Source organism: Bacteroides sp. D20 (assembly GCF_003436255.1).
Classification (GTDB): domain Bacteria; phylum Bacteroidota; class Bacteroidia; order Bacteroidales; family Bacteroidaceae; genus Bacteroides; species Bacteroides uniformis.
The window spans coordinates 173,015-253,913 of the sequence record NZ_QSOO01000007.1; the positions used below are offsets into that span (position 1 = coordinate 173,015).

Annotated in this window: 61 protein-coding genes (1 of these 61 only partly in view); 23 read left to right on the forward strand and 38 right to left on the reverse strand. The window is 46.7% G+C overall.

Going from position 1 to position 80,899, the window contains the following annotated elements; translation table 11 throughout:
- The 4 genes from purL to DXD78_RS09535 form a co-directional block, all read left to right on the forward strand.
- Positions 1–2,244: the 3' portion of a phosphoribosylformylglycinamidine synthase gene (purL, locus tag DXD78_RS09520; RefSeq protein WP_009036562.1), read on the forward strand. Its footprint begins 1,461 nt before the window's first position; only the last 2,244 of its 3,705 coding nucleotides appear in the window; its start codon lies beyond the left edge, outside the window; its stop codon occupies positions 2,242–2,244.
- Positions 2,245–2,417: 173 nt separating this feature from the next.
- A complete protein-coding gene (locus DXD78_RS09525) occupies positions 2,418–6,461 on the forward strand; it encodes a two-component regulator propeller domain-containing protein (RefSeq protein WP_009036560.1) in 4,044 nt (1,347 codons plus the stop codon).
- 17 nt (positions 6,462–6,478) lie between these two features.
- On the forward strand, positions 6,479–7,021 hold the full coding sequence (locus tag DXD78_RS09530) for a chromate transporter (RefSeq protein ID WP_034528571.1): 543 nt from the start codon (positions 6,479–6,481) through the stop codon (positions 7,019–7,021).
- Positions 7,022–7,098: 77 nt separating this feature from the next.
- Positions 7,099–7,668 carry a chromate transporter gene (locus DXD78_RS09535; RefSeq protein ID WP_005835643.1) on the forward strand — a complete coding sequence of 190 codons (570 nt, stop codon included), beginning with the start codon at positions 7,099–7,101 and terminating at the stop codon, positions 7,666–7,668.
- A gap of 52 nt (positions 7,669–7,720) precedes the next feature.
- Here DXD78_RS09535 and DXD78_RS09540 read toward each other — a convergent pair whose 3' ends face one another.
- On the reverse strand, positions 7,721–9,232 hold the full coding sequence (locus DXD78_RS09540) for a glycoside hydrolase family 10 protein (RefSeq protein ID WP_117652690.1): 1,512 nt from the start codon (positions 9,230–9,232) through the stop codon (positions 7,721–7,723).
- 40 nt (positions 9,233–9,272) lie between these two features.
- The gene (locus tag DXD78_RS09545) at positions 9,273–11,222 is read right to left on the reverse strand and encodes a sensor histidine kinase KdpD (protein WP_009036557.1); all 1,950 of its coding nucleotides are present in this window, start codon (positions 11,220–11,222) and stop codon (positions 9,273–9,275) included.
- Between the two features lie 184 nt (positions 11,223–11,406).
- Between DXD78_RS09545 and uvrA the strand changes: the two genes are divergently transcribed.
- On the forward strand, positions 11,407–14,190 hold the full coding sequence (uvrA, locus tag DXD78_RS09550; RefSeq protein WP_009036556.1) for an excinuclease ABC subunit UvrA: 2,784 nt from the start codon (positions 11,407–11,409) through the stop codon (positions 14,188–14,190).
- Positions 14,191–14,289: 99 nt separating this feature from the next.
- Here the strand turns inward: uvrA and DXD78_RS09555 are convergent, their stop codons facing one another.
- Positions 14,290–15,468, reverse strand: a complete 1,179-nt coding sequence (locus tag DXD78_RS09555) for an energy transducer TonB (protein ID WP_009036555.1) — start codon at positions 15,466–15,468, stop codon at positions 14,290–14,292.
- Between the two features lie 192 nt (positions 15,469–15,660).
- On the opposite strand from DXD78_RS09555, the gene DXD78_RS09560 reads away from it, so the two are divergent.
- Entirely contained in the window at positions 15,661–15,990 is a 330-nt protein-coding gene (locus DXD78_RS09560; RefSeq protein ID WP_009036554.1) for a type II toxin-antitoxin system RelE/ParE family toxin, read from the forward strand.
- Complete coding sequence (locus DXD78_RS09565) at positions 15,977–16,285, forward strand: HigA family addiction module antitoxin (RefSeq protein WP_172679934.1); 309 nt, start codon at positions 15,977–15,979, stop codon at positions 16,283–16,285. The genes DXD78_RS09560 and DXD78_RS09565 overlap by 14 nt, the downstream gene beginning before the upstream one ends.
- Before the next feature lie 167 nt (positions 16,286–16,452).
- Here DXD78_RS09565 and DXD78_RS09575 read toward each other — a convergent pair whose 3' ends face one another.
- Genes DXD78_RS09575 through DXD78_RS09585 form a run of 3 tightly spaced genes read right to left on the reverse strand, consistent with a single transcriptional unit; the run spans position 16,453 to position 18,618 of the window.
- Positions 16,453–16,941 carry an outer membrane beta-barrel protein gene (locus DXD78_RS09575; RefSeq protein WP_005826298.1) on the reverse strand — a complete coding sequence of 163 codons (489 nt, stop codon included), beginning with the start codon at positions 16,939–16,941 and terminating at the stop codon, positions 16,453–16,455.
- 25 nt (positions 16,942–16,966) lie between these two features.
- Positions 16,967–17,188 carry a hypothetical protein gene (locus tag DXD78_RS09580; RefSeq protein WP_005826297.1) on the reverse strand — a complete coding sequence of 74 codons (222 nt, stop codon included), beginning with the start codon at positions 17,186–17,188 and terminating at the stop codon, positions 16,967–16,969.
- A 29-nt stretch (positions 17,189–17,217) separates the two neighbouring features.
- Positions 17,218–18,618: a carbon starvation protein A gene (locus tag DXD78_RS09585; protein WP_009036552.1), complete on the reverse strand. Its 1,401-nt coding sequence runs from the start codon at positions 18,616–18,618 to the stop codon at positions 17,218–17,220.
- 122 nt (positions 18,619–18,740) lie between these two features.
- Between DXD78_RS09585 and DXD78_RS09590 the strand changes: the two genes are divergently transcribed.
- Positions 18,741–20,198, forward strand: a complete 1,458-nt coding sequence (locus DXD78_RS09590; RefSeq protein WP_227741062.1) for a glycoside hydrolase family 10 protein — start codon at positions 18,741–18,743, stop codon at positions 20,196–20,198.
- Here the strand turns inward: DXD78_RS09590 and DXD78_RS09595 are convergent.
- Positions 20,182–21,390 (reverse strand): hypothetical protein, encoded by a 1,209-nt coding sequence (locus DXD78_RS09595; protein ID WP_009036550.1) that lies wholly within the window; start codon positions 21,388–21,390, stop codon positions 20,182–20,184. The genes DXD78_RS09590 and DXD78_RS09595 overlap by 17 nt on opposite strands.
- Before the next feature lie 128 nt (positions 21,391–21,518).
- On the opposite strand from DXD78_RS09595, the gene DXD78_RS09600 reads away from it, so the two are divergent.
- From DXD78_RS09600 to DXD78_RS09610, 3 genes are all read left to right on the forward strand, one after another.
- Positions 21,519–22,697 (forward strand): ATP-binding protein, encoded by a 1,179-nt coding sequence (locus DXD78_RS09600; RefSeq protein ID WP_005826292.1) that lies wholly within the window; start codon positions 21,519–21,521, stop codon positions 22,695–22,697.
- A 41-nt stretch (positions 22,698–22,738) separates the two neighbouring features.
- On the forward strand, positions 22,739–26,296 hold the full coding sequence (gene nifJ, locus DXD78_RS09605) for a pyruvate:ferredoxin (flavodoxin) oxidoreductase (RefSeq protein ID WP_005826291.1): 3,558 nt from the start codon (positions 22,739–22,741) through the stop codon (positions 26,294–26,296).
- Between the two features lie 90 nt (positions 26,297–26,386).
- Complete coding sequence (locus tag DXD78_RS09610; RefSeq protein ID WP_005826290.1) at positions 26,387–26,575, forward strand: hypothetical protein; 189 nt, start codon at positions 26,387–26,389, stop codon at positions 26,573–26,575.
- 62 nt (positions 26,576–26,637) lie between these two features.
- Here the strand turns inward: DXD78_RS09610 and DXD78_RS09615 are convergent, their stop codons facing one another.
- The 4 genes from DXD78_RS09615 to DXD78_RS09635 all read right to left on the reverse strand — a co-directional run bounded on the left by DXD78_RS09615 (position 26,638) and on the right by DXD78_RS09635 (position 33,681).
- The gene (locus DXD78_RS09615; protein ID WP_083790035.1) at positions 26,638–29,397 is read right to left on the reverse strand and encodes a substrate-binding domain-containing protein; all 2,760 of its coding nucleotides are present in this window, start codon (positions 29,395–29,397) and stop codon (positions 26,638–26,640) included.
- 71 nt (positions 29,398–29,468) lie between these two features.
- Entirely contained in the window at positions 29,469–30,356 is an 888-nt protein-coding gene (locus DXD78_RS09620; protein WP_005826288.1) for a carbohydrate kinase, read from the reverse strand.
- Positions 30,357–30,590: 234 nt separating this feature from the next.
- Complete coding sequence (locus DXD78_RS09630) at positions 30,591–31,751, reverse strand: MFS transporter (protein ID WP_009036548.1); 1,161 nt, start codon at positions 31,749–31,751, stop codon at positions 30,591–30,593.
- A 16-nt stretch (positions 31,752–31,767) separates the two neighbouring features.
- Complete coding sequence (locus DXD78_RS09635) at positions 31,768–33,681, reverse strand: GH32 C-terminal domain-containing protein (RefSeq protein ID WP_117652691.1); 1,914 nt, start codon at positions 33,679–33,681, stop codon at positions 31,768–31,770.
- A gap of 237 nt (positions 33,682–33,918) precedes the next feature.
- On the opposite strand from DXD78_RS09635, the gene DXD78_RS09640 reads away from it, so the two are divergent.
- The 3 genes from DXD78_RS09640 to DXD78_RS09650 all read left to right on the forward strand — a co-directional run bounded on the left by DXD78_RS09640 (position 33,919) and on the right by DXD78_RS09650 (position 40,100).
- Positions 33,919–35,286 carry a neutral/alkaline non-lysosomal ceramidase N-terminal domain-containing protein gene (locus DXD78_RS09640; protein WP_022401572.1) on the forward strand — a complete coding sequence of 456 codons (1,368 nt, stop codon included), beginning with the start codon at positions 33,919–33,921 and terminating at the stop codon, positions 35,284–35,286.
- A gap of 71 nt (positions 35,287–35,357) precedes the next feature.
- On the forward strand, positions 35,358–38,318 hold the full coding sequence (locus DXD78_RS09645) for a TonB-dependent receptor (protein WP_009036545.1): 2,961 nt from the start codon (positions 35,358–35,360) through the stop codon (positions 38,316–38,318).
- An 18-nt stretch (positions 38,319–38,336) separates the two neighbouring features.
- A complete protein-coding gene (locus DXD78_RS09650) occupies positions 38,337–40,100 on the forward strand; it encodes a RagB/SusD family nutrient uptake outer membrane protein (protein ID WP_022401574.1) in 1,764 nt (587 codons plus the stop codon).
- Positions 40,101–40,282: 182 nt separating this feature from the next.
- Here DXD78_RS09650 and DXD78_RS09655 read toward each other — a convergent pair whose 3' ends face one another.
- Entirely contained in the window at positions 40,283–41,128 is an 846-nt protein-coding gene (locus DXD78_RS09655) for a patatin family protein (protein WP_009036543.1), read from the reverse strand.
- Positions 41,129–41,223: 95 nt separating this feature from the next.
- On the opposite strand from DXD78_RS09655, the gene DXD78_RS09660 reads away from it, so the two are divergent.
- Positions 41,224–42,423 (forward strand): aminopeptidase C, encoded by a 1,200-nt coding sequence (locus DXD78_RS09660; protein ID WP_022401575.1) that lies wholly within the window; start codon positions 41,224–41,226, stop codon positions 42,421–42,423.
- 44 nt (positions 42,424–42,467) lie between these two features.
- On the opposite strand, the gene DXD78_RS09665 is transcribed toward DXD78_RS09660, so the two are convergent.
- Positions 42,468–44,228 (reverse strand): 1-deoxy-D-xylulose-5-phosphate synthase, encoded by a 1,761-nt coding sequence (locus tag DXD78_RS09665; protein WP_009036541.1) that lies wholly within the window; start codon positions 44,226–44,228, stop codon positions 42,468–42,470.
- Positions 44,229–44,564: 336 nt separating this feature from the next.
- Between DXD78_RS09665 and DXD78_RS09670 the strand changes: the two genes are divergently transcribed.
- The 4 genes from DXD78_RS09670 to DXD78_RS09685 are packed head-to-tail and all read left to right on the forward strand — an operon-like array spanning position 44,565 to position 49,035.
- Positions 44,565–45,458: an electron transfer flavoprotein subunit beta/FixA family protein gene (locus DXD78_RS09670; protein ID WP_005826262.1), complete on the forward strand. Its 894-nt coding sequence runs from the start codon at positions 44,565–44,567 to the stop codon at positions 45,456–45,458.
- A gap of 4 nt (positions 45,459–45,462) precedes the next feature.
- Positions 45,463–46,482 carry an electron transfer flavoprotein subunit alpha/FixB family protein gene (locus tag DXD78_RS09675; RefSeq protein WP_009036540.1) on the forward strand — a complete coding sequence of 340 codons (1,020 nt, stop codon included), beginning with the start codon at positions 45,463–45,465 and terminating at the stop codon, positions 46,480–46,482.
- 14 nt (positions 46,483–46,496) lie between these two features.
- Positions 46,497–47,318 carry an energy transducer TonB gene (locus DXD78_RS09680; RefSeq protein WP_022401576.1) on the forward strand — a complete coding sequence of 274 codons (822 nt, stop codon included), beginning with the start codon at positions 46,497–46,499 and terminating at the stop codon, positions 47,316–47,318.
- A 10-nt stretch (positions 47,319–47,328) separates the two neighbouring features.
- Positions 47,329–49,035: an acyl-CoA dehydrogenase family protein gene (locus DXD78_RS09685; protein WP_005826256.1), complete on the forward strand. Its 1,707-nt coding sequence runs from the start codon at positions 47,329–47,331 to the stop codon at positions 49,033–49,035.
- Between the two features lie 137 nt (positions 49,036–49,172).
- Here DXD78_RS09685 and DXD78_RS09690 read toward each other — a convergent pair whose 3' ends face one another.
- Positions 49,173–49,466, reverse strand: coding sequence for a chaperone modulator CbpM (locus DXD78_RS09690; RefSeq protein WP_009036538.1), 294 nt, complete (start codon positions 49,464–49,466; stop codon positions 49,173–49,175).
- Positions 49,467–49,483: 17 nt separating this feature from the next.
- Positions 49,484–50,452 carry a DnaJ C-terminal domain-containing protein gene (locus DXD78_RS09695; RefSeq protein WP_009036537.1) on the reverse strand — a complete coding sequence of 323 codons (969 nt, stop codon included), beginning with the start codon at positions 50,450–50,452 and terminating at the stop codon, positions 49,484–49,486.
- Between the two features lie 308 nt (positions 50,453–50,760).
- Here DXD78_RS09695 and DXD78_RS09700 point away from each other — a divergent pair, with 308 nt between their 5' ends.
- A complete protein-coding gene (locus DXD78_RS09700; RefSeq protein WP_009036536.1) occupies positions 50,761–53,271 on the forward strand; it encodes a glycoside hydrolase family 9 protein in 2,511 nt (836 codons plus the stop codon).
- Between the two features lie 171 nt (positions 53,272–53,442).
- Here DXD78_RS09700 and DXD78_RS09705 read toward each other — a convergent pair whose 3' ends face one another.
- The 4 genes from DXD78_RS09705 to DXD78_RS09720 all read right to left on the reverse strand — a co-directional run bounded on the left by DXD78_RS09705 (position 53,443) and on the right by DXD78_RS09720 (position 57,039).
- A complete protein-coding gene (locus DXD78_RS09705) occupies positions 53,443–54,462 on the reverse strand; it encodes a low specificity L-threonine aldolase (protein WP_005835591.1) in 1,020 nt (339 codons plus the stop codon).
- 156 nt (positions 54,463–54,618) lie between these two features.
- Positions 54,619–54,837, reverse strand: coding sequence for a winged helix-turn-helix domain-containing protein (locus DXD78_RS09710; protein ID WP_005826242.1), 219 nt, complete (start codon positions 54,835–54,837; stop codon positions 54,619–54,621).
- 254 nt (positions 54,838–55,091) lie between these two features.
- Complete coding sequence (gene groL, locus DXD78_RS09715; protein ID WP_005835590.1) at positions 55,092–56,729, reverse strand: chaperonin GroEL; 1,638 nt, start codon at positions 56,727–56,729, stop codon at positions 55,092–55,094.
- A 37-nt stretch (positions 56,730–56,766) separates the two neighbouring features.
- Positions 56,767–57,039: a co-chaperone GroES gene (locus DXD78_RS09720; protein ID WP_004290132.1), complete on the reverse strand. Its 273-nt coding sequence runs from the start codon at positions 57,037–57,039 to the stop codon at positions 56,767–56,769.
- A gap of 183 nt (positions 57,040–57,222) precedes the next feature.
- On the opposite strand from DXD78_RS09720, the gene DXD78_RS09725 reads away from it, so the two are divergent.
- Positions 57,223–58,077 carry a bile acid:sodium symporter family protein gene (locus tag DXD78_RS09725; RefSeq protein WP_098032316.1) on the forward strand — a complete coding sequence of 285 codons (855 nt, stop codon included), beginning with the start codon at positions 57,223–57,225 and terminating at the stop codon, positions 58,075–58,077.
- On the opposite strand, the gene DXD78_RS09730 is transcribed toward DXD78_RS09725, so the two are convergent.
- The 3 genes from DXD78_RS09730 to hisS all read right to left on the reverse strand — a co-directional run bounded on the left by DXD78_RS09730 (position 58,047) and on the right by hisS (position 60,523).
- Entirely contained in the window at positions 58,047–58,808 is a 762-nt protein-coding gene (locus DXD78_RS09730) for an EFR1 family ferrodoxin (protein ID WP_009036533.1), read from the reverse strand. The genes DXD78_RS09725 and DXD78_RS09730 overlap by 31 nt on opposite strands.
- 48 nt (positions 58,809–58,856) lie before the next feature.
- Positions 58,857–59,063, reverse strand: coding sequence for a hypothetical protein (locus DXD78_RS21045; protein WP_005826231.1), 207 nt, complete (start codon positions 59,061–59,063; stop codon positions 58,857–58,859).
- A gap of 98 nt (positions 59,064–59,161) precedes the next feature.
- The gene (gene hisS, locus DXD78_RS09740; RefSeq protein ID WP_009036531.1) at positions 59,162–60,523 is read right to left on the reverse strand and encodes a histidine--tRNA ligase; all 1,362 of its coding nucleotides are present in this window, start codon (positions 60,521–60,523) and stop codon (positions 59,162–59,164) included.
- Between the two features lie 132 nt (positions 60,524–60,655).
- Here hisS and DXD78_RS09745 point away from each other — a divergent pair, with 132 nt between their 5' ends.
- Positions 60,656–61,813: a transglutaminase domain-containing protein gene (locus tag DXD78_RS09745; RefSeq protein ID WP_034528561.1), complete on the forward strand. Its 1,158-nt coding sequence runs from the start codon at positions 60,656–60,658 to the stop codon at positions 61,811–61,813.
- Between the two features lie 106 nt (positions 61,814–61,919).
- On the opposite strand, the gene DXD78_RS09750 is transcribed toward DXD78_RS09745, so the two are convergent.
- The 7 genes from DXD78_RS09750 to DXD78_RS09780 form a co-directional block, all read right to left on the reverse strand.
- Entirely contained in the window at positions 61,920–62,615 is a 696-nt protein-coding gene (locus DXD78_RS09750) for a zinc metallopeptidase (protein WP_005826222.1), read from the reverse strand.
- A gap of 141 nt (positions 62,616–62,756) precedes the next feature.
- Positions 62,757–64,061 carry an alpha-L-fucosidase gene (locus DXD78_RS09755; protein ID WP_005826218.1) on the reverse strand — a complete coding sequence of 435 codons (1,305 nt, stop codon included), beginning with the start codon at positions 64,059–64,061 and terminating at the stop codon, positions 62,757–62,759.
- A gap of 102 nt (positions 64,062–64,163) precedes the next feature.
- The gene (locus tag DXD78_RS09760) at positions 64,164–65,435 is read right to left on the reverse strand and encodes an adenylosuccinate synthase (protein WP_009036529.1); all 1,272 of its coding nucleotides are present in this window, start codon (positions 65,433–65,435) and stop codon (positions 64,164–64,166) included.
- On the reverse strand, positions 65,432–65,920 hold the full coding sequence (locus DXD78_RS09765; RefSeq protein ID WP_005835580.1) for a Fur family transcriptional regulator: 489 nt from the start codon (positions 65,918–65,920) through the stop codon (positions 65,432–65,434). The genes DXD78_RS09760 and DXD78_RS09765 overlap by 4 nt, the downstream gene beginning before the upstream one ends.
- Positions 65,921–66,047: 127 nt before the next feature.
- Entirely contained in the window at positions 66,048–66,722 is a 675-nt protein-coding gene (locus DXD78_RS09770; RefSeq protein ID WP_009036528.1) for a DNA alkylation repair protein, read from the reverse strand.
- 6 nt (positions 66,723–66,728) lie between these two features.
- Positions 66,729–68,777, reverse strand: coding sequence for a dihydrofolate reductase (locus DXD78_RS09775; protein WP_009036527.1), 2,049 nt, complete (start codon positions 68,775–68,777; stop codon positions 66,729–66,731).
- Between the two features lie 101 nt (positions 68,778–68,878).
- Entirely contained in the window at positions 68,879–69,352 is a 474-nt protein-coding gene (locus DXD78_RS09780) for an AraC family transcriptional regulator (protein WP_005826207.1), read from the reverse strand.
- A 281-nt stretch (positions 69,353–69,633) separates the two neighbouring features.
- Here DXD78_RS09780 and recQ point away from each other — a divergent pair, with 281 nt between their 5' ends.
- The gene (gene recQ / locus DXD78_RS09785) at positions 69,634–71,445 is read left to right on the forward strand and encodes a DNA helicase RecQ (protein ID WP_009036526.1); all 1,812 of its coding nucleotides are present in this window, start codon (positions 69,634–69,636) and stop codon (positions 71,443–71,445) included.
- A gap of 3 nt (positions 71,446–71,448) precedes the next feature.
- Here the strand turns inward: recQ and DXD78_RS09790 are convergent, their stop codons facing one another.
- The 9 genes from DXD78_RS09790 to DXD78_RS09830 form a co-directional block, all read right to left on the reverse strand.
- On the reverse strand, positions 71,449–72,300 hold the full coding sequence (locus tag DXD78_RS09790; protein WP_009036525.1) for a lipopolysaccharide assembly protein LapB: 852 nt from the start codon (positions 72,298–72,300) through the stop codon (positions 71,449–71,451).
- A gap of 15 nt (positions 72,301–72,315) precedes the next feature.
- A complete protein-coding gene (cysK, locus tag DXD78_RS09795; protein WP_034528909.1) occupies positions 72,316–73,266 on the reverse strand; it encodes a cysteine synthase A in 951 nt (316 codons plus the stop codon).
- 409 nt (positions 73,267–73,675) lie between these two features.
- Entirely contained in the window at positions 73,676–74,737 is a 1,062-nt protein-coding gene (leuB, locus tag DXD78_RS09800; protein WP_005835570.1) for a 3-isopropylmalate dehydrogenase, read from the reverse strand.
- Complete coding sequence (locus DXD78_RS09805) at positions 74,727–74,984, reverse strand: hypothetical protein (protein ID WP_005835569.1); 258 nt, start codon at positions 74,982–74,984, stop codon at positions 74,727–74,729. The genes leuB and DXD78_RS09805 overlap by 11 nt, the downstream gene beginning before the upstream one ends.
- A 12-nt stretch (positions 74,985–74,996) precedes the next feature.
- A complete protein-coding gene (locus DXD78_RS09810) occupies positions 74,997–76,538 on the reverse strand; it encodes an alpha-isopropylmalate synthase regulatory domain-containing protein (RefSeq protein ID WP_005826194.1) in 1,542 nt (513 codons plus the stop codon).
- Complete coding sequence (gene leuD / locus DXD78_RS09815; protein ID WP_005835567.1) at positions 76,528–77,127, reverse strand: 3-isopropylmalate dehydratase small subunit; 600 nt, start codon at positions 77,125–77,127, stop codon at positions 76,528–76,530. Before leuD ends, DXD78_RS09810 begins: the two co-directional genes overlap by 11 nt.
- A gap of 109 nt (positions 77,128–77,236) precedes the next feature.
- A complete protein-coding gene (gene leuC / locus DXD78_RS09820; protein WP_009036523.1) occupies positions 77,237–78,631 on the reverse strand; it encodes a 3-isopropylmalate dehydratase large subunit in 1,395 nt (464 codons plus the stop codon).
- Positions 78,632–78,673: 42 nt separating this feature from the next.
- Entirely contained in the window at positions 78,674–80,170 is a 1,497-nt protein-coding gene (locus DXD78_RS09825) for a 2-isopropylmalate synthase (protein ID WP_005835565.1), read from the reverse strand.
- A 366-nt stretch (positions 80,171–80,536) separates the two neighbouring features.
- Entirely contained in the window at positions 80,537–80,773 is a 237-nt protein-coding gene (locus DXD78_RS09830) for a hypothetical protein (protein ID WP_034528908.1), read from the reverse strand.
- Positions 80,774–80,899 lie beyond the last annotated feature (126 nt).

An 80,899-nucleotide genomic window follows, 5' to 3' on the forward strand; every position in this document is an offset into this window, starting at 1 on the left:
ATCATTGCCAACGAAAGCCAGGAACGCATGGGCTTGCTGATTCAGGAAGAGGCCATCGAACATGTACGCAAGGTAGCCGAACGTGAGCGTGCCCCGATGTACGTAGTCGGTGAAACGACCGGCGACCATCGCTTTGCCTTCCAGCAAGCTGACGGTGTACGTCCGTTCGACCTCGCCGTAGAACAGATGTTCGGCTCTTCCCCCAAGACCTATATGGTGGACAAGACCGTGGAACGTCACTACGAAATGCCCCAATACGAAGTTTCCCAACTACACGAATACCTCACCAATGTGCTCCAACTGGAAGCTGTGGCTTGTAAAGACTGGTTAACAAACAAGGTGGACCGTTCTGTAACAGGCAAAATTGCTCGCCAACAGTGCCAGGGTGAATTGCAGTTGCCTCTGAGCGATTGTGGTGTGGTAGCTTTGGACTATCGCGGCGAAAAGGGTATCGCAACCTCTCTGGGCCATGCTCCCCAGGCGGCACTTGCCGACCCTGCAGCCGGCTCCGTTCTTTCCGTCAGCGAAGCATTGACCAACTTGGTTTGGGCACCGCTTGCCGAAGGTCTGGACAGCGTTTCCCTTTCTGCCAACTGGATGTGGCCTTGCCGTTCGCAAGAAGGTGAAGATGCCCGTCTGTACACGGCAGTAAAGGCCTTGAGTGACTTCTGCTGTTCCCTGCAAATCAATGTACCGACCGGTAAAGACTCTCTTTCCATGACACAGAAATACCCCGACGGCAGCAAAGTAATTTCTCCGGGCACGGTAATTGTTTCTGCCGGTGGAGAAGTTTCCGACGTCAAGAAAGTCGTATCTCCGGTGCTGGTTAACAATGAAAAGACTACCATTTATCATATAGACTTCAGTTTCGACAACCTGAAACTCGGCGGTTCCGCCTTTGCTCAGACCCTGGGCAAGGTAGGTGACGAAGTTCCCAGCGTGCAGGATGCCGAATACTTCCGCGATGCTTTCCTTGCCGTGCAGGAACTGGTCAACAAGGGACTGATTCTTGCCGGACATGATATTTCCGCCGGTGGTCTTATCACTACACTGCTTGAAATGTGCTTTGCCAATGTGGAAGGCGGTATGGAAATCAACCTGGATAAAATCAAGGAGCAAGACCTTATCAAGATTCTGTTTGCAGAGAACCCGGGTATCGTTATCCAGGTGAGCGACAAGCACAAGGAAGCTGTAAAGCAAATACTGGAAGATGCAGGCGTAGGTTACGTGAAGCTCGGCAAACCGACAGACGAACGCCATATTCTTGTATCAAAAGGCGATGCTACTTATCAGTTTGGCATCGACTATATGCGTGATGTATGGTACTCTACTTCTTATCTCCTTGACCGTAAGCAGTCCATGAACGGCTCTGCCAAGAAGCGTTTCGAAAACTACAAGATGCAACCGGTGGAATTCGCCTTCATGCCGGACTTCAAAGGCAAGTTCTCACAATACGGCATCGACCCGGACCGCCGCACACCTTCCGGTATCCGCGCCGCCATCATCCGTGAAAAAGGAACCAACGGCGAACGCGAAATGGCCTACTCACTCTATCTGGCAGGCTTCGATGTGAAGGATGTTACCATGACCGACCTTATCAGCGGCCGCGAGACGCTGGAAGATGTAAACATGATTGTTTACTGCGGTGGTTTCTCCAACTCCGACGTTCTTGGTTCTGCTAAGGGTTGGGCAGGTGCTTTCCTCTTCAATCCGAAAGCAAAAGAAGCGCTCGACAAATATTATGCACGCGAGGATACGCTTTCACTGGGTGTCTGCAACGGCTGCCAGCTCATGATGGAACTTAATCTTATCAATCCCGAGCACAAGAAAAACGGCAAGATGCTTCATAACGACTCACACAAGTTTGAATCCAGATTCCTCGGTGTTACTGTCCCCACCAACCGCAGCGTAATGCTCGGCTCACTGAGTGGAAGCAAACTGGGTATCTGGGTAGCTCACGGTGAAGGAAAATTCTCCTTGCCATACGACGAGGACAAATACAACGTCGTGCTGAAATACTCATACGACGAATACCCTTCCAACCCCAACGGCTCAGATTATTCCATAGCCGGATTGGCAAGTGCCGACGGACGTCATCTGGCCATGATGCCCCACTTGGAACGTGCCATCTTCCCCTGGCAGAACGGTTGCTACCCCGCAGACCGCGTAAACAGCGACCAAATCACTCCTTGGGTAGAAGCATTTGTCAATGCACGCAAGTGGGTGGAAGCCAATAAAAAATGAACTGAACTTCCTTTTTTATAGAAATGTAACAAGCGCGGGTTATGAATAATCCCGCGCTTGTTACATTTCTATTCTTCGCTTTCTTTTTTTGCTTTTCTCAAACAAAAGCATTATTTTTGTGTTTATTTTCAACTCTCCCTCAGTACAACATTCAAAAAAACCGCTCGACAATTATGAAAAAGTACTTCTTTTTCTGCATACTACTATTATTGCCAATTATAGGCATTGCACAAACATACAAATACATCGGTGTGGAAGACGGTTTGAGCAACAGACGGGTATATGCTATTCAAAAGGGACCCAAAGGTTACATGTGGTTTCTTACCCACGACGGCATCGACCGATACAACGGAAAAGAATTCAAGCCGTACAAACTGATGGATGGAGATGAGGAAGTGAATTCCATGATGAACCTGAACTGGCTCTATGTGGATTCCAAAGGAACCATATGGGAAATTGGCAAGAAAGGACGCGTGTTCCGCTATGATACAAAACACGACCGTTTTGTCCTGGTATACAAGCTACCCGAAAGCGAAGTGAAAGGACGTCCAACCCCTATCAGTTACGGTTTTGTGGATGCCAACAGCGTAATATGGCTTTGCAATGAAGATGCCCTATATCTGTACGACAGCAATACCCAGAAGGTGACATTCATTCAAAACGAAATAGGAGAACGAATTACTGATATCGCACAGATTGATTCGACCCACTTCTTCATCGGGACCGACATCGGCATACATTATGCTGAGCTGGCCAACAACACCCTCACCCTCAGTCCCTGCAACCAATTGGACACCTTGAAGATACAAATCAACGAACTATACTATCATAAACCGTCTCACAAGGTTTTTATCGGTACTTTCCAACGGGGAATATTTACCTATGACCTGAATGAGCACAAAGTCATGCATATCCCATCCGGACTGATGGACGTTAGTATTAACTGTATCCGTGCCTACAATAACAATGAAATCCTCATAGCTACAGACGGGGCCGGTGTCTACAAAATGAATACCGATACCTATGAATCTATACCATACATTGTTGCTGACTATAACCGGTACAACTCAATGAACGGAAATACCATCAATGATATCTACATTGACAGTGAACAACGCATCTGGATGGCTAATTATCCCATTGGTATAACTGTACGCAACAACCGATATGCCGATTATCAATGGATAAAACACTCTATCGGCAATAAACAGTCACTCATCAATGACCAGGTAAATGCCATCATTGAAGACCATGACGGCGATTTATGGTTTGCCACCAATAACGGCATCAGCCTTTATTATAGCAAGACGAAACAATGGCATTCTTTTCTCAGCAGTTTCGACACCGCAAGCCATAGTAAAAACCATATCTTCATCTCATTGTGCGAAGTGGAGCCCGGCATCATCTGGGCCGGAGGATATAGTTCCGGCATCTACCAGATCAACAAGAAACTACTGTCCACAGAGTTCTTTACTCCGTCTTTATTCAGTAATCTGAATATCCGGCCGGACAAGTATATCCGTTCCATTATGAAAGATTCTTCAGGAAACATCTGGTCCGGAGGGTATTATAACTTAAAAGAAATAGATTATTCCAGAAAAAATATACGCCATTTCCCGGGCTTGAATGGTATCACTGCCATCATAGAGAAAGACTCCACACATATGTGGATAGGCACTTCCACCGGCTTGTACCTGTTGGAAAAAGCAACCGGTAAGTATACCTATATCCAGATGCCGGTAGAATCCTACTACATCTACTCCCTATGCCAAGCTTCCGACGGAATGCTGTATATCGGTACCAACAATGCCGGTTTACTGGTATATGATACGACCAAAAACACATTCAGACATTATCATAGAGACAACTGCGCCTTGATTTCCAATAATATCTATACACTATTGTCTGATGGTAAAGGAAATATCTTTCTGAGTACAGAACACGGTCTGTCCACCTTCTATCCTGTCGAAGAGACATTCCATAACTGGACCAAAGAACAAGGACTGAAGTCTGACCATTTCAACGCAGCCTCAGGCACCTTGAGGAAAAACGGCAATTTCATTTTCGGCAGTACGGATGGAGCCATAGAATTCAACAAAGACATGATCCTGCCTCGCGACTATAAGTTCAAAATGGTATTCAGTGACCTGCGGGTATTCTATCAGACCGTTTATCCCAAGGATGAAGGTTCTCCACTTATTCTGGATATTGACGAGACAAAAACCTTGCGTTTGAAGTACAATCAGAACATCTTCTCATTGCAGGTCTCAGACATCAACTATGACTATCCTTCCCTAATTCTGTACTCCTGGAAACTGGAAGGCTTCTATGAGGGTTGGAGCCGTCCGGGAGAGGAAAACGTCATCCGTTTTACCAACCTGAGTCCGGGCAACTATACCCTCCGCGTACGTGCCATCTCCAACGAAGACCGTCGTATTGTCCTGGAGGAACGCAGTATGGACATCATTATCGAGCAACCCCTCTGGCTCAGTTTCTGGGCGCTGATACTCTATGCAGTAATTATCATATCCATTGCAAGCATCACTCTGCGAATAATAGTCTTGAGAAAACAGCGGAAAGAATCCGATGAGAAAATACGCTTCTTCGTCAATACGGCGCATGATATACGTACTCCACTGACGCTCATCAAAGCACCCTTGGAAGAAATCACCGAACGCGAGCAACTGACTTCCAGCGGACAGAGCAACATCAATACAGCCCTGCGAAACGTAAATGCCTTGTTGCGCCTGACCACCAACCTTATTAATTTCGAGCGCGCAGACACCTATTCCGGAAGTCTATACGTATCCGAATACGAACTGAGCACATATATGGAAGAGACGATCGATGCTTTCCGTTCATACGCAAACATAAAACACATCAACCTGACCTACGAAAGCAGCTTCCGTTATCTGAACGTATGGTTAGATAAGGACAAGATGGATTCCATTTTGAAAAATATCATATCCAACGCACTGAAATATACACCGGACGGCGGCAATGTACATGTCTTTACTTCCGAGACAGAAGATACCTGGAGTATTGAGGTGAAAGATACCGGTATCGGAATTCCGGCTTCAGAACAGAAAAAGCTGTTCAAGATGCATTTCCGTGGCAGTAATGCTATCAATTCCAAAGTTACCGGCAGCGGCATCGGACTACTTCTGGTAGGGAAACTTGTACACTTACATAAAGGAAAGCTCAACTTCAGCAGCATGGAAGGGAAAGGCTCTTGCATCAAAATCACGTTCCCCAAAGGGAACAAGCATTTCCGCAAAGCAATCCAACGCCCTCAACCCAAAAACGAACGGATTGTTTATTCGGCTTCCGGAGTGCCTATCAATGCCTCTACTACATCATCCCCTGCTTCCAGTGGAATCTACGACAAGACGCAGCAACAGTCACAAAACAACAGTAACCACCAGAAAATTCTTATTGTAGAGGACAATGACGAATTAAGGGAATATCTGCGCAGAACATTGTCTGAACAATACAACATACAAGTATGCTCCAATGGAAAAGAAGCACTGACCATTGTCAAGGAGTATATGCCCAACCTCGTCATTTCAGACATTATGATGCCGGAAATGAGAGGAGACGAATTGTGTCATATCCTGAAGAACGACATCGAGACATCACATATCCCCATCATCCTGCTCACAGCACTGAATACCGACAAGAATATCATCGAGGGACTGCAAAGCGGAGCGGATGAATATATTGTGAAACCCTTCAATATCGGTATATTGCGGGCAAACATTGCCAACCTGCTGACTAACCGGGCACTGTTACGCCACAAATATGCCAGCCTGGACCTGAACGACGAGAAGAACAATACGGATTGCATCAACTGCTCCAACGACTTGGACTGGAAATTCATTGCAACCGTCAAAAAGAGCGTCGAAGACAATATGGACAACCCAAGCTTCAACGTCGACGTGCTCTGCAACCTGCTGAATATGAGTAGGACCAGCTTCTACAATAAGATAAAGGCACTGACCGACCAAGCTCCGGCTGACTACATCCGGCTGATTCGACTGAAACATGCTGCCCAACTTCTGAAAGAACAAAAGCATACCATCACCGAGATTTCAGAGCTGACCGGTTTCAGTGATGCGAAATATTTCCGTGAAGTATTCAAGAAACATTTCAATATGAGCCCAAGCCAGTATGCCAAGAGAGGGAAGGAAGGGAAAGATGATAAAGAAATAAAGTAAATTACAACATTTTGAATATGAATATATATCTTGAAGCATTCTCCATTTTCTTTAAGATAGGAGCCTTTACCATCGGCGGCGGTTATGCTATGGTACCGCTGATAGAAAACGAAATCGTAACCAAACGAAACTGGATAGCCAAAGAAGATTTCATTGACCTGCTTGCTATATCACAGTCCGCTCCGGGCATCCTTGCCGTCAATATATCCATTTTTATAGGGTACCGGCTACGGGGAATACGAGGGAGCATAATCACTGCATTGGGAACCATACTTCCTTCGTTTCTCATCATCCTCGCCATAGCGTTGTTCTTTCACAACTTCAAGGACAACATCATTGTGGAACGTATATTCAAAGGTATTCGCCCGGCAGTGGTTGCATTGATTGCAGCCCCTACATTCAGCATGGCTAAATCGGCCCGGATAAACCGATACAACATATGGATACCGGTGGTTTCAGCACTGCTCATCTGGCTGTTGGGCTTCTCTCCCATCTGGATTATCATTGCGGCAGGTGTAGGAGGATACTGCTTCGGACGTTTTCAACGTCCGAAGAATTAAAAATTAAAGAATTAAAAATTAAAAAGGATAGCAACATTAATCATTAATCACTAACCATTTATCATTAATTACTAATCATGGTTTTCTTACAGTTATTCTATACATTCTTTAAGATTGGGCTTTTCGGCTTTGGTGGCGGATATGCCATGTTGTCTATGATACAAGGTGAAGTAGTTACCCGTTACGGTTGGCTTACAGCGCAGGAATTTACTGATATTGTGGCAATCAGCCAGATGACACCCGGTCCGATAGGAATCAATTCGGCAACTTATGTGGGTTATACTACGATAGCTGATTGCTACGGTACAAGCTATGGTATTTTAGGTTCTATTATTGCTACGTTTGCCGTGGTGCTTCCTTCTTTCCTACTGATGCTGACCATCAGCAAATTCTTTCTGAAATACCAGAAACATCCTTCCGTGGAAGCGGTATTCAGTGGGCTCCGCCCGGCAGTGGTCGGTCTGCTGGCCTCAGCCGCGCTGGTATTGATGAATTCGGAAAACTTCAGTTCTCCCAAAGAAGACATATATTCCTTCGTCATCAGCTGCCTCATCTTCCTCGTGGCATTTATAGGCACAAAGAAATATAAACTGAACCCGATAGGAATGATTGTAGCTTGTGGAATAGCAGGATTGATACTTTATTAGGGATTAAGGATTAAACGTTAATGATTAATCCCTAATCCTTAATCCCTAATTTTTAAAGTTTAATCTTCTTTCCAACGGATTTCGATTCATTATGCAGACGGTCCAAGGCTGTCACCACATAGCGGTACTTTGTCTTTCCGTCTTCGTAAGGAAGTTTATAGAAATTATCGCACGTGATGGCTACAATATGGGAAGGGTCATCTATATTCACTTTCTCTTTGTCATTAAAGCGATAGACCACATATTGGACGGCACGGTTCATTTCCTCTTTATACTTGGGAGCTGTCCAGAAAAGAATATATCCGTCTTCCGTCCACACCGGTTTCATCTTACGTACCTTTGCCGGGGCTTCGTTATCCATGAAATCGAAAACGGGAGGTAGCGCCGGATACTTATGATATTCGGCAATCAGGGCATCGCGATACTTGCCTGCATTCTCTACAACCGCACTGGCAGGCCACTGGCAACTGCCACCGATGGTCTGATAGGCCCGTTGCAAGGCCATTTTGCGAGGAAGCTGATTTATCGACGGGTTCTTGGGGTCGGCATTCTGCACGGTGTTCATCACGGACTGGCCGATAAACAAGGGGCGGTTTTCCGTATTCCTGGCCCACCACTTCACCAGTGTCTCATAGTCGGCAACCGGATGTCCTATATGCCAATAAATCTGCGGAATATTATAGTCTATCCAACCTTCACGGGCCCACAGCAACACGTCCGCATAAAGGTCATCGTAGTTTTGCAGGCCTTTGGTCTTACTGCCAAGCGGGTCACTGCTTTCATTCCGGTAAATGCCAAACGGAGAAACCCCGAACTTCACCCACGGCTTGATTTCACGAATTGTTTCATGCAGTTTCTTAATCAGCACATTCACGTTGCTCCGGCGCCAGTCTCCTTTATTGCTGAAACCTCCGCCAAAACGTGCAAAACTTGCATCGTCAGGGAAATCCTTTCCCTTAATGGGATAAGGATAAAAGTAATCGTCCATATGAATGGCATCCACATCATAGCGGGAAACGATGTCGCTCACCACCATGCAGATGTGCCGGCGGCTCTCAGGCAGTGCCGGGTCAAAATACAACTGGTCGCCATAAGTGACAAACCATTCCGGATGGATATTGTACACATGATTGGGAGCCAACTCACTCTTCAAGGTCGTCTTCGTGCGATACGGATTAATCCATGCATGAAACTCCATACCACGCTTATGGCATTCATCAATCATAAACTGCATAGGGTCCCAATAGGGTTCGGGCTCTTTACCCTGCACTCCGGTAAGGAAACGACTCCACGGTTCCAGTCTGGAAGCATACAGAGCATCCGCTTCGGGACGTACCTGGAAAATTATGGCGTTGATTCCCGCCTTCTGCAAGGAATTCAACTGCCCGATCAGATTCTGCTTCAGTTTTTCGGTCGGCATTCCACGGAACTGTCCGTTTACTGACTGTATCCATGCTGCACGAAATTCACGTTTAGGATAGGCAGACCCGGTCTGCACTTGCGCAAATACTCCTCCCGCCATTAGCAGCAAGAAGAATACACATAAAAGGGATTTTACTCTCATTCTCTAATTACAGCTTTTTAATACTTAAAATAGTTTATAATTAAGGTTTGTCCTTCATCGGCCATTCCACAATAAAGCGGCATCCTCCGCAATAGGTGTCATCCAGATAAATCCGGCCTCCCACCAACTCCATTATCTCATTGGCTATGGCAAGCCCCAATCCGGACCCTTTGGTAAACGTGTCCACTTTATAAAAACGTTCGAAAATACGGTCCGATTCGTCCGGCCTGATGCCTATACCGGTATCCTCTATCACGAAGCGCAATACATGTCGGGACTTATCTTCCTCGCAGGAAACGCGTATATGACCTTCTTCCGTAAACTTCACCGCATTATCCAACAAAGACACCAGCACCATTTTCAGCCATTGCCGGGCTGCATAAAAGGCCATAATGCCGGAAGCAGGCACATATTCCAGTTCAACTCCCGGCTTCAGTTCCGGACGGAAGCCCTCAATACATTCCTTGCAACACGCATCCACTTCTATCTCCTCCCGCGGCATCTCCCACACTCGCGAATCCATATCCGCAATATTGAGTATGTTCTCCATCAGACTCAACAGATATGTATTGTTGCCCTCCACTTGTTCAACATACTCGCGTTTCTCCACATCATCCAGTTTCTCTTGAGCCAGCAAGGTAGAAAAGCCGACGATGGAATTCAACGGAGTACGGATTTCATGGGTGATATGCTGTATAAAGGAACTTTTGACCTGGCTCATTTTTTCCACCGCCCTGCGTGCAGCTTCCAACTTGCGGTTCATGGAGAGGGTGCGGATATACAGATAAGTAATGAGCAGCAAAAGCAACAATACCAGTCCGCCAACGGCCAAGGCTATCATCAGTCGTTCCTTGTTCAATCTGGCACTCAGCTCCAGCTTCTCCATCTTCAACCGGTCCACCTCAAACTGTGCCGTATATTTGCTTAGCTTGTCATCCATTTCTGCCGTACGCACGGAGTCACTCACGGCGGCATATCTGGCATAACTGCGGCAAGCCGCACGATAATCGCCCAACTGTTCCTGCAGTTCTCCTTTCATATAATGGTTATAAGGATAGCAAAGCCCCAGTGAATGCTGATAATCCATGAGTGAATCCACGTAAGCAATGTTACCTTTCAAATCACCGAGGATACGGCAACACATTATCTTATAGCCAAACCATGCTTCGGGCGTCGAGCTCTCCGGATGTTGACGGTAGAAGCGGTCGGTCTCCTCAATATAAGGCTCAGTAGCCTTTCTACCTTCATTGGCCAATAAGCCTATAACCCTGAATTCACAGAAACGCAGGTGCAGGGAAGGGGCTATGCTGACTTGTTTACGGTCCAGTTTGTCCTCCAGTTGCGACAATTTACTCAGATACTCGCCGGCTTCTGCATACTCACTGCGTGAAAGATAAGTCTGGATAATATTAAGCAACACCACGTATGCGTCACGATAATAGCTGCCTTCCTCGAAAAGTTTCAGTGCATTGTTGTAATTCTCTATACACAGTTTTACGTTGTTTCCAAAGACCCGATGGTTATACCCGATGCACATTTCGCCACATGCCAATCCGTATTTGTCCCGGGCTTGCTCGGCATCCTGATGGAGCCTGACGGTTTCAGCCATCGCCTCCTCCTGCATACCTTTCTCCGTCATACGCTGAATGTACTGCCGCCACGCCATATACCGGTCTCGTATCCGTTGGTATTTCCGGCACCAGTCCATATATTCATAGGTTGCGGCTTTCAATTGGTCAATGTCCCCCAACTGATAATAATGAGAAATCAAGTTGTTATGGGCATCACTAATCTGTACCGTATCGTTCAGTTCGCGGGCAAGTTTTATCCACCGGGCATTGATGGAAGGCAATCGGTCTTGTCCCAACACTTTCTGCGCACTATCTGCCAGAGCTTTCATCTCTCCATAAGGGTCTTCGGCATGCAGGATTGAGGGGCATAAACCTAACACCAGCACAACAAGAAGCCATTTTATATTACGCTTTACCATGTTCGGACATTAAAAGGAGTCGGATGCGAATTTAGTGCTTTTATTTAATGTAAATTAGCAGTCATCCTAAAGTATAACAAATCTTAACCTTGCCTATCTGATACGATTTTTCCAGCAGGTTCGTTTTATTCTACCCCGGTTTGCATTATCTTTGCAAATCCTAAATCACATAAGTGACTTTTATATGGCAGAAAATACATCGATTATCATAAAGGGAGCCCGTGTCAATAACCTCAAGAACATTGACGTAGAGATTCCCCGTAACAAACTCGTAGTCATCACCGGACTGTCCGGTTCCGGAAAATCCTCACTTGCTTTCGATACATTATATGCCGAGGGGCAGCGCCGCTACGTGGAGAGCTTGAGCAGTTATGCCCGCCAGTTTTTGGGACGTATGAGCAAGCCTGAATGCGATTTCATCAAAGGGATTCCACCTGCCATTGCCATTGAGCAGAAAGTAAGCAGCCGTAACCCACGGTCCACCGTGGGTACCTCCACTGAAATATACGAATATCTGCGGTTGCTCTACGCACGTGTCGGTAAGACCTTCAGCCCGGTCAGCGGACAAGAAGTGAAGAAACACTCGGCAGAAGATATCGTGAAGTGCATGCTGGAATATCCGGAAGGAACCAAGTATACCGTGCTCGCCCCGATATTGCTGCGCGAAGACCGCACGCTGCAACAACAACTGGAGATAGACATGAAGCAAGGTTTCACCCGTCTGGAAGTGAACGGTGAAATGATGCGCATCGACGAATACAAGCCGAAAGCCGGAGACACAGTTTTTCTGTTGATTGACCGTATGACAGCCTCTTCAGAAAAGGATTCCGTCAGCCGCCTCACCGACTCGGCCGAAACAGCCATGTATGAAGGAGACGGTGCCTGCCTGCTGCGTTTCTACCAGCCCGACGGGAGTACCTGCCTCTATCGTTTCAGCACCAAGTTCGAGGCAGACGGCATCACCTTCGAAGAACCGAACGACCAGATGTTCTCCTTCAACTCTCCCATCGGTGCATGCCCCGTATGCGAGGGATTCGGGAAAGTCATCGGCATCGACGAGCATCTCGTGATACCCGACCGCTCCTTGTCCGTCTATGATGGAGCCGTTGTATGCTGGCGGGGCGAAAAGATGGGCGAATGGAGGGATATGGTGATACACGGAGCCGAGAAAGCCGGCTTCCCCATCTTCACTCCCTATTATGAACTGACCGACGAGCAACGCCGGATGCTGTGGGAAGGGACACCCTACTTTGAGGGCATCAACGCCTTCTTCAAGATGGTGCAGGAAAATCAGTACAAGATACAATACCGTGTGATGCTGGCACGCTACCGCGGAAAGACGCTCTGCCCCAAATGCCACGGCACCCGCCTGAAGCCCGAAGCAAACTACGTACGCGTGGGAGGACGCAACATCTCCGAACTGGTAGATTTGCCCATCACTGAGTTGAAGCTCTTCTTCGACAACCTGCAACTGGACCCGCATGACGCCGACATAGCCCGCCGCATCCTGACAGAAATCAACAGCCGCATCCAGTTCCTATTGGATGTCGGTCTGGGATACCTCACGCTGAACCGCCTCAGCAACTCGCTCTCCGGCGGTGAAAGCCAGCGAATCAACCTTGCCACTTCACTGGGTAGCAGCTTAGTGGGCAGCCTGTATATTCTTGACGAACCGAGCATCGGCCTGCATAGCCGCGATACGGACAAACTGATACACGTGCTCCGCCAGCTGCAACAGTTGGGCAATACGGTAGTGGTAGTGGAACACGACGAAGAGATTATCCGCGCTGCCGACTATATCATCGACATCGGTCCCCGGGCAGGCCGCTTGGGAGGAGAGGTGGTCTATCAGGGAGACATGAAAGACCTTCAGAAAAACAGTGACAGTTATACCGTGCGCTATCTGCTGGGGGAAGAGACAATCCCACTGCCGGAACACCGCCGCCCGTGGAACAACTATATAGAAATAAAGGGGGCCCGCGAAAACAACCTGAAGGGTGTAGAGGCACGGTTCCCGCTGAATGTAATGACCGTAGTCACCGGTGTCAGCGGTTCGGGCAAGAGTACGCTGGTACGCGACATCTTCTACCGCGCCTTGAAACGGGAGTTGGATGAATGCAACGAACGTCCGGGCGAGTTCACTTCCATTGGAGGAGACTTGCAGAACCTGCGCAATGTAGAGTTTGTTGACCAGAATCCTATCGGGAAGTCATCGAGAAGTAACCCCGTGACCTACATCAAGGCCTACGATGAAATCCGTAAACTATGGGCAGACCAACCGCTTGCCAAGCAGATGGGATACAGTGCCGGATACTTCAGCTTCAACAGCGAAGGCGGCCGTTGCGAGGAATGCAAGGGTGAAGGCACCATCACGGTGGAGATGCAATTCATGGCAGACCTTGTACTGGAATGCGAATCCTGCCACGGCAAACGCTTCAAGGCGGACACGCTGGAAGTGAAGTTCCACGACATGAATATCTACGACGTATTGGAGATGACCGTAAACCAAGCCATCGAATTCTTTACGCAACACGGACAGAAAAAGATTGTGAAGAAGCTGCAACCCTTGCAGGATGTAGGTTTGGGATATATCAAACTGGGGCAAGCCTCCTCCACCCTCTCCGGTGGAGAGAACCAGCGCGTGAAACTCGCCTTCTACCTCAGCCAGGAGAAAGCAGACCCGACCATGTTCATCTTCGATGAACCGACCACCGGACTACACTTCCATGACATCAAGAAACTGCTCGAAGCCTTCGATGCCCTGATACGCCGCGGGCACAGCATTGTCATCATCGAACATAATCTGGATGTGGTGAAGTGTGCGGACCATGTGATAGACCTGGGGCCCGAAGGAGGGGACAAAGGAGGAAACATCGTAGCTACCGGTACACCGGAGGAAGTGGCGAAGTGTGCGGCAAGTTATACGGGACAATTCTTGCAAGAGAAATTACACCCCTCGCTTCCTTAAATAGAACACAGAGGCACGGAGACACAGAGATATTAAATTCAAGGAAAAAGAATAAAACTCTATGCCTCCGTGTCTTTGTGCTTAATCTTACCGGTGCTACTACTCCAATTTAAAAGTAACCGGAAAAGTAAATTCCACCTTCACGGCTTTACCCTGCTGCATCCCCGGTTTCCATTGTGGCATCAATCCTACAATCCGTAATGCTTCCTCATCCAAGGCAGGATACCTGCTGCGCATAATAACGGGGTCCGTCACACGACCATTCTCGTCAATCACCACGCTGACAGCAACTCTTCCTTGAATGCCATTCTTACGGGCTTCTTCCGGATAACGGATATTCTTTTGAATAAAATCCATTAAGGCTTTCATACCTCCCGGAAACTCGGGCATCACTTCCATTACTTTATAGACCGGTTCTTCCATTGGCTCTTCCGTTATCAATTGTGGGCTCCCGCCCTTCCCTGCATCCGAAACATAAGGGGAAAGAGATGTCTTTTCCGCCGTTCTCCATTCTTCCTCATTGTCCGTCAGTCTGAACTCAGCCATCATCAAGACAGGTTTCCTCCTGATGGTTATCTCATAAAAGTAACGGTAGCGTCCCGGCTTGTTGGGATGCACATCCGGATAAAGGGAGGCTTTCATAACCCTTTCCTCCCCATCTCGCAGCACATAGGCGATGTCCCAAAAGGCAGCGTTTATCGGCAATTCCCGCCAAGTACCTTTTTCGTCTTCGAACGTCAAGTAGTAATGCTCGCCGCAGATCAAATCTCCGCCGCTGTGATTGCTGAGGATGAATGTCGCATGGAGAGCTTTCGTTGAAAAGACCGGATATTCGGGACGGATATAGATGCCACGAATATGGTTCCTGCCTACTCTCTCGTTGATGACGGGGACTTCTACACCATGAAAACAGAAAACGGGGGAGTCCATTATCTTCTCCCGGAACTCTTTCTGCCGCTCGGGAGTATTCACCATCAAATCTATATCGATGCAATGCAACCCCACCCCATATCCGGTCACATTCCTCTGAATGTGTGTATATGGTGTATTATTCAATCTTTTTCTCAGTTCTTCGTGAATGGCAAGCAATTGTCTTTGCAAGTAGTCACCATCATCCGCAATCCCTATCTTGAGGCTATCGCTCACTGTTTTTTTTCCCACCCCTTGGTCTATCCTTACTGTATCTATGGAATCTTCAGACATTTCCATGCGTTCCGTCTTATTCATTCGGCAAGATGACAAGCAGCAAAGCAATAAGGTAATACAAACTCTATTCATGGCATTTTGCTTTTAGGATTCATACTTCGAGTATAAATATAAGGATTTTTGCTATAATGTTCAAAACCAGCCTCTACTTTCATTAACATATAAAAAGTTTCACGTTATCCAGGCAACCAACAAATATCCACTTTTATAGTGGAATATTGGAGATATACATTACCTTTGCACAATGAAAACAATCTAAAAACAATGGAAATACACTTTGATAAGGAATACTTGCAACAACTATATGAGGAAGGAAAAACAAAGGATAAGAAATATCGCTTTCAGCCTCAAATGGTGAAACGATATCAGTTGCGCATAAAGACCTTGGAATACGTTCAAAATATCGAAGAGCTTTACGCCATTCGGTCGTTTCATTACGAAGTATTGAAAGGAGATAAAGCAGGTATTTCTTCCATTAGAGTAAATGACCAATACCGCATAGAATTCACAGTAAAGCAGAGTACATCTGAAACCGTAGTGACAATATGTAATATCCTGGAATTTATAAATGATTATGAATATGGGAAATTATAAATGCCAACGCCCTATACATCCGGGTGAATTACTCAAAGAAGAGGTGGAAAATAGAAAATTACCCCAAACTAAGCTTGCTGCACAAACCGGCATCTCATATAAGGTACTAAACGACATCTTGAACTGTCGACGTCCCCTCACAACATCTACAGCATTGCTCTTTGAAGCAGCCTTGGGAATCAGTGCCAGCTTGCTGATGCGAATGCAGCTAGACTATAACATGCAATTGGCTGAAAGTGACCAAACACTCATGGAGCGCTTGAAACAAGTTAGAAAATATGCAGCATTGCTCTAAGCAAAACGTTACTGCAAAACCACTGCATATCTTTTGCAGTACTGCTGCAAACCTATTACAGTGCCACTGTACATTAGTTGCAGAGCTGCTGCAAACATTTATGCAGTGCCACTGCAACACATTTACAGCGGCACTGCAAAAAAACTTGCAGTAGCAGGAAAATAAGATTAGAAATAGAATCCGAAACCTACCTTCAGACCGAATTTAGAACGGTCGCTATTGACGTTCCAGTAAGCTGCAGGTTCGATGGTCACCGTGCGGGTCAGGAAGAACGCATAACCGGCTTCCAGACCGAAAGAGAACTTGGTATCATCCAAATCATGTCCCCAATCCCAACGGTCCACATTGACATCGGCACCCAGATACACGCCAATCTTGTCGAAATAATAACGTCCACCTACACCCAGCGTATAGACATCGAGGTCAGACCCTCCGGTATTCCAAGCAGCCCCGGCATGCACCAGCAAGGCGATGTTGTCGAGCAGGAAAGCACCTCCCTTGGCTTCAAGGCCAAAACTTGTCTTGTCGGTTCCCGTGTCATGAGAAAATTCCAAACCGGTGATGGACGGGTTCAAAATCCACTTACCTTTTTCAAACTGTGCCTGAGCTGCCACTGTGACAACAAGCAAGCAAACGAATAATGCCAGTTTTTTCATCTTGTTCTGTTTTTTGAGTAAATAATCAATGTTGTTTATTGTCTTCTTCGAATCGCTTGCGTTGCAGCGCCTCCTTCTTGCGAAGCACCAGCCACAGCACAAATACAATGAGGTACGAAGCAGCTACGGTGACATACTTCTCAGTATCGCTGATTTCCGTATTGCGGGGAAGGAAATAAGCGGCAGTAGCAGAAACGTAAATAAGCAGGGCCAACGTGAGCCCGGTAGATTTCTTGATTTTCTTCATTACCAAAGTTTTTTAGTCGTCTTAAAATACTAAATATTAAACCAAATAGCAGCCAGCACAACAGCTATCAAGGCTATGCCCAGCGCATAATTCGGACCGAGCCCGAAACCTTCGGGAGCAATGCAGATGTAAGTGGTACACACAGCCGTCATGAATAATGCCGGGAAATAGGTGACGTAATAATAACGTCCTTTCTTCTCGCGTACCAGATAGACCGTAATGGCCCACAACGTAAAGACGGACAGAGTCTGATTGGCCCAGGCAAAATAACGCCAAATCATATCAAATCCATCCTTGTCCCGCAGGCTGTAAAGCAACAAGCTAATGGCTACCAGGAACATCGGGATGCATATATATAAACGGCGACGCATGGATTTTTGTTCCATTCCCAAGAAATCCGCCACAATGAGGCGCGCTGAACGGAAAGCCGTGTCGCCACTGGTAATAGGCGCGGCAATAACACCCAGAATAGCCAATACGCCACCTACGGCACCCAGCCAGTCTTTTGTAATGGCGTCTACAATGATAGAGGCATTCGTCTCCCCCATCCCGTTCTCGTGGAAGAAATAAGTGGCGGCGGCAGCCCATATCAGAGCTACAATGCCTTCGGTTATCATTGCCCCATAGAAAACGGGGCGTCCGTGGCGCTCGCTTGTCATGCAACGTGCCATCAGCGGACTCTGCGTGGCATGGAAGCCACTGATGGCACCGCAGGCAATGCTGACGAACATGATGGGGAAGATGGGCAATGCAACCGCATCGGGATGCGTGTTCTGCAATCCGTCCCATATCTCCGGCAATACAGGATGGTTGACGTAAAGCATTACCAGAATACCGACCGCCATGAACAGCAGGGCAACGGCGAACAGTGGGTATATCTTACCGATAATCTTATCTACCGGCAGCAAAGTGGCAAAGATATAATAAGCGAAAACAACAATAATCCAGAAGGTGGTATCCAAGCTGTCGGGGGTCAACTTGGCAAGCAGTCCGGCCGGCCCTGCCACAAAGACAGCTCCCACCAATATCATCAGGATGACGGTAAAGCCGCGCATCACCTGCTTAGTGGTCAGCCCCAGATAGCGTCCGATGATTTCCGGCAGGCTTTCCCCGTCATGCCGCAAGGAGAGCATACCGGCAAGATAGTCGTGCACTGCACCGGCAAAGATACTGCCAAGTACAATCCACAGATAGGATGCCGTACCGAACTTAGCTCCCATGATGGCACCGAAGATAGGTCCCAACCCGGCAATATTGAGAAACTGTATCATAAAGATTTTCCAAGTAGGCAGTGGAATGTAATCCACACCATCGGCTTTGGTAAGGGCGGGTGTTTTGCGGTCATCGGGACCAAAGACGCGTTCTATGAAGCGTCCGTAGATAAAATAGCCGGCTATCAACGCCAGCAGGCAAAGCGTAAATGTAATCATGGCGTGTTAATATCTTTAATGTATGCAAATGTAACAGTTTCCAAGTAAACAGCATAAAATAATCGGGTGTTTTGCTTATCTTCGCAGAGAAATATGACAGAAATAAAGAAGAAAAGAGAAAAATGAAACGGATTATTTCCATTTTACTATATATGGCAGTCCTGCTGCCGCTTGCCGCACAACCGCCCAAGCACGAAGTGCGTGCCGCCTGGATAACCGCTGTCTACGGGCTGGACTGGCCGCGGACACGCGCCACTTCGCGCGAAAGCATCCGCAAGCAACAGGCCGAACTGATTGAAATATTGGACAGACTGAAAGCCGCCAATTTCAACACAGTACTGTTCCAGACCCGTACACGGGGAGATGTCCTCTACAAATCAGCCATCGAGCCCTACAACTCCATACTGACCGGAAAGGTGGGCGGTGACCCCGGCTACGATCCGCTGGCTTTTGCCATAGCCGAATGCCACAAGCGCGGTATGGAGTGCCATGCCTGGATGGTGACCATCCCTCTGGGCAACCGCAAGCATGTAGCCGCCCTCGGTAAAGAGTCCGTCACCAAAAAGAAACGCGCCATCTGCGTACCCTACAAACGCGAATACTTCCTGAATCCCGGACATCCGCAAACCAAAGAGTACCTGATGAGCCTTGTCCGCGAAGTGGTGGAACGCTACGATGTAGACGGGATACACTTCGACTACCTGCGCTATCCGGAAAACGCCCCCCGTTTTCCCGACAGCTACGACTACCGCAAATACAGCAAAGGACGCAGCCTTGCCCAATGGCGCAGAGACAACCTGACGGAAATAGTACGCTATATATATAAAGGTGTAAAAGCCATGAAACCCTGGGTAAAGGTCAGCACCTGCCCGGTAGGAAAATACAAAGACACTTCCCGCTACCCCTCCCGTGGCTGGAATGCCTTCCACACCGTCTATCAAGACGTGCAGGGTTGGCTGGGCGAGGGCATCCAGGACCAGATTTATCCGATGCTCTATTTCCGTGGCAATCATTTCTATCCCTTTGCCCTCGACTGGCAGGAACAAAGTAACGGACGCCAAATCATTCCCGGTCTGGGCATCTACTTCCTCGACCCCAGCGAAGGGAACTGGACGCTGGACGAGATTGAACGGCAGATGCACTTTATCCGCGCCCACGGTCTGGCGGGCGAGGCACACTACCGCGTGAAGTATCTGATGGACAATACGCAAGGGCTTTATGATGCGCTGGAAGAAGACTTCTATACCGCCCCGGCCCTGCAACCCGCCATGCCGTGGATAGACAATGTAGCTCCTACACCTCCCTCCGGACTCACGGTGGAAACACCGGAAAACGGCTATTGGAAACTAAGCTGGCAACCCGCCACGGACAATGACAAGCGGAATGCTCCGATGTATGTAATCTACGGTTCGGACACTTATCCCGTAGATACCTCCAATCCGGAGAATATCCTGGCACAACGAGTACAAGGCACGGAATATACCTATGCCCCCATCCGCCCGTGGACTGCCCGAAAATATTTTACCGTGACAGCCATAGACCGTTGCGGAAACGAAAGCGAAGCTATTCAGCAGCAGTGACACAGACAAAAGCCCGGTAACGGCTCTTCGGAGTGACCGGTACCAGAGGCAGATAGCCGGAAACAACCCTGCCGTCCTTCACCACCAGCGGATAGCTTTGCATATCCTGCTCATGCCGCTCCATCAAAGCTTCATGGGTCGGAAAACAATCAATGGAGAAACGTCCCTCCCCACCGAGGACAATGAAATGATCACTAAGCACATGGGAAACGATTCCCATATTCATCCGTAGATTTATTTCGACATGGGGGTTGATGGCATACGGATGCCCTTCCTTCTGACGGCAGACCATCATGTCCACACCCAAGAAACCCATATAAGATGTAGCATAACTCGTTTCCAATGCTTTCTGCATCATATTGCGTATGCGTACAAATGCTTCAAAGGGTACATATTGCTGAATCCATTCCTCCACTTGCTCATCCGAAGTAAGGATATTACCACGATATGCCCCTTTGTCATCCGTAACAAAACGGGAATAGCCGACAAAAAGAAGCTTTCCCCGACCATCCGAATAAAATTCCATGGCAAAGTCTTCCACCTTATCAAATATAGGCTCCATCACAAAACCTCTATTTTCTTTCAGCGCCCTACTACACCAATCGGAAACATTTTTCGTAAAGCCATGACGGCACCAACACAATCCCTTTCCACTTCCCGACCAAAGTGATTTGAACACACATCCCTCCTTGTAACGATCAACAATATCCGGAGAGATATCCGTCATTCTACCATCAGCCTCCACCAAGCAACAACCGTCACCACAAGTATAATCTATTTTATTGAAATAGAAAAGTGCGCGAAAAGCCAAAGCGTTACTACGGGCAGCCTTCATGCGATATTTATCCAAAGCATCCGGCGTAGGAAGATTTTTTTCCAGAACACCGCCTTTCAACATCCGTTTACGGATAGCGGGGTTCCATCCCCAAGGCATTACCCGCACATCAGCATAATCGGGCAGCTCCGGCTCTGTCACCAAATGCACATCCAGCCGGAACAACTGTTGCATCTGTTTCAGATAATCTGCATTATAGGCGGAAGAGGCCAGTACCCCACTACCCGGCTGGGCATACCAAATCGGCAACAAAGCCAAGTCTTCAGCCATACGGCGGATGGTAGCGGGCGCCATATAATTTTCTTCATTATTTCCCAATGCCATATCTGCATCAGGATTGAACACATAAAGTTTCATCTTTCAAATGTTAACCAATTACTCACGTTTTGTATGAGAGTGCAAAGTTATATAATATTTTGCCATCTCTACTTTGCAAATCTATAAAAAAGCCGTATATTTGTCGCCCGATAAACCGAATTTAAAGCATGGAAGCATTTTACCGTACACACGCTTATCTCGTAGAGCATACCAATGCCCCCGTACGCCGCGACCTAATGGACGAAATAGACTGGAATGACCGTCTTATCGGTATCAAAGGCACAAGAGGCGTAGGTAAGACTACTTTCTTGCTGCAATATGCCAAAGAGAAATTCGGCACAGACCGCTCCTGCCTCTTCATCAACATGAACAACTTCTACTTCTCCGGACATGGCATCGTGGAGTTCGCCGCCGAATTCCAGCGCCGCGGAGGAAAAGTGCTGTTGATAGACCAAGTATTCAAGTACCCGGAATGGAGCAAGGAACTGCGTATGTGCTACGACCGCTTCCCCAACCTGAAAATCGTGTTCACCGGCTCGTCCGTGATGCGTCTGAAAGAGGAGAATATGGAGTTGCGCGACATCGTGAAGAGCTACAACCTGCGCGGCTTCTCCTTCCGCGAATACCTGAACCTGCAGACGGGCATGAAGTTCCATGCCTATCCGTTGGAAGAAATCCTGAGCAACCACGAACAGATAGCCAAAGGCATCCTCTCCAAAGTACGTCCATTGGACTACATGCAGGACTATATGCACCACGGCTTCTACCCTTTCTTCCTTGAAAAGCGTAACTTTTCGGAGAATCTGCTCAAGACGATGAACATGATGGTGGAAGTGGATATCCTGCTCATCAAACAAATTGAGCTGAAATACCTTTCGAAGATAAAGAAATTACTATATTTGTTGGCCGTGGACGGGCCGAAAGCGCCGAATGTCAGCCAACTGGCAAACGACATACAGACCTCCCGCGCCACAGTAATGAATTACATCAAGTATCTGGCAGACGCACGACTCATCAATATGGTCTATCCGAAGGGAGAAGAATTCCCCAAGAAGCCGTCGAAGATAATGATGCACAATTCAAATCTGATGTATTCCATCTATCCCGTCAAGGTGGAAGAGCAAGACGTACTGGACACTTTCTTTGCCAACACAATGTGGAAGGACCACAAGGTGAACAAGGGCGACAAGAACATCTCGTTCATGGTAGATGAGGTGATGCCTTTCAAGATTTGTCCGGAAGGAACAAAGATAAAGAATAATCCGGGAGTTACTTATGTACTGCATAAGGCAGAAATAGGCCGAGGCAACCAAATACCTCTCTGGTTATTCGGTTTCTTGTATTAAGAGAGAGATTTTTTTACTTAAATAAATAATTCAATTTAGTTATGACTAAACAGAAGAAATTCATTACTTGTGATGGTAACCAGGCTGCTGCACATATCTCGTATATGTTCTCCGAAGTAGCTGCCATCTACCCCATCACCCCCTCTTCTACGATGGCTGAATACGTAGACGAATGGGCTGCCGCAGGTCGCAAGAACATCTTCGGCGAAACAGTATTGGTACAGGAAATGCAGTCAGAAGGCGGTGCTGCAGGTGCCGTTCACGGCTCTCTGCAAGCCGGTGCGCTGACTACTACTTACACAGCTTCACAAGGTCTGTTGCTGATGATCCCGAACATGTACAAGATTGCCGGTGAATTCCTGCCTTGTGTATTCCACGTATCAGCACGTACATTGGCAAGCCATGCACTGTGTATCTTCGGTGACCACCAGGACGTTATGTCTGCACGCCAGACTGGTTTTGCCATGTTGGCCGAAGGTTCTGTACAAGAAGTTATGGACTTGGCAGGTGTTGCCCACCTAGCCACCATCAAGGCCCGTGTTCCGTTTATGAACTTCTTCGACGGCTTCCGTACTTCTCACGAAATCCAGAAGATTGAAATGTTGGAGAACGAAGACCTCGCTCCGCTTATCGACCAGGAAGCTTTGGCTGAATTCCGCGCACGTGCATTGAACCCGATGAACCCGGTTGCCCGTGGTATGGCCGAAAATCCTGACCACTTCTTCCAACACCGTGAATCTTGCAACAACTACTATGAAGCAGTTCCGGCTATCGTTGAGGAATACATGAACGAGATTTCCAAAATCACAGGCCGCAAGTATGGTTTGTTCGATTACTACGGTGCAGAAGATGCAGAACGCGTTATCATCGCCATGGGTTCTGTAACGGAAGCTGCCCGCGAAGCTATCGACCACCTCGTTGCCAATGGCGAAAAGGTTGGTTTGGTTGCCGTTCACTTGTATCGTCCGTTCTCTGCCAAGCACTTCCTTGCCGCCGTTCCCAAGACTGCCAAGAAGATTGCCGTACTGGACCGTACGAAAGAACCGGGTGCTAACGGCGAACCGTTGTACCTCGACGTAAAAGACTGCTTCTACGGTGCAGAGAATGCTCCGGTTATCGTAGGCGGCCGTTATGGTTTGGGTTCCAAGGATACTACTCCTGCTCAAATCCTCGCCGTTTACAAGAATCTGGCTATGCCGATGCCGAAGAACCACTTCACTATCGGTATCGTGGACGACGTTACCTTCACTTCTCTGCCCCAGGAAGAAGAAATCGCATTGGGCGGCGAAGGTATGTTCGAAGCCAAATTTTACGGTTTGGGCGCTGACGGTACAGTAGGTGCCAACAAGAACTCCGTAAAGATTATCGGTGACAACACCGACAAGCACTGCCAGGCCTATTTCTCTTACGACTCCAAGAAATCAGGCGGTTTCACTTGCTCGCACCTGCGTTTCGGCGACACTCCTATCCGCTCTACATACCTGGTAAATACGCCTAACTTCGTGGCTTGCCACGTTCAGGCTTACCTGCACATGTACGACGTAACCCGCGGCTTGCGTAAGAACGGCTCTTTCTTGCTGAACACCATCTGGGAAGGCGAAGAGCTTGCCAAGAATCTGCCTAACAAGGTGAAGAAGTACTTTGCACAGAACAATATCACTGTTTACTATATCAATGCAACCCAGATTGCACAGGAAATCGGTTTGGGCAACCGTACCAACACCATCCTGCAATCCGCATTCTTCCGTATCACCGGCGTTATTCCGGTTGACCTGGCTGTAGAGCAGATGAAGAAGTTCATCGTTAAGTCTTACGGCAAGAAGGGTGAAGATGTTGTCAACAAGAACTATGCAGCTGTTGACCGTGGCGGCGAATACAAGCAGCTGACCGTTGACCCGGCTTGGGCCAATCTGGCAGACGACGCCAAGGCTGAAAACAACGACCCTGCATTCATCAACGAAGTGGTTCGTCCTATCAACGCACAAGACGGTGACTTATTGCCGGTATCTGCATTCAAGGGTATCGAAGACGGTACTTGGGAACAAGGCACTGCCAAATATGAGAAACGTGGTGTAGCCGCATTCGTTCCCGAATGGAACGCTGAGAACTGTATCCAGTGTAACAAGTGTGCTTACGTTTGTCCTCACGCTTCCATCCGTCCGTTCGTACTCGATGCTGAAGAGCAGAAGGGTGCCAACTTCACTCAACTGAAGGCTGTAGGTAAAGCATTCGACGGTATGACATTCCGTATTCAGGTAGACGTTCTCGACTGTCTGGGTTGTGGCAACTGTGCCGATGTCTGTCCGGGCAACCCGAAGAAGGGTGGCAAGGCTCTGACTATGAAGCACCTCGAAAGCCAATTGCCGGAAGCTGCCAACTGGACTTACTGTGCTGAAAACGTGAAGAGCAAACAACACTTGGTTGACATCAAGGCCAACGTGAAGAACTCTCAGTTCGCCACTCCGTTGTTCGAGTTCTCAGGTGCTTGCTCCGGTTGTGGTGAAACTCCGTATGTGAAGCTGATTTCCCAGTTGTTCGGTGACCGCGAAATGGTAGCCAACGCAACAGGATGTTCTTCCATCTACTCCGGTTCAGTACCTTCTACTCCTTATACCAAGAACGAAAAAGGTCACGGTCCTGCTTGGGCAAACTCATTGTTCGAGGACTTCTGCGAATTCGGTCTGGGTATGGAGCTTGCCAACGAAAAGATGCGCGCACGTATCGTGAAGGCTATGGAAGATGCCATCGCAGCAGAAGGAACTCCGGCTGAATACAAAGAAGTATTCCAGGCTTGGATTGAAAACATGTACGATGCAGACAAGAGCAAGGAACTGGCTGAAAAGATTATTCCGATGGTAGAAGCTGCCAAAGACAAGTGCGACAGCTGCAAGACTATCGCCAGTCTGTCTCAATACCTGGTAAAACGCAGCCAGTGGATTATCGGTGGCGACGGTGCCTCTTACGACATCGGTTACGGTGGTCTCGACCATGTAATCGCAAGCGGTAAGGATGTCAACATCCTCGTACTGGATACTGAGGTTTACTCCAACACAGGCGGTCAGTCTTCCAAGGCTACCCCGGTAGGCGCTATCGCCAAGTTTGCCGCTGCCGGTAAGCGTGTACGCAAGAAAGACCTCGGTCTGATGGCTACTACTTACGGTTACGTATACGTTGCCCAAATCGCTATGGGTGCCGACCAGGCTCAGACTTTAAAGGCTATCCGTGAAGCAGAAGCATATCCCGGTCCGTCACTCATCATCGCTTACGCTCCGTGTATCAACCACGGTCTGAAGGCAGGTATGGGCAAGAGCCAGGCAGAGGAAGAAAAGGCCGTTAAGTGCGGTTACTGGCACTTGTGGCGTTACAACCCGGCTCTGGAGGCTGAAGGCAAGAATCCGTTCACGCTGGATAGCAAGGAACCGGATTGGAGCGGATTCCAAGACTTCCTGAAGGGTGAAGTTCGTTACGCATCCGTAATGAAGCAATATCCGCAGGAGGCCGACGAGCTGTTCAAGGCTGCTGAAGAAAACGCTAAATGGCGTTACAACAGCTACAAGCGTCTTTCCAAAGAAAATTGGGGCGCTGAAGTTACAGAGTAATTCCGATTACTAAATAAAGAATAGAGGCTGCTCCTGAATAAGGCGTAGTCTCTATTTGTTTTTAATTAACAATACTAAATATCACAGGTTATGATTGGATTTATCATTTGGATTATCGGTGTGGTTCTGTGTGTCAAAGCCGTACTTGAAATCATGAAGTGGCCGGTAGACGGCGTGAAGAAACTATTAGTTGCAATTATCATCCTGCTCACAAGCTGGATTGGAATCTGTGTTTACTACTTCTGGGGAAGGGAAAACCTGCCTCAAATACTGAAATAAGTTCCAGTATCATTTACAGAAGTAAACAGACGTGTATTAAGAACAAGGGGGATAGACAACAGCTATCCCCTTCTTTTCAGAAACTCGGTAGGACTCTCCCCAAACTGTTCCTTATAGCATTTCGTGAAATAGGAAGGTGACGAAAAGCCCACTTCATAGGCAATCTCCGCTACCGTCATGTCAGAGGAGGCAAGCAGTGAGGCAGCCTTTTTCAACCTCATCTGGCGCAGCAGCTCATTCGGCGAATAGTTGGTCAGCGATTTCAGCTTACGGTAAAGCTGCACACGGCTCATACCCATATTCCGTCCCAAATCCTCCACATTGAGTTCCGCATCTTTCATCCTCTCCTCGACAAGCGATTTGAAGCGGGAGACGAAACCCTTATCCAAATCACTGATGGCTTCCTTCTCGATAGTCTGGTTATCTCCGAAGAACTGCCTCAACTGACGGCGGTTTGCAATAAGATTACGGACACGAGACAAGAGCAACTGCGAATTGAATGGTTTGGAAATATAAGAATCGGCACCGCCATCATAGCCCTGGATACGCTGTTCGTCCAGCGAGCAGGCCGTCAGCAGAATCACCGGGATATGGCATGTCTGTAACTCCCCCTTCAAGCGGCGGCAACATTCCACACCATCCATACCGGGCATCATTACATCCGAAATAACCACATCCGGCACATACTTCATGGCCAGCCGGATACCCTCTGTCCCGTCCGCAGCATCCAGCACGCGAAATTCTTGCGTCAACAGTGACTTCACATAGTTGCGAATATCCGCATTATCGTCAATTACCAGCACAGTAGGACAATCAGCCTCAACCACCTCTTCGCATGCCTTCACTTCCGTATCTATCAGGGTGGACGACACGTCCTTCTCTTCGGCAGGCAACGTCACTATGGTGGGATGGTACTGCAAAACATCCTGCTTCGGGAAAGTGACGGTGAAGGTAGTACCCTTATCATCACTGTGTGCCGCAATGTTGCCACCATGCATCTCTACAAAAGCACGTACCAGCGCAAGGCCGATACCGGTACCTGCCTGATGTCCGTCCACTTGATAAAAACGCTCGAAGATAGCTTCCACATCGGTCGAAGAAATGTAACTGCCGGAATTGAAAACAGACAAGCTATAGTTCTGCTCTGTCATTGACAAGCGTATAGCTATCTTCCCATTCTCCGGCGTATACTTCACGGCATTGGAGAAGAGATTGAAGTAAATGCGCTCCATCTTCTCCGCATCTGCCATCATCCGGAAGTCCGTATCGGGAGATGCCTCAAAGCTGAAAGCAATATGTTTCTTCAGCAACGCCATGCGGAAAGAGTCGTTCCAGCCCCGGAAGCTGTCGAGCAAATCAAAAGGTTCGAGATGGAGCTCCATGCGCCCGTTCTCCACCTTCCGGAAATCAAGTATCTGGTTGACCAGGCGAAGCAGGATATGCACATTCTTTTTCATCAGCTCGAGGAGCTGGCGCGGCTGTCCGTCGAGGGTGCGGTTGGCAAGAAGCTGCTCTATGGGATCGGCTATCAGCGTCAGCGGAGTACGGAAATCGTGTGAAATATTCGTGAAGAACACCAGCTTGGCGTGCGTAGCCTCCTCCAGTTCATGGGAAAGCTGTTCTAACTGCGACTTCTGTACTTCCAACAGTTCCTTCTGCTGTATCAACTGGGTTTTCTGTTCCTCCAGTTTCTTTTTCTGCATGGACAGTTCACGGTTCAACCGGTTCTTGGCACGCAAGGAGAGGTAGACAGCCACCAACAAACCGACCAGCAACAATAGGGCGGACAGACTGCCGTACAAGACAACCTGCTGCGTGGCATAACTGGCTAAATACTGGTTTATCTTTCCGTTCAGGGTTTCTATCTTTCCATCCAGGGTGCCGATGTGGGCGGTCTGCATCTTCATGATGAGAGCATTGTCGCGGTCGACGACGGAAGTGCCCAGGATAGTTTCACGGGGGAAATCACGCTTGTTCAGGATATCCATGGCAATCTGCATCACGCGGTCGCCACCGGTAGGATATATAAACGTGGCATCCAGTTCGCCGGCAAGCACTTTCTCCACTCCATAGTCTTTGCCGGACAGGGCGTCTATGCCGATGAACCGCATATCCTTTTCCCGCCCCTCTCGGGCAGCGGCAGCATAGGCTCCGGCCGCCATACGGTCATTCTGCGCATACACCAGGTCGATATGCGGAAAGCGGCTCAGCAGAGTATCCATTTTCTCTCCGGCCTTGAGTTGCAACCAGGCACCGTCTTCAACGGCCAGCAACCGGATACCGGGATAAGCGGATATAGCCTTCACAAATCCTTGATGACGGTCTACGGCAGGTGTGGAGCCCACCAAACCTGAGATTTCCACCACATCTCCCTGCCCATGCAGCACATTGGCCACATACTCTCCCACAGCTTTCCCTATCTCGTAGTTGTCTGCACCGACGTAGGCCGTGTATTTGTCCGAAAGGATTTTACGGTCCACTACAATCACCGGAATGCCCCGGTTGTATGCCTCCTCCACAACCGGAGTTATCGGAGTGGCTTCATTAGGGGCCACAATCAGCAGATCCACCCCTTCGGCTATCAGCTCACGAATGTCTTTTGCCTGACGGTCATTATCGTCGACAGCAGTACGGATGTCCACCTCCACATCCTCGTAGAAATGGGCTTCACGGAGTATCTCACTGTTCATCTGGCGCCGCCATTCATCCTCGCTACATTGGGAAACGCCGATACGGAAACGTGCCTCGCGCCGGGAGCAGGCAACCGCCACTCCCCAAAGCACGAGCAAAAAGAATAAAATCCGAAGGTTATGCTGTCTCATCTTCACTTTCCTCTGATTTAAGATTGCAGATGAGCAAAGATAACGAAAAATGTGAAAAGAATAAGAAAAATCTATGCCAGCCTTTCTTTCAAGGCCACCGGCAATTCCGGCATGGCACCGCTCTGGGTACATACATAGGCAGAGACTTCCACCGCCAGTTTATGGGCATCGGGCACCTGCTTCCCGCTGAGAATGGCAGCGGTGAAGGCTGCCGTGAACGAGTCACCGGCTCCAACGGTGTCCGCCACCGGTACCTTGGGCGTCTCCTGGAAGGAAACCACTCCCGGAGTGAACACATAGCTGCCGTTCGTTCCGCAAGTCAAGATAAGCATCTTCAGGTTATACTTGGCCAGCAGAATCCAGCATTTGTCCTGCAAGTCGATGCCCGGGTAGCCGAAAATACGGCTGATGGTCACCAGCTCCTCATCGTTTATCTTGAGGATGTTGCAGCGGCGCATGGATTCGCAGAGTATCTCTTTGGTATAGAACCCTTGGCGGAGATTGATGTCGAATATCTTCAGTTGCCCCTCCGCATCGGGCATCGTGTCGAGAAAACGGTTGATGGTGATGCGGCTTGTTTCACTGCGTTGCGCCAAAGAGCCGAAACATACGGCACGCGTGTTCAGTGCCAGACGCTTCAGTTCGTCGGTAAAGGGAATGTTGTCCCAGGCCACGCCTTCTTTTATCTCATAGCACGGCACGCCCACGGCATCGAGCGTCACCTGCACCGTTCCCGTGGGGTAAGGCACGCGCTCAATCTGCGTGCGCAGCCCCTTCCGGGCGAACACATCCAGAATCTCGTCCCCATCCGCATCGGCACCTACGGCACTGACCACACGGCTGTCGAAACCAAACTGCGATGCATGGTAAGCAAAGTTTGCCGGAGCACCGCCTATCTTCTTTCCTTCGGGGAGGCAGTCCCACAGAGCCTCGCCCATACCTACTATTATCTTATTCATAATATTATATTGTTTAATGAATGATATATTTTATTCACGGCAAACTCAATGTCCTACCCGCTGCAAACCTAATAAAAAAGTTCCTAACTATAGAATGAAAAGTTGCCAATTATCTATTAAAAAGTCTCTAAGAACTAAGGATTATCTCTATCCCAAGGCTTGGGATAGACATCCGCAACCTTGGGATATGTGTCCGCAGCCTTGGGATATGTGTCCGCAGCCTGCGAACAAAGATTACCGCTTCATACGCAGCATATAGAAGAACAAGTACACTACCCCTACCGTCATCACAGCCACGGCACCGCTTTGTCCTACAGCATCACTTGCCAAGCCCATTGCTATCGGAAATACCGTACCGCCGAAGAGCCCCATAATCATCAAACCGGAAACCTCGTTCTTCTTTTGTGGCATAGCAAGCAACGCTTGGGAGAAGATAACCGGAAAGATGTTCGAATTGCCGAAACCGATAAGGGCAATGCAAATGTGTATCATTGTCTTTTCATGGAAAACGAACAACCCTACCATCGCAGCCAACATACATAACACGCTGATGCCGAAGAAGGTTCGGGGAGCCATCTTCTGAAGAATGAAGGCGCCGAGAAAGCAACCCGCCGTGCGGAAAATGAAGTAAAGGCTGGTGGCAAAGCCGGCATCGGCCAGCGTCATGCCCAGACGCTCCATCAAGATTTTGGGCGCTGTGGTATTCGTACCTACATCAATGCCCACATGACACATGATGCCCAGGAAGCAGAGAAAGATAAACGGCTTGCCCAGCAGGGCGAGGCACTCCCCGAAGGTGGAAGGGCGTCCCTCTTCCTTTTCCTCGCGGATGGAAGTACCGCTCAGCCAGAGAATGGCAATCACCGCAATGACCATATAGACCGGGAACAGCACCCTCCAGCCCATGCCCAGAGACGGAATGGCCTGCGTAGCTCCCCACATGGCGATGTATGGAGCCAGAAACGAAGCAATGGCTTTTACAAACTGTCCGAAGGTGAGCGAACTTGCCAGCCGCTCGCCGCTTACGATATTGGAAAGCAGCGGGTTGAGCGACGTTTGCATCAGCGCATTGCCGATGCCCAGCAATGAGAACGAGAGCAGCATCAGCACATAGCCGTCTCCGAAAACCGGGAGAAGCAAAGAGGCAAACGTGATGACAAGGCTGAGAAGCACCGTCTTCTTGCGTCCGATGCGGTTCATCAGCATACCCGTAGGTACGGAGAAGATGAGGAACCAGAAGAACACCAGAGACGGGAATATGTTGGCTTGCGAGTCGGTCAGGTTCAAGTCGGCCTTCACGTAGTTGGAGGCGATGCCCACCAAATCCACAAAGCCCATGGCGAAGAAGCAAAGCATGACCGGAAAGAGCTTTGCCAAGGAATTCGTTTTTTGCATAATTATATCCTATTTTTTAAAACCCTAATCTGTAAATTCTGCAATTATTCACTTTGTAGCTTCCACCTTTTGCATAACAACTCATACGATTATATGGCTCATTAGGGAAAACCAAATTAGTCATAGCTACCTTACCACCATCAAGGAAAATCTCAACAGAACACTTATCAACAAATATATTTAAAGTATGGCTCATTGTTTTTACTATAGGCCCCCAAGTAGCAAGAGCAAAATCATCGATATAATTAATCGAAGTTTTCATACGTTTATCATGGGTTTCAAGTATATGAGATTGACTATTACGACCAAAATCAACAATACCACTCTTCGTGCGATCCATTACTAATCTACTTTCTAATAAATCTAAGTAAATATCAACCTCTTCACCTTTTTCATTAAATAGTTTAAACCCCATTATATTTGCTGTACCATTGATAAACTGCATTTCAATTTCATAGGGCCCACTATTCTCATTCAACAATGTATCCACATGATACTCGGTATCAACCATAAATGTAGATATCTCCCTCACTTCTTTACGTATATCACGTACTTCCTTTACAGGAGTTATTGATACATAAAATTCACCATCTTGTTCATACAACCCTAACTCACGAGGCAAGGCATTAGCACTACGAAACTGTTTTGTAGGAACGATGTTTGCATACTGCCAATTACTCATCCAAGGTATTGCAATAACCCTATCACAAGTATTTGAAAAACAAACTGTTGCATAATGGTCCTTTCCCCAATCCAGCCATTTTACTGTCTCTTTAGGACTATCACAGACAAACTTCGTCCCATCAAAATTGCCTACAAAATATTGCGTAGCACTTCCCCCAAAATAGCAACCAGGATTTACATTGACAATCATAACCCATTTCATATAATCCTTATTACCATTAACTGGTAATTGGACCATGTCTGGGCATTCAAATTGACGAGGTTGCACACCATATCCTTCTCCCCACGCACTAAGATATGTCCAATCCTTTAAATTGTACGAAGCATAAAAGCGCATTTCTTTATCAGCAGAAACAATCATAATCCATTTCTTTTCAGGATTATACCAAAAGACCTTGGGATCACGAAAATCTTTTATCCCATCAAAAGGAGTCAGAATAGGGTTCTTTTCATATTTAGTATAAGTATACCCATTATCTTTACTGTAAGCCATACACTGAATTTGCCCATTTTTTTCACTTGCAGAAGTATAAAAAGCAATAATAGCTCCTGCACCATAACCAGCTGTATTCTCTACATCTACAACAGAACTACCTGAAAATATATGTCCCAGAGAATCACGAGCAATCACCGGTGCTTTATGCTCCCAATGCATCAAATCTTTACTAACTGAGTGTCCCCAATGCATATTCCCCCAAACAGAGCCATAAGGATTATATTGAAAATAAAGATGATATTCTCCATCCTTATAGACCAATCCATTGGCATCATTCATCCAACCATACAAAGGTGTGTGATGGTAAATTGGACGAAAAGTTTCACGGTTAGTAGTATCAAAAGTATCAACCAGCTCTATAGCATCCCACGTAACAGCATTATTATAGAGTCCTTTCATACGAATCATAATAGTCTCTCCACTACCCTGCCGATAATTATCTAAATCAAGAGGAACAAAATAATCTATACTGTCAACTGCCATATGTACGTCTAAAGTCTGCATAATTTTATTCCCGTCCCCACTCTCTATTTGCAAAAGAGATTCATCTGCAGACTCTTGAATTGGAAGAAGCAATATTTTTGCTTGTCCTTCCACATAAATAATACTTTCCAACTCATTCATATGCTCCAATTGCATCTGAAAATGAGTAGCTTGTTTACAACCCCAAAAGAGTAAACAGCACAAACTTGCGAATAATGCTATACTCCATTTTACTGCCATCTGCCACTGTGTTAATAAATGTTTCATGTTTAATGGTATTATATTAATAAGGTTTTGCAAAGAAACAACAAAAAAAGAAGCCTGGACATAATTAATGTTGCAACTACTATAACAAATGTTACCTCAGCATTGTAGAACAATGCTGAGGTAACAAAATTCATAGTTTTTGAAACATATTTGACAAGCATTTCATTTTCTTAGCGCTATATTTGCCATTGTTATAAAATAAATAATATATTAAGTTAAACTCAAATTATTAAGACCATGAAAACATGTAAAGCAAAAAAAATGTATGGATTAGCTATAATGCTTTTTTCCATAATGCTTGTAAGTCCTACTTATGCGCAAAACGGTCCCAAAGGAACATTAAGGGTTGGAGCTGCAAAAGTGGACATTACTCCTAATCAAGATGAATTACCACCGAATTCTTTCGGTATCCTTGACCATATTCATAGCCGAGCTATTGTAATTGATAATAATCATACGAAAGCAGCATTGGTTACAGTAGATATAGGTGGTATCAGTGATGCTCAATGGAAGACTATAACAGAACGGGTTGAGACGGAAATTGGAATACCCCAAAATAATATAATGATTACAGCGTCACATACACATAGTGGAGCACGTTTAAAACCAGAAGTCTTGAATGAAAAAATATTCTCTTCCATTAAAGAAGCCACATCCAAACTACAACCTGCCCAAATAGGATATGGTAGTGGAGTTTCATATATCAATATCAATCGCAATATTTTTGATCAAGAACGTCACGGCTGGTGGGAAGGCCCCAACTATGAAGGGATATCAGATAAAACAGTTGCAGTCATCTGTTTCAAAACAATGGATAACAAACCCATCGCAGTATATTATAATTACGCAATGCATGCTGTTGCAGCAGGGCAGTTGGATATGATTAGTGGAGATGTACCAGGAACAACTTCCAAATACATAGAAGACACTTTTGATAATGAAATAATAGCAGTATGGTCAACCGGAGCCAGTGGTGACCAAAACCCGATTTACTTCAATCAGACGTATGAGTTACGAGATATCCGTATTAAGGAATATGCAAAAAGAGGCGAAGATATCTCAAATGCAATGCCTCCAGGAGGCACAGGGCTTGACCGGAACAACCCTCAAGTAGCAAAACTAATGCAACAACAGAAAGATATCATCATATCTATGGGGCAAATGTTAGGAGAAGAAGTTCAACATGTTATGCGTAATATCAAACGTTATGAAACAGTTATTCCAATTAATACGGGAAGCAAAATTATAACTTGTCCAGGACGTAACCGATTAAATAAAGGAAGAGCTGGCTACGAAGGCAAATATGAAGATGCAGACCCGATTGAGCTCCGTCTCGGTCTAATTATGCTAGACAATATACCTATTACATCTGTTAATGCAGAAATATTTAATTATATAGCAGTCAGATTGAAAAATGAATCTCCATATACACGCACAATGATGGCAACAATAACAAATGGAACAGCACGTTCTGGATATATACCTAATGATGCAGCTTATGGTTTTCAGACATTTGAAGTACTTTCTTCCAGATTAAAACCCGGATATGCAGAAAGCGCCATTGTCAATGGACTACTTGATTTAATCAATGAAGCCACTCATTAAAAAAAGCTGGGCTATCCTTATAAAAAGGACAGCCCACATAACAAACTTTTGATTAACTAGAAAATGTGATTATGAAAACACATATATTTACCCAAAAATTCATATGGATAACATTTTTATTCATACTTTATTCCAATTCCATATTAGCTCAACAAATCAGTGTGACAGGAACTGTTATTGGAACAGATGATGAGCCTATTATAGGTGTTAGCATATTAGTTAAGGGAACCACCCAAGGAGTTATCACCGACCTTAATGGAAATTACACAATCAACACAAACAGTGATGCTACTCTTGTTTTTTCTTACGTAGGTTGCATAACCCAAGAAGTAGCTATCGCTGGTAGAAAAAAAATTAATATAACCCTCGTGGAAGACAGTAAAGCTCTGGATGAAGTAGTAGTTATCGGTTATGCTGTCGGTAATAAACGATCTGTATCAGGAGCAGTAGATCGTGTTACGGCAAAAGATATGAATCTTGGTTATATTGCTACTCCTATTGATGCCATCAGAGGCAAAGTTCCTGGTATGGTTATTTCTCAAGACGGTGGGAATGTTAATGCTGAACCGACTGTCCGCATTCGTGGAACATCTTCTTTATCAGGAGGTAATGATCCATTAGTAATCATAGATGGAGTCTTCGGATCCCTAGAGATGTTAAATACAATTGCAGCCCAAGATATTGAAGAAGTTACAGTTTTAAAAGACGCTTCTGAAACAGCCCAATATGGTTCACGCGGTGCAGCAGGCGTAATTGTTGTAACTACAGCTAAAGGAAAAGAAGGAGTTTCCAATATCACATATAATGGCCAATTCGGTATCAGCCATGCATATAAACAATTACAAATGTTATCACCTGACGAATGGAGGCATGTCAATCAAACTTTATTTTCTGGAGTAGGAAAAGATTTAGGTGCAAGTACCAACTGGATGGATTGGGTACAAAATTCTGTATATACCCAAAATAATCATACAGTCTCTCTTACACAAGCAACAAAAAAAGGAAGCATGCGTGCCACATTTGGTATAAATGACAGAACCGGATCAGTACGTAATACTGGTAATACCACGTATTACGGACGTTTCAACTCAAACTTACATGGTCTAAATAATAAATTGAGTCTTGAATTTAATTTATCTGCTATTTACCGTGAATCCAAGCCAGGTTCCAATGTTTGGTCAAGCGCTGCCGTTTATAATCCAACATATCCATCTGAAAGAAATCCAGAAACTGGTATATGGGACATTGACAACAATGTTTCATCAATGGTTGTACATCCAGGAGAAATAATGGAATACGATTTGAAAAATGAAAGCACACGCATTAATGCCAGTGCAAGAGCAACATATAAGATAATCGATGGATTATCATTAAGCGCTTTTGGCTCATTTATGTATGTAAACGCAAATAATAAAGCATATTACCCCAATGATGTATATGCTTATAGAGGTAATCGTGGACGTGCTCAGGTCAGCAATCGACATGGCAAAGATTGGATGGGTAATATACAAGCAAATTACTCAAAAGAATTTAACAAACATGCAATTAATGCTTTAGCTCTAGTAGAAGGTCAATCCTACTATACATTCAATAGTTCTGTATATACAGAAGGGTTTGATACCAACTACTTTAAATATAATAATCTTGCAGCCGGTGCCCTATTAAGTTATGGAAATGCATCATCAGGGGCTCAAAAGAACACACTTTTATCTTATATGGCACGCCTCAACTACATGTTTGACAATAAATATGTAATAACAGTGAATGCACGTACAGATGGTTCATCTAAACTTGGAGCTAACCATAAATGGGGATTTTTCCCTTCCGCATCTGCCGCATGGATTATCAGTAATGAAGAATTCATGAAAAAGCAAAAAATATTTTCTACACTTAAACTACGTGCCGGTTATGGAGTTACAGGTAATCAAGATGCTATTTCACCACTCAACTCTTTACAAGTCTTATCTCCAAATGGAATTTCATCTTACAACAATCAGTCAGTAGTAACTTATGCTGTAGCTTCCAATGCTAATCCCGATTTAAAATGGGAAACAAAATATACTTTTGATATTGGATTGGACTTTACAATGTTCAATGGTCGTTTACGTGGAACGATGGATTACTTCCATTCAACAACTAAAGATTTACTGTATACATATAATGTATCTGTTCCGCCATTTACATACCCCACCTTACTTGCCAATATGGGAGAAATGGTTAATAAAGGATTTGAATTTTCCATTTCAGGAGAAGTAATCAAAAATAAAAAATGGGGACTCAATTTATCAGGTAATGTATCATTCTTAAAAAATAAATTAATATCACTTTCAGGAGCATATAATGGTGAAGCATTAACTACCACAGACTGGGTAGTAGTATCAAGTGCAGGTGGTTCAGGGCTTACCGCAAATACAGCTGTTACTTATATGGCAGAAGGTTATCCCGTTGGTATTTTCCGTTTACCAGTACACGATGGCTTCAATCAAGCTTCAGATGGAAAGAAAACATATAAATTTAAAGATCTAGACGGTGATGGAACCATTGACCACTCAGATTCTGGAGATAGAGAGATACTTGGTCAAGTTGTACCAAAAGTCAACATGAATCTTAATGCACAGTTACGATATAAGCAATTCGACCTGTCTGTCCAATTCAATGGCGCATTTGGACATAAAATTTATAACGCAACCCATCTTAATTATAATAACTTAAACTTATTTCCTTCATATAATGTACTTAAGACAGCCCCTGACTTAGGTATCTATGATATTGTACATACTTCATATTGGCTTGAAAAAGGAGATTATGTAAACATTGAATATATAACATTGGGATACAACATTCCCACCAAAGTATTCAAAGTCTTTTCCAATGCTCGCATAGCACTTTCATGTAATAATGTAGCTACCATTACTGGTTATTCCGGACTAACTCCAATGATTAACTCAGCAAGTTTTCAAGGTGGAGTTGATTCTCGTAATATCTATCCTATTAATAGAACATATACTATTCAGTTAATTCTTAGTTTCTAAACATAAAAATAGAAAGCCATGAAGAAAAAAATATTAGGTTTAGTGACAATAGCAATACTATTACTAAGCAGTTGTTCTGATTTTCTTGACGAAGTTGCCTATGACAAATTCCAAAAAGAGGACGCATTAAGTAATCCCACATTAGTATATATCAATTCTGTTGCTGCTATATATTCAGGAATGGGATTACAAGGAACCTGCTTTGAGTTTCGTACATACCCTTACTCCTTTTTATCAGAATTCACATCGGATTTAGCAATGTTGCCCGGTCGTCAAGGTGACTGGGTAGATGGCGGTTTCCATCAGAATGCTTTCTTACACAGTTGGTCACCATCTTATGCGGCATTTTTAGCAACTTGGAATGACATTTACAAACAGATTAGTTTATGTAATTCTGCTTATGAAGACTTACAAGATATGATAGATAAGGGAGGAGAAGATTATCTCAAAGACTATCAATATGAAATTAGAGCTTGTAGAGCATTTTATTATTATCATGCAATAAATCTTTTTGGCAGGGTACCTATTATAGTTTCCTCAGATACCAAAGTGGCAGACGTAAAGCAACCAAATCGTACTCAAGTTTATGATTTTTTACGTGATGAATTAACCGATATCATACCACACCTACCTGAAGCAAAGTCCGCAGATTCAAACAGCCAATACTATGGGCGTATCACAAAGGCTGTCGGTTATATGATGATGGCAAAACTAGCTATCAATGCACCAATCTTTTCAAAAGAAGATTGGAACGATGGCTCCTTCACTGGAGGAATTAACGCAGTAGAATCCTATATTACAAATGCCGGAAAGAATATAACAATCACTCTTGAAGGAACTACACGTAACGCCTGGGAAACTGTTATATACTGCAAACAACGTATTAAAGAATTAGGATATGCACTAGCTGATAACTTTAAATCTAATTTCCTTGTAGGCAACGAAGGTTCTATTGAAAATATTTTTATTCGTCCTAATGATACAGACACTTACCGCCTTAGTCAAAATTTACATTGGTACTCATTGCATTATGCACATTCTGCTGCTATGGGATTTAATGGTGGGAACGGTCCAATAGCAACAATAGAAGCTGTTAAAATATTTGGTGCGACCTATGACGAAGCGACAGAAACTGCTGACTATTCAGCAACAGATCCACGTTGGGACATGAGCTTTTTCTATGGAGATGTGTATGTTGACGGAAAAAGAATTGCCTCACAAGTTTCCGAATCTTATAATCCTTATGGAACCTATTTACCATTCCAAGCCCGTATTGATTATGACGTAACTTCATACTCTGACCCTAAAGGATTATATATAGTGAAATGGGCTGGAGCTAGAGTAAAAAAACTGGAGCTTGATAAAACCGACAAAAACACAATGTGGGCTCATTATACTAATGCAGATTTTGTGGTATACCGATATGCGGATGCGCTACTACTCGCAGCAGAAGCACAATATCGTCTAGGGAATATTTCAGAAGCACTTACACTGGTAAATGAAGTTCGTAATCGGGTGAATGCCCAACCAAGAGAAACCCTTACATTACAAGACTTACTTGATGAACGTGCTCTTGAATTAATGTGGGAGCCTGTTCGGAGAGAAGATCAAATCCGTTTTGGTACCTACACTGAGGCTACAGATGATAAGTATCCAGGCGTACCGCATGCCAATTCTGCAGGAGACTGGGTATACGATGCCAACGGATACACAACAGTATTTCCAATTCCTATCGATGTACTCAACTTAAATAAAAATCTTACGCAGAACCCCGGATATTAATAATACTCCTCTCATGCAACAGTAAATATAAGAGTCGTGCTAGAATCAATCCTACACGACTCTTTAATACAGATATTTTAAGGATTTATATATAATGCCAATTTACTCAAAAAAGTCATTAATGCCTCACCATTTATCTATTAGTAAACAATAATAACCTCAGGAAAATAAATCTATACTTCTCAAAAAACAAACTGTTCCGCACACCGATATCCTTCTTCATAAAGCTCCGTCAGCTTCTTGATGTCACGCTCGATGCGGTCTACCACTACCGGCTTCTGTGGACGGATCACAACGATTTCCCCGGCGGCTTCCATCCGTTCCACCTGCTCCAACTGTTGATTATAGACAATACTGCGGCGGTTGATGGCTTCACGCAATAGCGGATATTTCTTATATATAAAAGGTGGAACCTTCGTTCCCTGAATTTCCTTACGGTACCCATGATTGCGCGTCAACACCACTACATTATTGGTAAATCCATCCTGACGGGCACGCATCAAAGGGATACTGTCCACAATACCTCCATCCAGCATCGGGATGTTGTCCACGTAGGTAATGGGACAGACAAACGGCAGACTGCTCGAAGCACGCACAATATCAATGACGCGCTCTTTACTCCGCTTCTCCTCAAAATAGTTCGCTTCGCCCGTCTCGCAGTTGGTAGTTACCATCACATAACGTTCGGGACAATGAAAGTATGCCTCGTAGTCGTAGGGAAGTATGTGTTCCGGAAACTCCTGGAACAACAAGTCGAAATCCATGATATTCCGCTTCTTCAACAGATACTTCAATCCGATGTAATTGTATTTTTCCAGCAAGTCGATATTGCTGTACTTGGCACGCCCGCGCTGACCGGACATATAGGAAAGTCCGTTGCAGGCTCCGGCACTGACGCCGATGGTATAGGGAAAGCGAATGCCACGATCCATAAAGCTGTCGAGCACACCGCAAGTGAAGACGCCGCGCATACCGCCGCCCTCCAAAACAAGACCGCTATGGTCGTCGATACGTATTATTTTCTCCATAAGTGTCGGAATTAACGCTTCAAAGATAGCTTTTGTTTACGATATTCTACCTATATTTGCAGTTGCAACAATAAATCTATAACATTTTAATTATGATGAAGAAATCAATACTGATGGCTGCATTGGGTTTATTAAGTTTAAACACAATAGCACAAGACACTCCGAAAGAGGAAGGTTTCATCTTTACGACCGTAAAAGAAAATCCTATCACTTCTGTTAAGAACCAGAACCGTGCCGGTACATGCTGGTGCTATTCCGGACTGGCATTCATCGAATCCGAACTGCTCCGCATGGGCAAAGGCGAATACGACTTTTCTGAAATGTTTATCGTACACAACACCTATCTGGACCGTGCCGACAAGGCAGTGCGTACACATGGTGACGTTTCGTTCTCACAAGGCGGTTCGTTCTACGATGTAATTTATGGTATGAAAACTTTTGGTCTGGTGCCCGAAGAGGAAATGCGTCCGGGCGTTATGTATGGCGACACGCTGAGCAACCACACCGAATTGACAGCCGTATCTGATGCCGTAGTGGCAGCCATTGCCAAGGGAAAACACCGCAGCCTGCAAACAGACCAAGACAAGAACCCGCTCTGGAAGAAAGCCATTACCGCTATCCACGATATTTATCTGGGCGAACGTCCCGAGAAGTTCACCTACAAAGGCAAGGAATATACTCCGAAGTCTTTCTATGAATCTACCGGACTGAATGCAGATGACTATATCTCACTGACTTCCTATACCCACCATCCCTTCTACCAGCCGTTCGTCCTGGAAATACAAGACAACTGGCGTTGGGCTTCTTCCTACAACTTGCCTATTGACGAGTTGATGGAAGTGTTTGACAACGCTATCAATAAGGGTTACACCATTGCATGGGGTAGTGACGTAAGCGAACAAGGCTTCACACGCGACGGTATAGCCGTAATGCCCGATGCAGAAAAGGTGCAAGAACTGAGCGGTTCGGACATGGCACACTGGCTGAAAATGAAACCCGAAGAAAAGAAACTGAACAGCAAGCCTCAACCGCAGAAGTGGTGCACACAAGAAGAGCGCCAGCTGGCATACGACAACTGGGAAACTACTGACGACCACGGTATGCTGATTTACGGTATAGCCAAAGACCAGGAAGGCAACGAATACTATATGGTAAAGAACTCTTGGGGTGAAGCCGGAAAGTACAAAGGACTGTGGTATGCTTCCAAAGCTTTCGTGCGCTATAAAACAATGAACATCATTGTGCACAAGGATGCACTGCCTAAGGATATTGCCAAGAAACTGGGTATTAAATAAATAAAAGAAGGAGATGCAGTTTGATGCATCTCCTTTTTCAATTCTTACCAAATCCTACAGATATCTTCCACAATCTGCGGAACCGTCAACCGGTTCTTCTTCAACTGCTCCTCCACATCGTAACGGTCGATAAACTCTTTCTTCACACCATAGTTCAGTACCTTCATATCCGACGGACCGTAGTAACGGGCAATCTTCTCGCCAAAGCCACCGTCCAGCACTCCGTCCTCAAGAGTAATGACCAGTGTATGGTCGCGCTTCAGGTCATCGAGCAAAGCCTCGTCCACACCCGTGATGTAGCGAGGATTGACAAGCGTGGCATCCACTCCTTTCTCTTCCTTCAACCGGGCAGCCACGGCTTCGCCCAACTGATAGAAAGAGCCCAGTCCCAATATGGCGACCTTCTCTCCACGATGGGACACCTCATAACGGTTCAGCGTCTTGCCGTAATCCTTCTCCGGTTCTACATTCCTGCGGACAACCCCATTGGCCGGCACGCGAATGGCAACCGGATGTTCCGTTTGACGGATGCCCCACTCCAGCATTGCCATATACTCCTCACGACAAGTAGGTGCCAGATAAACCATATTCGGAATATTACCGATGACCGGAATATCAAAAAGACAAAGATGGGTAACATCATTCATACTCGATAAGCTTCCCCAGAAGACAAGAATCAGTGCAGGATTATTGTTGATGCAAAGATCCTGGGACAACTGGTCGTAGGCGCGCTGGATAAAGGTGCTGTAGACCCCGAATACCGGTTTTCCACCTCCGGCAGCAATGGCAGAAGCCATGGCAACAGCCTGCTCTTCGGCAATGCCCATATCGATGAACTGCCGCCCTGCCTCCTTGCGGCGCTCCGGTGTAAAGCCAAATACCGTAGGTGTACCTGCGGTGATGCCCACCACAGTCGGGTCTTTCTTCATCTCCTGCAACAAATAACCGGCGGTAAGGTCGACATAGTCTTCACCCTCTCCAGACTCACCGGTCAGATTGCCGGTTTCAAGGTCGAACGGAACACTGTAATGGAAACGTTCTTTTTGCTCTTCTGCCAATTTGTATCCCTTACCTTTCAAGGTATTGATATGTACCACAACCGGATGCTTCTTGTCCTTCACTTCACGGAAAGCCTCTATCAATTGCTCCACGTCATTGCCATCCTTCACATAGAGATAATCATATCCCATTGCCTTAAAATAGTTGCAGGGAGCCTGCCCCTCCGTTTCGCGTAACTGTTGCAGATTGCGGTATAGCCCGCCATGATTCTCGGCAATGGACATCTGGTTATCGTTGACAATGACGATGAAGTTCGTGCCCAGTTCGGCACCTACATTCAATCCTTCGAAGGCTTCACCTCCACTCAACGAGCCATCGCCGATGACGGCAATCACATTACCCGCCTCCCCCTTCAGGTCACGCGCCTTGGCAAGTCCGCTTGCCAGACTGACGGAGGTAGAGGTATGCCCAATGACGAAGAAGTCGTGCTCGCTTTCCGACGGTTCGGAATATCCGGAGACTTCGTCATACTCGTCCGCATTCATAAACGCTGCCCGGCGGCCTGTCAATATCTTATGGGTATAACTTTGGTGAGACACGTCATAGACTATCTTGTCCGTTGGTGAATCGAACACGTAATGCAGGGCTATGGTGGCTTCTACCATTCCCAGGTTGGGACCTACGTGTCCTCCGTGGGAGCTTAACTTGTTTAACAACACCTGGCGGATTTCTCCACCCAATCCGTTCATTTCGCTGACTGATAACTTTTTCACGTCAGCAGGGGAATTTACTTTTTCAATATACATATTCTATAATAACATTTAAGTAGCAATGCTTGTTTATCCGATGCTGCCCGTTATGCAGACCTCATCCAGACGCTGCAAAAGTACAGAGGAAACGGGAACGGAAAGGTAGATAAATTACCGGTTTTATTACCTTTTTTACAGATATAGAGCCAACTGATATTTGCGCAAAATCCCTCAACTTGTGCATTTTTCACCCCATTTTCTTGTCAAACCCAACTCTTTCCGTAAATTTGCAGGCTGATAATGAGTTAACCGGCCAATTTCAGTAGCAGGATTCTACTACTCCTATTCCCGGTACTGACATACAAAGAAATACTAATACTAATAATTAATAGCATGAGTTTGAAAATTGTTGTATTGGCAAAACAAGTTCCCGACACACGCAACGTTGGGAAAGATGCCATGAAAGCCGACGGAACTATCAACCGCGCGGCACTCCCTGCCATCTTCAACCCCGAGGACCTGAACGCTCTTGAACAGGCTCTCCGACTGAAAGATGAACATCCGGGCTCCACCGTTACCATCCTGACCATGGGACCGGGACGTGCAGCCGAAGTTATTCGTGAAGGACTTTACCGTGGTGCCGACAACGGCTATCTGCTGACCGACCGCGCCTTTGCAGGTGCCGATACGCTTGCCACTTCGTATGCCCTTGCCACAGCCATCAAGAAGATAGGCGACTATGACGTCATCATTGGCGGACGCCAGGCCATCGACGGTGATACCGCCCAAGTAGGCCCGCAGGTTGCCGAAAAGCTGGGGCTGACGCAAGTGACCTACGCAGAAGAGATTCTGAACGTGGATAAAGCCGCCAAGAAGATTACCGTGAAACGTCATATTGACGGTGGTGTGGAAACCGTTGAGGCTCCCCTGCCCATAGTCATCACCGTAAACGGAAGTGCCGCTCCCTGCCGCCCGCGCAATGCCAAACTGGTGCAGAAGTACAAACGCGCCCTCGGTGCCCAGGAAAAAGCTGCCATCACCAAGGAAGGCGCTGAGCTTGCCTACGCCGGCCTCTACGAGAAATATCCCTATCTGAACATCACGGAATGGAGTGTTGCCGACGTGAACGGCGACCTTGCACAATGCGGTCTGAGCGGTTCGCCTACCAAGGTGAAGACCATTCAGAACATCTCATTCCAGGCCAAAGAAAGCAAAACGCTGACGGGCAGCGACAAGGATGTGGAAGATTTGATTGTTGAACTGTTAGCCAACCATACGATAGGATAAGATTATGAATAATGTATTTGTATATTTAGAGATAGAAGGCACAACAGTTGCCGACGTCAGTCTCGAACTCTTGACCAAAGGTCGTAAATTAGCCAATCAGTTGGGCTGCCAACTGGAGGCAGTTGCTGCCGGAAGCAATCTGGCAGGCATTGAAAAGCAAGTATTACCCTACGGAGTAGACAAACTCCACGTATTCGACGCTCCGGGCTTGTTCCCCTATACTTCCCTTCCCCACTCCTCTGTCCTCATCAACTTGTTCAAAGAAGAAAAGCCGCAAATCTGTCTGATGGGCGCCACCGTTATCGGTCGCGACCTCGGTCCGCGCGTTTCTTCCGCTTTGACCAGCGGACTGACCGCCGACTGTACCTCACTGGAAATCGGCAACCACGAAGACAAGAAGGAAGGCAAGGTTTACGAGAACCTGCTGTATCAAATCCGTCCCGCATTCGGCGGTAACATCGTTGCCACGATTGTGAATCCCGAGCACCGTCCGCAGATGGCAACCGTTCGCGAAGGTGTGATGAAGAAAGAGATACTGGACGCTGACTATAAGGGCGAAGTCATCAACCACGACGTTGCCAAGTACGTGCCCGAGACGGATTATGTGGTAAAAGTCATCGACCGCCACGTAGAAAAGGCAAAACACAACCTGAAAGGCGCTCCCATCGTGATTGCTGGCGGCTACGGCATGGGAAGCAAGGAAGGTTTTGACATGTTGTTCGAGCTTGCCAAAGAACTCCATGCAGAGGTAGGCGCCAGCCGTGCTGCCGTCGATGCCGGTTATGCCGACCATGACCGCCAGATTGGCCAGACCGGTGTCACTGTCCGCCCCAAACTGTATATTGCTTGCGGCATCAGCGGACAAATCCAGCACATTGCCGGTATGCAGGAAAGTGGTATTATCATCTCCATCAACAATGACGAGAACGCTCCCATCAATACGATTGCCGACTATGTCATCAACGGTACGGTGGAAGAGGTTATCCCGAAGATGATAAAATATTATAAATCACACAGTAAATAACAATAAAGGTAATCATGAAAGGGCTGATTCTTATATTTGTTCTTCTTTCAGGTATATCTTCCGCTATCGCTCAAGAAAAGCTCTGGTTGGACAAGAATTACCAATGGACGGACGACTCCATCCAGGCAGTCAAGTATGCTCTTGTTTCCAAGATAAACAAGAAGTGCATCAAGGTGGAAGAGTATGCTTTGGAAGGACAAAAGAAGGATGTCTGGCATTTCTCCGAATACAAAAGCAATCCCCGCAAAAGGATAAGGGAAGGCCTGCATACATCATTCTATGCAAATGGCAAGGACAGCCTGACAGAAGTATATAGAGACAACCGCCTGGAGGGGCAGACCATGGTGTATTATCCCGACGGTGCCATACATCTGGCCCGGAGCTACAGCGATGGTAAACTTGACGGAACACTCCTGCAGTACTATCCCGACGGGAAACTCCGTAGAGAGGAACACTATTCAGAGAATCAGTGTACCGGTGGAAAGATGTTCGACGAGCACGGAACTGAAATGGAACATCAGCCGTATTTCATGTTTCCATCCTTCCCCGGTGGAATAGAGAACCTCATGAAACTGGTGGCCAATGTTACCAAATATCCGGAAGACGCCTGGAAGCAAAAGGCAGAAGGAAGGGTAATCCTACGATTCGTTGTAGACGAAGAAGGCAAGATGACCCATCCCCAAATTCTCCAGTCCGTGCGCTATGACATCGACAAAGAAGCCATACGCGCTTTCGAGGCCATTGCCGACGTCTACCGCTGGTCGCCCGGCTATCAGGACGGAGAGGCCAAGCGAGTGAAATTCACCATACCCCTATACTTCAGAATACCTAAATAACCAAGAAATTATGGCAAATTTTTATACCGAAGTTCCCGAATTGAAGTATCATCTGAACAACTCGATGATGGAACGTATCTGCGAACTGAAAGAACGCGGTTACCAAGACAAAGACAAGTATGACTATGCCCCGCAGGACTATGCGGATGCTATGGACTCTTTTGACAAGGTACTTGAAATCACCGGAGAGATTACTGGAGAGATTATCGCTCCCAATGCCGAGGGCGTGGACGAAGAAGGTCCCCACTGTGCCAACGGCCGTGTGGAATATGCCAGCGGCACCAAGCAGAACCTCGACGCCATGGTAAAAGCCGGATTGAACGGTATGACCATGCCGCGCCGTTTCGGTGGCTTGAACTTCCCGATTACTCCGTACACCATGTGTGCGGAAATCGTTGCCGCCGCCGATGCCGGTTTCGGTAACATCTGGTCACTGCAAGACTGTATCGAAACGCTCTACGAATTCGGTAACGAAGACCAGCACAGCCGTTTTATACCGCGTGTCTGCGCCGGAGAGACCATGTCTATGGACCTGACAGAACCGGATGCCGGTTCCGACTTGCAGAGCGTAATGCTGAAAGCGACCTATGACGAGGCCAACAACTGCTGGCGCCTGAACGGCGTGAAGCGTTTTATTACTAACGGTGACGCCAATCTCCACCTCGTACTGGCACGTTCAGAAGAGGGTACCAAAGACGGACGTGGCTTGTCCATGTTCATCTACGATAAGAATGAAGGCGGTGTAGACGTGCGCCGCATCGAGAACAAGCTGGGTATCCACGGCTCTCCCACCTGCGAGCTGGTTTACAAGAATGCAAAGGCAGAACTTTGCGGCGACCGCAAGCTTGGTTTGATTAAATACGTTATGGCTTTGATGAACGGTGCCCGTCTGGGTATTGCCGCACAGTCGGTAGGCCTTTCACAAGCTGCCTACAACGAAGGTCTGGCTTATGCCAAAGACCGCAAGCAGTTCGGCAAGGCTATCATCGAATTCCCGGCTGTATATGACATGCTGGCTATTATGAAAGCCAAGTTGGATGCAGGACGCTCCTTGCTGTACCAGACTTCCCGCTACGTTGACATCTACAAAGCGCTGGACGACATTGCTCGCGAACGCAAACTGACTCCGGAAGAACGCCAGGAACAAAAGAAGTATGCCAAACTTGCCGACGCCTTCACTCCGCTGGCAAAAGGTATGAACTCTGAATATGCCAATCAGAATGCTTACGACAGCATCCAGATTCACGGCGGTTCGGGCTTCATGCTGGAGTATGCTTGCCAACGTATCTATCGTGATGCACGTATCACTTCTATCTACGAAGGTACTACTCAGTTGCAGACCGTAGCTGCTATCCGCTATGTAACAAACGGCTCATACTCTGCCACCTTGCGCGACTACGAGCAAGTGCCGTGCAGCGAAGAAATGCAACCGTTGATGGACCGCATCAAAGAGATGACCAACAAGTTCGAAGCCTGCACCAATGCGGTGAAAGAGGCACAGAATCAGGAATTGCTGGACTTCGTGGCACGTCGCCTCTATGAGATGGCTGCGGTATGTATCATGTCGCACCTCATCATTCAGGACGCGACAAAGGCTCCCGAACTGTTCGGCAAGTCGGCTCTGGTGTATGTGAACTACGCAGAAGCTGAAGTGGAAAAACACTTTAACTTCATCCGTAAGTTCAAGGCAGAAGAGCTGGAAAGCTACCGCAAATAAACGCATTGCTTGGACAAGGCAAATATAGCGGGCACCGGAGTTTAGCTACTCCGGTGCCCGCTTGTTTTTTCTGAAATACTTCCTCCTGCTTGCCCCTTCTTAAAAGGACAAAAGTTCTCAAAGAGACGAAAGGAAAATTAATACTCTCCGTGCAGCCTCAGCCTGCCGCGCAGCGAGTGTATCTCCCGCTGCATCTCTTCCATCCTTGCCAGCAGATGGTGGATGGCATCAATCCCTTCCATATTGATGGAAAGGTCGTAGTACATACGGCTGTACCGTTCCACATCCGGCAACTCGGAGAAAGGCAGATAACGCTCTCCACCTTCCTGCTCCACATCTATCAGTCCACTTTCGCACAGCATATCAATAAAAGTGGGCTCTATATGACACTTGTCACAATATTCGCTGATGACAATCCATTCGTTCTGCATAATCCGTTCTCCTTTCATTAGTTCATACTCTGAATTTTACGGAACATCTCTTTCTGCTGTTCCGTCAGGTTTGTCGGCAACTTCACGGAATAAGTCACGATGAGATCGCCAAACTGTCCCTCCTTCTTATATACGGGGAAGCCCTTACCCTTCAGACGTACCTTAGTCCCGTTCTGAGTTTCGGGTTTCACCTTCAGCTTCACCTGACCATCCAAAGTATCCACCAACTGGTCGCCACCCAGCAGGGCTGTATAAAGGTCGACGGTCACATCCACATACAAATCATCTCCCAAACGCTTGAATACCGAGTCGTCCGGAATCACAAACGTGATGTATAAGTCACCTGCAGGACCTCCGTTGATGCCCTCGCCACCATAGCCTTTCAGTTTGATGACCTGTCCGTTGGCCACACCGGCCGGAATGGTAATACGCACTTGCTTGCCATTCACCGTCAATATCTGTTTATGGGTCTTCGCAGCCTCACGAAGCGAGAGGTTCAAATCCGCATGATAATCCTGCCCGCGGAAACCGGCATTGGCACCGCCTCCGCCGCGCGTACGATGACCGAACATCTGTTCGAAGAAGTCTGAGAAACCACCGGCATTACTGCCCGAAAATTCCTGGCCGTCGGAAGAATACCAATACGTACCGCCTCCGTCCGTACCAAATCCCGCACCGGAACCTCCAAAACCGGCACCGCCAAATCCCCCGAAGCCCCCGGCTTGCTGCTGTGCCCGCTTCTGCGCTTCAAACTCGTCGGCATGTTTCCAGTGTTCACCATATTCATCATATTTCTTTCTTTTTTCAGGATCACTCAGCACCTCATTCGCCTCGTTGATAGCCTGAAACTTATCCTTGGCCGTAGCATCGTTCGGATTCAAGTCAGGATGGTACTTGCGCGCCAGCTTGCGGAACGCTTTCTTGATGTCATCCTGAGATGCCTTTTTGTCCACTCCAAGGACCTGATAGTAATCAATATAAGCCATAGTTTATTAGTTTTATTGTCTAAATACCATAAAACAAATAACACGCCAATTTGTTTTACGCATCACTAAAATAAGTAAACGAAAATTAAAAAGTAACACCAAGCACAACAACTACATGATAAACAAACATTTAGTTTCAATCAAACACTTATTTCACGTCTATAAAATACCAAAATAGTGTAAACGACACCTAATATCGTCTAATTATTCATCCTAAATCTTCCTAAAATTGACAGAAAATGCTTTATTTGTAATAAGGAAAATTTGTTTTATATATAATCCCCAACCTTAGATTAAAAACCCCCATTATGAAAAGTAATTATTGGCTCCTAACGGTAATATTCGCTCTCGTAGCCCTGCCGGGCAAAGCAGGCGAATGGATCAGAATCAACCAACTCGGCTATTTGCCGCAATCCGTCAAAGTCGCTGTATTCATGAGCGAGGAAGGAACAAACGTAGGAAATTATTCATTGATTGACGCTTTCACCGGAAAGGTGGTGCGTACCTTCAACACAACCAAGGCCACCGGCAAGATGGGAGGCATGAAGAGTACCTACCGGTTGAACTTCAGTGATTTCACAGAACCGGGCACGTATTATCTGAAAGCAGGCAAAGCGGTCTCCCCCCGTTTCCCCATCAATGCACAAGTCTACAACGGTACCGCAGACTACCTGCTGCACTACATGCGGCAGCAACGCTGCGGCTATAATCCGTTCCTGAAAGACAGCTGCCACGTGCACGACGGCTACATCGTCTATCATCCCACCAAAACCGGACAACATATAGACGTCCGCGGAGGCTGGCACGATGCTACGGACTATCTGCAATACACCACCACCTCCGCCAATGCCATCTACCAGATGATGTTTGCCTATCAGGAAAATCCGGAATCATTCGGTGACGCCTATGATGCAGCCGGACATCCGGGAGCCAACGGCATTCCCGACATCGTGGACGAAATCAAGTGGGGACTGGACTGGCTGAACCGGATGAATCCTGCTCCGGGCGAGCTGTACAACCAGATAGCCGACGACCGTGACCATGCCGGAATGCGCCTACCTAACAAAGACCTGGTGGATTACGGCTACGGACCGGGTAAAGGACGCCCCGTTTACTTTTGCAGTGGCGAACCGCAAGTACGTGGAGAGTTCAAGAATGCAACGACCGGAGTGGCAAGCACTGCCGGCAAGTTTGCCTCCTGCTTCGCTTTAGGCGCCAAGATACTGAAAGACTACTATCCTGAATTTGCAGCAGAAATCGAAGCCAAGGCCGATGCCGCCTATCAGGAAGGCGTAAAGAAACCGGGAGCATGCCAGACTGCCTCTGTCTTGTCTCCCTACATTTACGAAGAGGACAACTGGGTGGACGATATGGAACTGGGAGCCATGGAGCTGTACAGAGCCACCGGCGACAACAAATACCTGGCCCAAGCCCTTGAATACGGACGTCGCGAACCGGTGACTCCCTGGATGGGCGCCGACAGTGCACGCCACTACCAATGGTATCCGTTCATGAACATGGGCCACTACCATCTTGCCAAAGTGGACAACAGCCGCATCAGCAAGGAATTCATCCGCAACATGCGTACGGGCATCGAACGCACGTACGAGAAAGCGGTAGAAAGCCCCTTCCTGCACGGTATACCCTACATCTGGTGTTCCAACAATCTGACTACCGCCATGCTAACCCAATGCCGGCTGTACCGTGAAACCACCGGCGATGACACATACGCCGAAATGGAAGCCTCCCTGCGCGACTGGCTGTTCGGCTGTAACCCTTGGGGAACCAGCATGATTGTGGAACTTCCCCTTTACGGAGACTATCCCTCGCAACCCCACTCCTCACTGCTGAATGCAGGCGTGGGCAATACTACTGGCGGACTGGTGGACGGTCCTGTCTATCGTACCATCTTCGAAAGCCTGCGTGGTGTCAATATGACGGGAATTCCCGGAACTCCCGGACAAGACTACGAACGCTTCCAGCCAGACCTGATGGTATATCACGACGCCATCCACGACTATTCCACCAATGAGCCTACCATGGATGGAACCGCCTGCCTCACGTACTACCTCTCTGCCATGCAGAAGGATGGAATGAAGCAAGCCGGTATCCCAAATGACAAGAATGTATATGTGGACGGAGGCATTATCCGCACCGATCCCTCAAAAAAGCAAATCACCCTCGTATTCACTGCCGCCGACAAAGCAGACGGTGCCGATGCCATCATCAGTACCTTGAAGAAGCATGGCATCAAAGGTGGCTTCTTCTTTACCGGAGAGTTCTATGAACTTTATCCCGATGTAGTGAAACGCCTGCTCGACGAAGGGCATTTTGTAGGCAGCCACAGTTACGGACATCTGTTGTACATGCCTTGGGAAGACCGTGATTCTCTGCTGGTCACCCGCGAAGAGTTTGAGAACGATATGATGAAAAGCTACGAGACCCTCCGCAAGGCAAGTATCGAATACAAAGACGCTCCCGTCTATATTCCTCCTTACGAATACTATAACAAGGAAATATCCGCCTGGGCAAAGAATATGGGTATTCAAGTCATCAACTATACCCCTGGTACCATGAGCAATGCCGACTACACCACTCCGGACATGGGACAGAAGTACCGGAGCAGCAAATTCATCTACGACAAGATTATGGAGGTGGAAAAGAAAGAAGGTCTGAACGGACACCTAATGCTGATACACTTCGGAACGGACGACCGCCGCACAGACAAGTTCTATAATGGCTATCTGGACAAGATGATTAAGACGCTGAAACGAAAAGGCTACACTTTTGTACCGGTCCGCGAGGCTGTCGGTATATAAGCATACTCTAACAAAGATTTATTGAAAAGGTTAGTTAAAAAGGTTATCGTGCAAAGGTATTTAAGGTAAATATTCAATCGGTTTGTTTTCAGTAAACCTTCCCCTACCCCCAAGAGGGGAAAGTTTCGAAGTAAGCTCCCAGCCTGTGAAGGTTAGGAGCTTTTATATATTTCAGAGAAGCCTTTTTACCGATTGCAGCAATTGCTCGATATCTTCTTCCGTAGTATCAAAAGAGGTTACAAAACGGATTTCGTGGATGGCCTCATCCCAGAAGTAGAAGAAATAGTCCTTCAACAGCTCGTCAATCACCGGACGGGGCATCGTAAGGAAAAGCTGGTTACTTTCCACCTTCTGCGTAAAATGCGCACCTGGCAATTCCTTCAATCCGTCGTAAAGAATCTTTGCCATACGATTGGCATGCGCGGCATTTTTCAACCAAAGGCTGTCCGTCAGATAGGCAGTAAACTGGCAGGACAGATAGCGGAGCTTGGATGCGAGCTGTGCCGACTGCTTGCGCACAAAATAAGCTTCCTTCTTCAAAGCTGGGTTAAAGACAACCACGCTTTCTCCCAACATCAGTCCATTTTTCGTACCACCGAAGCTGAGGATATCTATCCCGCAATCCACTGTCAGTTCCCTAAAGCCAAGATTCAAGGCTGCACAAGCATTTGCCAGACGGGCTCCGTCCATATGGACATACATGCCATGCCGATGGGCCAAATCCGTCAAAGCCCGCAACTCGTCCGGCTTATAGACAGTGCCCAGCTCCGAACATTGCGAAATATAGATGGCTCCGGGCTGCGAATGATGCTGTTCGCCGAAATGGCACAAATAAGGACGGACTAAATCGGGCGTCAGCTTGCCGTCAGGGGTAGCTATAGGACGAATCTGACAACCTGTCATACGGGCAGGCGCACCGCACTCATCGACATAGATATGTGCAGTCTCTGCACAAATAATGGAATTATAAGGGCGGGTACACAGCTGCAAAGCCACCGCATTACTGCCCGTACCGTTGAATACGAACAACGGTTCACAATCCGGCGTAAACGCTTCTCTTATTTTACAGACAGCCTCCTCTGTCCAAGGGTCATCTCCATAACCTACAGCATGGTCACTGTTGGCCCGGTTCAGTGCCTCCATTACCAGCGGATGTACGCCTGAATTATTGTCTGAAGCAAAACTTCTCATAGTCATTCTGTTTTTGTTCATTGAAAAGAATGTGCAAAGGAAAGAATATTCTGCAACATGAAAAAACAAAGGAGCACAGATTTCATCCCCCCGGCAGAAAATGCTTCCGCACTGCGAAATCTGTGCTCCTCAATCAATCCATTCAATCGGTTTCCTTTATCCGATATAAACATTTACCCCTAGTGAAACATAAAGTTCATCTTCTTCCTGATGAATTTCAATCTTGTCCTCACGGGCAAGCCACCCCAATGCGGCTCCCAACTCCTTGTCCTTCAGTCCGGACTTCCTCTTTAAAGAACCGTAGCTCCATCTGGTATAATCGCTAAGCAACTGCCAAACTTTCCCAGCATTTAGTCCAATTTCGCTTTTGTTCATTTTCTCTTCAATTAAAAAGGTTAATAGTTCTTGTTGATTAGGTTATCTTTACGAAGGGTAAAGATATGATTTTTTATTTTACCAACAACAAAAACGAGCAAAAGATATGAAAACTAATCATTTTTGTAACACTTTTGTAATATTACACGCTTTTTATTAATAATCAAGAAGGTAAATAGAACAAAAAAACCGCAGTATCTATCAAAAAGACACTGCGGTTCTCCTATTTGATTAAGCAATCAGGGAAAACAATCTTACATCATTCCGCCCATGCCTCCCATTCCGGGAGCACCCATCGGCATCTCAGGCTTATCTTCTTTCTTCTCTACAATTACACATTCTGTAGTCAAGAACATACCGGCAATAGAAGCAGCATTTTCAAGAGCCACACGAGTAACCTTGGCAGGATCTACCACACCAGCTGCGTGCAGGTTCTCATAAACATCGGTACGGGCATTGTAACCGAAGTCTGCCTTGCCTTCGCGCACTTTCTGCACAACAACAGCACCTTCTTTACCGGCGTTGGCAACAATCTGACGCAACGGTTCTTCGATAGCACGCTTGATGATGTCGATACCTGTGGTTTCGTCCACATTGTCACCCTTGAAGCCTTCCAATGCATCCAATGCGCGAATATAGGCTACACCACCACCAGGAACGATACCTTCTTCGATAGCAGCGCGGGTAGCACGGAGTGCATCGTCCACACGGTCTTTCTTTTCCTTCATTTCAACCTCAGAAGCAGCACCCACATAAAGAACAGCTACACCGCCAGACAACTTGGCCAGACGTTCCTGCAGTTTTTCCTTATCATAATCAGACTTCGTAGCAACAATCTGAGCCTTGATTTGTTCGCAACGTTCCTTGATGTTCTCTTTGTCACCGGCACCGTTTACGATGGTCGTGTTATCCTTGGAAACAGTTACCTTGTCGGCAGTACCCAGCATTTCGATAGTAGCTTGTTCCAGCTTCAGACCTTTTTCCTCGCTGATGACAACACCACCGGTCAGCACTGCAATATCCTCCAACATTTCCTTGCGACGGTCACCGAAGCCCGGAGCCTTCACTGCACAAATCTTCAACTGAGAACGCAGACGGTTTACAACCAAAGTTGTCAGCGCTTCGCTATCCACATCTTCTGCAATAACCAGCAAAGGACGGCCGGTCTGTACTGCCGGTTCGAGGATAGGCAGGAAATCTTTCAGGTTGGAAATCTTCTTATCATAAATCAGAATGTACGGTTTTTCCATTTCGCACTCCATCTTCTCCGTATTGGTAACGAAGTAAGCAGAGAGGTAACCACGGTCGAACTGCATACCTTCAACCACACCGATAGTAGTATCAGTACCCTTTGCCTCTTCGATAGTGATAACACCGTCTTTGGAAACTTTGCGCATAGCGTCTGCAATCAGCTTGCCGATAACGGGGTCGTTATTGGCAGAAACGGAAGCAACTTGCTCAATCTTGTCATAGTTGTCACCCACTGTTTCCGCCTGGCCTTTGATAGAATCAACCACTTTGGCAACAGCCTTGTCGATACCGCGTTTGATATCCATCGGGCTAGCACCGGCAGTCACGTTCTTCAGACCTTCGGCTACGATAGCCTGAGCCAAAACAGTAGCAGTTGTAGTACCGTCACCTGCATCGTCGCCGGTCTTGGAAGCAACTTCCTTTACCAGCTGTGCGCCAGTATTCTGATATGCGTCTGCCAACTCTACTTCTTTAGCTACCGTTACACCATCTTTCGTGATGTGGGGAGCACCAAATTTCTTTTCGATGATAACGTTACGACCTTTAGGGCCGAGGGTTACTTTTACTGCATTTGCCAGTGTGTCGATACCTTTCTTCAATTGGTCGCGAGCATCGATATTGAATAATATTTCTTTTGCCATAACTATATTTACAATTTAACGATTTACAATTTACAAATTAACCTAAAACAGCGAGCACATCGCTTTGACGCATGATGAGGTACTTGGTTCCTTCAACTTCCAGTTCAGTACCGGCATACTTGCCATACAGCACTGTGTCACCAACCTTCAACACCATTTCTTCGTCTTTTGTTCCGTTGCCTACTGCAATAACTTCACCTTTCAAAGGTTTCTCTTTCGCTGTATCAGGAATAATGATACCGCCAATTGTCTTTTCTTCTGCAGGTGCAGGGAGTATCAGCACTCTGTCTGCTAATGGTTTAATGTTCATAATCTTTTTGTTTTATATGTTATACATTTGTTATAATGGTAATTTTGCTTTAAACAAGCGATAAACAACTTACGAAAACCGTGCCAAACGAACAAGCTGATTGTTTGGCAGACAAAGGCTGACAAAATGGCAAAGTATACAACAATATTTGCTATCTTTGCAGCCTCAAAAATGATTTGACTTATGAACGCAATATGGATAGTCCTCCCCATTCTTACCTTATTGATGTTTGAACTGGGACTGACATTACAAACCGAAGACTTTAAACTGTTCCGCAAACGCCCCCGCCCCATTATTGCCGGGCTGGCAGGCCAAATCATCCTACTGCCGATACTGGCATTTGCTTTAGGACATGTCTTCCATCTCGAACCTCTGTTCTTTATCGGCATCATACTCATAGCCTGCTCGCCAGGCGGCAGCTCATCCAACATCTTCTCCATGATAGCCAAAGGAGACGTAGCATTGTCCGTATCACTGACGGCATGCAGCAGCATTATTACGCTGTTCACTATCCCCGTGATTATGGAATTCGCCACACACTTTGTAGACAGCAATCTGGACATAGATATCCATCTCCCCGTAGGCAGCCTCATCATGCAGAACTTGGTCCTAATGCTTCTTCCCATTGTAGCCGGCATACTCACGAGGCGCTACCGTCCGCAAATGGCAGAAAGGCTTCATAAGATATTGTCCAAGACAGCCTTTCCTGCACTTATCCTGCTGGCAACCATCTTCTTCATACAGCACCATGCTACCATCACCGGCCAATTCGGCAAACTGGGCCTCTGCATCTCCATTCTTATCCTGCTGGCTATGGGAGGCGGCGTAGTGCTATCGAAGTCCATGCGCCTCAACCGGAAAGAACAACGTACACTCATTATAGAAATCGGTATGCAGAATGCCGCACAAGCAATTGCTGTTGCCAGTAGTCCGTTTGTATTCAACAATGACATTATTGCAATACCTGCTATTATCTACGCACTGGTAATGAATGTTATTCTGCTGATTTATGTGGGAGTGGTGAAGCGGCAAAGATAATCTTCCAACCGGTATCTCCCCTTCTTCTGTGTCGCTTTTCCATACTGTATCACTTTCCGGGGGCAAAAATGCAAACAAGCCATACAATGAATGCACTGCTTTCCCCACACCGGATGCCCATCCACCAACCGGATATTACCTACCGGACAAGATTTGCCGCATATTCCGCAAGAGATACAGCCTTCATCTACATGGAAACTCCTTGTACCAATGACAAAACGGACAAACAAAGGATTCACAACATACGTTTTCAGCCAGGCAGCACTGCCCTCATGCACATTCCAGACCCTCTTCCGTGCAATGACATCTTCGGCAATCGAAGCGACAGCATGCCGTGCGTTCTCTATCTTCTTGAGGCAAAGCGCCCCATCGTCCAAATTGAACATCGGTACATAGGTATTGGGCATTGCAACAGACCAGGCTGCATCCAACGGAAAATGTTCCGCCAGGCGGTTCATTCCCTTTCCCATATCGTCCCCGCATGTACACACGGCATAACGGTAACAGCAGTCCGGCAACCGGAGCTGCGACAAAAAATCAATCAAGACACGAGGTGCATACCATGAGTGTACCGGAAAAACAATACCTAGTCTGTCAGCTATCGACAGCCCTGCGGGTATCGAGCCTTGCTTAAGGCAATCAACAATGCTGACGGCAGTATCATGCATAGCCTCTGCAAGCAATTCTGCAATCCAGCGTGAGTTTCCGGTTGCGGTAAAATAAAGTATCATCGGCAATATGTTTTGCCGACAAAGGTAGTGATTTGACTTGAATTCCTTCTATTCCAGCAACTCTTCTATGGAATAATTTTCCCAGAACGCTTTTGTAGAATGTACCAATGAACTGCCCATATAGAGCAGGAACAATGCCGCTATGACAATCATCAGGAAACTGACGAGGGCATTGTGTTTTTCTTGCTTAAGCTCAACAGAAACCATAAGAACCTCCTTTTTTGTCAGTACAAAGATAAATGCAGGATGTTTCATTTTTCCTACGCCACTATTACAAATACCTATATTTGTGCCATAAATATACAAAAAAAGGAGCAATTTTGTGCTCCTTTTTAAATGTATTTCAGTTTTTATTATTTCAGTTCGCTAACCAGCTCTTGGGGAGTGACCATTTTCTGCTCTCCGGTCTCCATATTTTTCAATGTCACCTTACCTTCATTCATTTCATTCTCACCCACCAGGGCCACAAACGGGATGGCTTTGGAGTTCGCATACCCCATCTGTTTCTTCATCTTGCTTGCATCGGGGAAAATCTCGGCACGGATGCCTGCCGCACGCACTTCAGTCAATACATTCATTGAGAATGCGGCCTCTTTCTCACCAAAGTTGATAAACAGTAACTGAGTACCGTTCACCGCTTCTTTCGGATAAAGGTCAAGCTGGTTCAGCACATCAAAGATACGGTCTGCACCGAACGAGATACCGACACCACTGACACCGGACATACCGAATACACCCGTCAAGTTGTCATAGCGTCCTCCACCAGTAATACTACCGATTTGCACATCCAGCGCCTTTACTTCGAAGATGGCACCGGTATAGTAATTCAAGCCACGGGCCAATGTCAAATCCAGCTCGATTTCGTTCTTCAAGCCAAGGTTCTTTAAGGTGGAAAGGATAAATTCACTTTCCTCCACGCCTTTCAGTCCGGTCTCGCTGGCAGCAAGAACTTCCTTCAGAGTTGCAAGTTTCTCTTCATTACTTCCGCTCAACAAAATGATAGGTTGCAGTTTGGCGATAGCCTCGTCACTGATGCCTTTCTCTTTCAACTCGGCATTGACATTGTCCAGACCTATCTTATCCAACTTATCAATGGCCACAGTAATATCAACAATCTTGTCAGACTCACCGATGATTTCGGCAATGCCACTCAATACCTTACGGTTGTTAATCTTGATACAAACACGGATGCCGAAGCGGGTAAATACCGTATCGACAATTTGCATCAGCTCCACCTCATTCAGCAAGGAATCACTGCCTACCACATCGGCATCGCACTGATAGAACTCACGATAGCGTCCTTTTTGCGGACGGTCGGCGCGCCACACGGGCTGTATCTGATAACGTTTGAAAGGAAAAGTTATTTCATCGCGGTGCATCACCACGTAGCGGGCAAAAGGTACTGTGAGGTCATAGCGCAAACCTTTCTCGCAAAACTTGCAGGCAAGTCTCGGAGCATTACGGCTCAACAGTTCTTCATCTGTCAGTCCGGAAAAGTAATCACCGGAGTTCTGTATCTTGAACAAAAGCTTGTCGCCTTCCTCACCATACTTCCCCATCAAGGTAGAAAGCATTTCCATCGAGGGCGTTTCTATCTGCTGAAAACCATAGAGATGATACACCTCACGAATCGTATTGAATATATAGTTACGCTTCGCCATTTCTACGGGCGAGAAGTCACGGGTTCCTTTCGGAATACTTGGTTTTGCTGCCATAATCAGTTCAATTATTTTAAAAATCGGACGACAAAGTTACAGTATTTTATTGATTAAGAAAAGAGAATGTTTACCTTTGTATCATTACCGTCGCATAAAAACGACCAAAACAAACTTCAAACTTACACATTTATGAAAGAGAGACTGATTTTATTCTGCATGTTGTTGCTATGCGGCATCGGTGTTAGCCGGGCACAATCCGGCAACGCCAAAGACTTCGACCAAAAAGAAGAAACCATCGTACAAAAGCTGCAACAAGCCGTCAATGAGAAAAACTATAAAGAAGCCGAAAAGAACGGTAAGGCTTTGATAACTCTGTTCAAAGAACAAGACGAGAACACTCAGAAAAAGTACAGCTGGCTCATACAGTCCTATTACTACAATTTAGCCTGCTTCCAATCCTTGTTAAAGAAAAAAGGTGAAGCCATCAAAAATTTAGAACTGGCCTACGACAATGGATTTCAAGATTACAACCACATGATGAATGATACCGACTTAGACAACCTGCGCAGCGATAAACGGTTCAAGGCAGTGCTTGCCAAAGTGAAGAAAGTGGGTGACTACCTCGACATACTTCAAAAAACACCGGGATACACCCACAATGAGCGCCCTGATACACTCCCCCGCTTCGAATACATCAATCCCAACAACAAGTATTTAGTAGAGGTACGCCAATACTTCAAGTTGGACAGTGTGGCAGGCGCAGGCGACGAACTATCAAAAATAAAGAACATACTGACTTATATACACAATACCATAAAACATGACGGAAACCATGAAAGTCCGGCAGGCAGCAACATCATAAAATGGGCAGAAGCTTGCAAAGGCGGTGCGCGAGGTCTGCATTGCGGAGGTCTTGCCCATGTACTGAAGGATTGTTATCTGTCCATGGGATTTAAGGCACGCCACATCAGCGAATTACCCCAAAAATACATTGGCGAATGCCATTCCATTAACGTAGTTTATTCCAATACCTTGGATAAATGGATATGGGTAGACCCTACCAACAATGCCTGGGTGATGGATGAAAACGGCATCATGCTAAGCGTGCAAGAAGTGCGCGAACGTCTGCGAGACGGTCGTCCGGTAATCCTAAATGAAGAAGCCAACTGGAATAACCAGCAGAAGATTACCAAAGAATATTATTTAGACAGCTATATGGCCAAGAATCTCTATAGCATAAAAGCAGACGATGTACTGCTTTGCCCCTCAGACCCTAATGCAGAAAACTTCTTCCAAGCCAAGTACGTGGTCAATGACGATGCCTGGTTCTGGCAGTCGCCCTATTAGGAATAAAAAAACAGATGATGCATCCGGCAGAGACACATCATCTATTTAATCAGACCATCTGTTTCGGGTGAACAGATGGTCTGTTTTTTATGTCTGCATCATGTGTTTAATCTCTGCGTCCCATGAATATCATGATATAATAAATCAGGGTAGCAAGCGAACCGAGAGCAGCCACTACATACGTATAGGCAGCCGAGCGGAGTGCATCTTCCGCTTGCGCATGATTATATGAATTCGTAATGCCGGAATTGCTAAGCCATACCAGCGCACGCTTACTTGCATTGATTTCCACCGGCAAGGTGATGAAGCTGAATAAAGTTGTCAATGCAAACAGTATAATGCCCGCCAGCAACAGTTGCGGAAAGGAGTTCAGCATCAAGATACCTGCCAGCAGCAACCACGTCATCCACTGTGAGGCAAAAGAGACTACCGGCACCAGTTTGCTGCGCATTGTCAACGGAGCGTATGCGCGTGCATGCTGCACGGCGTGACCACATTCGTGGGCTGCAACGGCAGCAGCCATGATGCTATTACTGCTATAAACACTCTCACTCAGGTTTACTGTCTTATTGGCAGGATTATAATGGTCGGTCAGATGTCCGGGAGTATGCGTCACGGTCACATCGTAAATGCCATTGTCGTGCAGCATCTTCAAAGCAACGTCCGCTCCCGTCATTCCGTTGCCGGTAGGGATTTTAGAGTACTTCTTGAACTTGTTCTGAAGATTCATCTGTACCAGCCAACTGACGACGGCAATACCGATAAAAATAATCCATTGCATTCCTATCATTCCTGTTCCCATAATTTTCTTTCTTTAAATTGTGAATAAATCAGTCGTTTCTTATTGTATAACAAATAGTCTGCCAAAAATAAAAGGAAACGGTGAGCAATGCCAGCGTTTCCTTTATCTTTTAGGAAGAATTAAAGATTTCTGATTTATAATTTATTTTTCAATCTCCACCTCTATCACTTTATCAATATCCGTCGGAACCTCCGGCAAGTAGAGCATCACCCCTCCTTCACACTTACGGAACTTCACTGGAAGACGGTCGGCATACCCCACTGCCTTCCTCACTTTCTTGCCTTCCAACGGCAGGAAGAGAGCCTTATCCTGCAATTCGAGAATATGCACGTATAATTTATTTTCTCTTTGTGTAGTGACTCCCCAAGGATGCGGAGCAATGCAGCCGCCACGGGTTCCGTAGATGGTTTCACCGTATACCTTCATCCATTCCCCTACTTCTGCCAGACGCTCCAATGCAACAGCAGGCAGCTCACCGTCCGGCTGAGGACCGATATTCATCAGCAGATTGGCATCTTTACCCGCAGCCTTCACCAGGTAATGTATCAGCGTTTTGGTAGATTTATAATCCTGGTCCGTAATCTTATATCCCCACATTCCATTCATCGTCTCGCAGGTTTCAAGGGGCAAGGCGCTGATATCCTGCCCGGAAAGGCCGGCACGGTTCTCTCCCGGCAGGTCGCGCTCGAATATCTGGATGTCCTCGCCGGCAAACGGTGCTTGATGATGGTTGTTCCCAACCAAGCAAGCCGGTTGCAGGCGGTGTATCATGGCATATTGCCCGGGCAGTTGCCAGTCAAAATCCGGATTCTGGTCCTGGTCCCACCAGCCATCAAACCAAATGGCACCTATTTTTCCATAATTGGTGAGCAGCTCGGTCAGCTGGTTGTTCATGAATTTATAGTAGCTGTTCCAGTCGCCCTTCGGATTCGGTCGTCCCGTTCCACGTCCGGTGCGTCCCCACGGAGCATCTTCGCGATACCAGTCGATGTGCGAATAGTAGAGATGCAGACGAATACCTTGCTTGTGGCACTCGTCCGCCAATTCTTTCAGAATATCCCGCTTAAAAGGGGTAGCATCCACAATATTGTAATCGGAAAAGCGTGTGTGGAACATAGAAAAGCCATCGTGATGCCGGGATGTAAAGCAGATATACTTTGCCCCGGACGCCTTAATGGCTGACACCCATCTGGCAGCATCGAATTTGGCAGGATAGAAACCTCCCGCCAGTTTGGCATACTCCTTATAATTAAGGTTCTTGTTCGTCATGGTCCATTCTCCGGTAGCCAGCATACTGTATATCCCCCAATGCAGGAAGATACCGAAGCGATTGTCCCGAAACTCCTGACGGGATTTCAGGTTCTCCTCCGTCGGCTGGTAAGTCTGCGACTGTGCGGAGCACACAAGAAGAAACAACAGTAAAAAAGACAAAAGACGTGTTTTCATGGCAATAAATAAAAAAGGCACGGATTATCCGGACACCCACGGTTCTTCAGATGAAGCCGCGAAATCCGTGTAATCCGTGTCTAAGGTTATCTGTTTGTTTTATTATTCCTCTGTATACCGTTCGATGGTCTGCTCACGGTCCGGTCCCAGAGAAACAATCTTGATGGGCACACCAAGCTGTTCTTCCAGGAATGACAAGTATGCATTGAATTCTTCCGGGAACTCATCTTCACTCTGCATCTTGGTCATATCCGTCTGCCAACCGGGTAGCTCTACATAAACCGGTTCAATAGTCTCGTTGATATCGAACGGGAAGTAATCAATCTCTTCCCCATCCATCTTGTAAGCTACACAAGCCTTAATGGTTTCAAAAGAATCGAGCACATCGCTCTTCATCATAATCAGTTTGGTAACCCCGTCTACCATAATGGCATATTTCAATGCCACCAGGTCAATCCAGCCACAACGGCGCTTACGTCCTGTCACAGAACCGAACTCATGACCCAGCGTGCAAATCTGGTCACCGGTCTTGTCGAAGAGTTCCGTCGGGAACGGACCGGCACCTACGCGCGTACAATAGGCTTTGAAAATCCCATATACCTCACCAATCTTGTTGGGAGCAATGCCCAGACCGGTACAAGCACCTGCACAAACCGTATTGGAAGACGTTACAAACGGATAAGAACCGAAATCAATGTCCAGCATTGTCCCCTGTGCACCTTCGCACAATACAGACTTGCCGGCAGCCAGCAGATTGTTCATCTCGTGTTCGCTATCCACCAACTGGAACTGTTTCAAGTATTCGATACCTTCGAACCATGCCTTCTCCATTTCGGTAATGTCATACTCATAGTTCAAGCCTTTCAAGATTTGCTCATGACGGGCCTTGGCCGCTGCATACTTCTTGTCAAAGTCATGCAGAATGTCGCCTACACGCACACCGTTACGGCTGATTTTATCCGTGTAAGTCGGTCCGATGCCTTTTCCGGTCGTTCCTACCTTTGCATCGCCTTTGGCAGCTTCGTATGCAGCATCCAGTATGCGGTGAGTCGGCAGAATGAGGTGCGCTTTCTTGGAAATGTGCAAGCGTTCCTTCAAGTTATGGCCAGACGCTTCCAAAGATTCGGCTTCCGCTTTGAAGAGAGCCGGGTCAAGCACTACACCGTTACCAATGATATTCACCTTGTCCCCCTGGAATATTCCAGACGGAATGGAACGGAGCACATACTTCTGCCCTTCAAACTCGAGTGTATGTCCGGCATTCGGTCCGCCCTGGAAACGAGCTACGACATCGTATCTCGGAGTTAACACATCAACGACTTTGCCTTTGCCTTCGTCGCCCCATTGTAATCCTAATAATACGTCTACTTTCATTTTTCTTTTTTATGGTTATTGTTCTTTTTCTTCCGTTTATTGGCCCGGTCACACTTGCTGCACAACCCATACATATATAAGGAATAGTGCGTAAGATTAAAACGGCTCAGTTTGGTATTCTCAATGGCATGTTGCAACTCCTCGTTCTGAAACTCGGTCACCTTTCCGCACTGGGTGCATATCTGGTGATGGTGCGTATCGCGATTATAAGATTTTTCGTATTGGGAAGAGTTGCCGAACTGATGCTTGATGACCAGACGAGCATTTATAAGCAAAATGATGGTATTGTAAAGCGTTGCACGGCTGACGCGGAAGTTCTCCTGGTCGGCCATCAGTGAATAGAGCGTGTCGATATCAAAATGACCGTCTATGGAGTAAATGGTGTCAAGTATAGCATAACGTTCGGGAGTCTTCCGATGCCCGTTCGCATTCAGATATTCAGTGAATATCTGCCTAACTGTATCTTTCACATTCTGACTTTCCATTTGACGGCGCAGTTTTACAGCCAACAAAGTTAATCCTTTTTTGTGGAAAGCAAACGAGAAAGAGATAAAAATTGCGATAAGGGAAATATTCCCTTACCGCATCAGTCTCTATAACCATAGAACTTATCTAACAAACCTCCTCTTTTACAAGATTGTATAGTAATTGTTCTACATCAGAAGAAGAATTGTCCATACCCTCCACCCTGCGGCAAACTTGAAAAGAATTTTCCTCATTTTGCTGCATAAAGCGGCGGATGGCAGTCATGGCTGCATTGCGTACATGGTAGGAGCCCGACAAAAAAGCCGTTATTGCCTGGTCGAGGAACTCATTTTCAACCCGTTCGTTCATATCCCCTTTCTTCATCAATAGACGGGCTATGGTGAGGAAGCCGCAAACCTGCGTGTATTCGTCCTCGCTTGCAATCCAATGGAAGGACTTGGCAGGCGCATAAGGAAGATGTTGGAATAAATTCATGGTGGTAAGTTCTGCAATCTCGATATTACGGATATCTTCCACCCAGATATCGGCTATCTCGGGCAGGAAACTCTCTACCGGCTGTAAAAGTCCCGCCAATATTTTGCACTCTCTGATATCTTCTTTCCACAAAGCTTGAGCCAGAGAGTGGTCCTTCTCGTAACCGGCAGCAATACCCTTGATACGGGGCAACTCCACGCCAAAGTTCAGCTTATATACCAGCCCTTTCTCACGCATACTTTGGGACACAACCCCGTTCATTGAGAGACGGAGCTGTGTCTTTATATCTTTCAGCCGCTGATGCAGCTGCTCTTTAGTATCTATCATAGTTCATCATTTATTGACAGAAGGCAATGTAGAATAGTCTTTGCTATAACGCAACATCTGTTCCGCATAACCTTCATCATAAGTCACTGTCACATCTGTTATAGTACCGTCGGCATCCGTCACCGCTTCATACTTGGGATTGACGAACCCCTTATACGGCGCAAGATTCAGCTTCTTGTAGCGTTCCAGCACTTCGGCATGCAAAGCGGGATCGACTTTCACGGCATAGGCTTCCACCAAATCATGGGCGCCGGCATAGTCACCGGTAGACTTGATACGCTGTATCTCGGCAAGCAACCGGCCAAACAAGTCACGCACTTTCTCATAATCGTTTATCACGACGTACGTCTTCCCATCCTTCTTTACCAATTCCACAACCTTTTCTGCCGCACCTTTCTCGTACACCCAGCGGGCTATGAGCTGACGGTTGCGCATATGGGCTTCTTCTACATTGTTACCCGGCTCGATACGTACAAGCTGTGTCATCAAACCATTCATCAGATAGGTGTAGTATTGAGCCTTATAAGCATCCGCACTTGGAGTAAGCCCCAGTTCCACCAGCTTCGGGTCGGCCACGTAGTAGAGTCCGAACAAGTCGGCGCGCGCCTCTTCGATAGTAGAACCATATGCCTTCAACGCATCCGGGTCCACACCCGGGAGCAATTTACCGGAACCATGTCCCAAACATTCATGCAGGTCAGTATGCAGTTCATCTGTCACATCTGCGTACTTATCAATCAGTTGAAGCTCTGCATCACTGTACACAAACTCCTCATTGAACCCGTTGCCATGAGCTGCCTTGTTATAAGCATCTGTAATGTTACCGATTGTAACGGATTTCGAACCATGATGGCTACGTATCCAGTTGGCATTGGGCAGGTTGATGCCGATAGCAGTTGCAGGATACAAGTCACCGGCCAGAATAGCCGCCGTGATTACCTTGGCAGACACCCCTTTCACTTTCTCCTTCTTGAATTGTCCGTCTACCGGCGAATGGTCCTCAAACCACTGTGCATTGCCGCTTATCAACTCTGTACGCTGGGTAGCTTCCAAATCTTTAAAATTCACCAGAGATTCCCAGCTTGCCTTCATGCCGAGCGGGTCACCATAACTTTCGGTAAAACCGTTCACAAAGTCAATGCGTGAGTTCAAATCCTTCACCCACAAAATGGCATATTCATCGAATGTCTTCAAATCGCCGGTTTCATAGAATTCCATCAGTTTGGCTATCACCGCCTTCTGCTCGGGAGTCTCGGCAACTCCTTCTGCCTTCTTCAGCCAGTAGACAATCTTTTCAAGTGCCTGTCCATACAAGCCACCCACTTTCCATACTTTCTCCTGAATCTTGCCATCCTCTTTCACCAAACGGCTGTTCAAACCATAGGAAACGGGAGTTTCATCCTGCGGATTCTTCAAGGCATTATAGAAATCTTCGGCCTCCTGCTGCGTCACGCCATCGTAATAATTGCATGCGGAAGTCAAAACCAAATCTTCACCGGCAGCTTGGTTCACCCGTTTGGGCATCACCGTGGGGTCAAAAATAACGGGGAACACTTCCTCGCACAGTTGTTCCACAGTCTGTCCTTCGGCAAGCGGCAACGTAGCTGCATCCACACTCTGTACAGCCTGCCTGAAAAATTCGGGAGTAAATCCCGGAACGAACTTTTCGCTGCCATAGTGATGATGAATGCCGTTGGAGAACCATACCCGCTTGAGGTACACTTCCATAGCCTTGAAATCAGGAGTGTTCTTATCTCCCTTATAGCCGGTATAGACAGCTTCCAGCATCCGGCGAATCGTCAGGTTGTACTTGCCATTCTGGTCGAAAAGAATGTCTCTGCCCTGCAAAGCCGCTTCCGTCAAATAATAAACCAATTCTTTTTGTTTGAGGGACAAATCCTCAAAACCTGGTACGCGGTAACGTAAAATCTGTAAATCTGCAAATTGTTCCACTGTATAGTCAAATTTTTCTGCCTCAGCAGTTGTTTTCGGATTTCCGCCACAAGCCGTCAATAGAGAAAGGGCAGTCACCATAGAAATTAGTTGTTTCTTCATGTGTCGGGAGTATATAGATTGGTATTAAAAAAGAAGAAAAGGAAGTATCCCGAAACAACTGTTCCGGAATATTTCCTTTTTATTCATTCAGTCATACAGAATTATTTCTTCTTAGCTTCTTTTTCTGCGTGTCTTTTACGATATCCATTAGGAGTCTCACCTACATTTTTATAGAAAGCAGCATAAAAAGACTGACGGTTTGCAAAGCCGACCATCGTACTGATCTCCTCTACATTCTTGTCAGCATATCTTTTGTCTGTCAACAAATGCTGCGCTTCTTTTACTCTATATTCATTCAGCAGGCAAGAATAGTTCATGCCGAAGCGTGAATTCACCACTGCAGACAAATAGCGAGTATTGGTCTGCAATTCTTTCGCCAAATCCTTAGCGGAATAATCAGCATCTCTGTACTTCTTTTGTACAACAACGATATTCAATATCTTGTCATACAACTCATCTGCCAATTCCGGCCTTATCAAAGAACGGTAGGCAGCATCCTTTTCTTTCTTTTCGCGCAAGTTGTAAGGACGTTTCTTCGTTCCTTTTTCCTGGGCATTGTTTTCTAAATCACTCATTGAATTAACTGGTTAGGGTTGTTTAAAATCGGAAAAGCCAAAGGGTTAGCCCCTTAGACTTTACAAAAGTCAGACATTTTTTTTTAATACACAACTTTTCCCGTATATATTTTTGATAAATAAACAACGAAAAAGGTTGAAAAGTAGGTCAATTCAGCCATTAATAAGAAACTTTAACTTTTTGCAGAAACTCATATGATACAAAATCTTGATGACTTTCCATTTGTAGTATATGCAATAATTAGTGTACCTTTGCCGGAAGAAATACATACTGCCAGATTATGCTACAAACGCTCAAGACATATTTCGGTTACGACAGTTTCCGCCCCTTACAAGAAGACATCATACGCCATCTGATGGACCGTAAAGACGCATTGGTACTGATGCCTACGGGAGGTGGAAAGTCCATCTGCTACCAACTTCCCGCCCTATTGAGTGAAGGCACGGCGGTAGTGGTTTCTCCGCTCATTTCCTTGATGAAGGACCAAGTGGAAACGCTCTGTGCAAACGGTATCGCGGCCGGTGCACTGAACAGCAATAATGATGAAACAGAGAATGCTTCCCTACGACGTGCATGCATGGAAGGCAAGCTGAAACTGCTATATATTTCTCCTGAAAAATTATTGGCGGAAGCCAACTATCTGTTAAGGGATATACATATTTCCCTTTTCGCCATTGATGAAGCTCACTGCATCTCACAATGGGGACACGATTTCCGTCCGGAATATACACAGATGGGCATCCTTCACCAACTGTTTCCCCAGGTTCCCATCATTGCACTTACTGCCACAGCCGATAAAATAACCCGTGAAGATATTATTAAACAGCTACACCTCAACCAACCGAGAATTTTCATTTCATCTTTCGACCGTCCCAACCTGAGTCTCACCGTAAAAAGAGGTTACCAGCAGAAGGAAAAAAGCAAAGCCATCCTCGACTTCATCGCTCGCCATCCGGGAGAGAGCGGCATCATTTATTGTATGAGCCGCAGCAAGACCGAATCGGTGGCACAGATGCTTCAGAAACATGGAATAAGGTCAGCAGTCTATCATGCCGGCCTATCGCCGGCACGAAGAGATGAAGCACAAGACGACTTCATCAACGACCGCGTGCAAGCGGTATGCGCCACCATTGCCTTTGGAATGGGAATTGACAAAAGCAATGTGCGCTGGGTAATTCATTACAATTTGCCCAAAAGCATTGAAAGTTTCTATCAAGAAATAGGACGTGCCGGACGAGACGGAATGCCCAGTGACACCCTTTTGTTCTATTCACTGGCCGACCTCATTCTGCTCACTAAATTCGCAACAGACAGCGGGCAACAAAGCATCAACCTGGAAAAGCTGCAACGTATGCAGCAATATGCGGAAGCAGATATCTGCCGCCGTCGCATTCTGTTAAGTTATTTCGGTGAAAATACGACCTGCGACTGTGGAAACTGTGATGTATGCAAAAATCCCCCCGAACGTTTCGATGGTACAATAATCGTACAAAAGGCACTTAGTGCAATCGCGCGTTCCGAGCAACAGATAGGAACCGGTATTTTAGTGGACATCCTCCGAGGAAACATGAGTTCTGAAGTTACAGAAAGAGGATACCATCGACTCAAGACCTTTGGAGCCGGGCGCGAAGTCCCCCCCAGAGATTGGCATGACTACCTGCTGCAAATGTTACAGCTCGGTTATTTCGAAATAGCCTACAATGAAAACAACCACCTGAAAATCACTCAAAGCGGAACAGATGTCTTGTTTGGCAGAGCACGCGCCCTGCTTGTCACCATCCGCCGCGAGGAAGCTGTACAAGCTACAAGAGGCCGTAAACGCAAGGCTACAGTTCCAACCAAAGAATTGCCATTGGGATTGCCCAATACAGAAAGTGGGGAACTTTTCGAGGCTCTCCGCACTCTCCGCAAACGCCTTGCCGACCAGGAAGCACTTCCTGCCTATATCGTACTGTCCGACAAAGTGCTCCACCTACTCAGCGCCTCCCGCCCCACTACCATAGAAGAATTTGGTAATATCAGCGGTATAGGTGAATATAAAAAGAAGAAATACGGAAAAGAGTTTGTGGATCTGATACGGAAATATAGTTGAATATTATTTACACTGCAACAGCAACTCCCTGAGGTCACCTTGCGGTACGCCAAGCGAAATGGCTTTTTCGAAGTCACGTTTTGCCAACTCCTTTTTCTTTTGGGAAAGATAAATTTGTCCCCGTATCAAGTAGGCTTCCGTCTGTGAAGGATCCAGCTTAATAGCTTCTTCCAAGTCCATCATGGCCAGGTCCACATGTTTCATATCCTGCTCCACACCCGCACGTGCCACGTAAAGCACGGCATATTGCTGGGTAGTCAGCCGGGTAGATTCTCCTCCTTTTTCTGCAATCATGGCATTCAATATCGAAAGCGCCGCTTCGTATTTGCCCTCCTTCTGCTCCAGCGTAGCCAACCCCAGACGGCCATTGTAGCTCCGGGGGGCAAGTTTCAGCAGACGTTCATAATCAGACTTTGCAAAATTATAGTTGCGCTGCCGCATATAGATATAGGCACGCATCAGCAAGGCTTCCTGATTATCGCTTTCTATATCCAGCACCAAAGAATAGTCTATCCGGGCCAAATCATCCTTCCCCAACTCAAGGTAAAGAGCGGCACGATTCATCAGGGCAGGTATGGCACGCGGAGCAATGTTCAATGCCAGAGTATACGAGTCAAGGGCCTGCTCATACCGGTGCTGCCGACGTTGTATCGTACCCAAGTTGGAGAACAGCAAAGCGTTATGAGGATTGGCGGGCTCCATTTTCAAAGCTTGTTCAATGTATTTTTCGGCCAATGACAAGCTGTCTTGCTCCGTGGCTGCAACCGCACGTTCGCTCAGTTCCTGATAGGTTTGTGAAAAGGCAGGGAACATCGTGGCTCCACACAAGAAGAAAGAAAAAATAAGTTTCTTCATATAATAGTTCAGTATTTATTCCAAAGGATAGGTATCGAAAGCGAACAGTTCTGTTGACAAATAGCGTTCCCCCGTATCGGGCAGTAGGGCAACAATCATTTTATCCGCAAATTCAGGGCGTTCGGCCAGCAACCGTGCCGCATATACCGCCGCACCGGATGAGATGCCAGCCAGCAAGCCTTCCGTAGAAGCCAGCTCTCGTCCTCCACGAATGGCCTCGTCATCGGGCACCGGAATAATCTCGTCTACTACAGAAGCATCATAAATGGAAGGAATAAAATTGGCCCCAATCCCCTGGATGCGGTGCGGTGCATCTTCCCCTCCTTCCAGAACCGGAGAGGAGGCCGGTTCTACAGCCACAACATAGACATCCGGATTATGTTTCTTCAAGGCACGCGCCACTCCACAGACCGTACCGCCCGTGCCCACACCGGCAACAAAAACAGTCACTTTACCATCCGTGTCCGTCCAGATTTCTTCCCCCGTAGTATGTTCATGAGCCTTGGCATTGGAGGGATTCTCAAACTGCTGCAGAATAACCGCACCAGGTATCGCATCCCGCAATTCTTTCGCTTTGGCAATGGAGCCGGCCATACCTGCCAGTCCGTCGGTCAGTACAATCTCCGCACCCAAGGCTTTCAACAGATTACGGCGTTCCACACTCATGGTCTCCGGCATGGTCAATATCAAATGATATCCCTTGATGGTTGCTACCATCGCCAGTCCCACGCCGGTATTGCCACTGGTAGGTTCAATAATCGTGGCTCCGGGGTTCAAAGCCCCACGTGCCTCGGCATCCTCAATCATGGCAAATGCCACACGGTCCTTCACGCTTCCCGCCGGATTAAAAGATTCCAGCTTAGCCACAATATTTCTTTTCAATCCGTATTTACGACTGTATTCAGCCAATTCCATCAAAGGAGTATGCCCAATCAACTCCGTCAGGTTCTTTGCAATTTTCGCCATAATCTCACTGTCTAATACATTCTTCCCGTACACACTTATGTAACATGGATATGCTGACAAAGATATGGAAATTCCAAGAAATAAACCGTGCGGGAAAGGAAAGATTATACTGCCATCTATCAAAGCTTAACACGAATAAAGAGGATGAAAGGATATGAAACGATTGAAGAAGGCAGGATGAGGAGGAAGAACCATATCTGACAATCAGCGACTTCCCACTGCAAAGATGGTGCATGCTTTTTGCAGTAGTACTGCAAACGAGCTGCAGCGTTACTGCAAATAGGTTTGCAGTGGTACTGCAACTGCTTTGCAGCGCAACTGTAACAGCTTTGCAGTGACACTGCAAAAGGTTTGCAGAACTTTGCAGTGAGAAGTTACTGATGAACAGAACGGTAATGAGACACTGTTATCAAGACTTCTTAAGATAGTCTACAATCCACGCGCCCACTTCCTTGGTACCGTATTTGTCGCCACCTTCTACTTGAATCTCCGGTGTACGTACATTCGCATCGAGTGAAGCATCAACTGCCTTACGAATCAACGCCCCCTCCTCTTTCAGGTCGAAGTATTCGAAAAGCATGGCTACAGACAAAATTTGCGCCAGCGGATTGGCTATATTCAAGCCTTTCGCCTGCGGCCAGGAACCATGGATAGGTTCGAATACCGGCGTGCTCTCTCCCGTAGAAGCAGAAGGCAGCAATCCCATAGAGCCACTGATGCAGGAACCCTCGTCCGTCAAAATATCACCAAACGTATTTTCCGTAACCATTACGTCAAAGAATTTCGGCTCTTGAATCATCTTCATGGCGGCGTTGTCCACAAACATATAGTCGGTTGTCACCTCGGGGTACTGCGGTGCCATCTCCTGGGCAATCTGTCTCCAAAGACGGGAAGAGGCAAGCACATTGGCTTTATCCACCACCGTAAGATGTTTACTGCGTTTCATGGCATATTCAAATCCGACTTTCAGGATACGCTCAATCTCAGGACGGGTATACATGTTCGTATCATACGCCTTGTCATTGTCCTGGTATTTCTCACCGAAGTACATGCCACCGGTCAATTCGCGGATGCAAAGGAAATCGGCACCATCCACCAGTTCCGCACGAAGGGGAGACTTATGGAGCAGACATTTGAAGGTCTGCACGGGACGGATGTTGGCAAACAGTCCCAGTTTCTTGCGCATAGCCAGCAAGCCCTGCTCGGGACGCACTTTGGCAGTAGGGTCATTGTCGAATTTCGGGTCACCTACGGCAGAGAACAATACAGCATCCGCATTTTTACAAGCCTCATAAGTGGCTTCGGGAAACGGGTCACCCACCTTGTCTATCGCGTCTGCACCGCAGATGGCATATTCATAGTTCACTTTATGTCCGAACTTCTCACACACGGCAGTCATCACATCCACGCCTACGGTAGAGATTTCGGGGCCGATACCGTCACCGGCCAACACTGCAATTTTAAAATCCATTGTTTTCTTTATTATTTAAAAGTTCATCTATCTTCTTTTTGTTTGCAAGATTCTTGCGGCGATACCGGTCACCCCACACAAAACCAGCTGTCAATATAAGGGTATTGATGGCTGACATAAGATACTCGTCCGCATCCAACTCGCCGCTCCACCAACGCAGAAAGAGGTTGAAAGCAAAAAGCAAGCCTGCATACAACGCATAGCATACATAAGGACGCCTCTCAAAAAACGATTTCTTTTTCTCCATGAGATCCATTTTTTATGATTCGTATTCGTCTTCTATGATATTCAGCATCTTCACCGTCGCCTTGATGGCCGCTTCCGTCTGGTCTGCGTCCAATCCGCGTGTACGGAATATCGTATCTTCAAAACTCCAGGTAATAACCGTCTGCACAAAGGCATCGGTACGCCCACCGGGAGGAATGGTCACGGCATAGTTCGTCAGCATCGGGAACTTACGACCCAGTGTCACTTTATATATCTTGCGCAAGGCGCGCACAAAAGCATCATACTGGCCATCTCCACTGGAACTTTCCTCATATTCCTTTCCGTTAATTTCTATCTTCAACGTAGCCATCGGCTTCAATCCATACGCCAGATTCACAATATAGCTCTTAAGGCTGACGCGTTCTTCTGCCATTCCGTGCTTCAGTACGTCCGAAACGATATAGGGCAGGTCTTCTTGCGTCACCAGCTCTTTCTTGTCGCCCAACTCAATGATGCGTTCGGTCACTTTGCGCATGGCATCTTCATCCAGTTGTAACCCCAAGTCCTCCAGATTCTTCCGGATATTGGCTTTACCGCTGTTCTTGCCCAGAGCATACTCTCGCTTGCGACCAAAGCGTTCGGGCAGGAGGTCGTTGCAGTAGAGGTTACTTTTATTGTCACCGTCGGCATGGACGCCTGCCACTTGGGTAAATACATTCTCGCCAACAATCGGTTTATTGGCGGGAATGACGATGCCCGAGTAGGACTCCACCACACGGCTTACGTCGTTCAGGCGGCTTTCGTCAATGTTGGTAATGGCATTGAAGTGGTCTTTCAAGATAGCCTGCACACTGGCAAGCGGAGCATTGCCGGCGCGTTCGCCCAGGCCGTTAATGGTAGTATGCAGTCCCTTGCAACCGCTAAGTACGGCGGCAAGCACATTGCTCACGGCAAGGTCATAGTCATTGTGGGCATGGAAGTCAAAATGGGCATGCGGATAGCGTTTCACCATCTTGCGCATGAACTCGATGACCTGCAGCGGGTTCAATACGCCCAACGTGTCAGGCAACATATAGCGGCGGATATTGGTCTGCTCCAAGGCGTCCATCAGACGGAACACATATTCCGGAGAATCTTTCATGCCGTTGCTCCAGTCTTCCAGATAGACATTCACTACCATATCCTGCTCGTTGGCGTAATCCACTACGGACAGAATATCCTCGATATGCTCTTCGGGAGTCTTCTTCAACTGGTAGGTGCAATGCTTCAGCGAGCCTTTGCACAGCAGATTGATGACACGGCAACCGGTCGCATGTATCCAGTCCACCGACGTGTGGCCATCTACAAAGCCAAGCACTTCTACTCTTGGCAACAGATTACGGCGTGCCGCCCAGTCACAAATCATTTTTACGGCATCAAACTCTCCTTCGGATACCCGCGCAGAAGCCACCTCCACCCGGTCTACCTTCAATTCCTCCAGTAACAAACGGGCAATCATCAGCTTCTCATGGGGCACAAAGGAGACTCCGCTGGTCTGTTCACCGTCGCGGAGCGTAGTGTCCATGATTTCTATCTTCGGATGATTATGCTTCATTTTTATTCTCCCAAGCTTCTATCTTATCTTTATTCTCAACCAGAAAATCGATGTCATCCAAGCCATTCATCAGGCAATGTTTCTTGTAGGCATTGATTTCAAAATGTTCGATCTTGCCCGTAGCTTTGTTGGTGATGGTCTGTTCGGGCAGATTCACTTCCACTTCCATCTTCGGATTGGCAGAGATAGAGTCGAACAACTCTTTCAGGAACGGCTCACTTACCACCACCGGAAGCACAAAGTTGTTCAGTTCATTGTTCTTGTGTATATCGGCAAAGAAACTCGATACCACCACGCGGAAACCGTAACCGGCAATGGCCCATGCAGCATGCTCACGGCTGGAACCGGAACCGAAGTTCTTTCCCGCCACCAGAATCTGTCCACCGTAAGTGGGATTGTTCAAAACAAAGTCCTTGTTCAGAGAACCGTCCGGATGATAGCGCCAATCGCGGAATAAATTATCTCCGAAGAACTTTTCCTCACGGGTAGTAGCTTTCAGAAAACGTGCAGGGATTATCTGGTCTGTATCCACATTCTCTAATGGAAGAGGCACACAAGTACTGGTTAATCTATCAAATTTTGTCTTCATCTTTGTATTTACGATTTACAATTTACGATTGAAAATACTCTTGATTTACCTTTGTTGAACGATGTTTGATTTACGAAGTAATTTTAATCGTAAATCGTCCAATCGTACATCAAATCAGCGTTCTCGGGTCAGTAATTACTCCAGTCACTGCCGCTGCTGCAGCTACAAGCGGGCTGGCAAGCAGTGTTCGGGAACCCGGTCCCTGGCGTCCTTCAAAATTACGGTTACTGGTAGACACTGCATACTTTCCGGCAGGCACCTTATCGTCGTTCATTGCCAGGCAAGCAGAACAACCCGGTTGGCGAATGGCAAAACCGGCCTCTTCCAAAATCTTGTCCAGTCCCTCTTCGCGAATCTGTGCATCTACCATCCAGGAGCCCGGAACCAGCCATGCCACTACATTCTCGGCTTTCCGACGGCCTTTCACAATGGAGGCAAATGCACGGAAATCCTCAATGCGTCCATTGGTGCAGGCACCCAAAAACACATAGTCAACCTTCTTACCCAGCAAAGGTTCTCCCGGTTGGAAACCCATATAGCTAATAGACTTCATGAAAGAGGTCCGGGCAGCTTCTCCCATGCCTTCGGTAGTAGGAATATGTTGTGTGATACCCATACCCATGCCCGGGTTGGTACCGTATGTAATCATCGGTTCAATATCTTCGGCAGCAAAACGGACTTCCTTGTCGAACACTGCATCCTCATCACTCTTCAATGTTTTCCAATAGGCCAATGCCTTGTCCCATGCCTCACCCTTCGGAGCATATTCGCGTCCTTTGATGTACTCGAAAGTGGTCTCATCCGGAGCAACCATACCGCCGCGGGCACCCATCTCTATACTCAGATTGCACAAGGTCAGACGGCCTTCCATAGTCAGACTACGCACAGCTTCTCCGGCATATTCCACGAAATATCCCGTAGCGCCGCTGGTCGTCATCTTCGACATCATGTACAATGCCACATCTTTTGCCGTCACTCCTTTGCCAAGTTTGCCGTCAACAGTGATGCGCATTGTCTTAGGACGGGTCTGAAGGATACATTGCGAGGCCATTACCATTTCCACTTCACTCGTACCGATACCGAAAGCCACTGCTCCCATCGCCCCGTGGGTGGAAGTATGCGAGTCACCGCAGACAATGGTCATGCCAGGCAGGGTCAGCCCGCGTTCCGGACCTACTACATGGATAATTCCGTTCTTCTTGTCCATCATGCCGAAATGGGCCAATCCAAACTCTTCCGCATTCTTGGCCAGTGTATCTACCTGAGTCTTTGAAACCGGGTCTTCAATCGGCTTGTCCTGGTCATGCGTCGGCGTGTTATGGTCGGGCATACAGAAAATCTTTTCCGGACGGAAACACTTGATTCCACGTTCGCGCAATCCTGAAAAGGCTTGCGGGCTGGTTACTTCATGACAATAAAGCCGGTCAATATAAAGCTGTGTGGGACCGTCTTCCACTTTCTGTACCACATGGGCATCCCAGATTTTATCAAATAATGTATTCATCTCTTTATGTACAATTTAGCTATTTACAATTTACGATTAAAATCACATCTTGAACTTATTGATACAGTCGATGTACGCTTCCACTGATGCCGCGATAATATCCGTATTGGCACCGAACCCATAATAAATATGATTATCGTATTCCACCTGCATATGTACCTTACCCATATCGTCGCTACCCTTGCTGATAGCCTGGATAGTGAATTCCTTCAATGTCATATGGCGGTCAATAATCTTCTTCAAAGCCTTGATAGCAGCGTCTACCGGACCGTTTCCACTGGCGGCGGCTTCAAACTTCTCGCCAGAGATGTTCAATCCCAAGCTGGCAACCGAACGAACCCCCACCCCACTGGTCACCTGAAGATATTCCAGTTTGATACGGTGGTTCTGCGTACGGTTTGCCCCTGCCAATACCAGAATATCATCATCGTTGATATCCTTCTTCTTATCGGCAAGTTTCAAGAACTCTTCATACACTTTGTCCAACTTCTCCTGATCCAGTTGTACTCCCAATATCGACAAACGATTCTTCAAGGCTGCACGTCCGCTACGGGCTGTCAATACGATGGAATTATCATCAATACCCACATCATGCGGGTCAATGATTTCGTAAGTCTGTACATTCTTCAACACACCATCCTGGTGAATACCCGACGAATGGGCAAAAGCATTGCGACCTACAATAGCCTTGTTGGGCTGCACCGGCATGTTCATCAGACTGGACACCATACGGCTGGTTGGATAAATCTTCTGTGTATTGATGTTGGTCTCGATTTCTATGTCCTTGTGACATTTGATAATCATCGCCACTTCCTCAAGAGAAGTATTGCCGGCACGTTCACCAATACCATTGATGGTTACCTCCACCTGGCGGGCACCATTCAGTACGCCAGCCATTGTATTGGCAGTAGCCATGCCCAAGTCATTGTGGCAATGAGTAGAAATAATGGCATTATGAATACCGTTGACATGTTCCATCAGATATCTTATCTTCGCGCCATACTCATCAGGCAAGCAATACCCCGTTGTATCGGGAATATTCACCACAGTCGCACCTGCCTTGATAACAGCTTCTACCACCCGTGCCAAATATTCATTATCCGTTCGGCCTGCATCTTCGGCATAGAACTCTACATCATCCACATACTTACGTGCATACTTTACGGCAGCCACTGCACGCTCTATTATTTCCTCGCGATTGGAATTAAATTTATATTTAATGTGCGAGTCAGATGTACCGATACCAGTATGGATACGTTTATGCTTGGCAAACTGCAAAGCCTCTGCCGCCACATCAATATCTTTCTGTACGGCACGTGTCAAGGCACAGATGGTGGGCCATGTCACAGCTTTTGATATCTCAATGACCGAATTGAAATCTCCCGGACTTGAAATCGGAAATCCGGCTTCAATCACGTCCACCCCCAGGGCTTCCAGTTGTCTGGCTACCTGAATCTTTTCCACTGTATTCAATTGGCATCCCGGAACCTGCTCGCCATCGCGGAGCGTTGTGTCGAAAATAAATAATTTGTCACTCATTGCTTTATTGTATTTAATTTATGTTCCATAAAAAAAGCCTTTCGCACTTGGAAGTGAGAAAGGCTTCATATATCATTGCATCTTACATATATATTCACGCACAGCACTCACTTCCACTAAACCTTGCCAGTAGAATAATAATACCACACAGTAGAATATATGTAAAGTTCTGAATCATCTTCTTTTTGTTTTGACGTTGCAAAGGTAGATATTATTTCGTAGCACACAAAGAAATTCGTTACTTTTTTCCGATAAAAAATATCACTTTATAAGTTTGTATTCATTTATCGCTAAAATATATCACAAAAAGAGGCGTACCTTGAGGTACGCCTCTTCCTTATTCTTCAATTCAATACAAGTTCTGAATTACTTCTTCTCACAAGGTTTGTTACACTTGGCACCATCACATGCAGCCTTAGGGCACGCTGCTGAATCAGCTGCCTGGCAACATGCCTTTGCAGAGTCACATACTTGTTCTGTTTTTGCAGCACAGCAAGAATCTGCCTCAGTTGCATTAGAATCTGCAGCCTTTTTGTTGCCACAAGATGTCACTGCGAAAGAAAACGCTACCGCAACGGCAGCCAATAAAACTTTAGTCTTCATACTTTCAATTTGCTTTAAACGTTGATATAAAATTAGTTCGGCGCAAATATAAGAAAAGTTTATGAGACCGCCAAAAACGAACAAAGCCTCCGTATCCTTATCAGACACGGAGGCTTCTTCTGAAAA

Bases quoted from the DNA above. Each gene is read 5' to 3' on its own strand.
- leuD (WP_005835567.1), bottom strand. From the start codon at position 77,127: ATGAAGACAAAATTTGATAGATTAACCAGTACTTGTGTGCCTCTTCCA.
- DXD78_RS09645 (WP_009036545.1), top strand. From the start codon at position 35,358: ATGAAAACACATATATTTACCCAAAAATTCATATGGATAACATTTTTA.
- DXD78_RS09615 (WP_083790035.1), bottom strand. From the start codon at position 29,397: ATGAGACAGCATAACCTTCGGATTTTATTCTTTTTGCTCGTGCTTTGG.
- DXD78_RS09660 (WP_022401575.1), top strand. From the start codon at position 41,224: ATGAAGAAATCAATACTGATGGCTGCATTGGGTTTATTAAGTTTAAAC.
- uvrA (WP_009036556.1), top strand. From the start codon at position 11,407: ATGGCAGAAAATACATCGATTATCATAAAGGGAGCCCGTGTCAATAAC.
- DXD78_RS09635 (WP_117652691.1), bottom strand. From the start codon at position 33,681: ATGAAACATTTATTAACACAGTGGCAGATGGCAGTAAAATGGAGTATA.
- DXD78_RS09585 (WP_009036552.1), bottom strand. From the start codon at position 18,618: ATGATTACATTTACGCTTTGCCTGCTGGCGTTGATAGCCGGCTATTTT.
- hisS (WP_009036531.1), bottom strand. From the start codon at position 60,523: ATGGCAGCAAAACCAAGTATTCCGAAAGGAACCCGTGACTTCTCGCCC.
- DXD78_RS09530 (WP_034528571.1), top strand. From the start codon at position 6,479: ATGAATATATATCTTGAAGCATTCTCCATTTTCTTTAAGATAGGAGCC.
- recQ (WP_009036526.1), top strand. From the start codon at position 69,634: ATGCTACAAACGCTCAAGACATATTTCGGTTACGACAGTTTCCGCCCC.
- DXD78_RS09770 (WP_009036528.1), bottom strand. From the start codon at position 66,722: ATGATAGATACTAAAGAGCAGCTGCATCAGCGGCTGAAAGATATAAAG.
- DXD78_RS09670 (WP_005826262.1), top strand. From the start codon at position 44,565: ATGAGTTTGAAAATTGTTGTATTGGCAAAACAAGTTCCCGACACACGC.
- DXD78_RS09565 (WP_172679934.1), top strand. From the start codon at position 15,977: ATGGGAAATTATAAATGCCAACGCCCTATACATCCGGGTGAATTACTC.
- DXD78_RS09575 (WP_005826298.1), bottom strand. From the start codon at position 16,941: ATGAAAAAACTGGCATTATTCGTTTGCTTGCTTGTTGTCACAGTGGCA.
- DXD78_RS09745 (WP_034528561.1), top strand. From the start codon at position 60,656: ATGAAAGAGAGACTGATTTTATTCTGCATGTTGTTGCTATGCGGCATC.
- DXD78_RS09720 (WP_004290132.1), bottom strand. From the start codon at position 57,039: ATGAACATTAAACCATTAGCAGACAGAGTGCTGATACTCCCTGCACCT.
- DXD78_RS09685 (WP_005826256.1), top strand. From the start codon at position 47,329: ATGGCAAATTTTTATACCGAAGTTCCCGAATTGAAGTATCATCTGAAC.
- DXD78_RS09595 (WP_009036550.1), bottom strand. From the start codon at position 21,390: ATGAAACTTTATGTGTTCAATCCTGATGCAGATATGGCATTGGGAAAT.
- DXD78_RS09610 (WP_005826290.1), top strand. From the start codon at position 26,387: ATGATTGGATTTATCATTTGGATTATCGGTGTGGTTCTGTGTGTCAAA.
- DXD78_RS09545 (WP_009036557.1), bottom strand. From the start codon at position 11,222: ATGGTAAAGCGTAATATAAAATGGCTTCTTGTTGTGCTGGTGTTAGGT.
- DXD78_RS09690 (WP_009036538.1), bottom strand. From the start codon at position 49,466: ATGCAGAACGAATGGATTGTCATCAGCGAATATTGTGACAAGTGTCAT.
- DXD78_RS09600 (WP_005826292.1), top strand. From the start codon at position 21,519: ATGGAAGCATTTTACCGTACACACGCTTATCTCGTAGAGCATACCAAT.
- DXD78_RS09765 (WP_005835580.1), bottom strand. From the start codon at position 65,920: ATGGAAAGTCAGAATGTGAAAGATACAGTTAGGCAGATATTCACTGAA.
- DXD78_RS09750 (WP_005826222.1), bottom strand. From the start codon at position 62,615: ATGGGAACAGGAATGATAGGAATGCAATGGATTATTTTTATCGGTATT.
- DXD78_RS09630 (WP_009036548.1), bottom strand. From the start codon at position 31,751: ATGCAAAAAACGAATTCCTTGGCAAAGCTCTTTCCGGTCATGCTTTGC.
- DXD78_RS09725 (WP_098032316.1), top strand. From the start codon at position 57,223: ATGAACGCAATATGGATAGTCCTCCCCATTCTTACCTTATTGATGTTT.
- DXD78_RS09655 (WP_009036543.1), bottom strand. From the start codon at position 41,128: ATGGAGAAAATAATACGTATCGACGACCATAGCGGTCTTGTTTTGGAG.
- DXD78_RS09525 (WP_009036560.1), top strand. From the start codon at position 2,418: ATGAAAAAGTACTTCTTTTTCTGCATACTACTATTATTGCCAATTATA.
- leuC (WP_009036523.1), bottom strand. From the start codon at position 78,631: ATGAATACATTATTTGATAAAATCTGGGATGCCCATGTGGTACAGAAA.
- DXD78_RS09780 (WP_005826207.1), bottom strand. From the start codon at position 69,352: ATGAGTGATTTAGAAAACAATGCCCAGGAAAAAGGAACGAAGAAACGT.
- DXD78_RS09560 (WP_009036554.1), top strand. From the start codon at position 15,661: ATGGAAATACACTTTGATAAGGAATACTTGCAACAACTATATGAGGAA.
- DXD78_RS09590 (WP_227741062.1), top strand. From the start codon at position 18,741: ATGAAACGGATTATTTCCATTTTACTATATATGGCAGTCCTGCTGCCG.
- DXD78_RS09825 (WP_005835565.1), bottom strand. From the start codon at position 80,170: ATGAGTGACAAATTATTTATTTTCGACACAACGCTCCGCGATGGCGAG.
- DXD78_RS09705 (WP_005835591.1), bottom strand. From the start codon at position 54,462: ATGAGAAGTTTTGCTTCAGACAATAATTCAGGCGTACATCCGCTGGTA.
- leuB (WP_005835570.1), bottom strand. From the start codon at position 74,737: ATGGATTTTAAAATTGCAGTGTTGGCCGGTGACGGTATCGGCCCCGAA.
- DXD78_RS09790 (WP_009036525.1), bottom strand. From the start codon at position 72,300: ATGAAGAAACTTATTTTTTCTTTCTTCTTGTGTGGAGCCACGATGTTC.
- DXD78_RS09620 (WP_005826288.1), bottom strand. From the start codon at position 30,356: ATGAATAAGATAATAGTAGGTATGGGCGAGGCTCTGTGGGACTGCCTC.
- DXD78_RS09680 (WP_022401576.1), top strand. From the start codon at position 46,497: ATGAAAGGGCTGATTCTTATATTTGTTCTTCTTTCAGGTATATCTTCC.
- DXD78_RS09535 (WP_005835643.1), top strand. From the start codon at position 7,099: ATGGTTTTCTTACAGTTATTCTATACATTCTTTAAGATTGGGCTTTTC.
- DXD78_RS09580 (WP_005826297.1), bottom strand. From the start codon at position 17,188: ATGAAGAAAATCAAGAAATCTACCGGGCTCACGTTGGCCCTGCTTATT.
- DXD78_RS09675 (WP_009036540.1), top strand. From the start codon at position 45,463: ATGAATAATGTATTTGTATATTTAGAGATAGAAGGCACAACAGTTGCC.
- DXD78_RS09665 (WP_009036541.1), bottom strand. From the start codon at position 44,228: ATGTATATTGAAAAAGTAAATTCCCCTGCTGACGTGAAAAAGTTATCA.
- DXD78_RS09650 (WP_022401574.1), top strand. From the start codon at position 38,337: ATGAAGAAAAAAATATTAGGTTTAGTGACAATAGCAATACTATTACTA.
- DXD78_RS09760 (WP_009036529.1), bottom strand. From the start codon at position 65,435: ATGAAAGTAGACGTATTATTAGGATTACAATGGGGCGACGAAGGCAAA.
- DXD78_RS09805 (WP_005835569.1), bottom strand. From the start codon at position 74,984: ATGGAGAAAAAGAAATCGTTTTTTGAGAGGCGTCCTTATGTATGCTAT.
- nifJ (WP_005826291.1), top strand. From the start codon at position 22,739: ATGACTAAACAGAAGAAATTCATTACTTGTGATGGTAACCAGGCTGCT.
- DXD78_RS09775 (WP_009036527.1), bottom strand. From the start codon at position 68,777: ATGAAGAAACAACTAATTTCTATGGTGACTGCCCTTTCTCTATTGACG.
- DXD78_RS09755 (WP_005826218.1), bottom strand. From the start codon at position 64,061: ATGAAAACACGTCTTTTGTCTTTTTTACTGTTGTTTCTTCTTGTGTGC.
- DXD78_RS09830 (WP_034528908.1), bottom strand. From the start codon at position 80,773: ATGAAGACTAAAGTTTTATTGGCTGCCGTTGCGGTAGCGTTTTCTTTC.
- DXD78_RS09555 (WP_009036555.1), bottom strand. From the start codon at position 15,468: ATGAATAGAGTTTGTATTACCTTATTGCTTTGCTGCTTGTCATCTTGC.
- DXD78_RS09700 (WP_009036536.1), top strand. From the start codon at position 50,761: ATGAAAAGTAATTATTGGCTCCTAACGGTAATATTCGCTCTCGTAGCC.
- DXD78_RS09640 (WP_022401572.1), top strand. From the start codon at position 33,919: ATGAAAACATGTAAAGCAAAAAAAATGTATGGATTAGCTATAATGCTT.
- DXD78_RS09810 (WP_005826194.1), bottom strand. From the start codon at position 76,538: ATGAAGCATAATCATCCGAAGATAGAAATCATGGACACTACGCTCCGC.
- DXD78_RS09710 (WP_005826242.1), bottom strand. From the start codon at position 54,837: ATGAACAAAAGCGAAATTGGACTAAATGCTGGGAAAGTTTGGCAGTTG.
- DXD78_RS21045 (WP_005826231.1), bottom strand. From the start codon at position 59,063: ATGAAACATCCTGCATTTATCTTTGTACTGACAAAAAAGGAGGTTCTT.
- groL (WP_005835590.1), bottom strand. From the start codon at position 56,729: ATGGCAAAAGAAATATTATTCAATATCGATGCTCGCGACCAATTGAAG.
- cysK (WP_034528909.1), bottom strand. From the start codon at position 73,266: ATGGCGAAAATTGCAAAGAACCTGACGGAGTTGATTGGGCATACTCCT.
- DXD78_RS09540 (WP_117652690.1), bottom strand. From the start codon at position 9,232: ATGAGAGTAAAATCCCTTTTATGTGTATTCTTCTTGCTGCTAATGGCG.
- DXD78_RS09730 (WP_009036533.1), bottom strand. From the start codon at position 58,808: ATGATACTTTATTTTACCGCAACCGGAAACTCACGCTGGATTGCAGAA.
- DXD78_RS09695 (WP_009036537.1), bottom strand. From the start codon at position 50,452: ATGGCTTATATTGATTACTATCAGGTCCTTGGAGTGGACAAAAAGGCA.